This window comes from Microbacterium jepli (genome assembly GCF_047237905.1).
Classification (GTDB): Bacteria; Actinomycetota; Actinomycetes; order Actinomycetales; family Microbacteriaceae; genus Microbacterium.
Genome location: NZ_JBDFLW010000005.1, coordinates 796,599 through 911,941 on the forward strand (window position 1 = coordinate 796,599; position 115,343 = coordinate 911,941).

Here is a 115,343-nt window from a genome sequence, read left to right on the forward strand (position 1 = left end):
CTCGTGTGGTGCGGCAGCCCGACGGGCTTCGACTCGCTCGACCCGCGCTGGCGCAGATAGATCGAGAACGCGACCATGGCGCCGACGGCGAGGAATTCCGACTGCCAGTTCTGCAGCGTGCGGTTCCAGAAGTCGGCGGACATGACGTAGTCCAGCCAGGTGAGCGGCGGCAGGCCGTGCTGGGCGTTCTCATCGCTCGCGACGGTGGTGCCGGCCAGCGACTGCGCGAACCACGAGAGGAGGAACACCGCGCCCATCACCATCAGGAGCGAGTTCGAGTAGATCCACCGGCGCATGCCGCCGGCGCGCGCCCACGACGGCGAGTCGGGCCGCGCGTGCTCGCCGACCATCTGGTCCTCGTCGGTGCCGAGGCCGGCGTCGCCGGGGATCTTCGACTCCGGCGAACCGCGCTGGATGAGCCAGATCGTCGCGAGAATGAAGAGGAAGAACTGCAGGAACTCCGACTGCCAGTTCTCCGCGACGTCGACGAGGAAGTCCGACGAGCTCACGAAGGCGAAGTAGTCGACGGGTGGGAGACCGTGCTGCGCGAGGTCCTCGTTCGTGTACGCGAGTCCGGCGAAGGACTGACCGACGAGCGCGGCGAGGAAGATGGCCAGGAACACGACGCTCAGCCCGTTGTCTCGGAGGAACCGGCGCATCTCAGCGTCCCGCCAGAGGCAGCGCGATCATGATCGTCAGCCCCACGACGATCAGCGTCATCCACGCCCAGAACATCAGCCGCATGCCCGAACGCGCGTCGGGTTCTTCTGCACTCATGTCCCTCACGCTGGACCGCGCCCCACGAGAGCGAGAAGGGGGTTGCGAGCGAGCGCATCCTGCCCCTCGCCCACCGGGAGCCGACCTAGGCTGATCGCATGTCGACCCGCACTCCCGCCGCACCGTCCGCCCCCGCTCCCGGAGGCTCGCGCTGATGCCCGGCGACGTGCGGCTGGCCCGCATCAGCGATGTGGCGCTCGTCCTCGATGAGCACCTCGACGCCGTCGACGACGCGAGCTCGGGAGCGGTGACGACGTTCGTCGGCCGGGTGCGCGACCATGATCCGGATGCCGCGGGTGCCGTCGTCGCACTGGAGTACTCCGCGCACCCCGACGCGGAGAGCGCGCTGCGCACCATCGCGGAGAAGGCGTCGGCGGGCACCGCGGCCTCGGTGGCCGTCAGCCACCGGGTCGGCCGTCTCGCCGTCGGCGATGCCGCGGTCGTGATCGCCGTGGCATCGCCGCACCGCGCCGAGGCGTTCGAGGTGTGCCGCGCGGTCATCGAGCAGATCAAGCTCGAGCTGCCGGTGTGGAAGCGTCAGGTGGAGGCCGACGGCACCACCGCGTGGAAGGGCATCGGCGGCTGAGCCTCCTGGGCGCCGCCACCCCGTCCTCGACCTACCAGATCGTGCCGCCGCCGATGGAGATGCCGCCCCACGTGAGGGCGATGAAGATCGCCGCGAAGACGACAGGAGCGATGCCCCGGCCGCTGCGTGCGAGGCCCTTGAGCAGCGCGATGACGCCGAAGATCGCGGCGACGACGGACAGGCCGCCGCCGAGGATCAGGCCGATGAACAGCGGAATGGGCATGAGCACGAGGCCGGCGAGTCCGAACCAGAACGCGGCCCACGCGGTCGGGTTGGAACGGCGTTCGGAGTAAGCGGACATGTGCCCATTATCGCGGGGCGCCGCGGCGGCCCGATGCGCGCTTCCGGATCAGCCGCCGGCGAAGGGCGGCAGCACGTCGATGACGTCGTCGGGCACCAGGGGGTGCTCGTCGCCCGTGCGCTCGCCCGCGACGAGCACGGCGCAGCGCGGGAGGATGTCGGTCAGCGCGGGGTGGTCGCTCACCAGAGCCGTGCGGAGATCGCCGAGCGTCTTCTCCGAGCGGATCAGCTCGTCGGCGCCGACGGCCTCGCGGGCGGCGGCGAAGAAGCGGACGAGCGCCATCAGGGCGTCTCCCCGTCCGAGCGGGCGTGCTCGCCGGGGCGCACCCACGGGCCGGACTTGCCGCCGGTCTTGGCGATGATGCGCACGTCCTCGATCGAGGTGGCCTTGTCGAGCCCCTTCACCATGTCGACGACGGCCAGGGCCGCGACCGACACGGCCGTGAGGGCCTCCATCTCGACACCTGTGCGATCCGCGGTGCGCACCGTCGCCTCGACGGCGACGCCAGCGTCTACGACGGCGAGGTCGACCGTCGCCCCGTGCACCCCGATGACATGCGCGAGCGGCAGGAGCGCGGGGGTCTGCTTGGCGCCCTGGATACCCGCGATGCGCGCCACGGCGAGCACGTCGCCCTTCGGGACGGAGCCGTCGCGGAGCGCGGCGACGATGTCGGGCGAGCAGCGGACGAAGCCGCGCGCAGTGGCCGAGCGGACCGTCGGCTGCTTCTCGGTGACGTCGACCATGCGGGCGTGACCCGCGGCATCCAGGTGGGTGAAGCTCATGGAATCAGCATGACATCCACGAGGTCGCCGGCGGCGACGGCGGACACGTCGGCGGGGACGACCGCGAACGCCTCGGCGGCGGCGAGACCGCCGGCGAGGTGGGAGCCCGATCCGCCGGCGGTGGCCGGTCGCACGGTCCAGCGCGCCGGGTCGGAGCGGTCGATCGCCGCGGGCAGGTACTGCCGACGGCCGGGGGGAGTGCGCCACGCGACCGCCGCTGGCAGGCGCAGCACGTCGCGCTGACGCTCTGCACGACCCTGAAGCGCGAGGAGCGCCGGGCGCACGAAGGTCTCGAACGACACGGCGACGCTGACCGGGTTGCCGGGGAGTCCGAACACGAGCATGCCACCCTCGAGCACGCCGAACCCCTGCGGCTTGCCCGGCTGCATGGCGACCTTCGTGAACTGCAACTCGCCGCCGGGGCCGAACGTGTCCTTCACCACCTCGTAGGCGCCGGCACTGACGCCGCCGGAGGTGATGATCACGTCCGCGCCACGGTCTGCCGCTTCGGCCAGCACGCGACGCAACGCGCCGACCTCGTCGGGCACCGTGGCCCGCAGCACGACGTCGGCGCCGGCGCCGCGCACCAGTCCGTCGAGGAGCAGCGAATTCGACTCCGGGATCTGCCCCCGCTCGAGCGCACTGCCCGGCTCGGCCAATTCGCTGCCCGTCGAGACCACCGCCACACGGGGAGCGTGATGGACCACGACCTCGGGCACGCCCGCGGCTGCGGCCGCGGCGACCTGGAAGCCGCCGAGCACAACGCCCGCCGGGACGATCTCGGTGCCCGCGACGGAGTCCGCTCCGCGCCGGCGCACGTGAGCGCCGGCCGCCGCAGGGGCCAGCACCTCGACGATCTCGCCGGTGCCGTCGAGCCCGCCCGCGGTGTCCTCGAACGGCACGATCGCGTCGGCCTCCGCCGGGACGGGGGAGCCCGTCATGATGCGGGCCGCCTCGCCGGGCCGGAGTGCGGGGTCGAGCGACGTGCCGGCCGGGAGGTCGGCGACCACGCGCAGCCGGACGGGGTGATGGGATGCTGCGGCCGCGACATCCTCGGATCGCACCGCGAATCCGTCCATGGCCGAGTTGTCGAAGACCGGGATGTCGACGCGCGACACGACGGGTTCGGCCAGCGTGCGGCCGAACGCCTCGCTCAGGGGGACGCGCGTCGTCGGCAGCACGCGCACGGCGGACAGGACGACCGCGAGGTGCTCCTCGACGGTGCGGAGGCGGGAGTCCCGGGCGGCGTCGTGTTTTCCGTGCCCGTGCCCGCTGGCGTGGGGGTGCTCGCTCGCGTGCGGGCCGCTCACGCGGGCACCGCCGCGCCGTCGGCCGCGGCTCGGGCCTCCCAGGCCCGCATGCCGCCGGCGAGCACGACCGCGTCGATCCCGTGCGCGAGCATCGCCGCGGCGGCCCGATCCGCTCGGGCGCCTACGGCGCACACCACCAGCACCGGGCCGGGGCCGGCGGCAGCCGGGTCGGCCAGCACGTCGGCCAGCGGCAGGGCGGCGGAGCCGGGGATCATGCCCGCGGCCGTCTCGTGCGGCTCGCGCACATCGACCACGCGGATGCCGGCGGCGACGGCCGCGTCGGCCTCGTCGAGGGGCATCCATCGGGGTCGGGGCGCGGCATCCGTCTCGACTGCCGGCGATGGAGCCGCCGCCGCCGTGCCCCGGAGCGGGACCTCGGACTGGCGACCGCCGAGGGAGTCGATCACGAGCACGCGACCGAGCAGCGGCCGGCCGATGCCGGCGACGAGCTTGATCGCCTCGATCGCCATGAGACCGCCGACCTGGATGCACAACGCGCCGAGCACGCCGACCGCCGCGCAGGTGGGGGCGTCGTCGGCGCTGCCGACCGGATACAGGTCGCTCAGGCGGACGGGCGCGTGCCCCGCGGGCGGGTCGCTCCAGAAGACGGTGACCTGGGCGTCGAAGGACTGGATGGCCCCCCACACGAGGGGGATGCCCAGCTCCTCCACCGCGGCGGCGACGGCCTCGCGCGTCGAGAAGACGTCCGAGCCGTCGATGACGAGGTGCGCCTCGCGCAGCAGGTCGACGGCGTTGTCCGCGGTCAGGCGGTCGCGCACGGTGACGACGCGGGTCTCGGGCGACAGCTGCGCCGCGGCCCGCGCGGCGCTGTCGGTCTTGGCGGCGCCGACGTCGTCGAGCCGGTGGATGACCTGCCGCTGGAGGTTCGAGAGCTCCACGACGTCGTCGTCTATGACCGTGAGCGTGCCGACGCCGGCGGCGGCGAGGGCCAGGATGACCGGCGATCCGAGGCCGCCCGCGCCGATGACGGCGATGTGCGCGGCGGCGAGCCGGCGCTGTCCGACGTCGCCGAGCTCGGCGAGACTCGCGTGCCGCGCAGTGCGCGCGCGCTCCGTGGGAGTGAGCGTGTCGACGGGTTCGACCAGCGCAGGGAACGACATGGATTCAGGCTAACGGCCGGGTCGTGAAGCGGTGCTGGAACCCGCACACGCGGAGATATCATCGGATTATGTCCGCATATCGCATCTCCGATGCCGCCCGTCTGCTCGGCGTGAGCGACGACACCATCCGGCGGTGGGTCGACCAGGGCGTGCTGTCGACGACGGGCTCGACGCCGACCGAGATCCCCGGCGAGGCGCTGGCCGCTCGCGCGGTCGCGCAGGCGGGAGCCGCGCCCGACCCGACCGATGTGCTCTCCAGCGCGCGCAACAGGTTCGTCGGGCTGGTGACGCGCATTCAGGCCGACACCGTGATGGCCCAGGTCGACATCCAGGCGGGGCCTCACCGGGTCGTGTCGCTCATGTCCGCGGAGGCGGTGCGCGACCTCGGCCTCGAGGTCGGTTCGCTCGCCGTCGCCGTCGTGAAGGCGACCACCGTCATCGTCGAGACGCCGAGGGGCTGAGCCGTGCGGAGACTCCTCGCTGTGGTGGCAGCGGCCGCGGCATCCGCTCTGCTCCTGTCCGGATGCGCGTCGGGCGCGGGTGCTCCTTCGTCCTCGGACGCGTCGGCGTCGTCGACCGCCGGCCCGGCATCCGCGCTCACGGGGGAGCTGACGGTGTACGCCGCCGCCTCGCTCGGCACCGCGTTCGATGAGATCGCGACGGCGTTCGCGCAGGAGTATCCGGGCGTCGACGTGCGTCCAGTCGTCTACGACGGGTCGAGCACCCTCGCCACGCAGATCGTCGAGGGTGCGTCGGCCGACGTCTTCGCGTCGGCCGACGAGAAGAACATGACGAAGGTCGCCGACGCCGGCCTCGTCGCGGGCTCGGCCGAGCTCTTCGCGAGCAACACGCTCGTCATCGCCGTTCCGACCGGCAATCCCGCCGGCATCGGCGGTCTCGCAGATCTCGCGCGCCCGGGGGTGTCGGTCGTGCTGTGCGCGGCCGAGGTGCCGTGCGGCGCTGCGTCGCAGACGCTGCTGTCCGCGCAGAACGTCGTCGTCACCCCGGTCAGCTCCGAGCAGAACGTGAAGGCTGTGCTTACCAAGGTGGCGGCCGATGAGGCGGATGCCGGGCTCGTCTACGCGACCGACGTGATCGGCGACGCCGATGTCGACTCGATCGTGCCGGAGGGCGCCGACGAGGTCGTCAACCGCTATCCCGTGGCGGCGCTGTCGGGTGCGGCGAACCCGGAGGCGGCCGCCGCCTTCACCGCGTTCGTGACCGGTCCGAGCGGACGAGGCATCCTCGCTGAGCTGGGCTTCGGCGCACCGTGAGGCAGCCAGGCCGCCTCCTCGGCCGCGATAGCGTCAGGACCTGATGAGCGGAGCGCGCGAGACCCAGGGGTTCGTCCCGCCGGTGCTGGCCGTGCCCGCCGTCGTGGGGCTCGCCCTCCTCATCGTCCCGCTCGGCGCCCTCGTCGCCCGCGCGGAGTGGTCGACCCTGTGGGCGGACATCACCGCGCCGGCCGCCGTCGACGCGCTGTGGCTGTCGGTGCGCACCGGCGTGATCGCCACGGCGATCTGCCTCGTGCTGGGTGTGCCGCTCGCGCTCCTGATCGCGCGCAGCGGTCCGCGGGTCGCGGGGCTGCTGCGCGCTTTGGTGACCGTGCCGCTCGTGCTGCCGCCGATGGTCGGCGGCGTCGCGCTGCTCTATCTCTTCGGGCGGAACGGGGCGCTCGGTCAGCTGCTGGACGCGTGGCTCGGCATCCGGGTGCCCTTCACCACACCCGCCGTCGTCCTCGCCCAGACCTTCGTCGCGCTGCCCTTCCTGGTGCTCGCCGTGGAGGGATCGCTGCGTACCTCCGGCGTCGCCTTCGAGCGGACGGCGGCGACCCTCGGCGCGGGACGCTGGCGCATCCTGTGGCGCATCACCCTCCCGCTCGCGGCGCCGGGGCTCGTGGCCGGCACCGTGCTCTGCTTCGCCCGCGCCATCGGCGAGTTCGGCGCGACCGCTCTGTTCGCGGGCAACGCACCCGGCGTGACGCAGACCATGCCGCTCGCGATCTATACGGCCTTCAACGGCTCCGGCGTCGGGCAGGGTACCGCCGTCGCGCTCAGCCTGCTGCTGCTCGTGACCGCGCTCACCGTGCTCCTGCTCGTGCGCGCCTGGCGTCCGGGGGCGGCGCGATGAGCGGCGCGGCGCTGTCGGCGCACGTCGTCGTCGAGCGTCCGGGCTTCCGCCTCGACGTCGAGCTGCATCTCGAGCCCGGCGAGGTCGTGGCCGTGATGGGTCCGAGCGGGGCGGGCAAGTCGACGCTCCTCGGCGCGATCGCGGGGCTCATCCGCCCCACGTCGGGCGAGGTGTCGATCGGCCGCAACGTCGTCGCCTCGGCCCGCCGCTCCACCCCGCCCGCCCGACGCGGCGCCGTGCTCCTCGGACAGGAGGCGCGGCTCTTCCCGCACCTCACCGCCCGTGCGAACGTCGCGTTCGGACTCCGCGCCCAGGGGCTGTCACGCGCCGATGCCGATCGCGACGCCGACGAGTGGCTCTGGCGCGTCGGGCTCCCGGGCTCCGGAGATCGTCGTCCCTCCCAGCTGTCGGGCGGGCAGCAGCAGCGCGTCGCGGTCGCCCGCGCGCTCGCCGTGCAGCCGCGGGTGCTGCTGCTGGACGAGCCGCTGACTTCGCTCGACCCCGAGACCGCCGGCGACATCCGCGCGATGGTCGCGGAGCAGCTCGTCCACGCGCACGCGACCGCCGTCGTGGTGACCCACGATGTGGTGGATGCCGCGGCGATGGCCGGCCGGCTCGCCGTGCTCGAGGCGGGTCGTGTGGTGCAGGAGGGCACGGTGCGGGCGGTGCTCGCCGCCCCGGCGACCCGCTTCGTCGCCGCGCTGGCCGGAGTGAATCGCGTCGAGGGTGCCCTGCGCGACGGGCGGTGGCACGCCGCGTTCCCCGCCGGTGACGTCGTGCTGACCGGGACGGTGGCTGCAGCATTCGCTCCCGGCTCCGCGCCTGCGGCTGCGGCTGCGGCTGCGGCATCCGGCCCCGGCTCCGCTCCTGCGCCGGCTCTGCCCGACGGGACGCCCGTCGCGGCCACGTTCCGCCCGTCCGATGTGCGACTCGCGACGATCACGGACAGCACCTGGACGGGCGTCCTCCGCCGCGCCGAGCTCGAGCGACCCGTGCCCGGCGAGTGGAGCGCGCGGGTCGTGCGCCTCGAGCAGCTGCCCGGCGCGGTGCGCGTGCACACCGCCGAGCCCGCCGTCGCCGTCGACGTGGCCGTCGACGAGGCGGCCGAGCTCGGCCTGCGCCTCGGCTCCGCCGTGCGACTGCACGTGCGCGAGCGTCACGTGCGGCTCCAGCCGCTGCGCCCCATGGGCTGACGCTGCGCGGGTAGCCGGCCCGAGCCTGGCGAGCGACCGCGAGCACAACGCAGGCAGAACGGCGCCCAGAAGCTCCCGAACCTTCGGTACGAGCCCCCGCGTGGCGGATACGCCTGCGCTGTGCCCACGGGGTCGGGGCGAATCGCTGGAAGAGACACGCCTGCGCTATGCACACGCGGTCGGCGCGAAGCGGTGAGGGCGCTGTGTCTGCGCCCCGCCCGGCACCGGGCGGCCCGGACCGCCCCGCTGCGCGATTACGCTCGGGACATGGGTTCGCGTCGCAGAGCGGGGGACCGGTCGTGACGGCCGTTCCCGTGATGCTCGGCGTGCGCGCGCCGGTCGGCGTCCCCAGCGGAGCGCCGGGCGACCCCCTCGTCGACACCCACGGCCGCGTCCACCGTGATCTGCGGGTCTCGCTGACCGACCGCTGCTCGCTGCGCTGCACCTATTGCATGCCCGAGCAGGGCAACGAGTGGCTGGCCCGCTCCAGCATCCTGACTCTCGACGAGATCGAGCGGATCGCGCGCGTCGCCGCCGCGGCCGGCGTCTCGACGTTCCGCCTCACGGGTGGCGAGCCCCTGCTGCGCACCGACATCGTCGAGGTCGTGCGTCGTCTTTCGGCGATCTCGTCGCCGTCGGGCCCGGTGCAGCTGGCGATGACCACCAACGGCATCAAGCTCGCCGAGAAGCTCCCGGCGCTCGTCGACGCGGGCCTGAACCGTCTCAACATCAGCATCGACACCCTCGACCGTGCGCGCTTCCACGAGCTCACCCGGCGGGATCGCATCGACGAGGTCTTCGAGGGGATCGCGGCGGCCGCGGCATCCGGTCTGCGTCCCCTCAAGCTCAACACCGTCGCCATGCGCGGCGTGAACGACGACGAGCTCGCCGACCTCGTGCAGTTCGCCGTCGACCACGGTGCAGAGCTCCGCTTCATCGAGCAGATGCCGCTCGACGCCGGCCACACCTGGGATCGCGCCCAGATGGTGACGCGCGAGGAGATCCTCGCGGCGCTCGCGGCCCGCTGGGAGCTCACGCCCATCCCCGGTCGCGGCGGCGCTCCCGCCGAGCGGTGGACCCTGGACGGCGGCCCGCACACCGTGGGAGTGATCGCCTCGGTGACCGCGCCGTTCTGCGGCGACTGCGACCGGCTCCGCCTCACGGCCGACGGACAGCTGCGCAACTGCCTCTTCTCGACCACCGAATACGACCTCGTGCCGATCCTGCGCGACGGCGACTCCGCGTCGATCGACGACGGGATCGACGGGATGCTGCGCTCCTGCGTGCACGGCAAGCTTCCGGGTCACGCGATCAACGACCCCGGATTCCTGCAGCCCGCGCGCGGCATGAACGCCATCGGCGGCTGAGACCGCCGCAGCGACCGCTCAGCCCGGCGGCGGGCCCCAGGGCAGACCGAGCTCCGTCGGATGCGTCAGGCGCCACCACTCGGTGGGCGGCTCGATGTCGCCTTCGACCTCGACGACGGAGGTGGCGGTGTTCGGCCCGGCGGTCCAGGTCATCGAGCCGATCTCCTCGCCGTCGCGGTACGTCACGGGCGCGGTGGTCGACAGCGATGCCGTGATGGGGGTGTCGGACCACGTCAGCACCGAGGCCGCATCGCGCAGCACGAGCGTCGCCGACGCGCCCCAGGCGGTCGTGAAGGAGCCGATCTCCTGGCCCGCGGTCGACACCGGAACCTCATGGAAGCCGGCGCGGATGCTGCTGAGCAGCGCGAGCACGTCGGCGTTCGTCGAGTCGCGGGTCGCGCCGCCCATCCTGACCCCGGTCACCTGCAGCGGTGCGCCGATGCCGACGTCGAGCGCCGCGGTGAACAGCAGGTTGTAGGAGTCCAGACCGAACGTGCCCGTTTTGAGGCCGGTGACGCCGTCTCGGCCGAGGAGCGAGTTGGTGTTCACCATGAACCCCGGCCCGCGGAGCGCGAGGGTCCCGGTTGCCGCGATCTGCGAGATCACCGGGTTCGCGGCGGCGAGCTTTCCGATCGTGATCAGTTCGCTGGGGCGGCTCGTGTTGTCGGGGCTCAGCCCCGTCGGCTCGACGATGGTCGTGCCCGTGAGGCCCTGCGCGTCGAGCCAGGCGCGTGCGGCGTCGACGAAGGCGCCCTGAGACCCGAAGACCCAGCGTGAGACCGCGTCGGCGTAGTTGCTCGCCGAGGGGATGAGCATCGTCGCGAGCGCATCGTGCAGCGAGAGCGTGTCGCCCGTCGGCATCGGGGCGATGGTCGCGCCCTGCACGTAGTACTCGTCGTAGAGGTCGTGGTCGGCCTTGGTGAAGGTGATGGTCGGCCAGGGGTCGTCGGAGCCGGCGAGGGGGATCGCGTCCAAGATGACCATCGCGGTGACGAGCTTCGTGATGCTGGCGATCGGGCGTGGGTCGTCCCCGCCGTTCGCGGCCCAGATGCCGGCCGCGGTGTCGCCGAGGTACGCCTCGCCGCCGCTCACGCTGATCGCGGTCGCGCCCTCGGCGGGCAGCGTCAGCGCGACCGGTGCGGCGGCCGCCACCTGCGGGGTGCTCATCGTCCCCACGGGCGCGGCGACCGGTGCGTTCAGCGCCCATGCCGCATAGGCGACCGGTGCCCCGACGAGCACGAGGAGCAGCACCAGGGCGATGATCAGGCCGCGCCGTCGACGCGCGCGCCGGCGCCGCGGATCATCGACCCACTCGCCGTCTGCGGGCGGATCCGGCTGTTCGCGCATCAGATCCGCGAACGCATCGACGTCGTCGAAGGGAGCGGATGCCGCATCCTCGCGCCTGCTCATCCCTGCTCCCCGTCCGTCGCCTCCGTCCATCCTGCACGACCCCCGCCGCGCGCCCGACGTCCCGTCCGCACGGTGCTCGGCGACAGGTAGGGCGTCGACCGGTGCCGGGTCAACCCCGCTACGGAGATTGGATGCCGCGCCCGGCCTGCCCCTACGGTGACAGCATGTCCCGCATCGCCCGAACCTCCGCCCTTCCCGTCTTCGCCCTGACCGCGGTCCTCGCGCTCGCCGGCTGCGCGAGCCCCGCCGCCACCACCGCCCCCGACGAGGCGGCGCCTCAGGAGTCCGCCTCGCAGGAGTCGGCCGCACCCGAGACCGAAGCCCCCGACGCCTCGGGCACCACCATCACCGGTGACGGCTACAGCTACACGGCACCCGAGGGCTGGGAGGACGCCAAGGACCAGGCCGGCACCACCGGGGCCGACTCGCTCGCCGCCGACCTCACCGATACCGACGGCTTCTCCGACAACGTGAACGTCATCAAGAGCCCGGCCGGCGAGATCTCCGCCGACGACGTCGAGACGCTCGGCGTGCAGGAGCTCGAGGGCGCCGGCGCCACCGACGTGCAGGTGCTGGATCGTGAGAACGTCGCCGGCTCCGAGTCCGCGCACCTCACCGCGCTGTTCAGCTCCGAGGGCGCCGAGTACCGCATCGACCAGTACTACCTGACCAACAGCGGTCAGACCTACGTCGTGACCTTCTCCTTCAGCACGACGGTCGAGGAGCCCGAGCGCACCGAGGTCGCCGACTCGGTCCTGTCCACCTGGACCTGGGCGTAAGCCACCCGCTCTCCGGGCGGATGTCGGAGGGGGCGGGTAGACAGGAAGGATGCCTGTCACCCGCTCCACCCTCCTGCAGGTGACCCGCATCTACGCGGAGGACGCCGCCCTCGAACTGCCGCGCGGGCAGGAGATCGTGGCCCGCTGGCCCGATGCCGAGATCGTGCCGGTCGCGTCGCACTGGCAGATCCCCGAGGTGCACGGCGACGAGGCGAATGTCGCGCGATGGGTGCGCATCAAGACCGAGGCCCTCGTCCTGGGCGTGAAGAAGAGCCTCGTCACGAGGCCGAACGGACGCTCGGCCGACTTCATCGCGCCGAGCACGGCCAACGGCTGCGCGATGGCGTGCGCCTACTGCTACGTGCCGCGGCGCAAGGGATACAGCAACCCCGTGACGGTGTTCGCGAACATCGAGCAGATCTCGCGGCACGTCGCCCGCCACATCGCGAAGCAGGGCGTGAAGACCGAGCCGACGCAGTGCGACCCCGAGGCGTGGGTCTACGACATCGGCGAGAACAGCGACTGCTCGGTCGACGCCCTCCTCAGCGAGAACGTCCGCGACCTGTGCGACCTCTTCCGCATGACGCCGACCGCCAAGGCCTCGTTCGCGACCAAGTTCGTCAACCGCGACCTGCTGGAGTGGGACCCCGCCGGCCGCGTACGCATCCGCTTCTCCCTCATGCCGACCGCCGTCGCGAAAGTTACCGACCTGCGCACGTCGCCGATGGCGGAGCGCATCGCCGCGATCAACGACTTCGTCGAGGCGGGCTATGAAGTGCACGTCAATTTCTCGCCCGTCATCCTTACTCCCGAGTGGATCGGCGAGTGGACCGAGCTCTTCGAGCAGCTGGATGCCGCGCTCAGCCCTCGCGCGAAGGCCCAGCTCGCCTGCGAGGTCATCTTCCTCACCCACAACGAGCAGCTGCACGACGTGAACCTCGGATGGCATCCGAAGGCGGAGGAGCTGCTGTGGACGCCGGAGAACCAGGAGACGAAGCTGTCGCAGAACGGGGCTGTCAACGTGCGCTACCGCTACGGACTCAAGAGTCAGGCCGTCGCGCAGCTGGAAAGCCTCATCGCGCGGCACCTCCCGTACTGCCGCGTGCGCTACGCCTTCTGACCGCCGGCCGTCAGGCAGGACTCAGGCCTATGGCCTTCGTCCGGTGATCGGCGCACCCTGGGATCACATTCGCCCCGCACCCGAGTGGGCGGAAACCCGATGTGGAAGATCCTGAGATGACCGCCATCGACACCGCCAGCACCGCCGACACCGACGCCCGCCTCCGACGCGTGCGCGAGGCGCTCGGTGACCGCCTCGTCACCGCGACCGACGCCGGATACGACGACCTCCGCACCCCCTGGAACGTCGCGATCGATCAGCGACCGCTCGCCGTCGTCCGTCCGGAGAGCACGCAGGAGGTCATCGACGTCGTGCGCTCGGCGTCCGCGGCCGGCCTGCGCCTGGCGCCGCAGGCGACCGGCCACATGGCGGCGGGCCTGAGCGCCACCGATCTGTCGGACGTGATCCTGGTCGACATGTCCGCCCTGCGGTCGGTCACCGTCGATCCGACCGCGCGCACCGCGCGCCTCGACGGGGGCGCGACCTGGAACGACGTGCTGGCGCAGAGCGCCCCGCATGGTCTCACGGCGCTCCACGGCAGCGCCGGGAGCGTCGGCGCCGTCGGCTACCTCCTCGGCGGCGGTCTTTCCTTCTACGGCCGGGCGCACGGGCTCGCCGTGGGCGACGTGCGGTCCATCGAGGTCGTCACCGCCGACGGCAGCCTCCACCGCGCCGGACCCGATGAAGATGCGGAGCTCTTCTGGGCGCTGCGCGGCGGGTCGGGAGCATTCGGCGTGGTCGTCGCCGTGACGATCTCCCTCCGCCCGCTCGCCACCGTCATCGCCGGCATGCTCCTCTGGGACGCCTCCCGCGCCGACGAGGTGACGCGTGCGTGGTCGGCGTGGACCCGGACGGCACCCGACACGGCCACGACCACCCTGCGCATCATGAACTTCCCGCCGATGCCGGAGCTGCCGCCGTTCCTCGCCGGCCGGTCGGTCGTGGTCATCGACGGCGCGATCCTGGGATCGGATGCCGCGGCATCCACTCTTCTCGGGCCCCTCCGCGCCCTCGCACCCGAGGTCGACACGTTCGCGCGCATCCCGTCGGCCGACCTCGTCGGCGTGCACATGGACCCGCCCGGACCCGCGCCGGCGGTGACGGCGCACTCGGTGCTGGACGCGCTCCCCGCGGCCGCGGCGGGTGCGTTCGTGGAGGCGGGATCGATCCCGGGGATCTTCGTGAGCGAGCTGCGCCATATCGGCGGCGCATTCGCCCAGAGTCCGGCGGGCGGTGGCGCGGTGGCCAGCCTCCCGGGGCAGTACATCATGCACACGATCGCCATCGTGTCCGCGCCGGAGCTCGCGGCCCCGATGACGGCGGCCGTGCGGGCGGGGGTCGGTCTGCTCGACCGCTGGCGCATCGACGCGCTCGCCCTCACGTTCATCGACGCGCCCGACGAGGACCGTGCCCTCGGATTCGGCCCGGCGGCACGCCGGCTCCAGACGCTGAAGGGCATCCTCGATCCCGGCGACCTGTTCGTCGCGGGCAATCCCGTTCCGCAGCCGCGCAGGTGAGCGGTCGTCTCCGCCGCCCGTGCGGGCGGCGGAGACGACTGCTCACGCGGTCGGGATGATGTGGATCGCGCGGGTGACCGGGTGCAGCTCCTCGGGCTCGGGCGCCTCGAAGATCAGGAAGCGGCCCTCGTAGGGGCCGAGCTGCAGCGGGAAGCTCTGCAGGTCGTCCACGCGCCCGACCGACTCGCCGCTCTCCGCGTCGATGACACCGCTGCGCGGCACGAGCGAGTCGGAGCGCACGGTTCCGTCGATCGTCTCGGAGGAGAAGTTGAGCACCGTGATCTGCAGCGGCGCGTCCTCGAGGGTCGCGTCACCGCCATCCAGTCGGTGCACCATCACCAGCATGCTGGGGTGGGCCACCTGGGGGATGTCGACCTGGGTCGCCACGGCGATCCCGTGGGCGCGACGGACGTCGAGCACGTGCCGGAGGCCGGACGCGAACGAGTCCGGGTCCTCGAGCTGCGCGGGCAGCGCGCCGTAGAGGGCGCGGGCACGCGGCATCCCGGCAGCCGACCGCGTCGCGTCGGGGTCGACGTCGAGCAGATCGTGCGCGCCGCGTTCGATCCACCGGGTGTCGCCGGTCGCGATGAGCGAGCGCACCTCCTCGGCCGGAAGCGTGAGCGACCCGGTGAGGTCCCAGCCGGAGAGGGCGAACACGCCGGGCTGCCACGCGTTGTAGCGGGCCAGCAGCAGGTGGGCGTCACGGATGCTCGCGGCATCCTCGTCGGTGATGTCGTCCAACGTCGCGCGACCCTGGGACGCGGCGATCAGCGACGCGGTCGTGCACGCGATGCCGTTCTGCGTGAACACCAGGTTGTAGTCGGCGCCGACCGTGAGCACCTCGGTCAGCTCGGCGCGGATGTGCTGCGCCAGCTCCAGGCCGGTGACCTCTGCGTGGCGGAACTCGAACACGTCGTCGCGGTGCGTGGTCGCCCAGTGCACGAGCTCGTAGGTGAGCTCGTCGTGGTTCTGCAGACCGTGCACGAGCTGCACCGGCTCGACGCCGGTGGCCAGCGACGTGTTCAGCGCGAGGCGCAGGAACTCCGTGCTGCCGGTGGCGAGGGCGTGGTGGTACGCGGGGCGGGTGACGAAGTCGTACGACAGGTCGGCGCCGACGGCGCCCGTGTCGCGGATGTCCTCCATCGTGAGGTTCAGCTCCTGGAAGGTGAACCCGCCGACCTTGCGCACCATGCCGGCGATGATGTGGTTCGCGGCCTGCGAGAGCGGGTGGCCCTCCGACCACGCCGGGAGCCCTTCGGTGCTCTTCTCCACCCCGAGGAAGCCGTTGGCGTCGAGGCGCAGCGCGCTCGTACCCAGCTCGCCGAGCGAGTGCAGGGCGTCGCCGATCACCAGGCGCATGCCCGAGAACGTCGGGTCGAGCCAGTTGATCGAGGGCTGGCCCTCCTTGAAGTAGTGCAGGTAGACCCAGCGGCGATCCTGACCGTCCGTGCCGGTGACGGCGGCGGTCGCGCTCCAGTTCGTCTCCTTCACGCCGGGCGTGTAGAAGATGACCCGCTGCAGCTCGCCGATGATGTAGCCGCGCTCGCTCAGCTCGCGCTCCTGCGCAGGATCGAGGTTGACGGAGTCCCGGCCCTCCGGCACCTCGGGCAGGAGGTTCCAGTCCTCGGGCGGGATCTCGATCATGTGGTAGATGCCCGGATAGTCCTTGTAGGCCATCTCGGCGAGGCGGAAGTCGGCGCCCTTGCCGGTGTGGCCGGGCACGATGTCGTCGATGACGCTGCCGCCGTGCGAGTCCGCGACGTCGGCCAGGCGGCGGACGGCCGCCTCGTCGCCGAAATCGGGGTCGATCTGCGTGCTGATGCGGTCGAAGTGACCGTCGACGCTGGGCGTCTGCTGCCACCCGGTGATCCCGCCGGCGCGCTTCACCGGACCGGTGTGCAGGCCGTTGATGCCGATCTTCTCGAACGCCTGCCAGAGACGGTCGTCGCCCAATGCCTGCAGGAAGGACTCGCCGGCGCGGGTGATCAGCGACAGCGGGTAGGCGGTGAACCACACGTCGCTCGTCTCGATCGCGCGGCGCGCGTCGGGACGGGCGTACGGGTTGCGCCACATCGACGGCTGTCCGGACAGCGTCCGGGCGAGCACATCGGCGTCTTTGAGCATCGACTGGCGCACGAGCCACTCGACGTACGCGGGGTTCGTGCCGTTGGCCGTGCGGGGGTCGGAGACGAAGCGGCGGAGACTGCCGCTGCGCAGCTGATCCCGGGGGCGCAGCCGACGAGGTCGCGCGGGGTAGCGCTGTTCGTCGTAGCTGATCTCACTCGGGTCGCGTTCGATCGGGGCGTCCAAAGAGGGTCCTCACCTGACGGGCGGATGGCGTTGCTCCGATGCTAGCCGCGCGTACCGACCCGCGGTGTTCCGTTGACCGCCGGACCCGGGGCCGATAGGGAAGAGGGGCGCGTCGAGCCCCACGGGAGGACGAGGACGAGCGGATGCCGCCTCCCTAGCGAGTCGGCTGCGTCGCCGCAAGCGCCTCCGACGCGACGGTGTCGGGGCGGAGGCTGGGAGCCGACGAAAGGAACACCCATGAGCACCCCCGCCGACGACGCACCCGTGACCGTCACCGATGACGTCCTGCCCCAGCTCCTCCGCGACGGCGACACGTCCGTGACCGCCGACCCCGCCGACGACCCGGCGCAGGTGGAATGGGACCGGACCACCGCCCTCGACGAGGGCGCCTCCCCGGACGATCTCGACGGGGTGACCGCGACGGGCGACGACCCCGACCAGATCCCGTCGGACGACGACCAGATCCCGGCTGAGGATCTGCCCGCCGATGTCTACCTGCCCGAGACGCAGGGAGACGACCCGGTGGTCGCCGAGCTCGGCGAGGACGGCGAGGGCGATCTGTCGCCCGAAGACCTCTGAGCCCTGCTCAGACGCCGGCGAACAGCGCGCCGTGCGAGAGGGCGTGGTCGATCGCCAGACCGCTCGCCCCTCGCACGGCCGCGCGCTCGGCTGCGGAGGACTGCACGATCGAGAGATGCTCGGTCGCCAGCGGCGTGGAGCGCGTGTAGACGACCTCCCGCACACCCGCGATGAGGTGCTCGCCGACCCGGGCCATGGAGCCCCCGATGGCGATGACCGACGGGTTCATCAGGCTGACGCAGGCCGTCAGCACCTCGCCGATGTCGCGCCCCGCTTGGCGGACGGCCTGGATCGCGTCGATGTTGCCGTGCTTGACGAGGTCGACGACGTCGTCACCGTCCGCGGCCGGGACGCCGGCCGCGGTGAGGCCGCGGGCGATGGCCGGGCCCGAGGCGAGCGCCTCGAGGCAGCCCCGGTTGCCGCAGGGGCAGGGCACATCCGCTCCGCGGGCGACGCGGACGTGGCCGATGTCGCCGGCGACGCCCTGCGCCCCGCGCTGGAGCTCGCCGGCCGAGATAACACCCGCGCCGATGCCGGTCGCCACCTTCACGAACATCATGTTGTCGGTGGTGGGCCACGCGGTCGCCCGTTCGCCGAGCACCATCACGTTCACGTCGTTGTCCACGAGCACCGGCACCTGCAGGTGCTGCTGCATCCACGACGGGATGTCGAAGCGGTCCCATCCCGGCATGATCGGCGGATTCACGGGCTGGCCGGTGGAGTGCTCGACGGGGCCCGGCACCCCGATGCCCATCGCCACGAGATCGGCCGCATCCCGACCCGTCTCGGCGAGAAGGCCCATCGCCGCCTCGGCCACCCACGTCAGCACGGGCACCGGCCCCTGCCGGATGTCGATCGACTCCTCGCGCTGGGCGAGGATCGCACCGGAGAGGTCGGTGACGGCGATGGCGGCGTGCGAGGCGCCGATGTCGGCCCCGATCACCAGGCGCGCCTGTGGATTCAGGGCGAACTGCGACGGCGGCCGTCCTCCCGTGGAGGCCGCGTCGGCGACCGGGGTGATGAGGCCGGTGCGCATGAGCTCGTCGACCCGCGCGGCGATGGTGGATCTGGCGAGGCCGGTGGCCTTCGACAGCTCGGCCCGCGTGCGCGGGACCCCGTCGCGCAGAAGGTGGAAGAGCTCGCCCACTCCGCCGGGGGCCGCGGATGTCTCGGTCACAGTCGTCGCCACGGCTCAGTCAAACATGCGGCAAAACGCAGAAGTGCCGCCACTTCTGACGAACCTGCTGTGAGTCAGGCCCGATTCCGGCGTATGCGCCTGTGCCGCCGGCATCCGCTCATCCACGGGTCCCGCGGCGGGCGAAGCGCTGCTGCAGGAGCACGGCGACCACGATGATCACGCCCTTCGCGACGGCCTGCACGGAGGAGGAGAGGTTGTTCTGCACGAAGACGTTCTGCAGGGTGGCGAAAATGAGCACGCCGAACACGGTGCCGGTGATCGTGCCGCGGCCGCCGATGAGGAGCGTGCCGCCCACCACCACGGCGGCGATGGCGTCGAGCTCGAGGAGCGTGCCGTGGGTCGAGGTGCCGGCGGTGGTGCGTCCGAGGATCATGACGGCGGCGATGCCGGCGGTGAGCCCCGCGAGCACGTAGAGCCAGACGGTGTGACGGCGGACGTTGATGCCCGCGAGGCGGGCGGCTTCGCGGTTGCCGCCGATGGCGACGGTGCGGCGCCCGAAGGTCGTGCGGTTGAGGAGGATCCAGCCGGCCACGGCGACGAGCACGAAGATCCAGATGAGCACGTCGACGCCGAGGAAGTCGCTGTTGAAGAACGACACGAAGCCGCGGTCCTCCACGACGAGCGTGCGGCGATCGGCGAGGATCTCGGCGAGACCGCGCGCGGCGACGAGCATGGCGAGCGTGGCCATGAAGGCGACCACCTTGCCGTAGGCGATGACGATGCCGTTGATCAATCCGGCGAAGACGCCGACGGCGAGGGCGATGACGACCATCACGATCCAGTGCGTGTCGTCCACGACGTCCTGGATGACGGCGAGGGTCGCCACCACGGAGGCGAGCCCCATCACGGCGCCCACCGAGAGGTCGATGCCCCCGGCGATGATGACGAAGGTCATGCCGATGCTGACCACGCCGATGATCGAGGCCTGACGCAGGATGACGAGGATGTTCGGCACGCTCGTGAAGGTGTCGCCCGCCGTCACCGCCCCGATGACGAAGATGAGGGCGAGCGCCAGGACGAGGCCCAGGTTGCGTCCGGCCGAGCCGGACAGCAGCCGCGACGCGGCGGACTTCCGGTCGGACGGCTCCGGCGCGGGCGCAGGTGGGGGAGTTCTGGTGGGGTCGGTCGTCGCGAAGGCGGAACCGTAGGGCTGGTCGCTCACGCGGCAGCTCCTTTCATCACGAGGTCGAGCACGCCGTGCTCGTCGATCTGGCTGGCGGGGAGGGTGGTGAGCACGCGGCCCTCGGCGACGACGAGCACGGTGTCGGCGAGGCCGAGCACCTCGTCGATCTCGCTGGAGACGATGACGACCGCGTTGCCGGCGGCGGCGAGACGGCGGATGAGCGCGTAGATCTCGGTGCGCGCGCCGACGTCCACGCCGCGGGTGGGTTCGTCCAGCAGCAGCACCCGGGTGCCGTGCACGAGCCAGCGCGCCAGCAGGATCTTCTGCTGGTTGCCGCCGGAGAGCGTGGCGGCGGCGCGGTCGGGGTCGGCGGGTCGCAGTTCGAGCGCCTCGATCTGCTCCCGCGAGACGGCGCGCTCGGCCCGTTCGTCGAGGAAGCCGGCCTTCGCGAACCGTGCGACCGACGAGAGGGTGACATTGACGAAGATCGGCTCCTCGAGGACGAGCCCCTGGCTCTTTCGCTCCTCGGGCGTCAGACCGATACCCGCGGCGACCGCAGCGGTGACCGATCCGCGGCGCAGCGGCTCGCCGGCGACGCGTACGGTGCCGGAGGTGGAGCGACGAGCTCCGTAGACCGTCTCGAGGATCTCCGACCGGCCCGAGCCGACGAGCCCGGCCAGCCCGACGATCTCACCGGCGCGCACCGAGAACGACACGTCCTCGAAGACGCCGGAGAGCGCCAGGCCGTCGACCTCGAGCATCGTCGGCGCGTCGGAGGGCACCGGCACTCCCGCGGGGAAGACGTTCTCGACCGTGCGGCCCGTCATGAGGCGGATCAGCTCGGAGGTCGGGGTGTCGGCCACGGCGAGTCCGTTCGCCGTGCTGCGCCCGTCCTTCAGGACGGTGATCCGGTCGCCGATCTGCCGGATCTCCTCGAGGCGGTGGGTGATGTAGACGACGGCGATGCCCTGCCCGGTGAGCTCGCGCACGACGGAGAAGAGGTTCTTGACCTCCTCGGTGTCGAGCACGGCCGACGGCTCGTCCATGATGATGAGCTTGATGTCGTGCGACAGCGCGCGCGCCATGCTGACGATCTGCTTGTTCGCCGCGCTGAGGGAGCCGACCTCGGTGTGCGGGGACAGGCTCGCGTGGCCGAGGCGCTGCAGCAGTTCGCGGGTGCGGGCCGCCGCCTGGCTGCGACGGCTGAAGCCGCCGCGCGCCAGCTCGTGGCCCAGGAAGATGTTCTCGGCGATCGTCAGGCCGTCCACGACGTCGAGCTCCTGGTACATCGTCGCGATGCCCAGCTCGATCCCCGCCTGCGGTGAGGGGATCTCGACCGTCTCGCCGTTCCAGGAGATCTGGCCTTCGTCAGGTCGGTGGACGCCGGCGAGGACCTTGATGAGCGTCGATTTGCCGGCGCCGTTCTGGCCGAGGATGCAGTGCACCTCACCCGCACGCACGCTCAGGTCGACTCCGCGCAGGGCGTGCACTCCGGCGAAGCTCTTGGTCACGCCCCGGACGTCGAGTAACGCCGTGCCATGGTCATCTTTGATCACGACGTGACCATAACACGCGCTCCGCGGCCGTGTGAGAACGGATCCGCCCGCGTCTGCATCGTTGCAGGTGGGAAACGTATCTCGCCGCACATCCGCGTGATTACGCGCGAAAACCGGACAGAGATCACTTTTGCGCCGACGACGACAAAAGACGACACTTCCGACACGCGTTCTGCTACGTTGACTCTGGCAGTGAGGCCGGACGGGCGTACGAGGCTCTCCCGAGGCACCGCGGCCGCTACCCGCATCAATTCGAGGAGGAATCACATGCGTTCACTGCGCACCCACCGCGCACGCTTCGTCGTCGCCGGAGTCGCGGCACTCGCCGCCGTCGGCCTGCTGGCCGGCTGCACCGCCGGAAGCACCAACGCCGAAGAGGCCGTCGACCAGGGCACCACCAGCGAGGAGAACGCCGCGACCGGCGACACGGTCACCATCGGCTTCTCCGGACCGGCCGCCGACCACGGCTGGCTCGGCGCGATCAACTCCGGAGCGCTCGCCGCCGCGGCGAAGTACCCCGACGTCACCCTGCAGGCCGCAGAGGGCACCAACGACGTGACCGCCCAGATCGCGGCCGTCGAGACCTTCATCAACGACAAGGTCGACGCGATCGTCCTGCTCCCCAGCGACGGCGCGGCTCTCACGGAGGTCGCGATCAAGGCGATGCAGGCCGGCATCCCCGTCATCAACGTCGACCGGGAGTTCAGCAGCCCGTTCGCCGCGCGCTCCACCGTGCTCGGCGACAACTACGGCATGGGCGTCAGCGCGGGCACCTACATCTGCGGGCAGCTCGGCGACAAGCCGGGCGCCATCGTGGCGGAGATCGCGGGCATCGACTCGCTGCCGCTCACGCAGGACCGCTCCGCCGGATTCAAGGACGCCCTGAGCGACTGCGGCCTCGAGGTCTCGGCCCGCGTCGCGGCCGACTTCACCGTGCAGGGCGGCGAGGCCGCGGCTTCGCAGCTGCTGTCGGCGAACCCGCAGATCGACGCGATCTGGAACCACGACGACGACCAGGGCATCGGCGTGCTCGCAGCCATCACGTCCGCGGGTCGCGACGAGTTCATCATGGTCGGCGGCGCCGGCTCCAAGAACGCCATGGAGGCCATCCAGGCCGACGACTCGGTGCTGAAGGCGACGATCATCTACCCGTCGACGCAGGCCGCCGACGGCATCGCACTCGCGCGCCTCATCGCCCAGGGCAAGACGGCGAGCGACCTGATCACCCCGAGCGTGCCGAACCGCATCGTGCTGGACGCGCCCGTCGTGACCAAGGACAACGTCGCGGACTTCATCGACCTCGCGTTCGAGTCCTGATCCACCTGCGGGGCGCCCGTCCTTACAGGACGGGCGCCCCGCATCATCCCCGAGAGGAGCACCGATGACCGACGAACTCCGCATCGCCATGATCGGACACGGCTTCATGGGCGCCGCGCACTCGCAGGGCTGGCGCGTGGCCCCCCGCTTCTTCGATCTCCCGCTCGAGCCGGTCATGCAGGTCGTGGTGGGCCGCGATGCCGACGGCGTCCGCGCCTCGGCGGCGAAATGGGGGTGGGCGGAGTCCGCGACCGACTGGCGCGAGGTCATCGAGCGCCCCGACATCGACGTGGTCGACATCGTGACGCCCGGCGACACGCACGCCGAGATCGCGATCGCCGCCCTCCGCGCCGGCAAGCACGTCCTGTGCGAGAAGCCGCTCGCGAACACGGTGGCCGAGGCGCAGGAGATGACGGATGCCGCGGCCGCCGCATCCGGCGTGCGCGCCATGGTCGGCTTCACCTACCGCCGTGTGCCGGCGGCGACCTTCGCCCGCGACCTCGTGGCCGCCGGCCGCATCGGCGAGATCCGCCAGGTGCGCGCCGAGTACCTGCAGGACTGGCTGTCCGACGCGGACGCGCCCCTCACCTGGCGCCTGCAGAAGGACCGCGCGGGCTCCGGCGCGCTCGGCGACATCGGCGCCCATGCCGCAGACCTCACCGAGTTCATCACCGGCCAGCGCCTCACCTCCGTCTCGGGCATCCTCGAGACCCTCGTCGCCGAGCGGCCGCTGCTGGGCGAGGGGGTCGGCCTGTCGGGCACGGCCTCATCCGAGCGCGGCGCGGTCACCGTCGACGACGTCGCCCTCTTCACGGGGCGCCTGGAATCCGGCGCGCTCGCCTCCTTCGAGGCGACCCGCTTCCGCACGGGTCGCAAGAACGCGCTCCGCATCGAGGTGTCGGGGTCGCTCGGCGCGCTGTCGTTCGACCTCGAGCGCCTCAACGAGCTGGAGTTCTACGACGCCACGCAGCCCGGCACCGAGCAGGGCTTCCGGCGCATCCTCGTGACCGAGCACGACCACCCCTACCTCGCCCCGTGGTGGCCGACCGGTCACATGCTCGGCTACGAGCACGGCTTCAGCCACCAGGTGCGCGACCTCGTCGTCGCCATCGCCGACGGGACGCAGCCGCGTCCGTCCTTCGCCGACGGCCTGCACGTGCAGCGGGTGCTCGACGCCGTGGAGCGCAGCTCCCGGGCCGGCAGCGCCTGGACGCCCGTCGACTGAGCGGCCGCGCCGCAGCATCCGCTCTCCTCTCATCCCTGCAACCGGAAGGAACCACTCATGGCGCGACCGATCACCCTCTTCACCGGCCAGTGGGCCGACCTCCCGCTCGAGGAGGTGGCGCGCCTGGCCGCCGGCTGGGGCTACGACGGTCTCGAGCTCGCGTGCTGGGGAGACCACCTCGATCCGTGGCGCTGGGACGAGCCCGGCTATGCCGAGGGCAAACTCGAGCTGCTGGAACGGTACGGGCTCAAGGTGTGGGCGATCTCGAACCACCTCAAGGGCCAGGCCGTCTGCGACGACCCGATCGACCACCGTCACCGCGACATCCTGAGCGACCGGGTGTGGGGCGACGGCGACCCCGAGGGCGTGCGGCAGCGCGCCGCGGAGGAGATGAAGAACACCGCGCGTCTCGCCGCGAAGCTCGGCGTGAAGACCGTCGTCGGCTTCACCGGATCGAGCATCTGGAAGTACGTGGCGATGTTCCCGCCGGTCTCGCAGGAGGCCGTGGACGCGGGGTACCAGGCCTTCGCCGACCGCTGGAACCCGATCCTCGACGTCTTCGACGAGGTGGGCGTGCGCTTCGCCCACGAAGTGCACCCCAGCGAGATCGCCTACGACTACTGGACCACCGTCCGCACGCTGGAGGCCATCGGCCATCGCGCGGCCTTCGGCCTGAACTGGGACCCGTCGCACTTCATGTGGCAGCAGCTCGACCCGGTGGACTTCATCCTCGAGTTCAAGGACCTCATCTACCACGTGGACTGCAAGGACGTGAAGCTCAATGTCGGCAACGGGCGCAACGGCCGCCTGGGATCCCACCTGGCGTGGGCAGACCTGCGACGCGGCTGGGATTTCGTGTCCACGGGCCGCGGCGACGTGCCCTGGGAGGAGTCGTTCCGCGCGCTCAACGCGATCGGCTACGACGGTCCGATCTCGGTCGAGTGGGAGGACGCGGGGATGGACCGCCTCCTGGGCGCCCCCGAGGCGCTGGAGTTCGTCCGCCGCAACGCATTCGAGGCGCCGACGGCCGCCTTCGACGCCGCTTTCAGCGCCCGCTGACGGCTCCGCGACCGCTTGCCGACGATCCGTCGGCAGGCGGTCGCGCGCGCGTCGGCGGGCACCGGTGCGGCGATAGGCTGACCGTCGGCGGCATCCGGTCGTCGCATCACGGAGGCAGGCGGTCATGACCACGACACCCCCCGGCTGGTACGACGACGCGCACGGATCCGTGCGCTGGTGGGACGGCCAGCGCTGGACGGAGCACGTGCACACTCCGGATGCCGCGGCATCCGCCCCCGCGCAGAAGCCGGCCTCCAAGCTCTGGATCCTGTGGGTGGTCATCGGCGTCGTCGTCCTCGGCTTCCTCGTGGTCGCGGCCCTCGTGGTCCCGATCGTCGTCGGTCTCATCGCCGGCGGGGGAGCGGACTCCGATCAGGACGCCGCCGTCGCGGCCGTCCGGGGCTACGACGACGCCTGGCAGACGGCCGACTGCGAGGAGTTCTTCGCCGTCACGTCGGCGGACTTCCGCGCCACGAACGAGCTGGCCGACTGCGAGACCTTCGAGGCGACGTCGGAGGACTTCCAGGCCTCCGTGATCGACTACACCGTGGCCGTGGACGACGTCACGACCGACGGCGACACCATCACCGTCGACACCACGGAGACCTACACCGACGCCGAGGACGAGGAGGCCGGACCCGGCTCCTTCGCCTATCGCTACGTCCTCGTCCAGGACGGCGACGCGTGGGTCATCGAGAGTCTGCAGTGAGCGCCGCCCGGACTCCCGCGACGACCGGTCGCCCGGCGCGGACGCCCCGATTCGTCATCACGTGCATCGGCGTGGGGCTGCTCGCCGGTCTCATGTCGGGGCTCTTCGGCGTCGGCGGCGGCACGGTCATCGTGCCTCTGCTGGTGCTGATCCTCGGCTTCGACCAGCGGCTCGCCGCGGGCACCTCGCTCGCGGCGATCGTCCCGACCGCCACCGTCGGCGTCATCTCCTACGCCGTGCACGGCTCGGTGGCCTGGATCCCCGCGCTCATCCTCGCGGCGGGCGCCGTGGTCGGCGCGCAGATCGGCACCTGGCTCCTGCCGAAGGTGTCGCAGTTCGCGCTGCGACTGGCCTTCGTCGCCTTCCTGCTCGCGGTGATCGTCAGCCTCTTCCTCATCGTCCCCTCCCGCGACGCCGAGCTCGAGCTCACCGTCTGGACCATCGTCGGACTCGTGGCGCTCGGGCTCATCACCGGCGTGCTGGCCGGGCTGCTCGGCGTGGGCGGCGGCATCGTCGTGGTGCCTGCGCTCATGCTGCTCTTCGACACGAGCGACCTCATCGCCAAGGGCACGTCGCTGCTCATGATGATCCCCACCGCCATCTCGGGCACGGTCGGCAACCTGCGGCGAGGCAACGTCGATCTCCTCGCGGCGGTGCTGGTGGGCGTCGCCGCCTGCACGACGACCGCCCTGGGCGCGCTGTTCGCGACCCTGCTCGACCCGCTGGCCGCCAACATCCTCTTCGCCGCGTTCCTGGTGTTCATCGCCACCCAGATGACGATCCGCGCGGTGCGGTCTCGCAAGTCCTGAGCGCAGCGCGGCCCCACCGGCGGCCAGGGATCGTCGTCCGAGGTCGTCGGTAGACTGGACGGATGCCCGTCAACCCCCAGCTCGTGGACCGCGAGTTCCCCCCGACGTCGCCGTATCTGGTCGGCCGCGAGAAGGTGCGCGAGTTCGCCCGCGCCGTCTTCGCCGATGCTCCGATCCACCACGATCCCGACGCCGCGAAGGCCCTCGGCTACGCCGACGTCGTGGCGCCGCCGACCTTCGCGATGGTCGTGCAGGACCAGACGCTCCAGCAGCTCCTGGCCGACCCCGACGCGGGCATCGTGCTCTCGCGCGTGCTGCACGGCGAGCAGCGGTTCCGCTACACGCGGCCCATCGTCGCGGGCGACGAGCTCACCGCCCGCCTGCACGTGCGCTCCGTGCGCGCGGTCGGCGGCAACGCGATGGTGACGAGCGAGGCCGAGATCGTCGGCGCGGACGGCGGGCACGTGGTCACGGCGACATCGATCCTCGTCGTCGGAGGCGACGCCTGATGGCCGCCGCACCCGTCGTGGGCGAGGTCGTCGCCGAGCGCGACGTGCACCTCACCCGTGAGTCGCTCGTGCGCTACGCCGGCGCGTCCGGCGACTTCAACCCCATCCACTACCGCGACGACGTCGCCGCAGAGGTCGGTCTGCCGGGCGTGCTCGCCCACGGCATGCTGACAATGGGCCTGGCCGTCGCGACCCTCGGCCCGTGGCTCGCCGACACCGGCCGCGTCGCGGAGTACGGCGTGCGCTTCACCCGACCCGTGGTCGTCGACCCGGTCGACGGCGCCGACCTGCACATCGTCGCCACCGTCGGCGCCGTCGACGACGAGACGGCACGCATCGATCTGACGGTGACCGCGGCCGGAGCGACCGTGCTGGGCAAGGCCCAGGCGCGCGTCCGCCTCGTCTGAGCGCGCCTCTTCCATGACCGAGGTGACGCCGCTGCCCCTGTCGCAGCTGACCACCCTGCAGACGGGCGGCACGCCCGCGCGCATGATCGACGCGCGCACGCGCGACGACCTCGTCGACGCGCTCCGGCGCACCTGGGCCCAGGGAGACGGCTGGCTCGTGCTCGGCGGAGGCTCCAACCTCTTCGTCGGCGATGAGCCCTTCGACGGCACGGTCGTGCGCATCCTCACGCGGGGGATCGAGCGGATGCCGTCGCCGACGCCCGGTCGGGTCCGGCTCCGGGTCGAGGCAGGTCACTCGTGGGACGAGCTGGTCGCGTTCTCCGTGGAGGCGGGGCTCGCCGGCATAGAGGCGATGGCGGGGATCCCGGGCACGGTGGGAGCCGCGCCCGTGCAGAACATCGGCGCGTACGGGCAGGAGATCGCCGACACCCTCGTCGAGGTCGAGCTGCTCGACGAGGACAGCGGCGAGGTCTCCACCGTGACCGCCGCAGAGCTCGGACTGGGATTCCGCACCTCGGTCCTCAAGCAGCATCACGGCTCGGTCGCCGAGCGATCGGCCGTCATCCTGTCGGTGACACTCGAGCTCGTCGAGGTGGGCTCGGCCGAACGGGCGGTGGCCGGTGACCAGCTGCGCACCGCGCTCGGACTCGGGCCCGAGGCATCCGTCTCCGTCGCCTGGATCCGCGATCACGTCCTGCAGACGCGTGCGCGCAAGGGCATGGTGCTCGACCCCGACGACCCCGACACCCGCAGCGCGGGCTCGTTCTTCCAGAACGCGATCGTGTCGGACTCCTTCGCCCGGACGCTGCCCGACGAGTGCCCGCGGTGGCCGATGACGCCCGCGGAGGACCCGGTGACGGTCATCCCGCTGGCCGCCTGGGACGGATATCTGCCGGCTGCACCGGAGTACCGCACCGAGGTGAAGGTGAGCGCCGCCTGGCTCATCGAGAACGCCGGGCTCCGCAAGGGATTCCGGCTGCCGCGCTCCCGCGCAGCACTGTCGACCAAGCACGCCCTCGCCCTCACCAACCGCGGGGGAGCGACCGCCGTCGAGCTCGCGGAGCTGGCGCGCTTCATCCAGGGGCGCGTGCTCTCGGAGTTCGGGCTCATCCTCCAGCCCGAGCCGGTGCTGGTCGGCGTCGAGCTCTGAGGCGGGCCGGCCGGCGGCTCAGCCATTGCGAGCCGCGAGCCGCGACCCAGTCTGTGCGGCAGGAGGAGGGATCAGGACCGGACGGCCACGAGCATTCCGGGCGCGCGACCGGGGTCGTCCATCTCCGCCAGGGCGGCGGGGAGCTCGTCGAAGCCGATGACGCGGCCACGGGTCAGCGCGGGTTCCAGCGTGCCGTCCGCGATGTCGGCGAGCATCGCCGGGTAGTCGCGGGCGCTCATGCCGTGGCTGCCGAGGAGGTCGAGTTCGTGCGCGATCACGTGCCCCATCGGCATCGCCGGCGTCGCATCCGCGTCCAGGAGCAGTCCGACCTGCACGTGACGCCCGCGGGGGCGCAGCGACAGCACCGAGGCGATGCTGGTCTCCGCGCTGCCGAAGGCGTCGAGCGACAGGTGCGCCCCGCCGCCGGTCAGGGCGCGGACGGCATCCGCGGTGTCGGCCGACGGCTCCAGCGTGATGGCGCCGAGCGCCTCCGCCGCCGCACGTGCGGCCGGGGAGACGTCGATCGCGACGACGCGGGCGCCCGCCGCCCGCGCGATGAGGACGGCCGACAGCCCGACCCCGCCGCAGCCGTGCACGGCGACCCATTCGCCGCTGCGCACGGCCCCGCGGGTGCGCACCGCGCGGTACGCGGTGGCGAACCGGCAGCCGAGACCCGCAGCATTTACGAAGTCCACCGCGTCGGGAAGCGCGACGAGGTTCACCTCCGCGTTCAGCACCGTCACCTCGTCGGCGAAGGAGCCGGCGACGGTGAAGCCGGGCTGCTCCTGCCGGGCGCAGACCTGCTGGTCGCCCGCCAGGCACTGCTCGCACTCGCCGCAGGCGAAGACGAACGGCGCCGTGACGCGATCGCCGGGTCGGAAGCCCGTGACGTCGGCGCCGACGCGCTCGACGACGCCCGCGAACTCATGTCCGGGGACGTAGGGCGCGTGCACCGACGAGTCATGGCCCTTCCACGCGTGCCAGTCGCTGCGGCACACGCCGGTCGCCATGACCCGCACGACGGCGCCGGTGGGCGGGCAGGCGGCGTCCGGCACCTCGACGGTCGCCGGAATTCGCCCGAACTCCTCGATCAGAACAGCCTGCACGGCGGCGCCTCAGGAGAAGAGATCCTGCAGACGACGCACGCCCTCGCGGATCGCGTCGTCGCCCAGGGCGTAGGAGAAGCGGAGGTAGCCGCTCGGCCCGAACGCCTCGCCGGGCACCGCCGCGACCTCGGCCTGCTCGAGGATGAAGTCGGCGAGCTCGAGGCTGGTGGTGGGAGTCACGCCGCGCCAGGTGCGTCCGAGCAGCCCGCGCACGTCGGGGTAGACGTAGAACGCGCCGCGCGGAGTGGGCACGCTCACGCCGTCGATCTTCGAGAGCTCCTCGACGATGAGTGTGCGGCGCCGATCGAACGCCGCGCGGAACTCCTCGGCCTCGGTCTGCGGACCCGTCAGCGCGGCCAGCGCGGCACGCTGCGCGACGTTGTTGACGTTGCTGGAGAGGTGCGACTGCAGGTTCGCCGCGAGCTTGATGGCATCCTGCGGGCCGACCATCCAGCCCACCCGCCAGCCGGTCATCGCGTAGGTCTTCGCGACGCCGTTGACGAGGATCGTCTGGTCGGCGAGCGCGGGGACGGCCTCGACGATCGAGACGGCGCGGACACCCTCGTAGACGAGGTTCTGGTAGATCTCGTCGGTGATGACCCAGATGCCGTGCTCCAGCGCCCACTCGCCGATGGCGCGGGTCTGCTCGGGAGAGTAGACCGACCCGGTGGGGTTGGAGGGTGAGACGAAGACGAGCACCGTGGTCTTGTCGGTGCGTGCCGCCTCGAGCTGTTCGACGGTGACGAGGTAGTCCTGGTCGGCGTCGGCGAACACCTCGACCGGCACACCGTCGGCGAGGGCGATCGCCTCGGGGTACGTGGTCCAGTAGGGCGCGGGCAGCAGCACCTCGTCGCCCGGGTTCACCACGGCCTGGAACGCCTGGTACACGGCCTGCTTGCCGCCGTTGGTGACGATGATCTGCGACGGCGCGACTTCCAGGCCCGAGTCGCGCAGCGTCTTGGCGGCGATCGCCTCGCGGAGCACGGGCAGCCCCACGGTCGGGGTGTAGCGATAGTTCGCGGGGTCGTGCAGGGCGTGCGCCGCGGCATCCACGATGAACTCCGGCGTCGCGAAGTCGGGCTCGCCGGCGGCGAAGCTGATCACCGGACGGCCGGCGGCCTGGAGGGCCTTGGCCTTGGCATCGACCTTGAGGGTCGCGGACTCGGCGATGGCGGAGAGCTTGCGGGAGAGCGGGGCGCGTTCTGTCACGCCTCCGAGCGTACCGGTCGGGCGTGTCGCCGCGCGGGGCGGCGGACGTCGTGCGCGGCGTCGCGTGCGGGTCAGTGCTCGCCGCTCGGGGCGGCTGCGCCCGCGCGGAGGAGCGCCCGCGCCGCGTTGCCGATGATGGCGCTGTAGGTCGGATACGCGAATTTGACCCCGGCGAGGGTCGCCACGTCGATGCCGGCCGCCATCGCCGTGGTGACCGACTGGATCACCTCGACCGCGTTCTCGCCGACGGCGTGCGCACCGAGGATCAGCTCGCGCCGGTTGTCGGCGATGAGCTTGAGGAACCCGATCCCGCGGTCGTCGATCACGGCGCGCTCCAGGTCGGAATACCGCGCGGTCGCGACGATGCACCGGGCGTCGCGGCCCCGGGCCTGCTCCTCGGTGAGTCCGACGCCCGCGTAATCCGGGTCGGTGAACCCGCCCGCGGGGAGCAGGTGATGCGGCGTGCGGCGATTCGCGTCCAGCACGGCGTTCTCGGCCGCGGCCTCGCCTTCGAACTGCGCGGCCTGCACGAGCATGTCGCGGCCGTTCGCGTCGCCGACGGCGAAGATGTGCGGCACGTTCGAGCGGAAGTAGCGGTCGACGGGGATCGACGAGCGCGTGACCTCGACGCCCGCGTTCTCGAGTCCGAGGTCCTCGACGTCGGCGGGCCACCCGGTCGCCATCACGACGGCGTCGAAGGAGTCGTGGTGCTCGCCGCCGCCGTCGGACCACGTCAGCACGATGCCGCCGTCGTCCCCGCGTGCGAGGGACGACACCCCGGCGATCCCGGTGCGCACGTCGATCCCCTGAGCGATGAACGACGCGGTGACGGCGGCCGCGACATCCGCATCGGAGGGCATCAGGATGCGCGGCGCGAGATCGAGCAGCGTCACCTCGGCTCCGAACGAGTCGAAGACGGTGGCGAGCTGAACCCCCGTGTTGCCGGCGCCGATGATCGCGACGCGGCGGGGGAGCGCGGGCAGGTCCAGCACGTGCTCTGGCACGGTGGCGAGCTCCGCCCCCGGGATGGGGAGGAGGCGCGAGTGTCCGCCGACGCAGACGAGGATCGTGGATGCCTCGACCCGCCGCCCCGAGTCGAGGAGCAGCGTGTGCGGGTCGGCGAAGCGCGCCCGGCCGTCCTGGATGAGCGTGATGCCGGCCTCTTCGAACCGCCGTGCCTCGGCTTTGATGCCGCGGACGGCCCCGACGCGCTCGTGCACGCGCGCGACCGTCGCGGGCCAGTCGATCGGCTCCGAGTGCGTCGTGATCCCGTAGGCAGAGGCGGCCCGCACGTCGCGCATGAGGCGGGCCGTCTTGGCGAAGACGCGGGTCGGCACGCAGCCGGTGTTCACGCAGGTGCCGCCGAGTCGTTCGGACGACTCGAGCACGACGACTCGCGCACCGAGCTCGGCGGCGCGGATCGCCGCGGCCGTGCCCGCCGGGCCGGCGCCGATCACCGCGACGTCGAACCGCTCGTCAAGCGGGGCGGGCGCGGCATCCGGAGCGGTCCCGGTGGCGGCGATGGAGCTCATGCGGTCCTCTTCCTCTGGCCTGCGCCCAGTCTCGCACCGGCGTGAGACGTGAAGGCGGGGCGGCGACGTCAGGCCTTGTGGTCGGCCCGGTAGGCCGACGGGCTCACGCCGTGCACCCGGCGGAAGTGGCGGGAGAAGTACAGCGGATCGCTGTAGCCGACGGCCGTGGCGATCTCGGTCACCGTGCTGGTGGTGGTGTCCAGCAGCGCTCGGGCGCGCGCCATCTTCAGCGAGGTGTGGAAGGCGCCGGGTCCGCTGCCGGTCGTCTCGCGGAAGAGGGCGCTGAGGTGCGACGCCGACATCTGCACGATGGCCGCGAGCTCGGCGACCTGAATGCTGCCGTCCACGCGTGCCTCGAGGTAGCGCATGGCGCGCTCGAGCGCGGACCCGTCGGCGGGCAGCACGCTGTCGGCGGCCAGGCGCGTCATCAGGTGGGTCGCCGCGCCGGACGCGGCGAGCAGCTGCGCGGGCGACAGGCGGCGCTCGAGCATCGTCACGAGCTCGTCGAACAGGGCGACGATGCGGTCGAGGGAGCGCGGCTGCAACGTCTGCTGACCGCCGCCGCCGAGTGCCGCGGTGAGGTCAGCCACGTCGGTGCCGCGCAGGTGCAGCCACCAGATCGTCCATGGCGTGGCTTCGGAAGCACGGTATTCGTGCGCGGCGCCCGCCGCGATGACGAGGCCGGTGCCCGCCGACACCGCGAAGGTGTCGCCCTCCACGACGACCGTTCCGGAGCCGGCCACGCACAGGAGGACGATGGTCTCCCGAGCACCCTGAGGTCGCCGCATCCGGTGTCCTGCCGCTGCGGGGAAGTAGCCGGCGTCGGTCACCGTGAGCCGTCGCGTCACCGGCTTGGACAGAGCCTGCTCGACCTGTGGTCGCGGCACGACGCACAGCCTTTGGTTGTCGAAACCCTCCGTGCGGTAATGCGGAGCCTCGACGGCAATCGCTTCGTCCATGTTTCTCCTCGTTCACACCATACTGGCGCCGCCCGGCGCGCCGTAGTGTCGGTGCGATCACCCCTGCGCCGACCCCCGGTGCCCACGACTCACCGAGGAGATCGACGATGACTGTCGAGCTGACGCCCGACGTTTCCGGCGCCCCCGAGCCGGGTGCGTCTCCGCGGCCGGACACGCACCGACTCGTCCTGCCCGACGCGCCCCCGGCGCTGGCCGAGGCACTGTCCGACGGCAGAGCGGTCGCGTGGGAGGAGCCGCTGACGGTCCACACCTACGACCCGGATGCGCCGAGTCGCTATCCGATGTACCTCGATCACCGCGTCTACCAGGGCTCCAGCGGGAAGGTGTACCCACTGCCGTTCATCGAGGGCGTCGCCGACGAGGGCGCTCCCCGCGAATGGAAGGCCGTGCACCTCGAGAACGCCTTCGTGCGCCTCGTGGTCCTCCCCGAACTCGGCGGTCGCATCCATGTCGGCTACGACAAGATCACCGGCTACGACTTCTTCTACCGCAACAACGTCATCAAGCCGGCTCTCGTAGGTCTTGCCGGCCCGTGGATCAGCGGCGGCGTCGAATTCAACTGGCCTCAGCACCATCGACCGGCGACCTATCTGCCGGTCGAGACGCAGATCGAGTGGGCCGACGACGGCTCCGTGACGGTGTGGTGCTACGACCACGAGCCCTTCGGACGCATGGCGGCCCATCACGGCGTGCGCTTGCGTCCCGACAGCTCGGTGGTCGAGGTGGTGGTGCGGCTGCACAACCGCACGAGAGAGCGTCAGACGTTCCTGTGGTGGGCGAATGTCGCCGCCCGGGTGCACGATGAGTACCAGTCGTTCTTTCCGGAGGACGTCCGCTATGTCGCCGACCACGCGCGCCGGGCACTCACCTCCTTCCCGGCTGCCGATCGTCCGTACTACGGGGTCGACTACCCCGCCCTCGCCGCCGATCGCGAGGGAGCGGACCGCATCGACTGGTACCGCAACATCCCCGTGCCGACGTCGTACATGATCGTGGATTCGGCCGAGGACTACTTCGGCGGCTTCGATCATGCGGCCGGTGCTGGCTTCGTGCACTGGGCTGAGCGCCGCGTCTCTCCCGGCAAGAAGCAGTGGACCTGGGGCGATGCCCCGTTCGGTCACGCGTGGGACGCGCAGCTCACCGACGACGACGGACCGTACGTGGAGCTGATGGCCGGCGTGTACACCGACAACCAGCCCGACTTCAGCTGGCTGCTGCCCGGGGAGACCAAGCTCTTCAGCCAGTACTGGTTCCCGATCCCCGACATCGGCGTCGCGCACCAGGCGACCCCTGACGCGGCCATCCACATCGACCGTGCGGGTGACGGCATCCGCGTACGTGCCGCCGTGACCTCGCCTCACGTCGGCGCCATGCTGACCGTGACCGATGGGGGAGTCGCCGTCGCCATGACGCGCGTGGATCTGCGCCCCGGAGAGGTCGCCGAGCTGGCCGCGGATGGCGCCGGTGACGTGCGCGCGGACCAGCCCCTCCAGGCGGCGTCCGGCCTGCGTGTCGAGCTGCGCGACGCGGCCGGCCGCCTTCTCGTCGGCTGGCAGCCGGTCGACGTCGCCGACGGCGAGCCCTGGGTCGCCACCGAGCCCGCGCTCCCCGAGGCCATCTCCTCCGTCGAGGAGCTCTATCTCACCGGCGTGCACCTGAGCCAGTACCGTCACCCCACCCGCTCGCCTCTCCCGTACTGGAACGAGGCGCTCCGACGGGACCCGGGCGATGTGCGCACCAACCTCGCACTCGCCGATCGCGACTACCGCGCCGGGCGCTACGCTCCGGCGCTGAGGCGCATCGATCTCGCACTCGAGCGTCTGACGCGGCGCAACGCGAACCCGATGGACGCCGAGGCCTTCTATCTGCGCGGACTCGTCCTCGCGCGCCTGGGACGGCGCGAAGAGGCGGAGCAGGCGTGGGGGAAGGCCGGATGGGACGCCACCTGGTCCGCGGCGGCGGGGTTCGCCCTCGCGCAGTCCCTGGCCTGCACGCAGCGCAATCGCGCCGCTCTCCGGGTGCTCGACACGCTGGACGGCGCGGTCGGTCACGATGCGCGACGCGCTGCGCTCCGGGTCATCGTGCTGCGCCGCCTCGACCGGCACGACGAGGCCGCAGATGTGCTCCGGGCCGCCCTCGCCGACGACCCCTTGGACGCCCTCCTGCGCACTCTCGCCGGCTCATCGGTGCCTGCCGATGCCGGAATGCTGCGGGATGTCGCGCTCGATCTGCGCGACGCGGGTGAGGTGGATGCGGCCGCTGACCTGCTCGACGCGGTATCCGACGCCGCGATTACCCCTGCCGGCAACCACGCGCCCCTCGCCCATTACCTCGCGGCTGCCCTGCGCGACGCGCAGGGACGCACGGACGATGCCGCCGCGCTCCGCTCGCGGGCACGGACGGCGGATGCGAGCTGGGCCTTCCCTTCGGGGTTGGACGATCTCGACGCCCTGGACGCCGCGCTGGCCGCCGACCCGTCCGACGTGGTCGCGCGGGGACTGCGGGCGATGCTGCTCTACGGCCACGGCCGCCGCGGCGATGCGCTCTCGGACTGGCGACGCGCCGTGACGGTGGAGACCCGCGACGCGGTGCTGCTGCGCAACGCGGCGCTCGCCGCGTACAACGTCGGTGGCGACGATGCGACCGCCTGGGATCTGTACGAGCGTGCGATCGCGGCCGCTCCGGGTGACGCCCGGCTGCTCTACGAGCAGGATCAGCTCGCGCGTCGGATCGGCCACGGCTCCGGCGACCGACTCGCGCGTCTCGCGACCCAGGAGCCGACCGTGCTGACCCGTGACGATCTGACGATCGCCTATGTCGGGCTGCTCATCGCCGAGGGACGCGCGGATCGCGCATACGAGATCCTCACGAGCCGGCCGTTCCATCCGTGGGAGGGCGGAGAGGGTGCTGCGTTGGAAGCCTGGGATGCTGCCCGGACGGCCCTGGGCATGGACGTCGCCGACCCGCCGGCCTCCCTCGGGGAGACGCGTGCGCAGTACGTTCCCCCCGTCGCGCGACACGACAACGGCGAGACCGACTACTTCGCCACGAGCCTGCCCGAACTGCTGCTGTTCTCCCGGGAAGCGGCGGACGACTGAACGGGACGGTCCCGCTGTCGGGAATCGGGTACACGCTGGAGCGGGCTGGGTACCGGGCGTCGGTCGCGAGCGTTGGCGCGAGTGTGCGCGCACTCACCTTCGATGGCCGATCTCTGGTGGCGGACTATCCGGCTGACACGATGCGTCCGGCGATGCGCGGTGCCGTCCTCTTGCCGTGGCCCAACCGCATCGCCGACGCGCGCTACGTATTCTCCGGCGAGACGCACGAACTGACCATGAACGAGCCTGCGACCCGTACGGCGAGTCATGGCCTCGTCGCCTGGCAGGAGTTCACGGTCGCCGCCAGGACGACGTCGTCGGTCGTCCTCCACGCGGTGCTGGCACCGCAGCCCGGATACCCGTGGCGCTTGAGCGTCGAGGTGGCGTATGTCCTCGAGGAAGACGGACTGCACCAGTCGCTCACGGTGACGAATGAATCGGTCTCGTCGGCTCCGGTGGGGCTCGGAGCCCACCCCTACCTCGTCGCGGGCCCGCCTGTCGACGACGCGGTCGCCGACTGGACGTTGACTCTCCCCGCGGACGACGTCCTCCTGACCGACGACCGATTCCTCCCCACGCGGCTCGTCCCGGTGGCGGTCGCGGCCGGCGGCGCCTACGACTTCCGGGAGGGCAGACGCCTTCATTCCACGGCGGTGAACCACGCCTTCACCGGGCTGAGGCGCTCGGCGGACGGGCTGGCCTGTGCTCGTCTGCTCAGCGATGACGGCACCGGTGTCGAGTTGGCCTGGGACGGCGACTGGGTGCAGGTGTACACCGCGGATGAGCCGAGCGGAGGGGTCCGCCGGCACGCCGTGGCTGTGGAGCCGATGACCTGCCCGCCGGACGCCTTCACCTCTCGGGTCGGTCTCCGTGTCGTCGAGCCGGGCGCCGCGACGACGATGCGATGGGTGCTGAGGGCGCTCGGATGACCCCGCCGGTCGTCCACTCATGATCCATGCGGGCCGGGCGCTCGGGCGCCTGAGCGCGCGCACGAGCCTGGTGGCGTCAGAGTATCGTCCATGTTCGCAGTCCGATAGTCCTGCGATCTGAGGCGCGCCAGGTCGTAGCCTCGAAGACGCACCGACAGGAGCATCCATTCCCGGCAACAGCGCCGGGCGATCAATGAAGACAAGGAATGCGGATGATCACTTCGAACAAGCGCGTGCGGTGGGCGAGCCTCGCCGCCGTCGGCCTGACCTCGCTCGCGCTCACGCTGGGCGCCTGTTCCTCCGGAATGGAGACCTCCGACGCCGGAGCGGCTCCCTCGGGCGGATCGGACGGACCACTCACGATCGCCTACCTGCAGAAGCAGGGTGACCAGCAGTACTTCATCGACGAGGCGCAGGGCGCCGTCGACGCCGCGGACGCGGCCGGCGATGTCTCGGTCAACGTCGTCGACCTGGGCACCGACGCCAACAAGGCCATCTCCGAGGTCGAGGCGGCCATCGCCCAGGGTGTCGACGGGATCATCATCGTCGTCCCCGACACCCAGATCGGACCCCAGGTCATCCAGCTCGCGAAGGACGCGGGGATCCCGATCATGGCGTCCGACGACCCGATCTCCGACGGTGCGGGCGAGCCCGCGGCCTTCACCGGCTTCGACGGCACCTCGATGGGTGAGAAGGTGGGCGCCGAGGCCGCGCGTCTCTACCAGGAGGGCGGCTGGACCGCCGCCGACACCCGCATCCTCTCCGCGTACCGCCAGGATCAGCAGAACTGCGTCGAGCGCGTGGACGGCGCCGCCGCTTCGTTCTCCGAGGCCGTCGGCGACGCTCCCGAGACGATCGACATCGGCACCGACAACTCCGCCACCGACGCACAGGACAAGGCCGGCGCCGTCATCACCGCCAACCCCGACGTGACCAACTGGGTGGTCTGGGGCTGCAACGACGAGAACGAGACCGGCGTGGTCACGGCACTGCAGAACGCCGGTGTCTCGCCGGACAACATCATCGGCGTGGGCCTGGGTGCGTACCTGACCTGCAAGGACTGGAAGGCCGGCCAGAACACGGGCAACAAGGCGGCGCTGTTCATCTCCGGCGTCGAGGTCGGCAAGGCCGCGGTCAACTCGATGGTGGACCTGCTGCGTAACGGCACGGCGCTGCCGCCCGCCACGGTCGCCGACACCACGATCGTTGACGCCGACAACTGGGAAGCCAAGGGCGTCGTCTGCACCTGACGCTCTGAGCGAGGGGCCGCCTCGGGGCGGCCCCTCGCTCCGTCCCATCGACCCGACAGGATGAGAACCCGATGAGTGAGACCGACGTCGCCCTCCGCGCGACCGGAGTGACGAAGAATTTCGGCGCCGTGAAGGCACTGCGAGGAGTCGAGCTCGTGCTGCGCGCCGGCGAGGTGACCGCCCTCATGGGTGAGAACGGCGCAGGAAAGTCCACACTCCTGAAGATCCTCAACGGCGACTACCGGCCCGACGAGGGCGAGCTGTCCATCGACGGCGAGCCCGTGAATTTCGGCGATCCCGCGGATGCCCGCGCCGCGGGCCTCCGTGTGATCGCGCAGGAGCCCGAGATCATCCCGTGGGTCTCCGTGGCCGAGAACATCTTCGTCGGGGCGCTGGGAGGGCTCGTCTTCGACCGCGCCTCCCTGCTGCGACGCTGCGACGAGGCTCTTGCGGAGTGGGGATTCCAGCGCGTGCTCCGCTCGGACGCCCTCGGCGCCGACCTCTCGCCCGCCCAGCGCCAGATCGTCGAGATCATGCGGGCGGTCGTGACCTCGCCGAAGATCATCTGCTTCGACGAGCCGACGTCCTCGCTGGGCGACGAGGAGGTGGCGCCGCTGTTCGCGATGATCCGGCGGCTTCAGGCCGAGGGTGTCGCGATCGGCTACGTGTCCCACCGCATGGGCGAGATCTTCCAGCTGGCCGACGACATCACCGTCCTGCGCGACGGGGCCTTCGTCGGCACGAAGCGCGCCGACGAGACCACCCATGACGAGCTCGTGCGCATGATGGTCGGCCGCGATCTCACCCAGTTCTTCCATCGCGATCCGGCGCCGTTGGGTGACGTCGTCCTGGAACTCGACGACGTGACCAACGAGCACGTCGCCGACATCAGCCTCACCGTGCGCGCGGGCGAGGTGCTGGGCATCGCCGGGCTCGTCGGCGCGGGCCGCAGCGAACTGATGAAGACAATCGCGGGAGACTTCCCGATCACGGCCGGCCGCATCGTCGTCGAAGGCGTGCCCCGCCGCATCCGGCAGCCCGCGGACAGCATCCGCGCCGGCATCGCCCTCGCGCCGGAGGAACGCAAAGCCGAGGCGCTGCTGCTGCAGCGCTCGGTGCGCGACAACGCCGCGCTCGCCGTGCTCTCGCAGCTGTCCCGGTGGATCTTCGTCCGCGACCGCGCCGAGCGTACGCTCGCCCGGGAGTACGTCGAGACGCTGCGCATCCGCACTCCCTCTACCGAGCAGCTCGTGGGCAAGCTGTCCGGCGGCAATCAGCAGAAGGTCGTGCTGGCCCGCTGGCTGGCCACCGCCCCGAAGGTGCTGCTGCTGGACGAGCCCACGCGCGGCATCGACGTCGGGGCCAAGTCCGAGATCTACGCGATCATCGATCGCCTGGCGCATGAGGGGGTGGCGGTGATCGTGGTCTCCAGCGAACTGCCCGAGGTGCTCGGCGTCGCAGATCGCATCTACGTGATGGCGGCAGGCCGCATCCGCGGCGAGCTGACACGCTCCGAAGCCACAGAAGAGAACATCCTGGCGCTCGCCATGGATGAGGAGGCGGCAGCATGACCACCGCCCCGAAGGAAGGAACGCACGTGACGTCGACCTCATCCACCGCGGTGCAGACAGGTGCCGCGGAGGTGGAGCGGCCCTCGCTTCCCAAGCGCATCGTGAGCGTCGTCGGGGTGCAGAACATCTCGCTGATCATCGCGATCGCGCTCGTGGTGGCCATCATCGGCATCCAGAACCCGCTGTTCTTCGGCGTGGCGAACCTGCGGGTGATCGGCACGGCGATCACGATCATGGGCCTCCTCGCCGTGGTGCAGACGATCGTCATCATCCTCGGTGCGCTCGACATCTCGGTCGGGTCCATCGCCGGACTCACCTCGGTCACCTCGGCCATGATCTTCACCGCCGCGGGAACCGCCGCGGGAGTGGCCGGAGCGATCGCCATCGGCGTGCTGTGCGGTCTGATCAACGGGTGCATCATCGTCTTCGGCCGGGTGAACCCGGTGATCGCCACCCTGGCGACACTCGCCGCGTTCATGGGGGCCGCGCAGCTCATCTCCGACGGCCGTGCGCAGGGGTACACCGGTGCCGACCCGTTCTTCGTGTTCCTCGCCCGCGGCGCGATCGTCGGGGTGCCGGTGCTCATCTGGGTGCTGGTGATCGTCGCGGCGCTCGCCTACGTGGTGCTGCGGTTCACCTCCATCGGCCGCAACATCTACGCCGTCGGCGGCAACAACATCGCCTCACGCCTGGCCGGCATCAACATCAACCGCTACGTGATCGGCACGTACATGGTCACCGGGGCCGTGGCGGCGATCGCCGGGATCCTGATCACCGCACGGACGGGATCCGGCCAGCCGGTCTCCGGCTCGGAGGGACTCGAGCTGCAGGCCATCACGGCGGCCGCTCTGGGTGGTGCTGCACTCAAGGGCGGCAAGGGGACCATCGTCGGCACGCTCCTCGCGGTCATCCTGCTCGGCGTCCTCACCAACGGCATGACACTGCTCGGCGTCAACAGCTTCTGGCAGAACGTCGCCCAGGGTGCGCTGCTCGTCATCGCCGTGGTCATCCAGCAGCTGCGCTCCGGAGAGCGCCGCATCGGCATTCCCGGCTGACGCCGCGACCGTCGCCCGCAGAACAGCGCAACACGCCGTGCCCGGGAAAGGGGCACGGCGTGTCGCGCTGTCCGGGCGTGGAGGCCGGCCGGAAGCGGCCTGACGGACCGGCCGATCCCGCTCAGCCGAACTGGTTCATCGTGTTGTCCTTGCCGCCGGCCTTGAGGGCGGCCTCGCCGGCGAAGTACTCCTTGTGGTTGTCGCCGATGTCGGAGCCGGCCATGTTCTGGTGCCGCACTGTGGCGATCCCCTCGCGGATCTCACGACGCTGCACGCCGCGGACGTAGGCGAGCATGCCCTCGTCGCCGAAGTATCCCCTCGCCAGGTCATCGGTCGACAGCGCGGCCGTGTGGTACGTCGGCAGGGTGATCAGGTGGTGGAAGATGCCGGCCCGGGCCGCGCCGTCGCGTTGGAACGTGCGGATCTTCTCATCGGCCAGCCGGGCGAGTTCGGTGTCGTCGTAGTCCACGCTCATGAGGTCGGCCCGGTCGTAGGCCGACACATCGGCGCCGCGCTCCGCGAGCAGGTCGTACGCCTGCCGGCGGAAGTTGAGCGTCCAGTTGAACGACGGGCTGTTGTTGTAGACGAGCTTGGCGTCGGGCACCACCTCGCGGATGCGGTCGACCATGCCCGCGATCTGCTCGATGTGCGGCTTCTCCGTCTCGATCCACAGCAGGTCGGCGCCGTGCTGCAGCGAGGTGATGCAGTCCAGCACGACCCGGTCCTCGCCCGTTCCCGCACGGAACCGGTACAGGTTGCTGGCCAGGCGACGCGGGCGCAGCAGCTTCCCCTCCCGCCGGATCACGACGTCGCCGTCGGCGAGGTCCGCATCGGTCACCTCCTCGACGTCGAGGAACGCGTTGTACCGATCGCCGAGATCGCCGGGCGTGCGCGAGTACGCGATCTTCTGCGTGAGTCCGGCGCCGAGGGAGTCGGTGCGGGCGACGATGATGCCGTTGTCGATGCCGAGCTCGAGGAAGGCGTAGCGCACCGCCGTGATCTTGGCGAGGAAGTCCTCGTGCGGCACGGTGACCTTGCCGTCCTGGTGGCCGCACTGCTTCTCGTCCGAGACCTGGTTCTCGATCTGGATCGCGCACGCGCCCGCCTCGATCATCTTCTTCGCGAGGAGGTAGGTCGCCTCCGGGTTGCCGAAGCCTGCGTCGATGTCGGCGATGATCGGCACGACGTGGGTCTGATGGGTGTCGATCTGCGTCTGGATGAACTCGACCGCGGTCTCGTCGCCGGCAGCCCGCGCGCGGTCCAGCTGCGAGAACAGCAGATCGAGCTCGCGCGCGTCCGCCTGCCGGAGGAACGTGTACAGCTCCTCGATCAGCGCGGGGACGGCGGTCTTCTCGTGCATCGACTGATCGGGCAGCGGACCGAACTCCGAGCGCAGCGCGGCGACCATCCACCCCGAAAGGTAGAGGTAGCGCCGGTCGGTGCTCTTCAGGTGCTTCTTGATCGAGATGAGCTTCTGCTGGCCGATGAAACCGTGCCAGACGCCGAGCGACTGCGTGTAGAGCGAGGAGTCGGCGTCGTACTGAGCCATGTCGCGGCGCATGATGTCGGCGGTGTACTGGGCGATCTCCAGCCCGGTGCGGAACCGGTTCTGGGTCCGCATCCGCAGCACGTACTCGGGGTCGATGGAGCCCCAGGTCGATCCGGCCGTCTCCGTGAGCGCACGGATCGCCGCGAGGTCGTGATGATTCGTCATGTCGTTGTCCTTCGTCGTGGGTATGTCAGAGCGGCGGGTCAGTCCAGGAACGCCAGGTAGGCGGCGGTCGTGAGGAAGGGCGGGAATTCATCCCGCAGGGCGACGTCGCGGAAGATCTGCGCCGCGTCGTCGAAGCGGTCGCCCTCGGCGCGCGGCGCGTCCGCGAGCACGCGCTCGATGAGCCGTCCGACGTACTCGCGCGTGATCTGCTCGCCGAGGTCGGTGCGGTGCTCCTGATGGATCCACTGCCACACCTGCGACCTGCTGATCTCGGCGGTCGCGGCATCCTCCATCAGGTTGTCGATGGCGACGGCCCCGAGGCCGCGCAGCCACGCCTCGAGGTAGCGGATCGCCACCGAGACGTTCGCATGCACGCCGGCGGCGGTGACGGGGCGGCCGATGTGCACGTCGAGCAGATCGGATGCTGCGACCTGCACGTCATCGCGCTGCCGATCGAGCTGGTTCGGGCGGTCGCCGAGAACGGCGTCGAACTCGGCCATGGCGGTCGGGATCAGGTCGGGATGCGCCACCCACGTGCCGTCGAAGCCGTCGCCCGCCTCGCGCTTCTTGTCGGCGGCGACCTTCTCGAAGGCCCGTTCGGTCACCTCGGGGTCGCGTCGGTTGGGGATGAAGGCGCTCATCCCGCCGATCGCGTAGGCGCCACGCTTGTGGCATGTCTTCACGAGCAGCTCGGTGTAGGCCCGCATGAACGGCACGGTCATGGTCACCTCGCTGCGGTCGGGCAGCACGAAGCGCGCCCCGCGGCCGCGGTAGTTCTTGATGATCGAGAAGATGTAGTCCCAGCGTCCGGCGTTGAGGCCGGCGCAGTGGTCGCGCAGCTCGAAGAGGATCTCCTCCATCTCGAAGGCCGCCGGCAGCGTCTCGATGAGCACCGTCGCGCGGATCGTGCCGTGCGCGATGCCGAGGTACCGCTCGCTGAAGGTGAAGACGTCGTCCCACAGCTTCGCCTCCTCGCTGGATTCGAGCTTCGCGAGGTAGAAGTACGGACCGCGTCCTCGGGCGATGAGCTCCGCGGCGTTGTGGAAGAAGTAGAGCCCGAAGTCGACGAGCGACCCGGATGCCGCGAGCTCCCGCCCCGTGCGATCGGTGATCCGGATGTGCTTCTCCGGCAGGTGCCATCCGCGCGGGCGCATCACGATCGTGGGGGTCCGCTCGGCGGTGACCTCGTACGTCTTGCCCTCCGACGAGGTGAAGCGCAGCTCGCCGCGGATCGCGTCGCGCAGCGAGAGCTGGCCCTCGATGACGTTGCGCCAGGTGGGGGAGGTGGCGTCCTCCTGGTCGGCCAGCCACACGCGCGCTCCGGAGTTGAGGGCGTTGATGGTCATCTTCGGGTCCGTCGGCCCGGTGATCTCGACACGGCGGTCCTCGAGCCCGGGGCCGGCGCCCGCGACGCGCCACCCGAGGTCTTCGCGGATGTGCGCGGTCTCGTCACGGAAGCCGGGGTCGTGGCCGTTGCCGATCTCGAAGCGACGACGCAGCCGTGCGGCCAGACGGTCATGGCGCCGGCCGCCGAAGCGCGCGTGCAGGGCGGTGAGGAACGCGATCGCGTCGGGCGTGAGGATCTCGTCGTAGCGCGGTGCGAGCGGCGCGGTGATCTCCAGCCGCGGTTCGTGCGCGACCGTCGGGATCGGGCCGGTGCGGGTGGGCGGGGTCGGGTCGGTGCGGGTGGGCGGGGTCGCGAAGGGGGCGGTGAGGGTCATGTCGTGTCCTGATCTGTGTCAGCGGAGTCGGTGCCGGCGCCTGTCTGCTCCCGTGTCACGGGAGTCTGCGGTGCCGGTGTCATCGATGGGTATCGATGGGGGTGCATCCGGGTCGGCGATGCGGGGTGTGACACCACTCTGCGTGAAACTTGACGCCCAAACCGGCCGATAATGATGTGAAGATCAGCCGTATTTCTGTTTCAGTGACAGACTCGGCATATGAGCGTGGTCACCGCAGGTCTGCCGCAGTTCGACGGCAGCGACGATCAAGATGTGGACTCACTGACGATCGGCCGACGTGTCCGGCAGCTGCGCACCGAGCGCGGCATGACGCTGGAGGAGCTGGCGGATGCCGTCGGCCGCGCTCCGAGCCAGCTATCGATGATCGAGAACGGCCGCCGCGAGGCAAAGCTCACCCTGCTTCAGGCGATCGCCCGCGCCCTCGGGTCAGGGCTCGACGCGCTCCTGCAGTCCGCTCCGCTCGACGAGCGCTCGACGCTCGAGATCGGCGTCGAGCGCGCGATGCGCGGTCAGACGTTCCAGGCGCTCGGCATCGCGCCGTTCCGGGTCGGGAAGTCCGTGCCCGACGAAGCGCTGAGGGCGATGCTCGCCCTGAAGGATGAGATCGAGCGCCTCCGCGACGAACGGGCGGCCACTCCCGAGGAGGCGCGACGGGCGAACGTCGCGCTCCGGCGCCTGATGCGCGGCCAGGACAACCACTTCCCCGAGCTCGAGGAGCAGGCACGCGCTCTGCTGGCCTCGGTGGATCACCCGGGCGGACCGCTGACGCAGCGCACAGCATCCGATATCGCCGCCCACCTCGGATTCACCCTGCACTACGTTCCCGACCTGCCCCACACCACGCGCAGCGTCGCCGACCTGAAAAACGGCCGGCTGTACCTCTCGAGCCGGCTGACGGCGAAGGGCGACCCGCGCACGGCCGTGCTGCAGGCGCTGTCGAGCCGGATCCTGGGCCACGCGGAGCCGCGCAGCTATGCGGAGTTCCTGCGCCAGCGCGTCGAGACGAACTACCTCACCGGGGCGCTGCTCATCCCCGAGGCGCATGCGGTGCCGTTCCTGCAGGACGCCAAGTCGTCTCGTGCGATCTCGATCGAGGATCTTCGTGACGCCTACTCCGTCTCGTACGAGACCGCCGCGCACCGCTTCACCAATCTGTCGACGGTGCATCTCGGCATTCCGGTGCACTTCCTGAAGGTGCACGAGTCGGGCACGATCACGAAGTCGTACGAGAACGACGACGTGAACTTCCCGACCGATCGGCTGGGCTCCAGCGAGGGTCAGATGTGCTGCCGGAAATGGACGAGCCGCGTCGTCTTCGACGTCGCCGACAAGTTCAACCCCTACTACCAGTACACCGACACCGGCAACGGCACGTACTGGTGCACCGCACGCGTGGAGTCCTCGAGCGAGGGCGACCACTCGGTGAGCGTCGGGGTGCGCTTCGATGACACGAAGTGGTTCCTCGGGCGCGACACCTCGCACCGCGGCGTCTCGCGGCACGCTGTCGAGGTGTGCTGCCGCCAGGCGCCGCCCGAGCTCGAGGCCGCCTGGCGCGAGGCGTCGTGGCCGAACGTGCGGACGCCCCGCACCCTGCTCGCGACCCTCCCCACCGGCGCCTTCCCCGGCGTGGACACGACGGACATGTACGAGTTCCTGGAGGCCCACGCCCCGCGCTAGCCGCGCTTTGTCGTCGCCCGGACATTCCGGCGGGCCGTTGAGGCGACTCGCCGGGGCGCGGGCGCCGACGGCGGCGTGTCGGCCGGCGAACCCGCCAGAGTGTCCGCGTGCGCGGGAAGGTGAGTGCGCCCGAGGAGGTCAGGGTCGCGCTGGGTCGAGGTGCAGCCCGCGGTCGATGGAGGCCATGACCGCCAGTTCGACAGTGTGCCAATCGTGCACGACCATCGCGTAATCGAATCGCAAGGTGACGAAGCCCCAGGCCGCGGCATGCGCGTCACGGACGAGGTCGCGATGCCGATGCGACCGGCTGTCGTGGTTGTCCGCGCCGTCGACCTCGACCAGAAGTCGGTCGCCGATCACCACATCGGCCCGCCCGACCGACGCCACCCGCACCTGTGTACGTATGCTCAGTCGCCGATGCCGGAGCCTCCACCGGAACAGGGACTCGAGGCCGCTCTCCGCATCGGCGCGAGCCAAGCTGATGGCCTCGCGCGCGGATGCCGGATACTCGGCGCGAAGCGCGGGAAGGTCGCGGACGTCCAGCAGGCCCAGGTGCAGCGCCGACTCCAGGGCGACGAAGAAGTCCTCTGGGCCGCAGCATCCGAGGATCTGGCGCAGGATCACCCGGATACCGGGAGTATCGAACAGCCCGCGCCGCGGACCGCCCGCGTCCCAGTGCTCGACGCAGGAACAGTCGTCGTGCCGATGGCGATGCCCGTGCGGTCCGAGCGCGACGTGAACGGTGTCCGACTCAGCCAGCACCCACAGACCGAGATGCCGAGCCGCCGAGATGCAAGCGAGCGCTCCGCCGTGTGCTGCCGCATCGCGGACCGCCGCGCAGTAGCCAGCGTCGGCATACACTCCGTGCCGCAGCACGACCAACGCGCCGCGGTCGACGTGCCGACGGATGTCCCGCCGGGAGAGGCCTCTCTCCAGAAGAGTCCCGAAGGCGGTGGCGGCGCTCTGAGGTAGGCACATGACTTCAGCGTGTTGCGCCGGCATACGCGTTTGCCTCCTCCGACCCGGGGACCGTCGGACTCTCGACGTCAGCTCATCCTGTGGAGGATTCGAGCGGATGCCGCGGCGCGAGCATTCCGGCGGGCTTTCGCCTTCAGCTCACCGTGTGGAGGATTCGAGCGGATGCCGCGGCGCAAGCATTCCGGCGGGCCTTAGTCGCGACGCGCCGCCTTCCTTCGCCCGATAACCGGCGTGTCGGCCCGTCGGCCCGCCAGAATGTCCGCGCGCCGGGCCGGGGTCAGGAGCCGCCGGGCCGGGGTCAGGAGCCGCCGAGCACCCGCAGGGCCGCCCAGAGCTCGGCCCGGGTGGCGAAGGAGCGGAGGTCGCGCGCCAGCACGCGCTCGGCGAGGGCGAGGCGGGTGCGCACGGTGTGGCGGTGGACGCCCAGGGCGCGCGCGGTCGCCTCGTGGGAGCAGTCGTTGTCGAGCCAGGCGCGGAGAGTGGCCACGAGGTCGGTCTTCTCCTGCTCGTCGTGCGCCGTCAACGGGGCGAGCTCGGCGGCGGCGAGCACCTGCGCCTCGCTTGTCAGCGCCGAGAGCACGCCGGAGCCCGCGACGTCGCCGAAAGCGGTGAGCGGGCCGGCCCCACGGTCGCGGGCGATCCGCGCCTGCTCGACGGCGGCGGCGAGACCGTCGTACCCAGCCGGATCGGAGAGGCCGACGCGCGCGCCGAAGCGCTCGGCCGCCTCCTCCGGTGCGCGGAGATCGCCGGCCGGCACCACGAGCACGAGCCCGTCGTCGGTCCGACCGAAGAACAGGGAGCCCCGCTGCTCCTCGGCGCGCAGCTCGAGGAGCTCGGCGAGTCCCTCGGAGCGGCCGGCCGCGGCATCCGTCAGCGCCACCGTGACCGGAGCCGCCGGCAGCGGTCCCCACACGTCGCGCGAAATGCGCCGGGCGAGGGCCGGATCGCCGGTCAGCAGCGACTCCAGCAGTCCCGACCGCAGTGCGCCGCGTGCGCGGCTCAGGCCCTGCTGCTGCTCGAAGGCGAGCCCGGCCATCGCAATCACCGCGGTCACGACGCCGCGGCCCTCCTGGTCGAGCTCGCCGGCGTTGATCGCCAGCACGCCGCGGAGGTGTCCGCCCCGCCCGAGCGTCTGCAGCGTGAACGGCCGCGGGCCGATCCGCAACGAGGAGGCCGCGCGGGCGCCCCGGCGCAGCACCGTCGACACCTCGGCGTGCAGCGCGCGCTCGTCGGGCTCGTCGAGGACGCGGGAGGGATGCTCGCGCACGAGCTCGCCGGCGGCATCGAACAGTCCCACCCAGGTGTCGAGCTGCCGGGCGAGCTCCGCGAGGGTCGCGCCGAGTCCGTCGGGCCGGAGGGCCGCCAGGGCGATCGCGCGCTGCGCGGCGAGGGCCCAGCTGCGGCGCGCGTACGCCTGGGCCGCGATCGCCTCGGCGTTGGCGCGGGCCACGGCGATGAACGGCGTGCGGTACGGCACCTCGAACAGCGGCATGCCCTCCTCGCGGCAGGCGGCGGCGAGGTCGGGCGGCACGCCGTCGCGCACGACCTCGGTGCCGAAGCCCAGGCCGGTCACCCCGCGCCCGGCGAGGCGGGCCACGTACTCCGCGGAGGAGGTCGCTCCCGCGCCGGCGAACTGCGTGCCCGTGGTGAGCAGCAGCAGCCCCTCGGACAGGAAGGGGGTCGGGTCGGCGAGGTCGCTGCTGTGCACCCACCGCACGGGGCGATCCAGCGCCTCCTCGGGCGAGCCCGGCGTCAGGGTCAGGCGGAGGTCGGCGCGCGAGAGCAGGGCGCGCAGCGTGGGGACGTCGGCCGTGGCATCCATCCGTCGTCCTCCGCTCCGCGAACCGCTCATGTACGAGACGTACATGCACCGCTCCAGAATGTACAGCAGGGCAGGTGCACCCCTCTGCCGCGCCCGCATACGCTCCCGATCATGAGCGCACTCGACACCCTCACCGCGCCGCCGGTCGGCGGCCCCACGCTCGCGCAGGAGCGCCGCCTCGTCACGGCCATCCCCGGCCCCCGCTCGGAGGAGCTGCTCGCCCGCAAGTCGGCCGCCGTCGCGGCCGGAGTCGGGCACACCGTCCCCATCCACGCGGTCGCCGCGGGCGGCGGCGTCGTCGTCGACGCCGACGGCAACTCGCTGATCGACCTCGGCTCCGGCATCGCCGTGACCACGGTGGGCAATGCCCACCCGAAGATCGTCGAGGCCGTGCAGGCCCAGGTCGCGCAGTTCACGCACACCTGCTTCATGATCTCGCCGTACGAGTCGTACGTGGAGGTCGCCGAAGCGCTCAACCGTGTCACCCCCGGCGACCACGAGAAGAAGACGGCCCTGTTCAACTCCGGCGCCGAGGCGGTCGAGAACGCCATCAAGGTCGCGCGCAAGTACACGAAGCGCCAGGCGGTCGTCGCGTTCGACCACGCCTACCACGGCCGCACGAACCTCACGATGGCGCTGACGGCGAAGGCCATGCCGTACAAGAGCGGCTTCGGCCCGTTCGCCTCCGAGATCTACCGCGTGCCCGCGTCGTACCCCTTCCGCGACGGACTCAGCGGACCGGATGCCGCGAAGAAGGCCATCTCGCTCATCGAGAAGCAGATCGGCGCCGACAACCTCGCCGCCGTGATCATCGAGCCCATCCAGGGTGAGGGCGGCTTCATCGTCCCCGCCGACGGCTTCCTGCCCGCGGTCGCCGACTGGTGCCGCGCCAACGGCGTCGTCTTCATCGCCGACGAGGTGCAGACGGGCTTCGCCCGCACGGGCGCGATGTTCGCCAGCGAGCTGTTCGGCGTCGTCCCCGACCTCGTCACCACCGCCAAGGGCATCGCCGGCGGTCTCCCGCTGGCCGCGGTCACCGGCCGCGCCGAGATCATGGACGCCTCGCACACCGGCGGCCTGGGCGGCACGTACGGCGGCAACCCGATCGCCTGTGCGGCGGCCGTCGCCGCGATCGACGTGTTCGAGGGCGAGAACCTCGCCGCGCGCGCCGTCGAGGTGGGCCGGATGCTGGTGGACCGGCTGACCGCGATGCAGCAGGGCGATCCGCGCATCGGCGACATCCGCGGCCGGGGCGCCATGGTCGCCGCCGAGTTCGTCGACCCCGCGACGGGCGAGCCCGACGCCGCGCTCACCGGTGCGGTCGCCAAGGCCTGCATCGCGCAGGGCGTCATCGTCCTCACGTGCGGCACGTACGGCAACGTCATACGCTTCCTGCCCCCGCTGTCGATGCCCGACGCGCTCCTGGCCGAGGGCCTGGACGTCGTGGCCGACGCGCTCGCCGCCGCCTGACCCACGCATCCTCACCCTCCCGCCGCTGGGCATGTCCCAGTTCCTGCACAACACGCCGAGGCGTTGTGCAGGAAGTGGGACACGAAAGCCCGACCCGCGGGAACACCGCCCGATAGCTCACGAAGAAGACAAGGCAACCCATGACTGAGATCACCCGTGACGTCGTCATCATCGGAGCCGGCGCCGCCGGACTCACCGCCGCCAACGAGCTCAAGAAGGCCGGCCTCTCCGTCGCCGTGCTCGAGGCGCGCGACCGCGTCGGCGGGCGCCTGCACACCGACGAGATCGAGGGCGCGATGCTCGAGATCGGCGGGCAGTGGGTCTCGCCCGACCAGCACGCGCTCATTGACACCGTGGCCGAGCTGGGACTCGAAACCTTCAGCCGCTACCGCGAGGGCGACAGCGTCTACGTCGGGCCCGACGGGCAGACCCACCGCTTCACCGGCGAGATGTTCCCGGTGTCGCCCGAGACCGAGAAGGTGATCGCCGAGATCACCGAGCGCCTCGACGCGATGGTCGCCGAGATCGACCCCGACCGCCCGTGGGCGCACGAGAAGGCCAAGGAGTGGGACAGCGTCACCTGGGATGCCTGGCTGCGCGCGCAGACCGACGACGACGAGGCGGTGCGCAACCTCGCCTTCGCCACCGGCTCGGCGATGCTCACCAAGCCCACGCACACCTTCTCGCTGCTCCAGTCGCTGCTGATGGCCGCCTCCGCGGGCTCCTACTCCCACCTCGTCGACGCCGACTTCATCCTCGACAAGCGGGTCGTCGGCGGACTCCAGCAGGTGCCGCTACTCCTCGCCGAGCGTCTGGGCGACGACGTCTTCCTCGAGCAGCCCGTGCGCACGCTGCGATGGGATGCCGCGGCATCCGGCGGCGGAACCGAGGGCGTGGTGGCGATCGCCGACCCTTCGGCAGGCTCAGGAGGGACCGGCATGACCGTCCGCGCGCGCTGGGCCATCCTCGCGGTGCCGCCGGTGCTGTACACGCGCATATCGTTCGAGCCGCCCATGCCGCGCCTGCACCACCAGATGCACCAGCACATCTCGATGGGCTTCGTCATCAAGGTGCACGCCGTCTACGACACGCCCTTCTGGCGCGAGCAGGGCCAGTCCGGCACGGCCTTCAGCCCGTACGAGATCGTGCACGAGGCGTACGACAACTCCAACCACGGCGACCCCCGGGGCATCCTGGTCGGCTTCGTCGCGGACCAGAACGCCGACGATGTGTTCCGGCTCAGCCCCGAGGAGCGTCGCGAGCGCATCCTCGAGTCGCTGTCGCACTACTACGGCGACGCGGCCAAGAGCCCGTCGGTCTACTACGAGAGCGACTGGGGCGTGGAGGAGTGGACGCGCGGCGCCTACGCCGCGAGCTTCGACATGGGCGGCCTGCACCGCTACGGCGGCGACCTGCGGACGCCCGTCGGCCCGATGCGCTTCGCCTGCAGCGACATCGCCGGCGCCGGCTACCAGCACGTCGACGGCGCCATCCGCATGGGCCGCCTCGCCGCATCCGAGATCCTCGCCGAGGCGCGCGCGTGACCAGGCCCGTCGTCGTCGGCTACACTGCGACGACGGGTGGCGCGGACGCCGCCGCCCTCGGCAGCCGGCTGGCCGCGGCATCCGGTTCGGCACTCCACCTCGTGGTGGTGCTCCCGGCCGACGAGCGCAGCGTGATCACCCCGCCGGACGCCGGCTACGACCGTTATCTGCGCGATCAGGCGTCCGCCTGGTTGCGCGAGGGCGAAGCGCTGCTGCCGGCATCGGTGGAGCGGTACTCGCAGATCCGCTACGCCGAATCGTTCGCGGCCGGCCTCATCGCCTACGCCGACGAGATCGGCGCCGCGCACATCGTCATCGGGGCAGGCGGTGGCGGTCTGCGCGGACGCCACCGCCTGGGCTCGGTGGCCCAGGAGCTGCTGCACTCTTCCGACGTGCCGGTCGCCCTCGCCCCCGACGGCGCCCGCGACGTGGACGCCGCGGTCGGCATCGCCCGTCTCACCGCGGCCGTGGGCACGCGTCCCGGCGCCGAGGCGCTCTTCGAGGAGACCATCGACCTCGCCACCGCGGTCGGCGCCCGGGTCCGCCTGCTCTCGCTCGTCACGGTCGACCTGCCCGCCTCGGTGGACACCGGCGTCATCCGCATCGCAGGCGCCGCGCACGCGGACGAGGTGCTCGCCGAGGCGCGCGCCGCGCTGCCGGCCGGACTCGAGGCCACCGCGGTCGTCGCCCGCGGCGACTCGATCGAGGACGCCGTGTCGCACCTCGACTGGGAGCCGGGGGAGATCGCGATCGTCGGCTCGAGCCGGCTGGCGCGTCCGCGCCGCCTCTTTCTCGGCTCGACAGCGGCCAAGATGCTGCACGAGCTCCCCGTGCCGATGATCGTCGTTCCGCGCACACGCAAGAAGAGGCGGAAGAAGAGCAAGAAGGGCGGCGCAGGCCGATGAACGCTTCCGAGGGCTCCGCCGCACCGGCCACCGCCGTCGACACCGAGACGGGCGGCCTGTCGAAGAAGGGCCTCAGCGCCGGCACCGTCGGCCTGATCGGCGCCGTGGTGATCGGCATCTCCTGCATCGCCCCCGCATACACCTTCACCGCGGCCATCGGCCCCACGGTCGGCGCCGTCGGCGTCCAGGTGCCCGCGATCATCCTCGTCGGCTTCATCCCGATGCTGCTGGTGGCCTTCGGCTACCGCGCGCTCAACAACCGGATGCCGGACTCGGGCACGTCCTTCACCTGGGCGGCCCGCGCCTTCGGTCCCTGGATCGGCTGGATGGCCGGCTGGGGCCTCGTGGCGGCCACGGTCATCGTGCTGTCGAACCTCGCGGGCATCGCGGTGGACTTCCTGTTCCTGCTCATCTCCCAGCTGACGAACAACCCGGGCATCGCCGATCTCGCGGGCGTCGTCTGGATCAACATCGCGGTCTGCCTGCTGTTCGTCCTCGGCGCGACCTACGTGTCGTACCGCGATGTGCAGACCACGCAGAAGCTGCAGTACTTCCTCGTCGGCTTCCAGATCATCGTCCTGCTGCTGTTCGCGATCGTCGCCATCGTGCAGGTGAACACCGGCAACGCCTTCGACGCGACGCCGTTCGACTGGTCGTGGTTCAACCCGTTCGCGGTGTCGTCGTTCAGCTCGTTCGCGGCGGGGCTCTCGCTGTCCATCTTCATCTTCTGGGGCTGGGACGTCACGCTGACGATGAACGAGGAGACGAAGGACCCGGAGAAGACGCCCGGTCGCGCCGCCACCATCACCGTCGTCACGATCGTCGCGCTCTACCTGCTGCTCGCGATCTCGATGATCATGTTCGCGGGCATCGGCGACGGCGAGTTCGGCCTGGGCAACCCCGACATCCAGGACAACGCGTTCTTCGCGCTGGCCGGTCCCATCCTCGGGCCCCTGGCCGCCCTCGTCTCGCTCGCGGTGCTCACCTCCTCGGCGTCGTCGCTGCAGTCGACCTTCGTCGGGCCGGCGCGCACGCTCCTCGCCATGGGGCACTACGGCGCGCTGCCGCCGCGGTTCGCGAGTGTCAGTCCGCGGTTCTTCACCCCCGGCTTCGCGACGATCGTCTCCGCCGCCGTCGCGGCCGGCTTCTACGCGGTCATGCGGGTGGTGAGCACGAACGTGCTCTCCGACACGATCCTCACCCTCGGGATCATGATCTGCTTCTACTACGGCCTCACCGCGTTCGCGTGCGTCTGGTACTTCCGCAAGCAGTGGTTCGATTCGGTGCGCAACGTCTTCTTCACCCTCCTCTTCCCCCTCATCGGCGGCGTGATCCTCGCCGTGCTGTTCGTGACGACGCTCGTCGACAGCATGAACCCGGAGTACGGCAGCGGCTCGGAAATCGGCGGCGTCGGACTCGTCTTCATCCTCGGCGTGACGATCATCGTCGTCGGCATCGCCATCATGATCTGGCAGGCCATCGCGCGCCCCGCCTTCTTCCGCGGTCGCACGCTCGCCGTCGACGCGCCCGCCGGCCTGCGCCGCACCCGCCGGTGACGGCAGAGTAGATCCCACCACCCCAACCGATCGGAGCAGACATGAGCGACTACGCCGTCGTCAACCCCGCCACCGGCCAGACACTGGCCACCTACCCGACGCTCGCCGACGCGGACGTGGCCGGCCGGATCGAGGCGGCGGATGCCGCATTCCGCACCTGGCGCGAGACCCCCGTCTCCGAGCGTGCCGCCCTCGTGCGTCGCGCGGCGGAGCTGCACCGCGAGCGCCGCGACGAGCTCGCGGAGATCATCGTCCGCGAGATGGGCAAGCCGCTGGCCGCCGCCCTCGGCGAGGTCGACTTCGCCGCCGACATCACGGAGTTCTACGCGGATCACGCGGAGGACATCACCCGCGACCGCCCGCTGGACATCCTGGGGGAGGGGACCGCGGTCATCCGCCGCGCGCCGCTCGGCGTGCTGCTGGGCATCATGCCGTGGAACTTCCCGTACTACCAGGTCGCCCGCTTCGCCGCTCCGAACCTCGTGCTCGGCAACACGATCCTCCTCAAGCACGCGCCGCAGTGCCCCGAGTCCTCGGCGGCCATCGAGGACATCTACCGCGACGCCGGCCTCCCCGCCGGCGCGTACACGAACCTCTACGCCACGAACGAGCAGGCGGCGGTCATCATCGCCGACCCGCGCGTGCAGGGCGTGTCGGTGACGGGATCGGAGCGGGCGGGCGCCGCCGTGGCCGAGATCGCCGGCCGTCACCTCAAGAAGGTCGCGCTGGAGCTCGGCGGGTCCGACCCGTTCATCCTGCTGTCGACCGACGACCTCGACGGCACGGTGCAGGCCGCGGTGGACGCGCGTCTGGACAACAACGGCCAGTCCTGCAACGCGGCCAAGCGCTTCGTCGTGATCGACGACCTCTACGAGCCGTTCGTGGAGAAGTTCGTCGCCGCCATGGGCGGCGCCACCGTCGGCGACCCGATGGCCGACGACACCGTCATCGGTCCGCTCTCGTCCGAGCTCGCCGCCGAGCGCCTGCAGGAGCAGGTCGACCGCGCCGTGGCGCAGGGCGCGACCGTCCTCGTCGGCGGCAAGCGCGACGGCACGTACTTCCCCGGAACGGTGCTCGCCGACGTCACGCCGGAGATGGACGCCTACCAGGAGGAGTTCTTCGGGCCCGTCGGCGTCGTCTACCGCGTCGCCGATGAGGACGCGGCGATCACCCTCGCCAATGACACCGGCTTCGGTCTCGGCTCGTACGTCTTCACGACCGACGAGGAGCAGGCCGAGCGCGTGGCCGACCGCATCGAGGCCGGCATGGTCTACGTGAACCTCGTCCTCGCCGACTCGCCCGAACTGCCCTTCGGCGGCGTGAAGCGCAGCGGCACCGGCCGGGAGATGGGCCTCCTCGCCGCCGACGAGTTCGTCAACAAGAAGCTCGTCCGCGTCGGCCCGCGGAGCTGACGCACGAATGAGGGGCGGATGCCGCGGCATCCGCCCCTCACTGTCGTCCAGGTGCGACGGCTCAGGCCGCCAGGAGCACGTCGGCGGTGCGCGTGTGCGCGAGCGAGAGCGCCTCGCCGACACCCGCGTTGGTGAGGACGCCGTCGTGCGTGCTGAGGCCGGCGGCCAGCGCGGCGTCCTCGGTCAGCGCCCGGCGCCACCCCTTGTCGGCCAACGCCAGGACGTAGGGCGCCGTGGCGTTCGTGAGGGCGCGGGTGGAGGTCTCCGGCACGGCGCCGGGCATGTTCCCGACGCAGTAGAACAGCGTGTCGTGGACGGCGAACGTCGGGTCGTCGTGGGTCGTCGCGTGCGAGCCCTCGAAGCAGCCGCCCTGGTCGATGGCGATGTCCACGAGCACCGAGCCGGGCTTCATCCGCGCGACCATCTCGTCGGTGACGAGCTTCGGCGCCGCGGCCCCGGGGATGAGCACGGAGCCCACGACCAGGTCGGCGTCGGCGAGCTGATCGGCGATCTCGAGATACGACGAGTGCCGCGTCTGGATCAGGCCGCCGAACTGGTTCTCGAGCTGTCGCAGGCGGGGGAGCGACACGTCGATGACGGTCACGTCGGCACCGAATCCGACGGCGTTGTGCGCGGCGTTCTCCCCGGCCACGCCGCCGCCGATGATCACGACCTTCGCCTTGCGGGTGCCCGGGACGCCGCCCAGGAGCGTGCCCCGGCCGCCCGCCGGCCGCATGAGGTTGTACGCGCCGACCTGGATCGAGAGGCGTCCGGCCACCTCGCTCATCGGCGCCAGCAGCGGCAGGCTGCGGTCGGGCAGCTGCACCGTCTCGTAGGCGATCGCGGTGGTGCCGGCATCCAGCAGAGCCCGGGTGCAGGACGCGGACGCGGCCAGGTGCAGGTAGGTGAACAGCACCTGATCGCGGCGCATGCGGCCGTACTCCGCGGCGATGGGTTCCTTGACCTTGAGCAGCAGGTCTCCGCGCGCCCAGACCTCGTCGGCGTCCGGCAGCATCTCGGCCCCGGCGGCGCGGAAGTCGTCGTCGCTGATGCGCGATCCCTCCCCGGCGCCGGCCTCGATGAACACCTCGTGGCCGCGACGGCGCAGAGCATCCACGATGGCGGGCGTCACCGCCACCCGGTCCTCGTTGTTCTTGATCTCCGCGGGAATGCCAACCCTCATGTGTGGTCCTTTCTCGATTGGTGTCAGTGTGAAGGAACGACGCGCATCGCTCAGCATCGCTGAAGGATCTTCGGCGGATCTGGCACAATCGACACATCGCTTCGGGGGAGAAGGTACGTCGTGTCCGATCAGACGAAGAATCGACAGGCTGCGGTGATCGACGACACGGATCGGGGGATCATCGCCGCCGTCAGCGCCGATGCGCGCATCACCAACAGCGAGCTCGCCGCCGCCGTCGGCATCGCCCCGTCCACCGCGCACGGGCGCCTCCGGGCGCTCGTCGAGCGGGGGCTGATCTCGGGGTTCACAGCCAGCATCGACCAGGCCCAGTTGGGGCGGGGGCTGCAGGCCCTCGTCGGCGTGACGCTGCGGCCGGGGGCGCGGCAGGCGAGCATCATCGACTTCGCCGACCACGCGCGCGGCTTCGACGAGGTCGTCCAGGTGTTCTTCCTCGGAGGCGTGGACGACTTCATGGTGCACGTCGCGGTGGCCGACTCGTCTTCTCTCCGTCGCTTCGTCGTGGAGCACATCTCCGGCCACGACCGCGTCGCCTCCACCCGGACGAACATCATCTTCGACTACCACCGCAACGCGGTGGTGTCCTCCTTCCGCTGATCGCGGCGGGGGCGTGGCGCGCGCCGCCGGGCCGGCGTGCGCAGCCGCTCCGCCGTGCGTCGCGGCGGGCCCGCGCGCGCCGGGGCGCGGGTCTCGAGTTCGCATCGGTCCTCATCGACAGTTGACACGTTCGAACGCATAGTGAACACTCGTGCGTAGAACGAACACCTGTCCATACCGCGAACGTCGGTCACGTCCGGCTCGCCCCCGTCCCACCCGAGGAGCTTTCGATGAAGACACACTCGCCGTTCCGCCGCAGTCTCCTGGGTCTGGCTGCGGTCACCGCCGTCACCCTCACGCTCGCCGGCTGCGCCGGAGGCTCCGACACCCCCGCCGGCGGGACATCCGCGGGAGGAGACGTCGAGGTCGCAGGCGTCAGCATCGCGAAGGATGCGGACATCGCCGCGATGGTCCCCGAGGACGTCGCATCCAGCGGCAAGCTGACGGCGATCCAGTTCGACAACGCTCCCGCCGACACGTTCCTCGACGAGAACGACGAGCTCGCCGGGTGGGGACCCGATCTCGGACGCGCCGTCGCCGCCGTGCTCGGACTGTCCTTCGAGGCCGAGGTCTCCGGAGCGTTCGACACCTTCATCCCCGGCATCCAGAACGGCCGCTACGACACGTCGTGGGCGTCGATCATCGTCACCCAGGAGCGCCTCGACGTCGTCGACATCGTCGCCGTGCACGAGAGCACGACCGGTGTCATCACGCGCGACGGCGCGGGCCTGAGCATCTCCGCACCGGAGGACCTGTGCGGGCTGCGCATCGGCGCCCTGGCCGGCTCGGCGTTCCTCATCCAGATCGAGGAGATCCAGAGCCTGTGCCAGAGCGCGGGCAAGGAGGCTCCGACCATCGACTCCTTCCCGCAGCAGGCGGCCGCGCAGCTGGCGGTGTCGTCCGACCGCATCGACGCGTTCATGACCGCGAAGGGCCAGCTCAGCTGGCTCCTGCGCGACGGCGGCGGCGTCGAGGGCTTCGAGATCCAGCCGCTCGACTACCAGCCGAACCTCGAGGGCATCGCGGTCGGCAAGGACTCGGGCATGACCGAGGCCATCACCGCCGCGATGAACAAGCTCATCGACGACGGGTCGTACAAGAAGATCCTCGCCACATGGGACATCGACTTCGGCCTCGTCGACAAGGCCGAGGCGAACCCCGCGGCATCCCAGTAAGCCAGGCCTGCCCTCGCCGTGCTCCGGCGTCCGATCGACCGGACGCCGGAGCACGGAGGGCTGAGGGAACCATGAACCCACTCGATCTGACCGGACGCACGGCGCTGGTGATCCGCGCCGGCGGCGACCTCGGCCGCGCCGGTGCCCGCATGCTGGCCGAGCGGGGGGCGCGCGTGGTCGTGACCGACGGCGACGGCGATGCTCTCGAGGCCGGGTACGGCCGTGACGACCGCTTCACCCTCCGCACCGCGTGCGCGTGCGATGCCGACGCACTCGGCGCGGTGGCCGCGGAGTTCCCCGAGGTGGACGTGCTCGTGCACTGCGCGAGCGCTTCGCCGCGAGACACGGGGGAGTGCTGGGAGGCGATCCGCGTCTTCGCGCCCGCCATGACGGCACGGGGCCGCGGGTCGATCATCGCCGTCGGCCGGGCCTCGGACGACGAGCCGGAGGCGCTGGCGAACCTGACAGCGCTCGACCGTCTCGTCGGACGCCTCGCGCCCGACCTCCGGGAGCACGGGGTGCGGGTTAACACCCTCCGTCCCGACGATCAGGGTCTCGACGACGCCCTGGCGTTCCTCGCCTCCGACCGGTCGTGCCACGTGACCGGATCGTGCCTCGAAATCGACGGCGGATGGTCGGCGATGACGTCCCTCACCGTTCCGGCCGCCCGCCGCGCCTGACCGAATCTCCCCTGGAAGAGGACTCCGATGATGACGAACGATTCTCCGCCGCCGCGGGATGCGGAGCGGGGGCCGCTGACCGCGACCCTTCAGATCGGCCGGCGCGACACCGCCAAGACCGTCCGGATCTCGGACTCGCGACGTATGTGGGGGAAGATCGGCGGCTGGGTGCTGCGGATCGTCGTGGTGCTGATCATCCTCGACATCGTCTCGAAGTTCCTCACCGCGGACGCCATGAAGTGGGACACCGTCTGGTTCTACCTCTTCAACCAGAAGGTGCTCAACGGCGTCGTCCTCACCCTGGTGCTGACGGCCGTCGCGATGATCCTGGGCTGTCTGATCGGCCTGATCCTCGCCCTCATGAAGATCTCCCGCAGCCTGCTGCTCAACGTGGCGGCGGACGCCTACATCTGGATCTTCCGCGGCACCCCGCTGCTGGTGCAGCTGCTGTTCTGGTACAACCTCGCCAGCTTCCTCCCAAGCCTGTCGATCGGCATCCCCTTCGGGCCGCAGTTCCTCGAGGTCGACACCAACTCCGTGATCACCTCCATGGTCGCCGCCATGCTCGGCCTGGGGCTGAACGAGGGCGCGTACATGTCGGAGATCATCCGCGCCGGCATCCAGTCGGTCGATCACGGTCAGAGCGAGGCGGCCGCCGCCCTCGGCATGTCGCGTCGTCGCGCCATGAGCCGCGTGGTGCTCCCGCAGGCGATGCGGGTCATCGTGCCGCCGACCGGCAATCAGGTCATCTCCATGCTCAAGGGCACGAGCCTCGTGAGCATCATCGCCATCAGCGAGCTGCTGTACACCGTGCAGGTGATCTACGCCCGCACCTTCGAGACGATCCCGCTGCTGGTCGTCGCCTGCATCTGGTACCTGTTCCTGACCTCCGTGCTGTCCGTCGGGCAGCACTACATCGAGAAGTACTACGCCAAGGGCGCCAGCCGCACCGCGCCCGACACGTATCTCACCAAGCTCAGAAAGCTCATGTCGCGGACCGGCCACTCCAGCTACGTCCCCAGGAAGGAGCCGGTGGCATGACGCGCACCGCGCCCATCGTCCAGCTCGAGGCGATCTCCAAGCACTACGGACCGCTCCAGGTGCTCGACGCCGTCGAGCTCGAGGTGTACCCGGCCGAGGTCGTCTGCATCATCGGTCCCTCCGGCTCGGGCAAGAGCACCCTCCTGCGCTGCGTCAACCATCTCGAGCGCCCCGACGGCGGCGTCGTCCGCCTCAACGGCGAGATCGTCGGTGTACGGGAGTCGCGGGGTCAGCTCGTCGAGGTGGCTCCGGCGGAGCTCGCGCGGCAGCGGACCGAGATCGGCATGGTCTTCCAGAGCTTCAACCTGTTCGGCCACATGACGGTGCTCGAGAACATCATCGAGGCGCCCATCCAGGTGCTGGGCACCCCGCGCGCGGAGGCGAAGGCGCACGCCCGGCAGCTCCTGGAGTGGGTGCGCCTGGAGGGCAAGGAGGACACGTACCCGCGCCAACTCTCCGGCGGGCAGCAGCAGCGGGCGGCCATCGCCCGCGCCCTGGCGATGCGGCCCAAGGTCATGCTGTTCGACGAGCCGACCTCCGCGCTCGACCCGGAGACGGTGGGGGAGGTGCTGTCGGTGATGCGCCGGCTCGCCTCCGAGGGGCTGACGATGATCGTCGTCACGCACGAGATCGACTTCGCGCGCGAGGTCGCCGATCGTGTCGCCTTCATGGACGGCGGTCGCATCGTGGAGATGGGACCCCCCGAGCAGGTACTGGATGCTCCGACCCAGGAGCGCACCAAGAAGTTCCTCTCGCGCATCCTGAACACCCGGGCGGACGCGGCCGAGGCCTGACCGCCGCGGCGGTCAGCGGCGACGCGTCAGCGCTGCTGGCCCATCAGGGCGATGTCGGAGCCGATCTGGCGGGTGGTCTCGAGCAGCAGCGGCAGGCACTGCTCCACCAGCTCCTCGACCGAGACGCGGGAGGTCGACACGGTGATGTTCACCGCGCTGATGTAGGCGCCCGTCCGGCTGTCCACGACGGGCGCGGCGATCGAGCGGGCGCCGAGGTCGAGCTCCTGGTTGTTGACCGCCCAGCCCTGCGCGCGCACCTCGGCGATGCGCTCTCGCAGCTCTCCCTCGTCGGTGACGGTGAGCGGGGTGAACTTCTCGCGCGGGTACACGCGGAAGAACTCGTCGAGCTCGTCGGGCGGCATGGCCGACAGCAGCACCCGTCCGGTGGACGTGCAGAAGGCCGGAATGCGCCGGCCGATGCTGACGCGCAGCGGCATGACGGAATCGGCCGCCGCCCGCGCCACGTACACGATGTCGCCGTCGTCGTACTCGCAGGCCGAGCACGATTCCCCGATGCGTGCGGACAGGCGGCGCAGGTGGTCCTGCGTGACGTCGACGCTCGAGGAGGAGGAGAGGAACGCGTAGCCGAGGTCGAGGACGCGCGGCCGCAGGTAGAAGCGGTTCTGCTGCATCCCGACATACCCGAGCGTCTCGAGCGTGAGGAGCGACCGACGCGCGGAGGCGCGGCTGAGTCCTGCGATCTTGGCGACATCGGCCAGGGTGAGCATGGTGCGCTCGTCGGAGAACGCGCGGATGACCGCGAGACCGCGGGCGAGGGACTGGACGAACTCACCGGAGGGCTGATGGGGCTCTCTGGCTTGCATGGCGGGGCTCCCTCGACCGGCGGACGTCGTGCGTGATCGTCCTCACCCTACCCATCACCTGATATACGACGCGCCATTGATGTCCAGCGTCGCTCCGCTGAGGTGGCGCACGCGGCCCGACACCAGCAGCGCGACGAGCTCGGCGATCTCCTCCGGCGGAACCATCTCGCCCATCGCCAGCGCGCGCAGGAACTCGTCCCGGCCGCCGCGGTCGGCGCTGGCCGTTGCCGACATCCCGGTGTCCACCGCACCGGGCGCGATCAGGTACGCCAGCACGTTCCGGTCGGCATGGGTGCGCGCGATCGTCTTGATCGCGGCGGCGGTCGCCGCCTTGGACGCCGCGTAGGCGACGAGGTTGGCGTGACCGCTGCCGCGCTGGGTCACCCAGCTGCTCAGCCCGACGATGGTGCCGCCGTCGTGCTCCGCGAAGTGCGCCAGCGCCCGGCGGATCAGCGTCAGCTGGCTGAGCGTGTTGACCTGCAGAGCCTGCTCCATGACGGTCTGCCAGCGCTCGTCGGTATCGTCGAGCTCGATGCGCGGCATGATCGCCGCGTTCAGGACGACGACGTCGATGCGACCGGCCCACGCCTCCGCGTGCTCCCACAGCCGGCCCGCGCCCGCCGGATCGCCGAGGTCGGCCTGCACGACGTGGGCTCTTCCGGACGGGAAGGATGCCACGGCCCGGCGTGCGCCGTCGGGGTTCGTGTTCGCGTGGGCGATGACCCGTGCACCCGTCGCGGCGAGCCGCTGGACGATGGCCAGTCCGATGCCGCTGGAGGCGCCGGTCACGAGGATGGTGCGGTCGGTGAGATCGGTCACGGCGTGCCTCCGGCTGCGGCGACGGAGCAGGCTCCGTGCGGTGAAATGGATGTCAGGTGTGGACGCTCACCAGCTTAGACGGTATGTTCGTTCAGCGACCAGTCGTTCGTATTGTGAACACTCTTGGCCGCGTGAGACGAGGAGCGAGCATGAGGATAACGTCCCCGGGCATCGGATCGCCCGAGGAGTCGGGGGACATGACCTTCGACGGCCGTGACGTGCCCGTCCGCCCCACCGACACCATCGCCTCCGCCATGCTCGCCGCCGGTGAGCGGGGCAACCGCGAGGACGGGACCGGGGGACTGCGCGGCGTCTGGTGCGGGATGGGCGTGTGCCACGAGTGCACCGTCCGGGTCGACGGCGGCGGAGGCTCCCTCGCCTGCGTCACGCCCGCCCGCGCGGGACAGGTCATCGATACCCAGCCGGTGAAGCGGCGTGCGCCGGAGCCGCCCGACGCTCCGCGCCCCGAGTCCGAGATCGCCCCCGACGTACTCGTGATCGGCGCCGGTCCTGCCGGGCTCGCCGCCGCGACGGCGCTCGCGGCGCACGGGCTCGACGTGCTCGTCACCGACGACCGCACCAAGCTGGGTGGGCAGTACTACAAGCAGCCCGACCCCGCGTTCGCGCTGGATGAGACGCGGCTCGACGGCCAGTACGTCGCCGGCCGCCGGCTCATCGACGCCGCGAAGACCGCGGGCGTGCGGATGCTGCTCGGCACCACGGTGTGGGCGGCCTTCGACGCCGACCGGTTCCTCGCCCGCTCGGCGGCGGAGCGGTGGATCATCCGGCCCCGCCGCGTGATCATCGCCACCGGCGCCTACGAGCGCGGCGTGCCGATCCCCGGTTGGACCCTGCCCGGCGTCATGACGACGGGGGCCGGACAGTCGCTGCTGCGCTCGCAGCAGGTGGCGCCCGGGAGCCGGGTGCTCATCGCGGGCAACGGTCCGCTCAACATCCAGCTCGCCGCCGAGCTCGCGCGCGCCGGGGTGCGGGTGGTGGCGCTGGTGGAGGCCGCGCGCATGCTCTCACCCCTGCGCGCAGCCGCCGGACTGACGATGACCCGCAACGCCCCCGCCCTGACCGGCGACGGCATCCGCTACCTCGCCTCCCTCGCCGCACGTCGCGTGCCGATCATCACGGGCGCGGTCGTGGAGCGGATGGACGGCGACATCCGGGACGGGGTGTCGAGTGCGACCGTGGCTGCCGTCGACGCGGAGGGCCGCGCGCACGGCCGGCGCCGGAGGTTCGAGGTCGACGCCGTCTGCCTGGGCTACGGCTTCCTGCCGAGCAACGACCTCGCCCGCGGGCTCGGCGCCCGGCACGACTTCGACGCCGTCCGGGGAACCCTCGTGACGGCGACGGATGAGACGGGCCGCACCTCGATGCCCACCGTGTGGTCGATCGGGGATGCGGCCGGCGTACGCGGCGCGAAGTTCGCGCAGGCCGAAGGCGTTCTGGCCGCCGAAGCCGTGGCGGCCGATCTCGCAGGCCGGCCTCTGCGCACCGACGCGGAGAGCCTGCGGGCGGCCCGGCGCCACCTCGCCTTCCAGCGGGGCGTCAACGCCCTGTTCGCCGCCCCGGTGCTCACCGATCAGCTCGCCGAGCCCGACACCGTGGTGTGCCGGTGCGAGGGCACCTGTCACGGCGACATCGTGACCGCGATGACCGATCGCACCTCGGCTCCCGGGTCGGTGAAGCGCATCACGCGCGCCGGCATGGGCAAGTGCCAGGGTCGCTACTGCGGCCCGGTCCTGACCGACATGCAGGCGCGCCTGACCGGTGTGCCCGCCGCGGAGCGCTCCGGGTTCGCCCCCCAGGCACCCGTCAAGCCGGTGCCGATCGGCGACGTCGCCGCGCCCTGATCGGCGACGTGACCGCGCCCTGCCCGACGCTGCCGAGGCGCCCCGACCCACGCTCTCGCCGCGCCCTGACCCCGGTCCGGCCTGCGCCGTCGCTCAGAACCGGTCGGGCGCGAAGGGCGTGAGGTCGCGCCCCGGGTCGCGCTCCAGTACCAGGTCGGTCAGCACCCGGCCCATGAGCGGCGCGGCGGTGAAGCCCATGTAGGGATAGAAGCCCAGGATCACCCGCGGTCGTCCGGGGACGGCGCCGATGATCGGGCTGTGGTCGGGCGTGCCGTTGCCGATCCCGACCCACGTGCGCAGCAGCGAGATGTCGGCGATCGACGGCGCGATGCGAACGGCCATGGCGAGGTTCGCCCGGAGCGACTCGGGGTTCACCACCCACTCGCCCGCGGCGTTCTGCCGCGCCGGCCACCCGCCGCCGATGAGCAGCGTGCCGGCCTTGGCCTGCTTGAAGGTGAGCTTGCCTCCCGCGTAGTAGACGAGGTGCGAGACCATCGGCTCCATGCGCTCCGTGACGCTGACCTGCACCGCGCCGCTGGAGATCGGCAGCTCGATGCCGAAGTGGCGGGCGAGGGCGGGCATGCCGTCGCCGCCCGCGAGCACGACCGTGCGCGCGGCGACCTCGCCGCGCGGCGTGCGGAGGTAGTGCAGGCCGCCCTCTTCACGGAAGCCCTCGACCGGAGAACCGGCGCGCAGCACCGCGCCCCGCTCCGTCGCCCGCTGCGCGAACGCCGGGGCCACCAGCAGGGGATTGGCCTTGCCCTCGATCGGGCAGAGCTCGCCGCCGACGGCGTCGGCGGTCAGCCAGGGGGCGAGCTCGCGGATCTCGCTCGCCGAGAGCATGCGGCTGTTGATGCCCGCGCTGTTCTCGATGGCGACCTTGCGCTCGATCGCGGGGAGCTGCGCGGGGTCGTCGGCCACGAGGATGCCGCCGCGCTTGGCGACCTCGAGATCGGTGCCCAGCTCGTCGCTGAGCCCATCCCAGATCTCGAGCGAATCGGCGAGGAACCGCAGCGCCGGGATCCAGGCGCGCGCCCAGTCCTCCCCCTCCTCGAGGAACGGCTCGTGCTGGATCTGACCGTGCAGGCTGCCGGCGTTGCGACCGGATGCCTCGGTGTTGAGGTCGTGGCGTTCGAGTACGACCACCGAGGCCCCGGCCGTGGCCAGGTTGTACGCCGTGGCGCAGCCGCTCGCACCGCCGCCGACGACGGCGACGTCGAACACCTCGACATCCGACTTCCGGTTTGACATGCTTACATCGTATCCTGGTGTTCACAGTACGTACACATGTTCGCAGAGAGGTCATTCATGACTGCCACCTTCTCCGGGTCGTACACGGTCGCCGTCACGCCCTTCACCGACGACCTGAGCCGGATCGACGTCGACCGGCTCAAGGCGTTCCTCGACTGGCAGCTCGAGGAGGGCGTCCCCGGCATCATCATGCTGGGCACCACCGGCGAATTCCTCACCGTGACGCCCGAGGAGCGGCGCCTGCTGGTGGACGAGACGGTCCGGCACATCGACGGCCGCATCCCGGTCCTCGTGGGCACGGCCGACGCGTCGACGAAGAAGGCCGTGGCGCAGAGCGTGGAGGCGCGCGACCTCGGCGCGGACGGTCTCATGATCGTGCCCCCGTACTACTACACGCCGACCGATGACGAGATCTACCGGCACTACGCCGCGATCGTCGAGGCGATGGACCTGCCCATCATGCTCTACAACAACCCCGTCACCTCCAACGTCGACATGAGCGCGGCCCTGGTGGCCCGGCTCGCGAAGGACTTCCCGACGATCTCCTACATCAAGGAGTCGTCGCAGGACATCGCGCGCGTCCGCGACGTCATCGACCTCGCCGGCGACGCGATCACCGTGTACGCCGGAGAGCGGGTCGTCGACTCGTTCCTCCTCGGGGCCGAGGGCTACGTGAACCCCTACGGCAACTACATCCCGCGCGCGTCCGCCGGGATCTGGGGCCTGCTGACCTCCGGTCGCATCGAGGAGGCGCGGCGCATCGACGGGCTCATCAAGCGATTCGACGCGATCATCGCCGCCGGCCACCCCACGTACGGTCACCAGGCCTACTCGAAGCGGCTCGCAGCACGGGCCGGGTACCCCATGGGCGACGTGCGTCCGCCGCTGACGACCTTCCCCCAGCTGGGCCAGGAGGGCGAGGAGCGGCTCGCGCGCATCGGCGCCGTCATCGACGAACTCGACGACGTCACGCGCCAGATCGGCCTGTAGGGCATGGATGCCGCGGGGGCGGCCGTCGGCGTCGACACCGGCGATGCGGTGGCCGCGGTCGCCGTCATCGGCTCGGGCAGCATCGGGGTGGCATGGGCGACGGTGTTCGCCGGCGCGGGCCGCGCCGTCCGCATCTTCGAGATCGACCCCGCGCGGCGCGCGCTCGTGCCCGCCGAGGTGACGGTCATCCTCTCCGGACTCGAGGTCGCCGGCGTCCTCGAGGGCTCGGCGGCTCAGGCCGCGGCGCGCATCACCGTGTGGTCGACGCTCGCGGAGGCCGTGGAGGGCGTCGGCTATGTGCAGGAGTGCATCGGAGAGGACGTCGAGGCGAAGCGCCGGATGTTCGCCGATCTCGACCGGATCACCGGGCGCGACGTCGTGCTGGCCAGCTCGAGCTCGACCATCGAGACCTCGCGGTTCGCCGTCGGACTCCCCGGGTGCGAGCGGTGCCTGGTCGTGCATCCCGGCAATCCGCCGTTCTTCCTACGTGTGGCCGAGGTCGTGCCCGCCCCCTTCACCTCGGAGAGGGCGACCCGCGTCGCCTCCGCGCTGCTGGAGGGCTGCGGCATCGCGCCCATCCTCATCAACGAGGAGATCGAGGGCTTCGTCTTCAACCGCCTGCAGGGCGCCCTCCTACGCGAGGCGTACTGCCTCGTGCGGGACGGGATCGTCTCACCCGTCGACCTGGACACGATCGTGCGGGAGGGTCTGGGGCTACGCTGGTCGCTGATCGGGCCGTTCGCGACGAGCGAGCTGAACACGCGCGGCGGACTCCGTCGTCATGCCGAAGTCCTCGGCCCGGTCTACGCCCGCATGGGTCTGGAGCGCGGTGCAGACGACCCCTGGTCGCCCGAGACCGTCGAGCTGGTCGCCGCGAGCATCGAGAACGCTCTCCCGTACGGATCCTGGGATGAGAACGTGCGCGCACGCGACGCGGCCATGATGGAGCTCGTCGCCGTGCGTCCGGGCGCAGCGAACCCGCTGGCCTCCGGCCGTCACATCGTCGGGGCCTGACGTGCCGACTCCGCATCTGTACGGCCGTGAGATCCGATATACCGCGCTTTGTAAGTCACGTTCCGGTATAGATGTCGTTAACACGCGCCTGTAACGTGTCCCGACTTTTCATGTGATATTCAATGTGTAGCGTCTTGGACAACGAAGCGAGGATGCACATGGCCGATTCCGACCACGTAGACCAGGACGTGCGGTGGCTGACCGCCGCCGTCACCGACATGTACGACGCGTACATGTCGTCCGACCGCGCGCGGGCCGACTCCTACATCGCGCAGGACGTCACGCTCTGGGACACCGAGCACGAGCCTCTGGTGCGCGGCCTCGACGGACTCAACGCGCTGCGCGACAGCCGACCGGCCGGCAGCGTGGACGCCGTGGCGGGCATCGACGTGACCGACCCCGTCATCGACATCCTGGGCGACATCGCGCTCGTCCGTCACACGTTCGCGGTGCGCTTCACCGACGCCGCCGTCGCGCCCGAGCGGGTGCGCAACACCGCCGTCTGGCAGCGCCGCGACGGCCGCTGGCTCATCATCCACAACCACGAGGACGTCTTGCCCGAGGCGTCGCCGCAGCACACACAGGAGGATCCACAGTGAAACGTCCCGCCCGCCTCGCAGGGATGGCGGCCGTCCTCGCGGCCGCAGCCCTCGTCATCAGCGCCTGTGCGGCGCCGGCAGACACGACGACCCAGCCCGAGGGCGGCTCGTCGCTCGTCATCGACAAGTCGTTCGACCTCGTGACGGCCGACCCCGCCCGCATGTTCGAGACGACGGGCGGCATCGTGCTGCACGCCGTCTACGACAGCCTCCTCACCTTCGCCGACGGCGACGCCGAGGAGCCCCTCCCGAGCGTGGCCTCCGCGTTCGAGGTGAACGACGACGCCACCGAGTACACCTTCACGATCCGCGACGGCATCACCTTCTCGGACGGCACGGCGCTGACCGCGAAGGACGTCGTCTACTCGCTGAACCGCGTGAAGAACGTGCAGGGCAACGGCTCGTTCCTCATGACCGGCCTCACGGTCTCCTCGCCGGACGACACCACCGTCGTCATCACCTCCGACGTGCCGAACACCGCGATACCGGCGATCGTCACGAGCCCGACGCTCGGCATCGTCAACAGCGCGCTCGTCACCGAGAACGGCGGAACCGACGCCGAGGGCGCAGCGGAGTCCGACACGGCCGAGGCGTTCCTGAACAAGACGTCCGCGGGCAGCGGCCCGTACATGCTGGAATCGTTCGACACCACGACCGAGACCGTGCTCGTGGCGAACCCCTCCTACTGGGGCGACAAGCCGAAGTACGACCGCGTCGTGCTGCGCAACGCCGCCGCCGAGGCTCAGCTCATGGACATCCAGAGCGGGACGGCCGACGTCGCCCTCGACCTCGGCTCCGACCAGATCGGCGGTCTGGGCCAGGACGTCGTGGTCAGCACGAGCCAGTCGCCCACCATGTTCTTCCTCTTCCTCAACGCCGACGCGGGCGTCTCCGACGTCACGTCGACGCCGGCGTTCCGCGAGGCCGTGAAGTACGGGCTCGACCGCGACGCCATCCTCGAACTGGCCGGCGAAGGCGCGGAGCGGGCCTACGGCATCGTCCCGTCGAGCTTCCTCGGGGCGCTCGGCGCAGACGCCGGTGTCGAGCGCGACGTCGACCGCGCCAAGGCGGCCGTCGCATCGCTCGGCACGACGCCGACCGTCTCGCTCGAGTACGCGAGCGACTTCTCCAGCAACGGTCTGAGCATGGGACCGTTCGCGGAGCGCATCGCCGCACAGCTGGGCGAGGTGGGGATCACCGTGAACCTCACCCCCGGTCCGATCGCCACCACGCTGGAGAGCTACCGCGCCGGCACGGAGCAGATGGGCCTGTGGCTGTGGAACCCGGACTACCCGGACTCCGCCGACTACCTGGCCTTCGGCCCCGGCGGCATCGTCGGTCTCCGCGCCGGCTGGGCCGCAGGCAGCGACCCGGAGCTCGAGGCGGTCATGCAGCAGGTGTCCGTCGAGACGGACGCCGGAGAGCGCGAGCGCCTCTACCAGGAGTTCCAGACCCTCCACAACGAGGCGGGCGTCATCGTCCCACTGTTCCAGCCGGCCGCCTCGGTCGTCTCGGGCTCGGCCGTCGGCGAGGTCAAGTACGACCCGGTGTTCTCGCTGGACATCGCCGCCATCGGCCGCTGATCGTCTGATCGTGTCGCTCCGGGGAGGAACAGCTCCCCGGAGCGACACGCACGATCGGCCACGGCACGGACGTGTCCTGCTCCGGCGGGACGAGAAGGGAGGATGAGGGCGTGACGCTGTTCATTCTCAAGCGCGTGGGGGCGTCGGCCCTGCTCGTGATCGGAACGGTCGTAGTGGCGTTCGCGCTGACGGCCGTGCTGCCCGGCGACGCCGCGACCGCCCGACTGGGCGAGCGCGCGGCCGCCGACCCCGCGCTGGTAGCGGCCATGCGTGAGCGCATGGGCCTCAACCGCCCGCTCTACGAGCAGTTCTTCATCTACCTCGGCGGGCTGTTCCGCGGCGACCTGGGGGAGTCCACGCAGACCTCCCGTCCGGTGCTGTCCGACCTGCAGCTGTTCGGGCCCGCGTCCGCCGAGCTCGCCCTGACAGCCACCCTCATCGCCGTCATCGTCGGCGGGGGCCTCGGCATCGTCGCGGCGCTCCGCGCCAACGGCCACATCGACAACATCCTGCGGGCTGTCAGCCTGACGGGCGTCTCGGTGCCGATCTTCTGGTTCGCCCTGATCGCGACCGCCGTCTTCTCCACGCAGCTGCGCTGGTTCCCGTCCTCCGGACGACTGGATGCCGGCGCCATCCCCCCGCCGCGGATCACCGGCTTCTTCACCATCGACTCGCTGCTGGCCGGCAATCTCCCGCTCTTCGGAGAGGCGGTGCAGCACCTGATCCTCCCGGCCATCGTGCTGTCGGCCCCGATGGTCGGGCTGCTGATGCGCTTCACCCGCGCCTCGGTGCTGGACGTGCTGGGCATGGAGTACATCCGGGCGGCCGAGGCGAAAGGCCTCAGCGGCCCGTCCGTCGTGTTCGGTCACGTCCTCCGGGGCGCGCTCGTGCCCGTCATCACGGTGGTCGGCACCGCGTTCGCCTCGCTGCTGGCCGGCACCGTGCTCGTGGAGCAGATCTTCGCCTGGCCGGGCATCGGCTCCTACGCGTACCGCGCGGCATCCACGCTCGATCTCTCGGCCATCGTCGGGGTGACGATCTTCGTCGCCCTCATCTACATCGTCGTCAACCTGGCCACCGACATCCTGTACGGCATCATCGACCCGAGGATCCGCCGAGCATGAACACCACCGAGAAAGCCCTCGACGCGGTCGATCCCATCGCCGCCGCCCGCGGACGACGGTGGATGCCGGGCTGGCGCCTCCCCGCCGCGTGGCGCCGCCCGCTCGCGGTCGTCGGGCTGGTCATCGTCGCCTTCTGGGCGATCGTCATCGTCTTCGCGCCGCTCATCGCGCCGTACGACCCGCTCGCCCAGGACTCGCCGCGCTTCCTGCCGCCCTCGCCGGCTCACCTGTTCGGGACGGACGGCGTCGGCCGCGACGTGCTGTCGCGCGTCGTCTACGGCGCGCAGATCAGCATCCCCATCGCCGTGATGCTGGTGGTGCTGTCGCTCATCGTCGGCGCGACGGTCGGCGCCGTGGCGGGCTACTTCGGCGGCACCGTCGACGCGGTGCTCATGCGCATCGTCGACCTCTTCTTCGCCTTCCCCGCGATCATCCTGGCGATGGCGGTCTCGGCGGCCCTCGGCCCGTCGCTGATCAACGCCGTCCTGGCGATCGTGGTGGTGTCCTGGCCGTCCTACGCCCGGGTGACGCGCTCGCTCGTGCTCGGGCTGCGCGACAGCAACTTCATCGCCGCCTCCCGTCTCATCGGCGCGTCGTCGGCCCGCACGCTCGGACGCGACATCGCGCCCAACATCCTCGGCCCGATCGCGGTCATCTCCACCCTCGAGCTCGGCAACGCGATCCTGCTGCTCAGCGGTCTCAGCTACCTGGGCCTGGGCGCGGTGCCGCCCGCGCCGGAGTGGGGCGCCATGGTCTCGGAGGGCTCACGCGTGTTCTACAACTACTGGGTGGCGCTGTTCCCGGGCCTCGCGATCCTCAGCGTGGTGCTGGCGTTCAACTTCATCGGCGACTCCCTGCGCGACGCCCTCGATCCGCGCACCTCGCGCGCCGTCCAGGCCATGGAGCTGTGATGTCCCTGCTCGAGATCCGCGACCTGAGACTGTCCCTGGGCGGGCGCAACCTCGTCGACGGCGTCGACATCACCGTGGGCAAGGGCGAGGTGGTGGGGCTGGCCGGCGAGAGCGGCAGCGGCAAGACGCTGACAGCGCTGACCGCGCTCGGCTTCGTGCCGTCGGGGGCGACGGCCACCGGCGAGGTCGTGTTCGACGGACGCGACGTGCTGACCCTCCGCGGCCGCGACCTCCGCGCGCTGCGCGGCGATCGCGTGGCGGTCGTCTTCCAGGACCCGATGACCGCGCTTCATCCGATGCTCACCATCGAGCGCCAGCTGACCGAGCACCAGCGCGTGCACCGGTCGCTGAGCCGCTCGCAGGCGCGCGAGCGGGCCATCGAACTCCTTGACCGCGTGCGCATCCCCGACCCCCATCTCGCGATCAGGTCCTATCCGCATCGGTTCTCCGGCGGCATGCGCCAGCGCATCGCGATCGCCTCCGCACTCGCGTGCGAGCCGGAGCTGCTGATCGCCGACGAGGTGACGACCGCCCTCGATGTCACCGTGCAGGCCGGCATCCTCCGGCTGCTGGACTCGCTGCGCACCGAGCTCGACATGGCGATGCTGTTCATCACGCACGATCTCGCCGTCATGAACGTCACGACCGACCGGCTCTACGTCATGCGGGCCGGCCGGGTCGTGGAGTCGGGACGCACACGCGACGTGCTGGCGGATCCTCAGCACGAATACACGCGCTCCCTGGTGGACGCACTCCCCGACACGGAGGTCACGGCATGAAGCCGCTGGAGGTCGAGGACGCCGTCGTCGAGTACCGCGTCCCCGGACGCGCCCGCGTGCGGGCCGTCGCCGGCGTGTCCCTCGACGTCGCCGCGGGGGAGGTGCTGGGGCTCGTCGGAGAGTCCGGCTGCGGCAAGTCGTCGCTCGGACGCGCGATCGTCGGACTGAACCCGTTGGACTCCGGCCGCATCCTCATCGACGGACGCCCGCTCGCGCCCCTCGGGCGCCGCGCTCGGCCCGTCGCCGACCGTGCGGTGCAGATGGTGTTCCAGGATCCGTACTCCTCTCTCAACCCGCGCCGCCGCGTCGGCCGCCAGATCCGCGACGCGATCACCGGCGGAAACGGGTCCGCTCGGGTCGGCGAACTCCTCGAATCCGTGGGGCTTCCCGCGTCGGCGGCGTCGAGGTTCCCGCACCAGTTCTCCGGCGGTCAGCGTCAGCGCATCGCGATCGCCCGGGCGCTGGCATCCGACCCCCGCGTCATCGTCGCCGACGAGCCGGTGTCGGCCCTGGACGCCTCGACCCGGCTGCACGTGGCCGGGCTGCTGTCGGAGACGGCGACGGCCCGCGGCGTCGCGCTGCTGATGATCTCGCACGACCTGTCGGGCCTGCGCGTGATCGCCCACCGCATCGCGGTGATGTACTTCGGACGCATCGTCGAGCTCGGCTCGACCGACGCCGTCTGGTCGGACCCGCGGCATCCGTACACCCGGACGCTCATCGGGGCGATCCCGCGGCTGGGTCGCGACGCGCAGATGCCCGCCGAACCCGGCCGACGCGAGACCGTCGCGGTCAGCGACGAGGACGCGCGGCTCGTCGAGTGCGCGCCGGGCCACTTCGTCGCCGCCGAGGCGCTCGTCGCCTCGTGAGCGATCGGACCCACCCCCACGGAAGGACGAACGCGTGAGCGTCATCGGCCCCCTGCCCGCGAAGGGCAGTGCCACCCTGCACAACCTCCACCTCGTCGACGTCGTCGAGGGGAGCATCCGCCGCGATGTCGTGCTCGACGTGCGCGACGGACGCATCGCGGCGATCTCGGAGGGTCCGGTCGACCCCGGTGCGCCCGCGACCGACCTGCGGGGCGCGTACGTCGCGCCGGGCCTGATCAACATGCACACCCACTTCTCGCTCTCGCTGCCCGGAGCGGTCGGGGACGAGATCGAGGCGATGGATGCCGCGGGCCTCGCCCTCTACATGGCGGACGGCGCCCGGCGGACGCTGCACAACGGCATCACGACGGTGCGCTGCGTGGCGGAGAAGGGGCACGCCGACTTCGCTCTGCGGCGCGCGATCGAGACGGGCCGCGTCGAGGGGCCGCGCATCCTCACGGCCGGGAGGGCGCTGGCGTGCACCGGCGGCCACGGCTCGGGTTCCGACGACACCATGGAGTGCGACGGCGCCGACGAGTTCGCCCGCGGTGTGCGGACGCAGATCAAGGCCGGCGCCGACCTCATCAAGCTCATGATCTCGGGCGGCATCGCCGGCGAGCACGAGACGATCACCACCCCCCAGCTGACCCGCGAGGAGATGGCCGCGGCGATCTCGACCGCGCACGCCTGGGGTCGCAAGGTGACCGCGCACGCGGGTCCCGCCGATGTCATCGCGCAGGCCGTGCTCCTCGGGCTGGACTGCGTGGAGCACGGCTACGAGCTCACTCCGGAGGTGTGCCGGCTGATGGCCGAGCGCGGCACCGCGCTGGTTCCGACCCTCATCGTCACGCGCGCGCAGGCGTTCTTCGACGAGCTCGGCGTGCCCGCGTGGATGCAGGAGCGCTCGCTGGGGGCGGGGGATCGTCACCGCGAGTCGTACCGCGCCGCACTGGAGGCCGGCGTCGAGGTGCTGCTCGGCAGCGACATGCCGCCGTTCTGGCCGTTCGAGGGCACGGTGGCCGCCATCCGCGAGCTGGAGCACATGCACGCCGACGGACTGGATGCCGCGGCCACCCTCCGGGCAGCCACGATCGCCCCCGCGCGGTGGCTGGGCATCGATGCCGACGGCGGAAGCCTGGAGGCGGGCAAGTGGGCGGACCTCATCGCGATGCCCGAGAACCCGCTGACCGACCCGTCCGCCCTGCGCGGCATCGATCTCGTCATGAAGGACGGCATCATCGTCCGGGACGGGCGGACCTCGTGAGCGGTGACGCCGCCCCTGTCGAGGGGGCACCCGCCGACGGTGACATGGAGCTGTACGACCTGTGCGTCGTGGTCGACCGCGTCGAGGGCCGGCCGGTGTGCGGGCTCGGACCGGGGGATCGCTTCACGGTGACGGGCAGCAACGAGCTGCGCATCCCCGAGGGGCGCCACTTCTGCATGTACGCGCTGGGCGCCGTGCTGCCCCTGCTGGCGGCCAAGCAGCGCCGCCTCCCCGCGGGCGACTGGCTCGAGCGCGACAGCGAGGTGGCCTGCCCCGACCCCGACGAGAGGCTCATCATGCGCATCGAGCGCACCGGCACGGCCCGTCTGCGCTCGGCGGATCTGACGTGAGCGACATCGCCGTACCGGTCTCGCTCGGGCTCCAGACCGACAAGCGCCGCGGCGCCTACGCCGAGCTGGCCGTGCTCGCCGAGGATCTCGGGTTCGCCGGCGTGAGCGTTTTCTCCGACCTGCTCTACCAGCCGGCCATCGGCGCGCTGCTGGAGATGGCCGCAGCCACCGACCGCATCCGCCTCGGGTGCGCCTGCTGGAATCCCTTCACGCTGCACCCGTACGAGATCGCCTCACAGGCCGCGCTCCTGGACGCGCACAGCGACGGACGCGCGTACGTCGGACTGGCACGCGGATCCTGGCTGGGCGGCATCGGGGTGCAGCCGACCCGTCCAGTGCCGCACCTGCGCGACGCGGTGGGCTTCGTCACCGCTCTGCTCGAGGGGAGCGGCCGCGGCTACGAGGGCGAGCACTTCCGGCTGGAGCCCGGCGTGCGACTGGTCGACGAGACCCGCGCACTGCCGGTCCTCATCGGCTCCTGGGGACCGCGCGGCGCCGCGCTCGCGGGAGCCGTCGCCGACGAGATCAAGATCGGCGGCTGCGCGAACGCCGACATGATCGCCGTCACGCGCGATCGGCTCCAGGTGGGGGCGGGCCCGGCGGGACGCTCCGCGCATGACGTCGGCATCGTGCTCGGGGCCGTCACGGTCGTGGACCGGGACCGCCGCGCCGCGCGCGCCCTCGCCCGCCGGGAGGTCGCGATGTACCTCGACGTCGTGGCCGAGCTCGACCCGACCGTCGAGCTGCCCGACGGGCTGCTGGACGGCGTGCGCACGCGCCTGCGCGACGGCGACGCGGACGCCGGGAGCCTCATCCCCGACGACATCCTCGACCGGTTCGCCTTCTCCGGCGATCCCGACGACATCGCCGCGCACGCGCAGCGACTCATCGACGCCGGGGTGGACCGCATCGAGTTCGGCACGCCGCACGGGGTCGATGAGGCGGAGGGTATCGCCTTGCTCGGGCGCGAGGTCCTGCCGCAGCTGCGCTCGGAGTCGCGACCCATCTGACGAGCTGCACGGTCGATATGCTCTGCAGCCGGTCGATCGGTAATCACTGGCACGTTGGACCTAGCAAATGACTGGTCCGAGCGCCGTTCCAGGTGACAAACGCTTCCGTCCAACGCGATCCTGGTGCAGACTGGGGGTCATGTCCGCTGACACCGCCACTCCGCTGCTGACCGACCCGGGCATCGACGCGCCCTTCGACTTCGCCGCACGGCAGGAGAGGCTCTGGGGCAAACTCGACGGCGCCGGCATCGACGTGCTGTTCCTGCCGGCGTCGCAGACCGACCTCGAGTACTTCACCGGAGTCGCCCGTCGGGCGCCGTCCTTCGGGAACATCGGCTACACGAACCACTGGATCTCGGGCGCCTTCATCAGTCCGGGCGAGGCGCCGCTGTTCATCCTCACGCGCCACTTCCAGGAGTTCGACCTTCCCGAGGGCGTGGACGGCGAGGTTATCACCGCGACCGAGTCCGACGACGGCGCAGCCGTCTTCCGGCGGGCGTTCGACTCCTATCGCGCACGTCCCCGGAGCATCGCCGTCGGGTCGCGCCCGGTGAGCGAGCGCTGCGCGCACGAGGCCGCGGCGCCCGAAAGCATCGCCTTCGCCGGGCGCGCGTGGGCCGAGACGGTCATCGAGATGCGCGAGCACCGCCCGGACGCGCGCTTCACCGTAGCCGACTCCCTGATCAACGAGCTCCGCCGCATCAAGGACCCGCAGGAGATCGCGCTGATGCGACGCTCCGCCGCGATCGTGGATGCCGTCATGGCCGAGGTCACCCCGCACGTCGTCGACGGTGTCACCGAGCTCGACCTCGCCGCCGAGGTCGACCTGCGCATGCGCAAGCTCGGCTCGCCCGGCGCCTCCTTCGACACCGGGGTCTGGGCCATGGGGCCCTCCCTCGGACGCGATGCATCGGTGCGCGTCTCCGTCGACACCCTGCACGCCGGATCGGGCGTCAGCTTCGACTTCGGCGCCATCACCCGGGGCTACTGCTCGGACTTCGGCCGCACCATCCACATCGGAGAGCCGAGCGACGAGTACGCCGCCGTCTACGACATCGTGATGGCCGCGCAGGAGGCCGGCCGGGCGGCGGCCGTGGTCGGAGCCACCGGCGGCGACGTCCACCGTGCCGCGCGCGCCGTCATCGAGGACGCCGGCTACGGCGACTGGTTCCGGCACCGCACGGGTCACTGCATCGGCCTGGACGTGCACGAGCTCCCGTACATCTCCGAGGAGGACAACACTCCGCTCGAAGCGGGGATGCTCTTCACCATCGAACCGTCCGTCTTCTGGCCCGGCCGTGTCGGCGTCCGGGTCGAGGACGTCTTCCTGCTCGGCGACGAGGGGTGCGCATCCATCAACGAGCACCCGAACGACCTCGTCGCCAACTGACCTGCCGGGGCGGCGCCTCCTGTGCCGGCCCCGCCCCGGCAGCACCCCTCTCGGGCGCAGATCCGCCGCGCGGCCTCGCGCGCCGCGGGCGGGGTCGACGCCGGCGACCCTATGCTCATCCCGATGACGGGCGGCGCCGCGCACCCATTTCGATCAGACAGGAACCGCATGGCTCGATCAGGCTCGGAGCAGGACCCGCACGACGCCCGTCCGCCGCGCTCCCCGATGTCGAAGATGACGAGCGAGGTCGAGAAGCCGCACGCCGTCGTCGACCTCGACGAGATCGATCGCCGCCTGCTGGTGCTGCTCTGCGAGGACCCGCGCGTCTCCCAGCGTCAGCTGGCCCGCGAGGTGGGCATGTCGCCTCCCGCGGTCGGGGAGCGCATCGCGCGCCTCGAGCGTCAGGGGCTCATCCGCGGGTACACCACCGTCGTCGACTGGTCGGCGCTGGGCTACCCGGGTCTCGTCTACATCCCGATCACCCTCGCCACCGATGCGGATCTGGGTGAGATCCTGCGCGAGCTGCGGGACATCGCGGAGCTCACCGAGCTCGTGGTCGTCACCGGCAGCTACGACATGATCGCCCGGTTCCGCATCAAGGACCATGCGCACCTGCAGGCGCTGCTGCTCGACCGCATCTGGCCGATCCGCGGACTGCAGCGCATCGAGACCTTCCTCAGCCTGGGCGAGGTCGTGCGCGAGCGCACGGCGTTCGATCTCCTCGACGGCACGACGCCGCAGCATCCGGCCGACTGAGCGCAATCGCACGGTAGAACCGGGCATTCACCTTTCAAACGTTCGGCGCGGTCGCGTCAGGGCGTTGCGTGGGGCAATAATGGATTCGTCACGGCTTACGCGGTGACGCGCACCGGCCGTCGTCCGATGCGCGAGAGAGTCCGCTGAGAGGACGCCTGTGCCGCACGTCACGCCGAACGCCGGAAGGCTGCCGCATTCCGGCATCCGCGAGATCGTCGATCTCGCCCTGAACTCGCCGACGCCGATCATCCGCCTCGAGATCGGCGAGCCCGACTTCCCGACGCCGGCGCACGTCGTCGAGGCGGCGTTCGACGCGGCACGCCGAGGGTCCTCATATGTCCAGACCCCGGGAATGCCGATCCTCCGCGAGGCCCTGAGCGCCCGCCTGACCCGCACGTACGGGGTCGAGGCCCCGATCGAGCGCGTGCTGATCACGCACGGCGCCGTCCAGGCGGTCGATGCGCTGATGGCCGCCGTGGTCGGCGAGGGCGACGAGGTGCTCATCCCCGATCCCTCCTGGCCGAACTACGAGATGCAGGCGACGCTGCTCGGGGCCGTCCCCGTGCACTACGCGCTGCGCGCGGAAGACGCATTCCACCCCGACGCCGAGGAGATCGCCGCGCTCATCACGCCGCGCACGCGGGTGATCGTGCTGAACTCGCCGAGCAACCCCACCGGCGCGGTGACGCCGCCCGAGACGGTCGCGGCAATCGTCGAGCTCGCCGTCCGCCACGACCTGCTGATCATCAGCGACGAGGTCTACGACGAGATCGTCTTCGACGGCGCGCACACGCACGTCGCCGCGCTGGCACCCGATCACGTGGCATCCGTCTTCAGCTTCTCCAAAACCTACGCGATGACCGGATGGCGGGTCGGCTACGCGCTCGTGCCGTCGTGGATCGCCGACACCGTCGTGCGCATTCTGGAGCTGGAGACCTCGTGCGTCTCGAGCGTGACGCAGGCGGCCGCTCTGGCCGCGGCGACCGGGCCGCAGGGCGTGGTTACGGAGATGCGCGAGGCCTACCGCTCGCGCCGCGACGTCGCCGTCGACACCCTCCGCGCCGGCGGCGTCGACCTGATCCGCCCGGAGGGGGCGTTCTACGCGATGGTGCCGCTCCCCGACGGCGTCGACTCGCGGACCGCCGCGCTCGAGCTGGTCGGCGCCGGCGTCTCCTTCGCCCCCGGCTCGGCGTTCGGGCGCAACGCCCCGCATCACCTCCGCATCTCGCTCGCGACCTCCGAAGCGGGCATCAGGGAGGGTCTGCGACGCTTCCTGGCCTGGCGGGAGGATGCCGCGCTCGGCGACCCCGCCGGACGCGCCCTGGACGGGGCGAGCCGATGACGGACGCCGCGGCACCGGCGACGCGCTTCAGTCTGCGCGTCAACAACGACCTCGACCTGCCGACCCTGACGGGGCTCGCCGTCGCCGCGGAGGAGGCGGGGATCGACCAGCTCTGGGTCTCGAACGACCTCATGCTGCGGAGCGCCCCCGCACTCCTCGGCGCGCTCTTCGAGCGCACCACGACGCTGCACCTCGGCATCGGCATCATGAACCCGTACTCCGTGCACGCGGCGGAGATCGCCATGGTCGCCGCGACCCTCCAGGAGCAGTCCGGCGGCAGGTTCCTCCTCGGCCTCGCCGCCGGGTCGGGGGAGTTCCTCTCCTGGATCGGGATCGACCAGCCGAAACCGCTCACCGGTACGCGGGAGGCGCTGCGCAGCATCCGCGCCCTGCTCGCCGGCGGCCGGCCGCTCGATGTGGCCGGGGCAGGGGAGGGATGGACGCGCGACGCCTATCTGCGCCTGGAGCCCATCCACGTGCCCATCTACATCGGGGCGATGAGCCCGAAGATGCTGGCGCTGGCGGGCGCCGAGGCCGACGGGGTCCTGGCGCTGCTGTTCCCGCCGGAGCATTTCGAGACCGCGTCCGCCCTCGTGGCCGCCGGGGCGGAGACGGCGGGCAGGCGGCTCGCCGACCTCGACATGCCGGCCTGCGTCTGGCTCTCCATCGACGAGGACCGCGAGCGCGCGGACCGCGCCCTCGCCCTCAAGCTCGCCTACTACGGCGCCGCGTTCTCCCCCTACCTCCTCGCGCGGGCGGGGCTCGCCCCGGAGGACTTCGGTCCGGCCGTGGACGCCCTGCGCGACGGCGACGAGGAGCGCGCCATCGCGTCCATCACCCCGCGGATGCTGTCGCTCGGCATCTCCGGCGACCCGGCCACGGTGATCGACCGCTGCCGAGCGCTGCAGCGCCTCGGTGCCGCCCATCTCTCATTCGGACCGCCCCTCGGGCCGGATCCCGTCGCATCCATCCGTCTGCTCGGGCAGAGCGTCCTCTCGGAGATCAGGAGACCCGCATGACCACCGCCGCCCTCATCGCCCTCTCGGACGACATCGAGGAGTGGGCGCGCGCGTGCGCGTTCCGGTCCTCCGACGACATCCCGCGGCTGCGTCGCACCCCCGGATGGATGCCGGACTTCACCCCCGCGGCGGTGGACGCTCGGCGCGCCGACGTCGCGGCGTTCCGCGCCCGCCTCGACGAAGTCACGGGCGACCTGGACGCCGGGGACGTCGCGGCGCAGGTCGACGCACGGCTCCTCGCCTCGGTGCTGAACCGGGCGGTGTGGGATCTCGACGTCCTCCGCAACTGGGAGCGCGACGCGGTGTTCCTCGTCGGCCAGATCCTCGGGCCGTGGTTCGACCTCCTGCTGCCGCTGCCGCCGTACTCGTCCGAGGTCGAGCGCGGCCTCGTCGCCATCGCGTCCGCCATCCCGGCCCGTGTCGAGCTCGCCCGCGACAACCTGTCGCGTGCGGGGGTCGCCGATCTCGCCCGGGTCGCGTCCATCGATCTGCAGGACATCGACGCCCGCTTCGCCGCCTCCGTGGCGGGGCTCGACGGTGTCGTGTCGAGCGAGACGCTCGCCGAGCTGCGCGCGCTGGCGCCGGCCGCCGGTGCGGCGCTGGCGGAGTTCGGCTCCTGGCTCGCGTCGTCCGCCGCGGACTTCGCGCCATCCGTGCCCGTCGGTCGTGACCGGTTCGTCTGGTTCCTCCGCCACGTCGCCTTCATCGCCGACGAGCCGGAGGACCTCGTGCGCGCGGCGCAGCAGGATTACCGCCGGGCGGTGCTGGCCGAGCTGGTCACCCGCAACCGGTTCCGCGACGTCCCGGCGGACGAGATCGCCGCATCGATCGACGCACAGGTGGAGCGGCAGGTGGCGCAGGAGGCGGAGGTGCGGGCTTTCTCCGACCGGGAGGGACTGCTGTCGCAGCCCGACACCCTCCGTCGCTACCACGTGGCCGAGATGCCCCCGCGCATCGAGCCCCTGCGCTTCCTCGGCGTGCCGGACGACCTGACCGACCAGGACCGCCTCGACGTCGACGGGGTCTCCTACATGCCCCGGCCCCGGCCCGACCTCCCGTACTTCTACGCCGCGAACGCCCGCGACCCGCGTCTGGGGATCATCCACGAGGGCGCGCACTACAAGCAGCTCGCGCTGTCGTGGGCCCACCCCGACCCGGTGCGTCGCCGCTATGTGGACTCGGTGGCCAACGAGGGCATCGCCTTCTACAACGAGGAGCTCATGCTGCTCGCCGGGCTCTTCGACGACGCGCCGCACTCGCAGGAGGTCGTGCACAACTTCAACCGGCTCCGCAGCCTGCGCGTCGTGGTCGACATCAACCTCGCGACAGGGGCCTTCACCCTCGAGCAGGCGGTTGACTTCTTCGTGTCGCTCGTCCCGATGGACGTCGAGACCGCCAGGGAGGAGTGCGCGATGTACCTCGCCACGCCGGGCCTGGCGATGTCCTACCACGTCGGGAAGCAGGCCCTGCTGCGTCTCGTGACCGATGCGATCGTCGCCGAGGGCGACGCGTTCTCCCTGCGGGCGCTGCACGACCGCGTGTGGGCCAACGGCAACGTGCCGTTCTCCCTGCAGCGGTGGGAGATCCTGGGCGACCGGGGCGACCTCGACGTCATCGAGCGGTCGACCGCACCGCTGAGCTGAGCGCAGCGGGCGGCTCGCGAGCGCGTCCACGGAGCGGGTGCCGCGGCTTCGGCATGTCCGGAATCGTGATGGGTCCGATATCGTTCGAAAACCCGACCTGTGGTTACACTTGGCAAAGAGAAACCACGCGCAGTGTTGAGCGTGCGTTGTAGCGGTTCTGTAACGTGCCAGACCTTGCAGTGAAATATCCCGACGTCAAAGTGGACACATGTCCGCCGGCAACCGTCGGGTTCATGTCCCGCCCCTGAGAGGAAAGTCCATGCCTCACCGATCACGGTCAGCTCTGCTGGCCGCCGTCATCGCCGTCCCCGTCCTGCTGCTCAGCGCCTGCACGGCCCCCCAGGGTGGTGGAGGCGACGCCGACGTCGAGGCCACGACCGGCGGCACGCTGAAGCTCGCCGGCAACTCCGACGTGCTCTACCTCGACCCTGCGGCGGCCTACTCGGCGCCCGACTACCAGATCCACCGTGCGCTGACCCGCACGCTGTTCGCCCAGGTGCCCGGTCAGGGCGACACCGACGCGACCGAGATCGTCGCCGACCTGGCGACGGAGATCCCGACGCAGGAGAACGGCGGCATCTCCGAGGACGGCACGGTCTACACCATCGAGCTGCAGGAGGGCGTGGAGTTCGACGCGCCCAGCGGGGCCCGCGCCATCACCGCCGAGGACGTGGTGCTGGCCGCCAAGCGCATCTGCAACCCGGTCGCGCCCTCGAACGCGCTGTCGTACTTCACCGACACGATCGTCGGCCTCGCCGCCTACTGCGAGGGCTTCTCCGCCGTCGACCCGAGCGTCGACGCCATCAAGGCCTACGTCGAGGGCAACGACATCGCCGGCGTGCAGGCCACGGGGGAGCGGACCGTGCAGTTCACGATCACGCAGCCGGCCGCGGACTTCATCGACATCCTCGCGCTCGGCGTGTTCCTCGCGCCGCAGCCGGTCGAGTACCTCGACTACCTGCCCGACTCGCCCGAGCTGCGCCAGAACATCATCTCGTCCGGCCCCTACCGGATCGCCGAGTACGTTCCCGACCAGAGCTTCACCCTCGAGCGCAACCCGGTCTGGAAGGCCGACCTCGACCCCGTCCGCAAGGCGAACGTGGATGAGATCGACATCGCGATGGGTCAGGACGCCGCAGCCGTCCAGCAGCAGCTGGAGGCGGGCACCGTCGACATGCAGTGGGCCGACACCGTGACCCCGACCGCCTCCGTGCCGGCGCTGCTCAGCACGAACGACGAGCGCCTCGTGATCGGCGGCGACGGAGCGATCCGTCCCTACGTCGTCATCAACACGCTGAGCCCGAACGCCGACGGCGCGTACGGCAAGACCGCCGTGCGCCAGGCGCTCAACTTCGCCGTCGACCGCTCCGCCGTCCAGCAGATCCTCGGCGGACCGGGCCTGGCGGCCGTGGCGACGCAGATCCTGCCCCCCGAGGTGCTCGGCACCGAGCAGGCCAATGTGCTCGGCGTGCCCGAGGGCGGCGACCCCGCGAAGGCCAAGCAGATGCTCGCCGACGCCGGCTACCCCGACGGCGCCCCGGTGCGCCTGCTCTACCGCGAGACGGAGCCGTACGCCTCGATCGCCGCGGCCATGCAGCAGGACCTCCAGGCCGCCGGCTTCCAGGTGGAGATGAAGGTCACCACCCAGAACGCGTTCTACAGCGAGTTCCTGCTCAACCAGGACATCACCGAGGCCGGCGAGTGGGACATCGCCATCGCCGCGTGGAGCGCCGACTACTTCGGCGGCCGGCCGTACCTGGTGCCGATGCTGGACGGTCGCGGCTACGCCGCCGGCTCGCCCAACTTCGGCGGCTGGAACAACGAGGAGTTCAACGGACTCGTCGACGAGGCGCTCGCCGCAGCCACCCCGGAGGAGGCCAACGAGGCCTGGATCGCCGCCGACGCCGTCGCCACGGAGGACGCCGCGTGGATCCCCGTCACCTTCGCCCGCACGCCCGTGTTCCACTCGAGCCGCGTCGGCGGCTTCGAGTACCTGGCGTGGACGAAGAACGGCGACGTCACCAACGTGTTCATCAACGAGTGACCGACGCCCGATAGGGACCGTCCGATGAAGGAGATGCCACGTGCTGCTGAAAGTTGAAGATCTCGATGTGTCGTTCGACACGGGGGATGGGCGACTGCACGCCGTGCGTGGCATCTCCTTCGACCTCGACGAGGGGGAGACCCTCGGAGTGGTCGGGGAGTCCGGCTCCGGCAAGTCCGTGAGCACGCAGGCCATGGTCGGCCTGTCGAGCGGCGCGATCGTCTCCGGACGCGCGATCTTCGACGGGCGCGACCTCCTCACGATGAATGACGACGACCTCCGCGCCGTGCGCGGCCGGGGGATCGGGATGGTCTTCCAGGACCCGCTGTCGTCGCTGCATCCCCAGTTCCGCGTCGGCGCGCAGATAGCCGAAGCCATCCGCGTCCACGAGAAGACGTCGCCGCGGCTGTTGCGATCCCGGGTGATTGACGTGCTCGGCGAGGTGGGCATCCCGCACCCCGAGAAGCGCATCGACGACTTCCCCCACCAGTTCTCCGGCGGCATGCGCCAGCGCGTCATGATCGGGCTCGCACTCGCCCTGCGGCCTTCGCTGCTGATCGCCGACGAGCCGACGACGGCCCTGGACGTCACCGTGCAGGCCCAGCTGCTGGAGCTCATGAACTCCCTCCAGCGCGAGCACGGCACGGCCATCCTCATGATCACGCACGACCTCGGCGTCGTCGCCCAGGTCGCCGACCGGGTCATCACCATGTACGGCGGCCGCATCGTCGAGCGCGGCACACGCGCCGACGTGCTCGATCACCCGCATCACCCCTACACCCGCGGGCTCCTGGCCTCCGTGCCGCGTGTCGGATCGGAGCGGACCGTGCTGCAGTCGATCCCCGGGAATCCCCCCAGCCTCCTCATCGAGCAGCCGGGATGCCCCTTCGCCGCACGCTGCGCCCTCGTGCACGACGCGTGCCTGCACGGCTTCCCGGCCGAGAAGCCGGTGAGCGCCGGACAGCGCTCTGCCTGCGTCCTGCCGGCCTCCCACGCGACCCCCGTCGTCCTCCCCGTCGTCGAGGCTCCGCCCGTCGTCGCGGCCGCCGAGCGCGACCTGCTCGCCCGCATCGAGGACGTCCGCATCTCGTTCCCCGGTGCGCGCAAGGGCCTGCTCGGCCTGACCAGCGAGACGGTCGTCGCCGTGGACGGGGTGACCCTCGACATCCCCCGCGGCGGCACGCTCGGCATCGTCGGAGAGTCCGGCAGCGGCAAGTCGACCCTCGCCCGCGCGCTCACGGGACTCATCCCGCTGACCGGCGGCCGCGTGGAGTTCGAGGGCCGCGACATCTCGCGTCTCAGCCGCACGCAGCGACTCGCCCTGCGACGCGACGTGCAGATGGTGTTCCAGGACCCCTACGGCTCGCTCAACCAGCAGCGCCGGGTGGGCTCGATCATCGCCGACCCGCTCATCATCCACAGCGCCGTCCCGTCGTCGGGTCTGCGCCCGCGCGTGCAGGAGCTGATGGAGCTCGTCGGCCTCAACCCCGAGCACTACAACCGCTTCCCCGCCGAATTCTCCGGCGGGCAGCGCCAGCGCATCGGCATCGCGCGCGCGCTCGCGCTGAACCCCAAGCTCGTCGTGTGCGACGAGCCGGTCTCCGCGCTGGACGTGTCGATCCAGGCGCAGATCCTCAACCTGCTGAGCGCGCTGCAGTCCGAGCTCGGCCTGACCTACGTCTTCATCGCGCACGACCTCGCCGTCGTCGAGCACATCGCCGACACCGTCGCGGTGATGCACCGGGGCGTCGTGGTCGAGCACGGCACGGTCGAGGAGGTCTACCGCTCGCCCCGCGAGGAATACACGCGGGCCCTTCTCGCGGCGGCACCGGATCTCGAGACCACGCCCGCCCGCACGAACGACGGACGGGAGCGCCGCGCATGATTCCCCACGATCCCGCCGACCCCCGCGTCGAGGTGGAGCCCGCCGAGGAGGCGGGCATCATCGACCAGAACCCGGACTCCGGCCTGACGCTGCAGACCCCCGTCGCCGCGCGCAGCCCACTCCAGCTCGTCTGGAGCCGCCTCCGCCGCGACACCACGGCCATGGTGTCCGTCGCCGTGATCCTCCTCGTCATCCTGGCGGCCCTAGCCGCGCCGCTGATCGCGTCGTGGATCGGCCACGGCCCTGACGAGCAGTTCCGCGACGACGGACTGACGGAGTTCGGCACGCCGGTCGGGCCGAACGGGCAGTTCCTCCTGGGCACCGACAACCTCGGGCGCGACGTGCTGGTGCGCCTCGTCTACGGCGCGCAGGTGAGCCTCATCGTCGCGTTCGCCGCGACGCTCGGCGCGCTCGGCATCGGCACGATCGTCGGACTCGTCGCCGGCTTCCTCCGCGGCTGGGTCGACACGGTGCTCACCTGGCTGATGGACACGACCCTGAGCCTGCCGCAGCTGCTGTTCGCGATCTCGCTGGTCGCCCTCGTCGGCCCGTCGCTGGGCACGACGGTCGTGGTCATCGTGCTGTTCTCGTGGGCGCCGATCGCCCGCGTGGTCCGCGGCCAGGTGCTCTCGCTCCGGGAGCGCGAATTCGTCGAAGCCGCTCGATCGCTGGGAGCCTCCAACTGGCGCATCATGCGCGTGGACGTGCTGCCCAACCTGCTCGTGCCGATCCTCGTCTACGGCACCCTCCTGATCCCCCAGGCGATCGTCTTCGAGGCCACGCTGTCGTTCCTCGGACTCGGCGTGCTGCCGCCGACCGCGACGTGGGGCAACATGCTCTCGATCGCCTCGCAGGGCTCCCTCTACACGATCGCGCCATGGCTGGTGATCTTCCCGTCCGCGGCGCTGCTGGCCGTGACGCTCGCCTTCAACCTCCTCGGCGACTCGATCCGCGACGCCCTCGACCCGCGGCAGACGCTGTTCGCGGGTCGGCGCAGACTCGCGCGCAAGCGCGCGGCGCGCCGCGCGGCGAAGGCGGAGGCCCGCGCATGATCCGCTTCCTGAGCCGACGGGTCGTGTCCGGCATCCTGACCCTGCTCGCCATCAGCGCGATCATGTTCCTCCTCTTCTACGTCGCGCCCAACGACCCGGCGCGCACGATCGCCGGCGTGCAGGCGACGAACGACCAGGTCGAGCTGGTGCGGGAGCGCCTGGGCCTGGACCTGCCGATCGTCGAGCGCTACCTGCTCTACATGGGCGGCCTGCTGACGGGCGACCTCGGGTACTCCTTCTACAACCAGCAGCCGGTGCTCGAGTCGATCGTGCAGCGCCTGCCCGAGACCGCGTCCATCGCCGTCGGCGGGCTCGCGCTGGCGCTCCTGATCGGCGTCGGCATCGGCATCGGCGCCGCGCGCCGCCCGGGGTCGCTCCGCGACCGACTCAGCACCGTGTTCGTGCTCAGCGGTCTCAGCGTGCCGACCTTCGTCGTCGGCCTGCTCCTCCTCTACGTGCTGTTCTTCCAGCTCACCGTGCTCGGGCTGCCGATCTTCCCCGCCGCGGGCTATGTCGACCTCACCGAGAACCCGCTCGAATGGGCGCGCCACCTGCTGCTGCCGTGGATCACGGTCGGCTTCGTCTCCGCCGCGACGTACGCCCGCCTCACCCGCAGCCAGCTTGCCGGGGTGCTGGGCGAGGACTACATCCGCACCGCCCGCGCCAAGGGCCTCGCCGAGCGCAGCGTCGTCTACAAGCACGGCATGCGCAGCGCCCTGACGCCCGTGGTGACGCAGGTGAGCCTGGACATCGCCGTGCTGCTGGGCGGCCTGGTGGTGACGGAGCAGATCTTCGGGATCAACGGCATCGGCCGGCTGGCCATCCAGTCGGTGAACCGCGGCGACCAGCCGGTGATCATCGGCACGATGCTGCTGGCGTCGCTGTTCGTCGTGCTCTCCTCGATCCTGGTCGACATCGTCTACGCCGCCCTCGATTCGCGGGTGCGCGTCAAGTGACAGGAGCACGCCGATGACCGGTCTGACCGACGACGCCCGACGGCTGGCGAAGGGACGCAACTTCGCCTCGCTCACCACGCTCCGCAAGGACGGCTCGCCCACCGCGCAGGTGATGTGGGTGGACTGCGACGACGAGCACATCCTCATCAACACCGAGGTGCACCGTCTCAAGTACCGCCACATGCGGCGCGACGCGCGCGTGGCGGTGCTCATCATCGACCAGGAGAACCCGTACTCCTACGCGGAGATCCGCGGCGAGGTCGTCGAGTTCATCCTCGGCGCGCCCGCCCGTGCGCACATCGACGAGCTGTCGGAGAAGTACTTCGGCCGCCCCTACATCGCGGAGCAGATCGAGAGCGAACGCGTGATCTGCCGCATCCGCCCCGTCACCGCACCCGCAGGGAAGACCACCGCATGAGCCCCACCAGTCACGACGTCGCCACGCAGCTCGGCGACGCCGTCATCCACTGGCGCAGCGCCGGCCCGTCGCGGGGCGGCCGAGTCGTCGCCGTGGCGGGCGACCCGTCGGACCGCTCGCGGTTCTGGATGGGCGCCTGTTCGGGCGGCGTGTGGATGACCGACGACGCCGGGCAGTACTGGCGGCCGATGAGCGACGGCTTCCTCGAGACGGCGTCGATCGGAGCGATCGCCGTAGCGGAGTCGGACCCCTCGGTGGTGTGGGTGGGCACGGGCGAGTCCTTCGCCCGCAACAACGTCGTGCCCGGCGACGGCGTGTACCGCACCGTCGACGGCGGCCGCACCTGGCAGCACCTCGGGCTGGAGGCGACCAGGCACATCGCGAAGGTGCGCGTGCACCCGCGGGACGCCGACACGGCGTTCGTCGCGGCGACCGGCGACGTGTTCGGCCCGAATCCCGAGCGCGGCGTGTACCGCACGACCGACGGCGGCAGCACGTGGGACCTCGTGCTGCACGTCTCCGAGCGCGCCGGGGGCGCCGATCTGTCGATCGATCCCACGAACCCGCGCATCGTGTTCGCCTCCATCTGGCAGATGGTGCGGCATCCGTGGGACATCGTCTCGGGCGGCGAGGACTCGGGCCTCTGGCGCTCCGTCGACGGCGGCGACACGTGGGAGCGCATCTCCGACAACCCGGGCTTCGCGACGGGCCTGCTGGGCCGCATCGGCGTGACGGCCAGCCCCGCCCGCGCGGGACGCGTCTGGGCGCTCGTGGAGGCCATCGGCGAGCAGGGCGGCGTCTACCGCTCCGACGACGGCGGCCTCTCGTGGGAGCAGGTCTCCCAGGAGCGCTCCGTGCAGGGCCGGCCCTGGTACTACAGCCACATCATCGCCCACCCGACCGAGGCCGACACGGTGTGGAGCATGAACACGTGGGCCTGGCGCTCACGCGACGGCGGCCGCACCTTCCAGCAGGTGCAGACCCCTCACGGCGACAACCACGACCTGTGGATCGACCCCGCGGACCCGAGCCGCATGATCAACGGCAACGACGGCGGAGCGTGCGTCAGCGTCAACGGCGGCATGACGTGGTCCTCGATCTACAACCAGCCCACCGCGCAGTTCTACCGCTTCGACATCGACCACCGGTTCCCGTACGACCTCTACGCCACGCAGCAGGACAACTCCGGCATCCGCGCACCTTCCCGCTCGTGGAAGGGAGCCCTGCGCTGGCCCGATTGCGTGGAGCTCGGCGAGGCCGAGGCGGGCGACGTCGCCCTCGACCGCTCCGACCCCCGCTTCGTCATGCTCGGCGGTGCCGGCTTCGGTCACCCCGGGCCCCTGCTGCGGTTCGACCAGGTGACGGAGCAGGCGAGGGACGTCGCCGTGTGGCCCGAGTGCTTCATGGGCATCGGCGCGAGCGAGATGCGCCACCGCTTCGGCTGGACGTACCCGATCGAGTTCTCGCCGCACGAGCCGGGCGTGCTGTACGTCGCGGGGGAGCGGGTGTTCCGCTCGCCGGACGGCGGCATCACATGGGCGGCCATCAGCCCCGACCTGACCCGCGACGACCCCTCGAAGCAGCGTCCCACGGGCGGTCCCATCTCGGGCGACTCCACCGGCGCCGAGGTGTACTGCACGATCTACGCCTTCGCCGAGTCGCCGCTGACCGCCGGCGAGCTGTGGGTGGGCACCGACGACGGCCGCGTGCACGTCTCGCGCGACGGCGGCGGTGCCTGGACCGAGCTGCACGTGCCCGGACTGCCGGAGTGGGCGACCATCGCGCGCATCGAGCCGTCCGTCCATCGCGCCGGCACCGCCTATCTCGCGGCGCACGCGTACCGCATCCAGGACACGCGACCGCTCGTGTGGCGCACCGACGATTTCGGCGCGACCTGGGAGCCGATCATCGACGGGCTGCCCGACGGGGAGTGGGTCCGCAGCGTCCGCGAGGATCCGGTGTCGTCCGACCTCCTCTACCTCGCGACGGAGCGCCGCGTCCGGTTCTCGGTCGATCGCGGCGAGACCTGGGCCAGCCTGCGCGGCGACATGCCGTCCGTGCCGGTCTACGACATCAAGGTGCGCGACCACGAGCTCGTGGCCGGCACGCACGGCCGGGCGTTCTGGATCCTCGACGACGTCACCCCGCTGCGCGAGGCCGTCGGGACGGCGGACCAGCCCGCCGTGCTCTTCGCCCCTCCGCTCGTGCACCGCTACGCCACCCCCGACGGCTTCGACATGCCCGGCGAGGGGTCGTGGGTGGGAGGCTTCCCCGGTGTGCCGCTCGGCGGCGCGACCTTCACGCGACGGAAGAACCCCGACGGCACGGTCGAGTCCGTGTGGCTCGACGGGGGCAGGAACCCGCCGAACGGTGCGCAGCTGATCTACCGGCTGGCAGAGGCCGCCGAGACGGTGACGCTGTCGGTGACGGATGCCGCGGGCACCGTCCTGCGGACGTTCTCGTCGACGGCGCCGGCCGACCGCGACCTCGGCCCCGCAGAGCTCCTCTCCCGCGACGCCGGCACCCACGCGTTCCTCTGGGACCTCCGCGTCGAGCCGGCGCTCACCGCACCGCGCGACGGCTCCTCGCGCGCGGTGATCCACCCCGGACCGCGGGTGCCCCCGGGCACCTACACCCTCACGCTCGACGACGGCGCACACCGTCTCACCCGTGAGCTGACGGTCGTGCGCGATCCGCGCGGGATCGCCGACGACGCGGATCTCGAGGAGCAGTACCGCCTCCTGACCCGCATCCGAGACCTGCTCGGCCGGATCGGCGACGGCATCGGCTGGAGCGACGCCGCCCACACCGCGGTGAGCGATCTGGCGGAGCGCGTCGGCGACGGCGAGCTCGGTGAGCGTCTGTCGAGCGTGGCCGCCGCGATCGATGCCGAGCGCCGGGTGCTGACCAACCCGGGTCTGCAGAACCACAACGACGCGCTCAAGATGCCGGCGGGACTCGACCAGAAGATCGTGCTGCTGCCGGAGATCGTCGTCGAGCTGTCCGACACGCGGCCGGTGCCGGGCGTGTACGAGGTGCTCGACCGCTTCGAGGCGGAGGCGGATGCCTCGCTCGCCCGTCTCACGCAGCTCCGCACCGCCGACATCCCGCAGCTGGAGGCCGCGCTGCGCGCGGACCCGGCGTTCACCCTCATCGCCCCCTGACACCCGGGCGCGCTGCGCGTCCTTCCTCACCCGACGGCTCGGCCGTCACCCCACCGGAGTTCCCCGCATGCGCACGTCCCGCCTCACCGTCATCCTGCTCGCCGCCTCCCTCGCCCTCACCGGGTGCGCGGCCGGCACCACCGCGGACGGCGCGGCGGTGCCGGGAGCGACGCCGGGCGGCGACGCGGCGACGGGCGACGGCCCGGACCTGGTCGTGTACGTCGGGCGCAACGAGGACCACGTGCGCCCCCTCGTCGAGGCGTTCGAGGAGAGCACGGGGCTCGAGGTCGACGCCCGCTACGGCAGCACCGGCGAACTCGCCACCACGATCCTGCAGGAGGGCGGCACCTCGCCCGCCGATCTGTTCTTCACGCAGGACCCCGTCTACATCGGAGCCGTCGCCGCGGCCGGCCTGCTCGCGACGCTCCCGGCCGACGTGCTCGAGATGGTCCCCGCGGGGATCTCCGGAGCCGACGGCGACTGGGTGGGCGTCACCGCGCGACGGCGCGTGCTCGCCTACGACCCCGCGCAGACCCCGGATGCGCAGCTGCCCGCCTCCGTGTTCGAGCTGACCGGCGAGCCCTGGCGGGGACGGGTGGGCGTCTCGCCCACCCACAGCTCCTTCGTCTCGTTCGTCGCGGCGATGGTCGCGATGCGCGGCGAGGACGAGACCCTGCGCTGGCTCGAGGGCCTCGCCGCCAACGATCCGCAGATCTTCGACGGCAACGAGGAGCAGCTGCGGGCGATCGCGGCGGGCGATCTCGACACCGGGCTCGTCAACCACTACTACGTGCACCGCCTCGTCGCCGAGGATCCGGCCTTCCCCGTTCGCAACCACTCCTTCGCCGCGGGCGATCCGGGCGACGTCGTGATGCCGACGACGATCGGCGCACTCGCCGCCGGCGCCCACCCCGAGACGGCGGTCGACTTCGTGCGCTTCCTGCTGTCCGAGGACGCCCAGCGCCACTTCCTCGAGGAGGTCGGGGAGTACCCGCTCGCGGACGGCGTCGGCACGCCCGAGGGCGAGCGGCCCCTCGATCCGGCGCTCATCCGCGACATGCGCCTTCCGGAGGTGGCCGGCAATCTCGACGTCGCCACCGACCTCATCGCCCGCTCGGGGCTCATCTAAGCCGGCCTGATGAGGAGCGCGCTCGGCCGGACGGCCACGATCCTCGCGGTCGTCATCGTCGCCGGGCTGTCGGTCCCCCCGCTGATCGTGCTCGTCGTGCAGGCGTGGCTCGGGCGTTCCGCTCCCACCGTGCCGGCATCCCGGCTGGTCGAGCTCCTCGGCAACACCCTCGTCCTCACGGCGCTCGTGGTCGTCGTCTCGACCGTGCTCGGCACCGCGACGGCGCTGTTGACGCGGCGTACGTCTCTGCCCGGCCGTCGCGTCTGGTCGGTGCTGGTCTGCGTGCCGCTGGTGCTCCCCGCCTACGTCTTCGCCGTGGCCCTCTCGGGCATGCTGGGCGGCGGCGGCGTGCTGACCGGCTGGCTCGCCCCGTTCGGGGTGGACCGGCTGCCGCCTGCGACCGGACTGTGGGCGGCGACAGCCTGCCTCGCCATCGTGGGCGTGCCGATCGTCCACACCCTCGTGGGCGCGGCGCTGGCGCGACAGGACCCCGCACTCCGCGACAGCGCCCGCCTGCTCGGCGATGGGCCGATCCGGGTGTTCGCGCGGGTGACGCTGCCGCACCTCCGCGGCACCCTCGCACTGGCCGGGTGCGTCGTCGCGCTCTACGTCGTCTCCGACTTCGGCGCCGTCTCGATGCTCCGCTACGACACGTTCACCCGCGCCGTCTACGCGCAGTTCCGCGGCCGGGTCGATCTCGCTCCGGCCTTCGCGCTGTGCGGGGTGCTGGTGCTCGTGGCACTAGCGCTCATCGTCGCCCAGGTGGTGCTGCGGGGCCGTGAGCGCGCCGTCGCCGCACGGGCGCGGCGGATGGCACCGGCGGCGACGGGCCGCGGGGTCGCCCTCGCCGGCACGGCCCTGCTGGCGGTCGTCGTGCTGTGCTCGACGGTGCTGCCGTTGGCGACGCTGGCCACCTGGGCGGCGCGGGGCCTGGCGAACGGCGTGCAGCCCGGACCGGTGCTCGCCGAGGCGGGCAACGCCCTGTACTTCGCCCTGCTCGCGGGGGCGGTCACGACGGCGCTCGCGGTGCCGGTGGCGCTCGTCGCGCGCGGGCGCTCGCCGCTCGCCCGCATCCTCGACGGCCTGCCGTGGGTAACCCACTCCCTCCCGCACCTGGCTGTCGGGCTGGCGGTGCTGGTGCTGTCGCTCGCCGGACCACGAGCGCTCTACCAGTCGACGACCACGCTCGTCCTGGCGTACGCGGTGCTCTTCCTCCCACTGGCGCTCGGTCCCCTGGTGATCGCGCTCCGACGGATCGACCAGCGACTGATCGAGGTCTCCCGCACGCTCGGCGACGGGCCGGCGCGGACGGGGCTGCGCGTCGTGGCGCCACTGGTGCGGCGGTCGGCGCTGGTGGGCGCGGCCCTGGTGTTCTTCGCTGCGCTGCACGAGCTTCCGGTCACCCTCCTGCTGCGCCCGACGGGGTCGGAGACGCTCGCCATCCGCGTCTGGGGAGCGATCGTGGAGGGGCAGTACACGACCGCCAGCATCGCCGCGCTGCTCATGGTCGCCCTGAGCGTTCCCCTGCTCGCGCTGCACGAGCGGTCGGCGGCGCGCGCCGCGTTGTCGGCGTGAGCGGCTCCGTGGGCGTCGCCCGCCTGACCGGCGCCCCCGCGCTGGTGGCGCGCGGGCTCGTGCGCCGCTACGGCGATCGGGTCGCGGTCGACCACGTCGACGCGGAGGTCGGTCAGGGCGAGATCGTGGCGCTGGTGGGGCCGTCCGGGTGCGGCAAGTCCTCGACGCTCCGCATCATCGCGGGACTGGATGCCGCGGCCGCCGGCACCGTCGATGTCGCCGGTGTGCGCGTGACCGGCGGTCGGCGCCCCGTGCCGCCGGAGGCCCGAGGGGTGGGCATGGTGTTCCAGGACGACGCGCTGTTCCCGCACCTGAGTGTCGCCGCGAACGTCGGATACGGCCTGCGTCGTGGACGGTCGCGCGAGATCGTCGACGCCCTGCTCGACATGCTCGGCATCGCGTCGCTGGCCGCGCGCCTGCCGCACGAGATCTCCGGCGGCGAGGCGCAGCGCGCCGCCCTCGCGCGCACGCTCGCCGCCCGCCCGGGACTGGTGCTCCTGGACGAGCCGTTCGCGCACCTCGACGCCTCGCTGCGCGAGCAGGTGCGCGGCGACATGATCCGCGCGCTGCGGCGCACCGGCAGCGCAGCCCTGCTCGTCACGCACGATCAGGCGGAAGCGCTCGCCGTCGCCGACCGTGTGCTGGTGATGCGCGACGGACGCATCCGTCAGGCGGGCACGCCGCGCGAGGTGTACGACCGTCCGGCGGATGCCTTCGTCGCGGGGTTCATCGGCCGGTCCGTCCTGCTGCCGGTGCAGGTCGGCGCCGGGCCGTCGGCCCGCAGCGCGCTGGGCGAGCTGGCGGTCGCTCCGGGCACCCCCGCCGGGGAGCGCCTCGCCGTGCTGCGCCCCGAGACGCTCGCACTGGTCCAGCCCGGGACGGGCGGTCGATCGGGGACCGTCGTGGGCGCGAGCTTCCGCGGCGCCGACGAGCTGCTGCGCGTGCGGCTCACGCCGCGGGCGGGGGAGACCGCGGGCATCGAGGTCGAGGTCACGTCAGCCGCGCAGCACGGCCTCGGCGACGAGGTGGCCGTCGCGGCGGTGCGGCCGGCGGCGACGGTGCGCGCCGACGGCGCGCCCGACCCGGTCGGGGGCGGATGACGCGGCGGGTCAGTCCGCGAGCAGCAGGTCGCGCAGCGGGCCGAGCCCCATGGGGCCGAGGGCGAGCGCGTCGCGGTGGAAGTCGCGCAGCGGTGCGTCGTCGCCGTGACGGGCACGCCACGCCGTGCGCGCGTCGACCCACAGCTTGGCGCCGACCTTGAAGGCGAGTGCCTGACCGGGGATGCCGAGGTAGCGGTCGACCTCGAACCGGGCCAGATCGGGCTCGACGAAGGCGAACTCCTCCAGGAACTCCCGCGCGAGCTGCGGCGTCCACCGCGTCTGATCGGTGAGCGGGGTCGCGGGCACGGGCCAGCCGGTGTGCATGCCGATGTCCGCCACGATCCGCACCGCGCGCCAGATCTGACCCAGCACCATGCCGAGACGCTCGGCGTCGTCGCGGATGAGGCCGAGCTCGTCCGACAGTCCCTCCGCGTAGTGCGCCCATCCCTCGGCGTAGCCATGCACCTCGCACAGGTAGCGCTGCCAGGGGTGCAGGTCGGCGTTGGCGCGGTTGACCGTGTGCTCGAGGTGGTGTCCGGGCAGTCCTTCGTGGTGGACGCTGGAGACCTCGTGCCACGTGGCGGCGAAGGGCACGCCGCTGGGGATGGTCCAGACGATGCGGCTCGGCACCCGGGAGTTCGGGGGTGCCGGTGTGTAGTACACCACGCCGCTCGAGGCCTGGGACACCAGGCAGTCGACGTCGGCGATCGTCGGGGGCAGGTCGAAGGCGACGCCCTGCAGCGCCCGCGTGGTCTCGTCGACGCGCTGCCGGAGCCACGCGGTGATCGCGGGGACGCCCTCGAGGCGGTAGCGGGGATCCTCGTCGAGCAGCGCGCCCGCCGACCTCACGAGGTCGGTGCCGGTACCGCCGAGCCGCGACGCCAGATCGCGCGACTGGGCGACCAGCCGCTCGAGCTCGCTCCACCCGTAGGCGTAGACCTCCCGGAGATCGACCGGGGTCCCCAGCATGCTCGCCACCATGGCGGGGTAGACGTCCTCGCCCATCGCGTCCTCCTCGGGGGCGTCGGCCCGGAGGTCGTCCCGCAGAAAGCGGGACAGGCGCGTCAGCGCCTCCGCCATCTCGCGCGCGGCGCGGTCGGCGCGCGCGGAGGCGGCGGGGGAGAGGCCCTCGTCGCGGGGGATGCGACCGAAGTAGTCGGTGGCCACCCAGCCCTCCACCTGCTGGGCGAGGAGGTCGATCTGCCGCACGGCGGCGACGCCCGTGCCGGTGAACCGACCCCGACGTCCGAGCTCCTGGGCGCGCTCGAGCGCGCGGATGTAGTCGTCGACGGATGCCGGTGCCGCCTCCAGTCGCTCGAGCACGGCCATGCCGGCCTCGTCGTCGGAGATCGGGAGCCCCTCGATGCTCTCCAGGATGAGGTGGACGGGGCTCGCGAGGCCGGCCACCATCCGCGGTGTGAAGCCGGTGTCGTAGAAGCCGCGGTCGCTGGCGAGCCGCTCCGTCATCGCCGAGCGGAGCACCGCGTCGCCGGCGTCCGCGGGCAGGTCGGCCAGGCGGCGCAGGGTCTCGCCCTGCAGCGCGTAGCGCTCCTCGAGCCACTCCGGCGAGAGGTCGGCGAGCGGGCGGCTCGGCCGCTCGCCGAGGGCCTGGGCGGCGGCGGGCTCGTGCGCGGCCAGCGCGCGGACGTACTCGTCGGCGATGCGGCGGACGGTATCGGTCATCGGTTCTCCTCCGGGCGGCGGGCTGCGCCGCGGGTGTCGGCGACGAGCGCGGTGCCCGCGGCCGTGATGAGCTGGGTGTCGACCGCGACGGCCACCCAGGTGAAGCCGCGCCCCAGCAGGGCGTCCGCGGCATCCCGCCCACCGGCGAAGGCTCCCGCGACGGTTCCCGCGGCGCGGCACGCCGTCACGATGCGGTCCAGCGGGTTGCCGGGCGTGCGGTCGGCGAGGAGATCCGCCACGTCCATCCCGAGCGCGATCGAGAGGTCGAACGGGCCGACGAACACGATGTCGACCCCGGGGGCGGCGGCGATCGCGTCGACGTCGGCGACGGCGGCGGGGGTCTCGACCATCACCGCGCACGAGACACGTGCGTTCGCCTCGGCGGGGGGCACGGTGGGCTCGCCGCGGTAGGCGGCCAGCGGCCCCCACGAGCGGGTCCCCTCGGGCGCGTAGCGGCATGCGGATGCCGCAGTGGCGGCCTCCGTGGCATCCTGCACCATCGGCACGATGACGCCGGCTGCTCCCGCGTCGAGGGCTCGTCCGATGAGGGCGGGCGTGTTCGCACTCACCCGGACGTGCACGGGCACGGATGACGCGGCCGGGACGGCGGCGATCACGCCGGCGTCGTCGTACAGGCCGTGCTGCGAGTCCAGCACCACCCAGTCGGCGCCGACCCGCGACATCAGCGATGCCGCCGCGGGGGTGCCGAGCATCGACCAGGCGCCGATCTGAACGGAGGATGTCGCGTCGGTGCTCACAAACGGTCAGTCTACGCCCGCCTGGAGCGCCCATTGCTACGGTGTGAGCCCGTCCGAACTTTACAGACGCACCGACGAGACCCGGGATACCCGTCCGACGTCGGGTGCCTTCGCCTCCGCGCCCCCGTCGTGTGCCGAACGGTCGCGATGCCCCGACGGAGCGGTGGCCGGCCTCTCCGTGCCGTCGGCCGCTGCATCGTGCGCGGGGGCTGCGGCCGGAGCAGGTGCCAGCGGGTTGGTGAAGCCCCGCAGCAGGGAGGACAGCCGGATCATGGCACGGTCGCGCTCGCGCACGTTCTCCTCCCAGGCGGCGTGCGGCAGGCGTGCCTCGATCTCGGTCGCGACGTGCTCGACAGTCTCGGGGGTCCAGGGATTCTCGGCCGCCCGCTCGATGCCGATGCGCGCGTAGATGGGCCCGAGCACCTCCGCATGGCGGCGCAGGCCACCGCGGGTGTTGAGCTCGCTCGTGGTGAAGGGACCGATGACCGACCACCGCAGGCCGAGCCCCTCCCGTACCAGGGTGTCGAGGTCGGCCGGCGAGACCACCCCGTCGCGCACGAGGCAGTACGCCTCGCGCAGCAGCGCTCCCTGCAGACGGTTGAAGGCGAACCCCTCGATCTCCTGGTGGAGGACGATCGGCGTGATGCCGACCCGGCGCATCAGGGCGCTCGCCGCGGCGACCGTCTCGTCGGACGTGAAGGCGGCCGGGACGATCTCGGCGATGCGGAGGATGTAGGGCGGGTTGCCGGGGTGCACCACGACGCAGCGGTGGCGGCCGGGGAGGCCGTCGGCGAAGCGAGAGGCCATGATCGTCGAGGTGGAGCTGGCCAGCACCGCGGCCGGGTCGGCGAGCCGGTCCATCTCGGCGAAGAGCGCGAGCTTGACGTCGACGTCTTCGACGACGCACTCCTGCACGAACGCGGCACCGTCCAGGGCCTCCGCCAGCGTGTCGGTGACGGCCACCCGCGAGATGGCCTCGCCGGCGTCCTCCTCCAGCAGGCCGGCGCCGGAGAGCTCGTCCAGCTTCGAGCGCACCTCCGCGATCGCGCGGGAGCGCACCGTCGCGTTCGCCTCGTAGAGGCGCACCCGCACGCCGGCGGCCGAGAACAGGACGGCCCAGGCGACGCCGATCCCGCCGGCGCCGATGACGGCGACGGCGTCGGCCGCGGGGCCGGGTGACGCAGGGCGGGAGGGTGAGGTCATGGAGGCGTCCGATTCGCAGGTCGTGCTCGTGGCGGCGGCACCGCGTCAGCGGATGTAGCTCGCGCCGTTCAGGTCGAGGGTGGATCCGGTCAGGCTGGGGCAGCGGTCGCTCGCCAGGAAGGCGGCGAGCTCGGCGATCTCCTGCGCGTCGACGTGGCGGCCCATCGCGAGGCCGTCCGCGACCGCGCGGATCTCGTCCTCGTCGCGGTCCACCGTGCCCATGCCGGTGCCGACCGGACCGGGGGCGAGGGTGTAGACGCGCACGCCGTCGCGCGCCGTCGCGCGGGCGAGGGTCTGGGCGAAGTTGCGGAGCGCGGCCTTCGAGGCGGCGTAGGCGCCCAGATCGGGCAGGCGCGATCCCTGCTCGGCCGCCCAGCTCGAGATCGCGATGATCGATCCCGACCCCCGTTCGGCGAAGTCGGCGGCGGCGGCGCGCATCAGGGTCGAGGCGGCGACGACGTTCGTCTGCAGCGACCGCTGCCAGCCGTCGTCCCACTCGTCGTCGGCGGCGTCGAGGGCGGTCGATGCGAGGGCGGCCGCGTTGACGACGAGGGTGTCGATGGATGCCGCGTCCCGCGCGCGCCGCCAGAGATCGCGTGCCGCGTCCGCGTCGGACAGGTCGGCGTCGAGCAGGTGGGCGAATCCGCCCGGGACCGCCGCCTCCGCTTCGGCGCGACGTCGGCGATAGGTGCCGACGACCGCAGCGCCCTCGCGGGCGAAGGTCGCGGCCAGCGCCGTGCCGATGCCCCCCGAGACGCCGGTGATGAGCGCGGTGCGCCCCGCGAGCGAGGTCATGATCCCGCCCTCCTCACGACAGGCCGCCGTCGACGGGCAGCAGGTGCCCGGTGATGGCCGCAGCCAGCGGGCTGGAGAGGAAGAGCACGGCGCCGGCGACGTCATCGGGAGTGGCCAGTCGCTGCAGGGCCGTCGCCGAGGCCGACGACGCCAGCGCCTCGTCGCGCGTGCGGCCCGTGGCATCCACTCTGCTGTCGATGCGCGAGAGGAGCGCCTCGGTCGCCACCGGGCCCGGCGCGACGGCGTTGACCCGGATGCCGCGGGAGCCCAGCGCCAGGGCTGCGGAGCGGACGATGCCGAGCACCGCGTGCTTGCTCGCGACATAGGAGAGGAGGTGCGCGTCGCCCTTCCAGGAGTTGAGCGAGCCGATGGCCACGACGGTGGAGCCGTCGGGCATGCCGGGGACGACCGTCTTGAGCGACACGACGATCCCCCGGGTGTTCACGCGCTGGACGCGGTCGAAGTCGTCGAGGTCGATGTCCTCGGGGGAGTGCCAGGACGGCACGACGCCCGCGGCGGCCACGAGACCGTCGAAGGGCCCGTCGTGAGCGACCAGATCTGCGACCGCCTCGCGCATCGCGCGCTCGTCGGCGACGTCGGCGGCCCGCGCGGGCCAGGGGCCGGCCGTCTCGGGCTCGCCCAGGTCGATCACGGCGCCGTGCGCACCGTGGGCGGCGAGCAGGCCGACGACCGCCGCGCCGATGCCGCGTGCGCCGCCGGTGACGAGGAACCGCCGGCCGGTCAGCAGGCCCGCCGGTCCGACGGGCTCGCTGCCCGTCGTCTCTGCGCCGTCGATCACGATGGCTCCCTCCTCGGATTCGTCAAACTGTACGATATGCGAACGAACTATCGCAATACGAACGATAGTGTGCGTATTGCGGACATTTGTTCGTTGTGCAAACATCGCTTCAACGCGATCGGCCCCTGCCGATGCGAGCGGCCCGCACGTGCCGCAGCTCGATGGGAGATGGAATGAGCCGACCGGACCACCAGTTCGGCACCCTGCTGGGCCTCGACCACATCGGGGTCGGGGTGTCCGACATGGACGCGTCCGTCCGCTTCTACGCGGGACTCGGATTCGTCGACGTGGTGTTCGACCACACCGGCGACCTGGGCGGCCTCGCGCAGGTCACGGGCCACGCGACCACCCGCGCGCGCGTGGTGTATCTGCGCAGCGCGACGCCGACCGTGCTGGGCCGTTCGGGCATCAAGCTCGTGCAGATCCTCGACCGCCCGCAGCCGCCTCTTCCCGACGGCTTCGCCTACGGCGAGCCCGGGGTGTGCGAGGTCTGCATCCACGTGAAGGACTACGAGGAGTTCCACGACGGCCTCGTCCGCTCCGGCCACACCGTCCTGATGGACCCCAACGACCAGATCCTCGAGCCCTACGACACCCACTGCGGCCTCTCCTATGTGGAGGATCCCGACGGGGCGAAGATCGAGTTCATCGAGTGGCGTTCGCTGGAATCCGGCTGGCCGCATCCCAGCGGTCCGCAGGGCGTGAACCACGTCGCCTTCGGCGTCGGCAGCTCCGCGCGGACGGAGGAGTTCTACCGCTCCCTCGGCTTCACCTCGAAGCTCTTCGACATGGAGGGCGTCAACGAGCCCATGAACCCGTGGTTCGAGGCCGTCGGCCGCACGCCGCCCAGCCAGCGCATGATGCTCCTGATGAGCCCGCACGGCGGCTCGCTCGAGCCCGTGCAGCAGGACCCGGCCGGCCCCGACATGCGCGGCGAGTGGGGCCACCTCGGCACCTTCGAGTTCTCTCTCGGCGCCCGCAACCTCGACCTGGCCGTCGCGCACCTCGGGGAGCTCGGCGTGGAGCTCGTCGGAGAGCCGGTCGACATCGATCTCGGCGGCGGCCGGAGCTGGCGGTACGCCTACTTCCGCGACCCGGACGAGCTGTACGTGAGTGTGACGGAGGTCAGGGCATGAGGACGAGGGCATCGGCAGCGGCATCCCCCACGGGGGCCGTCGTGGACACCCCCATCATCCGGCTGCGGGGGGTGAACAAGTCCTTCGGGAAGACGCAGGTGCTGCACGACATCGACCTGGAGATCGAGCGCGGCCAGCACGTGGTGCTCTTCGGGCCCTCGGGCTCGGGCAAGTCCACCGTGCTGCGCAGCATCAACCTCCTCGCCGAGCCCGACTCCGGCTCGCTCCAGGTCGACGGCGTCGAGTACGGACCGGGACTGCCCGGTGAGGCGGGTGTGCGCCGCGGCGGACGCCTGGCCCTCCGCCGCAAGGTCGGCATGGTGTTCCAGCAGTTCAACCTGTTCCCGCACCTGTGCGCCCTCGACAACGTCGGTCTGCCGCTGCGCAAGGTGCACGGCATGGGCCGTCAGGAGGCACGCGATGCCGCGGCCGTCGCCCTGCGGCAGGTCGGTCTGCTCGACAGGGCGGGCAACTACCCCGCCGAGCTCTCGGGCGGTCAGCAGCAGCGCGTCGCGATCGCCCGCGCGCTGGCGCTCGAGCCGGAGGTCATCCTCTTCGACGAGCCGACGTCGGCCCTCGACCCCGAGCTCGTGGGCGAGGTGCTCAAGACGATGCGCCTGGTTGCCGAGACGGGGATGACCATGGTCGTCGTCACCCACGAGATCGGCTTCGCCAAGGAGATCGGCGATCTCAACGTGTTCATGGAGGACGGCCGCATCGTCGAGACCGGACCCCGAGGCTTCTACGAGAACTGCTCGAGCGACCGCGCTCGCGAGTTCCTCCGGGCGGTGATGTGATGTCGATCCTCGACTACGACTGGGGCCTGATCTGGGACAACCGGGACGCTCTCCTGGGCGGACTGTGGACCGCGGCATCCGTCGCCATCGTCGGCCTGCTGATCTCCCTCGTCTTCGGGCTCCTCCTGGCCGTCCTGCGCTCCGGTCCGAAGCCGGTCGCCTGGATCGCGCTGGCCTACATCAACATCTTCCGCGGCGTGCCCGCCCTCGTCAGCGTCATCTGGGTCTACTTCGGCCTGGCCCTGCTGCTCGGCGTACGTTTCACCGTCTTCCAGGCGGGCGTCATCGCGCTCTCGCTGCTCTACAGCGCGTTCTTCGCGGAGATCTTCCGCTCGGCCCTGCAGGCCGTGCCCCCGGGGCACACCGAGGCCGGCTGGGCGCTGGGCATGCGCACCGTGCAGATCTTCTTCTCCGTCACCCTGCCGCAGGCGGTGAAGATCGCTCTGCCCAACATCGGCAGCATGTTCATCGGCATGGTCAAGGACACCTCGACCTTCACCGTGATCGGCCTGCTCGAGGTGGTGCGCGTCACCCAGAACCTGGTCGCGACGACCTTCCAGCCGTTCGTGCTCTACACGGCCGCGGCCATCATCTACGTGCTGGCGGCCTTCGCGATCGACCTCATCTTCCGTCTCATCGAGGGCGCCTACGTGCGGCCCCCGCTCGGCTTCATCGGCCGCTGGCTCCGGTCGCGGCAGCAGCGCGAGATCGCCCGCGTCGTGGAGCGTCTGCGCACCGCGTCGCCGCTCACCGTCCCGATGTCCGCCGTGAAGTGACACGGCTACCGACCCCGCACCACCTCCGCATCCCGAAATCACACGAATGGAGATCACCGTGAACGCACGATTCAGCAAGAAGCTGCGGCTGCCGCTCATCGCGGCCGTCGCGGCAGCAGCCCTCGCACTGACCGCCTGCGGCGGCGGGTCGACCGCGGCACCGGAGGGGTCGGCTGCGGCCGGAGGCGACGCGGCCTCCAGCAGCGACGGGCTCATGACCCCGGGTACGCTCGTGGTCGGCATGAACCTGCAGTACAAGCCGCAGATGTTCCTCGATGGGGACACGCCCAGCGGCTACGACGTCGACCTGCTCAACGCGCTGGCCGACGACATGGGCGTCAAGCTCGAGATCCAGAACCTCGACTTCAACGGACTCATCCCGGGCCTCCAGGCGAAGCAGTTCGACATGGTCTCGGTCGGTCTCGGAGCCACGGACGAGCGCAAGAAGGTCATCGACTTCAGCCGCGGATACGTGCCCTACGCCACGATCCTCGGCGTGAAGCCGGGCTCGACGCGCGGCAACACCGTCGACGACTACAACCAGGCGGGCGTCGTCATCACGGCTCTGCAGGGGTCGACCTCGGAGACCCTCGTCAAGGACACCTTCCCGAACGCGACGGTCTCCTCCTTCCCCGACCAGAACGCCGCTCTGCTGGAGGTCGCTTCCGGTCGCGCCGACGCGACGGTCGTGGAGGACTACATCCTCGCGGAGTTCGACCGGTCGAACTCCGGACAGCTGGAGGTGCTCGACCTCGACGAGCCGCTGAGCCTCTACTACGGCGCGTGGGGCGTCCAGAAGGACAACTCCGCCCTGACCGAGAAGCTCGACGCTTTCCTGTGCAAGGCGCAGGACGACGGCACGCTGGAGGAGCTGTACACGAAGTGGATGGCGCCGACCATGCCCGCCATGCCGGACGGCTGCTGATCCATGGCTGTAGATGAGCGCGGTTACGACGTCCTGATCGTCGGGGGAGGCCCCGCCGGCATGGCGGCGGCCTCCACCGCCGCCGCATCGGGGCTGCGTGCCGCGCTCATCGACGAGCGCCCCAGCCTGGGCGGGCAGGTGTACAAGCAGCCCGGACCGGGCATGCGGGTCACCGACGCCCGAGAGATGGGCGCCCAGTACCGCGCCGGTCGCGCGCTCATCGAGGAGGCGGAGGCCTCGGGCGCCCACCTCCTCCTGCGCACGACGGTGGTGGACCTCGCCCCCTCCGACGAGGGCTGGACCGCCATGGTGCAGACCGACGGCGGCCCCGTCGCCCCGGTCCGCGCCGCGCGGGTGATCGTCGCGACGGGCGCGAACGACCGCCCCGTCGTCTTCCCCGGGTGGACCCTTCCCGGCGTCATCACCGCCGGCGGCCTGCAGACCCTCGCCAAGACCCAGTCGGTCATCCCCGGGGAGCGCATCGTCTTCGCCGGCTCCGGCCCCGTCGCCCTCGCGTTCCCGGCGCAGCTCGCCGGGTACGGCGCGAACATCGTCGCCGCGCTCGAGGCCGGGCCCGCCCCCTCGCCGGGCGATCTGGTCCGCATCGCGCGGGCGGCTCCCGGCAACGTCGGCCTGCTCCGCGACGCCGCGGCCTACCAGGCGGCTCTCCTCCGCCACCGGATCCCCCTGAAGTACGGCCGCATCGTCGTGCGCGCGGAGGGCGACGGCCGCGTCGAGCGCGTCGTGCACGCCCGCGTCGACGCCGACTGGCGCGTCATCCCGGGCACCGAGACCACCGTCGAGGCCGACGTGCTGTGCGTCGGCTACGGCTTCACGCCCTCGACGGAGCTGCTCCGCCTCGTCGGCTGCGCGTTCGACAGCCGGGAGGACCTCGGCGGTCCCGTCATCCGCACGGACGCCTGGCGTCGCACCGACGTCGCCGGCATCTACGCCGTCGGCGACGGAGCCGGTGTCGAGGGCTCCGCGGTCGCCGTGGACGAGGGGCGCATCGCCGCCCTCGCCGTGGCGCAGGACGCCGGACGCATGAGTGCAGCGGATGCCGCGGCCTCCGCCGCCCCGCTCCTGACGCGCGTCGGCCGGCGCCGCGCCCTCACCGACGCCACCCATCGCATGTACCGCGTCGGCGACGGCATCTTCGAGCTGGCCACCCCCGAGACCGTGGTCTGCCGGTGCGAGAGCGTCACCGCGGGGGCGATCGCCGAGGCCATCGCCGAGGCGCCGGAGGTCAGCGCGGTCAAGGGCGCCACCCGTGCGGGCATGGGCCCGTGCCAGGGGCGCATGTGCGGCCGCCACATCGCCGCCATGATCGCTGCAGCCCGCGACGTGCCCATCGCGGAGATCCCGCCTGCCACGCCGCGCATGCCGCTGCGTCCGACCGCCATCGGCGCGATCGCCGACGCCGAGGTGACCGACCCCGGGCTGTTCGAGGCGAAGGAGGGCGCCCCGGTCGAACCTCCCCGCACCGACCTCGTTCCCGAGGAGGTCGTGCGCAGCGCCCGCGGTCCGGTCACCGAGACCGACGTCCTCGTGATCGGCGGCGGCATCGCCGGCGCCGCCGTGGCCTATTACCTCGCGAAGGAGGGCGTCGAGGTCGAGCTGCTCGAACGCGCCGAGCTGAACCGCGAGGCATCCGGCACCAACGCCGGCAGCTTCCACTTCCAGCTCGCCATCCACCAGCTCTCCGGCCGCGGCGCCGAGGCCGACCGTGCCCGGCTGCTGAGCGACGCGCGCTCGAGCGTGGAGGCCTACGGCCTCTGGACGCGGCTCGGCGAGGAGCTCGACGCCGACCTCGGTCTGCATCAGACCGGCGGGTGGATGGTGGCCGAGACGCCCGAGCAGCTCGCACTGCTGCACGAGAAGCACCTCCTCGAGGAGGAGGCGGGCATCGAGACCGAGGTGCTCACCGGAGCAGCGCTGCGCGATCGCGCGCCCTACTTCTCCGACCGCGTGCTCGGCGCGACCTACTGCGGCCTCGAGGGCCACGCCAACCCGCTCCTGACGGCGCTGCTCTACGCCCGGCGCGCGGCCGAGCACGGAGCCCGCATCCGCACCCACAGCGAGGTGCTGGCGATCGACGTCGACGACGCGTCCGCGGCGCACCGCTTCACCGTGCACACCACCCGCGGCAGGATCCGCGCCCGCCGCGTGGTCAACTGCGCCGGCGGCTGGGCGGGGGAGCAGGCGGCGATGGTCGGCCTGCGCTTCCCGATCCGCCGCGAGGGCCTGCACGTGAACGTGACGGAATCGCGGAGCCCCCTGCTGCCCTCGATGGTGCAGCACATCGGCCGTCGACTGACCTTGAAGCAGAGCACGCACGGGTCGTTCATCATCGGCGGCGGGTGGCCCACGGGATCGACCGGTTACCCGCGGCGCTACCCGACGCAGTGGCGCAGCGCCGCAGGCAACCTCCGGGTGGCCCTCGACGTCGTGCCCGCGCTCGAGGACGTGCGCGTCGTGCGCACCTGGTCGGGGGTCATCGCCTTCACCGACGACCTGTCGCCCATCGTCGGCGAATCCGCACTCGTGCCGGGCTACTACGCCTGCGTCGCCACGACCGGCTTCACGTTCTCGCCGATCTACGCCCGTCAGGTGGCCGAGAGCATCCTCGACCGCCCCGGCACGGTCACCCCCTTCCCCGAACGGTTCTCGCTGGATCGCGGCAACGCCGCGCTGGTCTGAGCCGCAGCATCCCTTCCCCACACATCCGAGGAGCGCACACGCATGAACCGCGACGACGTCGACTGGGCCGGGTACTTCCCGGCCGTGGTCACCCCCTTCACCGAGTCGGGCGACCTCGACCTCGACACCCTGGCGGCGCTCATCGACCAGTACGCCGAGCGCGGGATGCACGGCGCCGTGATCAACGGCACCTGCGGCGAGTGGTTCTCCCAGAGCGCCGACGAGCGCAAGGCCGTCGCCGAGACGGCGGTGGCCGCCGCGGCCGGCCGGCTGCGCGTGCTGGTGGGCTGCACCTCCAACCGTGCGGAGAACGTGCAGGACCTGGCCTCCCACGCGCTCGCCGCCGGCGCCGACGGCGTGCTGGCCTCGCCGCCGCCGTACATCAAGCTGTTCCCCGACGAGGTCGTCGCCTGGTACGAGGACATCAGCGACCGGGTGAAGGCACCCCTCGTGGTCTACAACTGGCCGCACGGCACCGGCATCGACATCGGCAGCGACCTGGCCGACCGCCTCGCCGACATCGACTCGGTCGTGGCGATCAAGGACAGCACGCCCGACGCCGACCAGTTCTTCGAGACCTCCCGTCGCGTGCGCGACCGGGTGCGCGTGTTCGGCCCGTACATGTCGGCCCGCGGAGTCGAGGTGCTGCGCACCGAGGGCGGCGACGGGTTCGTCGGCGGAGGCTCTCTCAACGGCCGCCCCGACCCCGCGTTCTGGGAGGACTACTGGCGCGGCGACTTCGCTCCCATGCAGGAGTACGCCGAGCGCGCCGACCGCCTCTTCCCCAAGCTGTGGCTGCCCGGCGGCTGGGCGGGTCACTTCGGGTCGTACCAGGCTCAGCTCAAGGCCCTCATGCACATGCTCGACCAGCCGGCCGGCCACGTGCGCAGCCCGCGCCTCCCGGTCACCGACCCCGCCAAGCTCGAGGCGATGCGTGCCATCCTCCTGGAGGAGGGCATGCTCACGGAGAAGGCGGCGGCATGAGCGGCGCACGCTCCGGGCGCGTGCCGGGGCACGGCCTCGAGCGCGGCCCGCGGGTGGGGATCGTGCTCGACGGGCGTCCGGCGCTCGCCTACGAGGGAGAGAGCGTCGCGGCGGCCGTCATGGCCGATCGCGACCTCGCGCTGCGCGAGACCGAGCGCCGCGCCCCCCGCGGGTATTACTGCGGGATGGGCGTGTGCTTCGACTGCGTCATGGTGGTGGACGGCGTGCCGAACACCCGCACCTGCGTCACGTGGGTGCGGGAGGGTATGACGGTGGAGCACCAGATCGCCGCGTCCCCGGCCTCGGCCGTCTCGGACGCCGCGGGCGATCCCCACACGCACTGATCCGGGGAGCGGATGCCGCGGCATCCCGAGTCCGGACGGTTCGCCGTGTCCGCGGCCTGACACCCGCCGCCGTCCACGCGGAACGGCCGTCCGGTGATCCGGACGGCCGTTCGCGTGCACGGAGGCGTGGTGCCGCCCGCGCCGATCAGGGAATCGACTCGACGTACTTGGCGCGGTTGTACTGCCACGCCCACGCGAGCTCCCCGCCGAGGGCGGCCGCCGCGCGCAGCGGGAAGGTGGGCTCGCGGAGGAACTGGCGGGCGACGTAGACGACGTCCGCATCGCCGGCGCCGAGCACGGCCTCGGCCTGCTCGGGCGTGGTGATGAGACCGGCCACGCCGACCGGCAGGTCGACGGCCGCGCGCACGGCGCGGGACAGGGGCTGCTGGTAGCCGGGACCGGACGGGATCGCCTGGCGTGGGTCGTTGCCGCCCGACGAGACGCTGACGAGGTCCACGCCGTCGATGCGCCGCAGGGTCTCGATGGTGTCCTCGACGGTCACGCCGTCCGGCACCCACTCGGTGGCCGAGACGCGCAGCACGAGCGGCATGTCGGCCGGGATGCGCGCACGCACGGCTGCGATCACCTCGTGCAGCAGCCTCTCCCGGCCCGCGGCGTCGCCGCCGTACGCGTCGGTGCGACGGTTCGAGGTGGGGGAGAGGAACTGCCCGAGCAGATAGCCGTGGGCGGCGTGGATCTCGACGAGGTCGAACCCCGCCTCCACCGCGCGCGTGGCGGCGTCGGCGTAGTCGCGCACGACCTTCGCGATGTCGTCGGCGTCCATCGCGACGGGAACGGTGAAGGTGCCGTAGGGGGTGTCGGACGGGCCCAGGGTCGTCCAGCCGCCCTCCTCCGCGGGCACGGAACCCCGCCCGCGGGTGGGCGGGTAGGTCGACGCCTTGCGGCCGGCGTGGGACAGCTGGATGCCGATGAGGCTGTCCATGCCGTGGACGAAGTCCACCACGCGCCGCCAGCCGGCGGTGTGCTCGTCGTTCCAGATGCCGACGTCGTCGGGGCTGATGCGGCCCTCGGGCGAGACGGCGGCGGCCTCGGTCATGATCATGCCCGCCCGGCCGATGGCGAACGACCCGAGGTGCACGAGGTGCCACTCGGCCGGCATCCCGTCCACCGAGGAGTACATGCACATCGGCGCCACCCAGAGGCGGTGCGGGATCGTCAGCCCGTTCACGGTGATGGGGCTGAACAGACGGGAGGCGGGACGTGCCACGGGGGTCTCTCTTTCTTCGGGAACGGTCGCGCGGGACGACCGGCGCGGCGACGCCGCACCGGTGTCACCGAGCGGGATCAGGTGTCGCGGCGCTGGATCATCGCGAGGTCCGCGCTGATCTTGGCGGTCGCGCTGAGCAGCTGGGGAAGGAAGTCCGACAGCAGCTGCTCCACGGAGACGCGCGAGGTCGAGACGGAGATGTTGACGGCGCTGACGTAACGGCCGTCGGCGCCGACGATGGGGGCGGCGATCGATCGCGCGCCCAGGTCGACCTCGCGGTCGTTGAGCGACCATCCCTGCTCCCGCACCTGCGCGAGGATCTCGCGGAGCGCCTGCTCGTCGGTCACCGTCACGGGCGAGACCTTCTCGCGCGGGTACATCGCGAAGTACGCGTCGAGTTCGGTGGCGGACATCTGCGACAGCAGCACCCGGCCCGTGGAGGTGCAGAACGCCGGCAGGCGGCGCCCGATCCCGAGCCGGATGGGCATGATCGTCTCTGTCGCCGCGCGCGCGACGTAGACCACGTCGCCGTCGTCGTACTCGCAGGCCGACACCGACTCGCCGACCTGCGCCGACAGCCGCCGCAGGGCGTCCTGCGTGATGTCGATGCTCGACGACGAGGAGAGGAACGCGTACCCGAGGTCGAGCACGCGCGGCCGGAGGTAGAAGCGGCTCTGACGGCTGCCGACGTACCCCAGCGTCTCGAGGGTCAGCAGGGCCCGCCGCACCGCTGCGCGGCTGAGGTTGGTGATCTTCGCGACGTCGGCGAGCGAAAGCATGTCGTGGTCGTTCGAGAACGCCCGGATGACGGCCAGCCCGCGGTCGAGCGACTGGACGAACTCCCCGGAGGCCCGGTCCGTCTCCGGCGCGGTGATCACCATGACGTGCTCCTCAGATGCGGGTGGGATCTGTCACGAGACGCCCTCGATGCAGATGTACTTCAGCTCGGTGTACTCGTCGATGCCGTGCAGCGAGCCCTCGCGGCCGATGCCGGACTGCTTGATGCCGCCGAAGGGCGCGCCCTCGTAGGAGATGAGGCCGGTGTTGACGCCGACGACGCCCACCTCGAGCGCCTCGGCCACGCGGGTGACCCGGCCGATGTCGCGGCTGAAGAAGTAGCCCGCCAGTCCGAACTCGGTGTCGTTGGCCATCGCGATGGCCTCCTCCTCCGTCTCGAACTTGAAGACGGGCGCGAGCGGCCCGAAGGTCTCCTCGCGGGCCACGACCATGTCCTGGGTTGCGCCGACGAGCAGCGTCGGGTCGAAGAAGGTGCCGCCACGCTCGTTCACGCCGCCGCCGCGGACCACCGAGGCGCCCTTCGCCGTGGCATCCGCGATGTGGGAGGCCACCTTGTCGACCGCCGCCTGCGAGATGAGCGGGCCCTGAGTGGTCTCCGGCTCGAGGCCGTCGCCGACCCGGAGCTTGTCGATGGCCTCGGCGAGCGCGTCGACGAAGCGATCGTGGATGCCGGCCTGCACGTAGATGCGGTTCGCGCACACGCACGTCTGCCCGGCGTTGCGGAACTTCGAGTCGATCGTGCCCTTGACGGCGTTGGCGAGGTCGGCGTCGTCGAAGACGATGAGCGGCGCGTTGCCGCCCAGCTCGAGGGCGAGCCGCTTGAGCGTGCCCGCCGACTGGGCCATGAGGGTGCGTCCGACCTCGGTGGAGCCGGTGAAGCTGATCGTGCGCACCAGGTCGTGACCCGTGAGCACCTCGCCGATGAGCGCCCCGGAGCCGTTCACCACGCTCAGCACACCGGCGGGGAGCCCCGCCTTCTCCGCGAGCGCGACGAGGGCGAAGGCAGACAGCGGCGTCTCGCCGGCCGGCTTGATGATCATGGAGCAGCCGGCGGCCAGCGCGGGAGCGGCCTTGCGCAGGATCATCGCCGCGGGGAAGTTCCACGGGGTGATCGCGGCGGTGACGCCGACCGCGTTGCGCGTGGTCATCATGCGGCGGTCGGGGTTGTTGGTGGGGATGACCTCGCCGTACAGGCGCTTGGACTCCTCGGCGAACCACTCGATGAAGGAGGCGCCGTAGAGCACCTCGGCGCGGGCCTCCGCCAGCGGCTTGCCCTGCTCCCACGTCAGGATCTGGGCGAGGTCGTCGGCGTTCTCGACCACGAGGTCGTACCAGCGGCGCAGCGTGCGGGCGCGGGTGGGCGCGGGCACCTTCGACCACGACAGGAAGGCCTCGTGCGCCGCCTGGACGGCCGCCTCGACGTCCTCGGCGGTGGCCACGGCGACCTGCACGATCTCCTCGCCGGTCGCCGGATCGGTGACCGGGCGGCGCTCGCCGGCGGAGCCGTCGCGCCACTGCCCTCCGTAATGGAGCTGGGTGCGCAGGAGATCGCCTTCGAGGAGTGCGCGACGGGTGGAGGACATGATCACCTACTGCTTTCTGTGAACATCGAAAATCGTTTGAACCGCGTCCAGCATACGGGTAATGTGCGAAATGCGACCAGTAGTGCGTAAAGCGAACGAACGAAGGTGTACCGAATGCAGATCGAGGAGCTGGACAGGGCCTACCTGTTCCACCCCATGACCAACCTCGCGGCCCACGAGCAGAACGGGCCGCCGCTGACGATCGTCGAGGGTCACGGCGCCACCGTCACCGACCACAACGGCCGGGATTACCTCGACGCCATGGCGGGGCTGTGGTGCGTGAACGTCGGCTACTCGCACCCCGAGATGGCCGATGCGCTCCACGCGCAGGCGTCGAAGCTGCCGTACTTCCACGCGTTCTCCTCCATGGGCACGGAGCTGCCCGCGCTTTTGTCGGAGCGGCTGATCCGCATGGCGCCGGTGCCGATGAGCAAGGTCTTCTTCGGCAACTCCGGGTCCGACGCGAACGACACCCAGGCCAAGCTCGTCTGGTACTACAACAACGTGCTCGGCCGGCCGGAGAAGAAGAAGATCATCTCCCGCCGTCGCGGCTATCACGGTGTGACCGTGCTGTCCGGCGGGCTGACCGGACTCAAGAACCTGCACGACGGCTTCGACCTGCCGCTGCCGATGATCCGCCACGTCCGTCCGCCGCACCGCCTGTGGGAGCGGGCGCCCGGCCAGACCGACGAGGAGTTCTCGACCGCGCTCGCCGCAGAGCTCGAGACGCTCATCCTCGACGAGGGTCCCGAGACCGTGGCCGCGATGATCGCCGAGCCGGTCATGGCCGCGGGCGGCGTCATCGTGCCGCCCGACACGTACTTCCCGAAGATCCAGGAGGTGCTCGACCGCTACGACGTGCTGCTGATCGCCGACGAGGTCGTCAACGGCTTCGGGCGTCTGGGCGTGCCGTTCGGCAGCGACGCCGTCGGGATGCGTCCCGACCTGATGACCGTCGCGAAGGGCATCACCTCGGCCTACGTGCCGCTGTCGGCCGTCCTCGTGAGCGAGAAGGTGTGGCAGGTGCTGCTGGAGGGGTCGGCGAAATACGGCAGCTTCGGTCACGGCTACACCTACTCCGCGCACCCCCTCGCGGCGGCCGCCGCCATGGCGAACCTCGACATCATCGAGCGCGACGGCCTCATCGCCCAGGTGGCGGAGAACGGCGCCTACCTGCACGAGCTGCTGCACGCCGAGTTCGGCGACGACCCGCACGTCGGCGAGATCCGCGGCAAGGGCCTGATGGCCGCGCTGGAATTCGTCGAGTCGCGCGAGCCGCTGCGGCCGTTCGCGGCGCAGGGCGCCTTCGCGACGGCGGTGACGCTCCACTCCCGTGAGGCGGGCGTCATCACGCGCGCGCTGCCGGAGGCCGACACCGTCTCGTTCTCTCCGCCGTTCGTCACCACCCGCGACGAGCTGGAGCGCATGGTCGCGGGCGTCCGCGCCGGACTGGACCGCGCGGTCCAGGCCCAGCGGAGCGCGTCCTGACGATGACGACGCGCGTCGGCGTGCTGCTGAATTCCATCGCGGGGTTCGGCGGCACGCTGGCGATGCACGGCACCGATCGCCTCGCGGCCGATCGGTTCGCCGACGCGGTCGCGGCCGGGCGCGCGAGCCGCCGCCTCGTGCGGGCGCTGGAGACGTGGCGGTCGCGCGGCGGCGCCGCGCGACTGGTCCCGGCTCCCGGGCTGCTCGGCGCGGACACCCTGCGCTCCGCCGGCTTCGACGCGCACGTCGAGGCCGACCGGGACGCCGGCATCGCCGCCGGCGGCACGGTTATCGGACCCACCACCCGCCTCGACACCCTCGCGGCGGCACGGAGGCTGGTCGCCGACGGCATCGACGCCCTCCTGTTCTCCGGCGGAGACGGCACGGCCACCGACATCGCCGAGGCGATCGGCCTGGCGGTGCCGGTGATCGGCGTGCCCTCGGGCGTGAAGATGCACTCGCAGGTCTTCTCCCGTTCGCCCGAGGCCGCGGGACGCCTGCTCGCGGAGCTGACGGCCGGGCGGGCGTGGGACGAGACCGCCGACGTCCTGGATGCTGCGGCCGACGGCTCGACGGGGGTGATCGCCGCTCTGCGCGCCGCCCGCGCGGGCGAGCCCCTGCAGGGCGCGAAGGGGGGCGCCTCTGCATCGTCCGACGAGGGTGAGCGCCGCGCGATCGCGGCGGAGCTGCTGCGCGCGAGCGGGCCCGCGACGACCTGGATCATCGGCCCCGGCACCACCGCGGCCGCGCTGGCGGATGCCCTCGGCGTCGCCGGCACCCTTCGCGGCGTGGATGTGCGCCATCCCTCCGGCCGCGTCGAGCCCGACGTCGACGAGGAGCGCCTGCTCGCGGTCGTGACCGCCGCCGCCGACCCCCGCCTCGTGCTCGGCGTCGTCGGCGGTCAGGGCTTCCTCCTCGGCCGCGGTAACCACGAGCTCAGCCCGCGGGTGCTGGCGGCCCTCGGTCCCGACCGGGTGTCGATCGTCGCGACGTCGTCGAAGGTCGCCACGCTCGTCCCACCCGTCCTCTACATCGACGCCGACGACGGTCTCGGCGGCGAACCGGCCGGCTCGCGGCATCCGCTGCTCGGCTATCGTCGCGTGCGCACCGGCGCCCGGCAGACCACCGTCCTCAACGTCGTCGACGCCGCGGCCTGACCGCGGATCGACCGGAACACCCGATCAGGAGAAGCACGATGACACCATCCGCGCACCCCTACATGGCGAACTCCGCCGCCGAGAG

At 71.5% G+C, this 115,343-nt stretch carries 101 protein-coding genes (2 of these 101 cut by a window edge); 70 read left to right on the forward strand and 31 right to left on the reverse strand.

Going from position 1 to position 115,343, the window contains the following annotated elements:
- Positions 1–659, reverse strand: partial view of a DUF6766 family protein gene (locus ABC304_RS08030; protein WP_412930075.1) — the 5' portion only. It extends 19 nt beyond the left edge of the window; 659 of the gene's 678 nt are visible here — the first part of the coding sequence; the start codon lies at positions 657–659; its stop codon lies beyond the left edge, outside the window.
- Between the two features lie 272 nt (positions 660–931).
- Between ABC304_RS08030 and ABC304_RS08035 the strand changes: the two genes are divergently transcribed.
- Entirely contained in the window at positions 932–1,363 is a 432-nt protein-coding gene (locus ABC304_RS08035; RefSeq protein WP_412930076.1) for a molybdenum cofactor biosynthesis protein MoaE, read from the forward strand.
- Positions 1,364–1,394: 31 nt separating this feature from the next.
- On the opposite strand, the gene ABC304_RS08040 is transcribed toward ABC304_RS08035, so the two are convergent.
- The 5 genes from ABC304_RS08040 to ABC304_RS08060 are packed head-to-tail and all read right to left on the reverse strand — an operon-like array spanning position 1,395 to position 4,877.
- Positions 1,395–1,664 (reverse strand): hypothetical protein, encoded by a 270-nt coding sequence (locus ABC304_RS08040; protein WP_412930077.1) that lies wholly within the window; start codon positions 1,662–1,664, stop codon positions 1,395–1,397.
- A 48-nt stretch (positions 1,665–1,712) separates the two neighbouring features.
- Positions 1,713–1,946, reverse strand: a complete 234-nt coding sequence (locus ABC304_RS08045) for a MoaD/ThiS family protein (RefSeq protein WP_412930078.1) — start codon at positions 1,944–1,946, stop codon at positions 1,713–1,715.
- A complete protein-coding gene (gene moaC / locus ABC304_RS08050; RefSeq protein ID WP_412930079.1) occupies positions 1,946–2,446 on the reverse strand; it encodes a cyclic pyranopterin monophosphate synthase MoaC in 501 nt (166 codons plus the stop codon). Before moaC ends, ABC304_RS08045 begins: the two co-directional genes overlap by 1 nt.
- Positions 2,443–3,756: a molybdopterin molybdotransferase MoeA gene (locus ABC304_RS08055; RefSeq protein ID WP_412930080.1), complete on the reverse strand. Its 1,314-nt coding sequence runs from the start codon at positions 3,754–3,756 to the stop codon at positions 2,443–2,445. Before ABC304_RS08055 ends, moaC begins: the two co-directional genes overlap by 4 nt.
- Positions 3,753–4,877 (reverse strand): ThiF family adenylyltransferase, encoded by a 1,125-nt coding sequence (locus ABC304_RS08060; protein WP_412930081.1) that lies wholly within the window; start codon positions 4,875–4,877, stop codon positions 3,753–3,755. The genes ABC304_RS08055 and ABC304_RS08060 overlap by 4 nt, the downstream gene beginning before the upstream one ends.
- 68 nt (positions 4,878–4,945) lie before the next feature.
- Here ABC304_RS08060 and ABC304_RS08065 point away from each other — a divergent pair, with 68 nt between their 5' ends.
- The 5 genes from ABC304_RS08065 to moaA all read left to right on the forward strand — a co-directional run bounded on the left by ABC304_RS08065 (position 4,946) and on the right by moaA (position 9,567).
- On the forward strand, positions 4,946–5,338 hold the full coding sequence (locus tag ABC304_RS08065; protein WP_412930082.1) for a TOBE domain-containing protein: 393 nt from the start codon (positions 4,946–4,948) through the stop codon (positions 5,336–5,338).
- Positions 5,339–5,341: 3 nt separating this feature from the next.
- The gene (gene modA / locus ABC304_RS08070; protein ID WP_412930083.1) at positions 5,342–6,151 is read left to right on the forward strand and encodes a molybdate ABC transporter substrate-binding protein; all 810 of its coding nucleotides are present in this window, start codon (positions 5,342–5,344) and stop codon (positions 6,149–6,151) included.
- A gap of 43 nt (positions 6,152–6,194) precedes the next feature.
- A complete protein-coding gene (locus tag ABC304_RS08075; RefSeq protein ID WP_412930084.1) occupies positions 6,195–7,007 on the forward strand; it encodes an ABC transporter permease in 813 nt (270 codons plus the stop codon).
- Positions 7,004–8,200, forward strand: a complete 1,197-nt coding sequence (locus ABC304_RS08080) for an ABC transporter ATP-binding protein (protein WP_412930085.1) — start codon at positions 7,004–7,006, stop codon at positions 8,198–8,200. The genes ABC304_RS08075 and ABC304_RS08080 overlap by 4 nt, the downstream gene beginning before the upstream one ends.
- A 299-nt stretch (positions 8,201–8,499) precedes the next feature.
- Positions 8,500–9,567: a GTP 3',8-cyclase MoaA gene (gene moaA, locus ABC304_RS08085; RefSeq protein ID WP_412930086.1), complete on the forward strand. Its 1,068-nt coding sequence runs from the start codon at positions 8,500–8,502 to the stop codon at positions 9,565–9,567.
- An 18-nt stretch (positions 9,568–9,585) separates the two neighbouring features.
- Here moaA and ABC304_RS08090 read toward each other — a convergent pair whose 3' ends face one another.
- Positions 9,586–10,977, reverse strand: a complete 1,392-nt coding sequence (locus tag ABC304_RS08090) for a D-alanyl-D-alanine carboxypeptidase family protein (RefSeq protein ID WP_412930087.1) — start codon at positions 10,975–10,977, stop codon at positions 9,586–9,588.
- Positions 10,978–11,141: 164 nt separating this feature from the next.
- Between ABC304_RS08090 and ABC304_RS08095 the strand changes: the two genes are divergently transcribed.
- The 3 genes from ABC304_RS08095 (at position 11,142) to ABC304_RS08105 (ending at position 14,393) form a co-directional block, all read left to right on the forward strand.
- Positions 11,142–11,756 carry a hypothetical protein gene (locus ABC304_RS08095; protein ID WP_412930088.1) on the forward strand — a complete coding sequence of 205 codons (615 nt, stop codon included), beginning with the start codon at positions 11,142–11,144 and terminating at the stop codon, positions 11,754–11,756.
- A 49-nt stretch (positions 11,757–11,805) separates the two neighbouring features.
- On the forward strand, positions 11,806–12,876 hold the full coding sequence (locus ABC304_RS08100) for a spore photoproduct lyase family protein (protein WP_412930089.1): 1,071 nt from the start codon (positions 11,806–11,808) through the stop codon (positions 12,874–12,876).
- A gap of 116 nt (positions 12,877–12,992) precedes the next feature.
- Positions 12,993–14,393, forward strand: a complete 1,401-nt coding sequence (locus ABC304_RS08105) for an FAD-binding oxidoreductase (protein WP_412930090.1) — start codon at positions 12,993–12,995, stop codon at positions 14,391–14,393.
- A 42-nt stretch (positions 14,394–14,435) separates the two neighbouring features.
- On the opposite strand, the gene treS is transcribed toward ABC304_RS08105, so the two are convergent.
- Positions 14,436–16,703, reverse strand: a complete 2,268-nt coding sequence (treS, locus tag ABC304_RS08110; protein WP_412930091.1) for a maltose alpha-D-glucosyltransferase — start codon at positions 16,701–16,703, stop codon at positions 14,436–14,438.
- Positions 16,704–16,940: 237 nt separating this feature from the next.
- Here treS and ABC304_RS08115 point away from each other — a divergent pair, with 237 nt between their 5' ends.
- Positions 16,941–17,282 (forward strand): sugar ABC transporter ATPase, encoded by a 342-nt coding sequence (locus tag ABC304_RS08115; protein ID WP_412930092.1) that lies wholly within the window; start codon positions 16,941–16,943, stop codon positions 17,280–17,282.
- 7 nt (positions 17,283–17,289) lie between these two features.
- On the opposite strand, the gene ABC304_RS08120 is transcribed toward ABC304_RS08115, so the two are convergent.
- The 3 genes from ABC304_RS08120 to ABC304_RS08130 all read right to left on the reverse strand — a co-directional run bounded on the left by ABC304_RS08120 (position 17,290) and on the right by ABC304_RS08130 (position 21,114).
- Complete coding sequence (locus tag ABC304_RS08120; protein ID WP_412930093.1) at positions 17,290–18,459, reverse strand: ROK family transcriptional regulator; 1,170 nt, start codon at positions 18,457–18,459, stop codon at positions 17,290–17,292.
- A gap of 118 nt (positions 18,460–18,577) precedes the next feature.
- Positions 18,578–19,642: an ABC transporter permease gene (locus ABC304_RS08125; protein WP_412930094.1), complete on the reverse strand. Its 1,065-nt coding sequence runs from the start codon at positions 19,640–19,642 to the stop codon at positions 18,578–18,580.
- Positions 19,639–21,114 carry a sugar ABC transporter ATP-binding protein gene (locus ABC304_RS08130; protein WP_412932869.1) on the reverse strand — a complete coding sequence of 492 codons (1,476 nt, stop codon included), beginning with the start codon at positions 21,112–21,114 and terminating at the stop codon, positions 19,639–19,641. The genes ABC304_RS08125 and ABC304_RS08130 overlap by 4 nt, the downstream gene beginning before the upstream one ends.
- Positions 21,115–21,426: 312 nt before the next feature.
- Between ABC304_RS08130 and ABC304_RS08135 the strand changes: the two genes are divergently transcribed.
- The 8 genes from ABC304_RS08135 to ABC304_RS08170 all read left to right on the forward strand — a co-directional run bounded on the left by ABC304_RS08135 (position 21,427) and on the right by ABC304_RS08170 (position 28,344).
- Complete coding sequence (locus ABC304_RS08135) at positions 21,427–22,476, forward strand: substrate-binding domain-containing protein (protein ID WP_412930096.1); 1,050 nt, start codon at positions 21,427–21,429, stop codon at positions 22,474–22,476.
- Positions 22,477–22,540: 64 nt separating this feature from the next.
- On the forward strand, positions 22,541–23,701 hold the full coding sequence (locus tag ABC304_RS08140; protein WP_412930097.1) for a Gfo/Idh/MocA family protein: 1,161 nt from the start codon (positions 22,541–22,543) through the stop codon (positions 23,699–23,701).
- 57 nt (positions 23,702–23,758) lie between these two features.
- Entirely contained in the window at positions 23,759–24,760 is a 1,002-nt protein-coding gene (locus ABC304_RS08145) for a sugar phosphate isomerase/epimerase family protein (protein ID WP_412930098.1), read from the forward strand.
- Between the two features lie 124 nt (positions 24,761–24,884).
- Positions 24,885–25,469, forward strand: coding sequence for an Rv0361 family membrane protein (locus ABC304_RS08150; RefSeq protein ID WP_412930099.1), 585 nt, complete (start codon positions 24,885–24,887; stop codon positions 25,467–25,469).
- Positions 25,466–26,278, forward strand: a complete 813-nt coding sequence (locus ABC304_RS08155) for a sulfite exporter TauE/SafE family protein (RefSeq protein ID WP_412930100.1) — start codon at positions 25,466–25,468, stop codon at positions 26,276–26,278. The genes ABC304_RS08150 and ABC304_RS08155 overlap by 4 nt, the downstream gene beginning before the upstream one ends.
- Positions 26,279–26,340: 62 nt before the next feature.
- Positions 26,341–26,787 carry an FAS1-like dehydratase domain-containing protein gene (locus tag ABC304_RS08160; RefSeq protein WP_412930101.1) on the forward strand — a complete coding sequence of 149 codons (447 nt, stop codon included), beginning with the start codon at positions 26,341–26,343 and terminating at the stop codon, positions 26,785–26,787.
- Positions 26,787–27,194 carry a MaoC/PaaZ C-terminal domain-containing protein gene (locus tag ABC304_RS08165; protein WP_412930102.1) on the forward strand — a complete coding sequence of 136 codons (408 nt, stop codon included), beginning with the start codon at positions 26,787–26,789 and terminating at the stop codon, positions 27,192–27,194. Before ABC304_RS08160 ends, ABC304_RS08165 begins: the two co-directional genes overlap by 1 nt.
- A 13-nt stretch (positions 27,195–27,207) precedes the next feature.
- Positions 27,208–28,344 carry a UDP-N-acetylmuramate dehydrogenase gene (locus tag ABC304_RS08170; RefSeq protein ID WP_412930103.1) on the forward strand — a complete coding sequence of 379 codons (1,137 nt, stop codon included), beginning with the start codon at positions 27,208–27,210 and terminating at the stop codon, positions 28,342–28,344.
- Positions 28,345–28,415: 71 nt separating this feature from the next.
- Here the strand turns inward: ABC304_RS08170 and ABC304_RS08175 are convergent, their stop codons facing one another.
- The 4 genes from ABC304_RS08175 to ABC304_RS08190 form a co-directional block, all read right to left on the reverse strand.
- Entirely contained in the window at positions 28,416–29,450 is a 1,035-nt protein-coding gene (locus ABC304_RS08175) for an alcohol dehydrogenase catalytic domain-containing protein (protein ID WP_412930104.1), read from the reverse strand.
- 9 nt (positions 29,451–29,459) lie between these two features.
- Complete coding sequence (locus ABC304_RS08180) at positions 29,460–30,659, reverse strand: pyridoxal phosphate-dependent aminotransferase (RefSeq protein WP_412930105.1); 1,200 nt, start codon at positions 30,657–30,659, stop codon at positions 29,460–29,462.
- 71 nt (positions 30,660–30,730) lie between these two features.
- Complete coding sequence (locus tag ABC304_RS08185; RefSeq protein WP_412930106.1) at positions 30,731–32,191, reverse strand: dihydrolipoyl dehydrogenase family protein; 1,461 nt, start codon at positions 32,189–32,191, stop codon at positions 30,731–30,733.
- Between the two features lie 68 nt (positions 32,192–32,259).
- The gene (locus ABC304_RS08190) at positions 32,260–33,150 is read right to left on the reverse strand and encodes a helix-turn-helix domain-containing protein (RefSeq protein WP_412930107.1); all 891 of its coding nucleotides are present in this window, start codon (positions 33,148–33,150) and stop codon (positions 32,260–32,262) included.
- Between the two features lie 107 nt (positions 33,151–33,257).
- Here ABC304_RS08190 and ABC304_RS08195 point away from each other — a divergent pair, with 107 nt between their 5' ends.
- From ABC304_RS08195 to ABC304_RS08215, 5 genes are all read left to right on the forward strand, one after another.
- Positions 33,258–36,269 (forward strand): DUF5107 domain-containing protein, encoded by a 3,012-nt coding sequence (locus ABC304_RS08195; protein ID WP_412930109.1) that lies wholly within the window; start codon positions 33,258–33,260, stop codon positions 36,267–36,269.
- Between the two features lie 35 nt (positions 36,270–36,304).
- Positions 36,305–37,198, forward strand: a complete 894-nt coding sequence (locus ABC304_RS08200; RefSeq protein ID WP_412932871.1) for an aldose 1-epimerase family protein — start codon at positions 36,305–36,307, stop codon at positions 37,196–37,198.
- 212 nt (positions 37,199–37,410) lie between these two features.
- A complete protein-coding gene (locus ABC304_RS08205; protein WP_412930110.1) occupies positions 37,411–38,448 on the forward strand; it encodes a substrate-binding domain-containing protein in 1,038 nt (345 codons plus the stop codon).
- Positions 38,449–38,519: 71 nt separating this feature from the next.
- Positions 38,520–40,019 carry a sugar ABC transporter ATP-binding protein gene (locus ABC304_RS08210; RefSeq protein ID WP_412930111.1) on the forward strand — a complete coding sequence of 500 codons (1,500 nt, stop codon included), beginning with the start codon at positions 38,520–38,522 and terminating at the stop codon, positions 40,017–40,019.
- Positions 40,016–41,074 carry an ABC transporter permease gene (locus ABC304_RS08215; protein WP_412930112.1) on the forward strand — a complete coding sequence of 353 codons (1,059 nt, stop codon included), beginning with the start codon at positions 40,016–40,018 and terminating at the stop codon, positions 41,072–41,074. Before ABC304_RS08210 ends, ABC304_RS08215 begins: the two co-directional genes overlap by 4 nt.
- A 121-nt stretch (positions 41,075–41,195) precedes the next feature.
- Here the strand turns inward: ABC304_RS08215 and ABC304_RS08220 are convergent, their stop codons facing one another.
- Entirely contained in the window at positions 41,196–42,788 is a 1,593-nt protein-coding gene (locus tag ABC304_RS08220; protein WP_412930113.1) for an isocitrate lyase, read from the reverse strand.
- A 38-nt stretch (positions 42,789–42,826) separates the two neighbouring features.
- Positions 42,827–44,509: a malate synthase A gene (aceB, locus tag ABC304_RS08225; protein ID WP_412930114.1), complete on the reverse strand. Its 1,683-nt coding sequence runs from the start codon at positions 44,507–44,509 to the stop codon at positions 42,827–42,829.
- Between the two features lie 219 nt (positions 44,510–44,728).
- Here aceB and ABC304_RS08230 point away from each other — a divergent pair, with 219 nt between their 5' ends.
- Positions 44,729–46,207, forward strand: a complete 1,479-nt coding sequence (locus tag ABC304_RS08230; protein WP_412930115.1) for a helix-turn-helix domain-containing protein — start codon at positions 44,729–44,731, stop codon at positions 46,205–46,207.
- Between the two features lie 138 nt (positions 46,208–46,345).
- On the opposite strand, the gene ABC304_RS08235 is transcribed toward ABC304_RS08230, so the two are convergent.
- Together ABC304_RS08235 and ABC304_RS08240 are read right to left on the reverse strand one after the other, a co-directional pair.
- Positions 46,346–47,083 carry an endonuclease domain-containing protein gene (locus ABC304_RS08235; RefSeq protein WP_412932873.1) on the reverse strand — a complete coding sequence of 246 codons (738 nt, stop codon included), beginning with the start codon at positions 47,081–47,083 and terminating at the stop codon, positions 46,346–46,348.
- Between the two features lie 400 nt (positions 47,084–47,483).
- Positions 47,484–49,007, reverse strand: coding sequence for a PucR family transcriptional regulator (locus ABC304_RS08240; protein WP_412930116.1), 1,524 nt, complete (start codon positions 49,005–49,007; stop codon positions 47,484–47,486).
- 111 nt (positions 49,008–49,118) lie between these two features.
- On the opposite strand from ABC304_RS08240, the gene gabT reads away from it, so the two are divergent.
- From gabT to ABC304_RS08265, 5 genes are all read left to right on the forward strand, one after another.
- Positions 49,119–50,477 (forward strand): 4-aminobutyrate--2-oxoglutarate transaminase, encoded by a 1,359-nt coding sequence (gene gabT, locus ABC304_RS08245; RefSeq protein ID WP_412930117.1) that lies wholly within the window; start codon positions 49,119–49,121, stop codon positions 50,475–50,477.
- 140 nt (positions 50,478–50,617) lie between these two features.
- The gene (locus ABC304_RS08250; protein ID WP_412930118.1) at positions 50,618–52,021 is read left to right on the forward strand and encodes a flavin monoamine oxidase family protein; all 1,404 of its coding nucleotides are present in this window, start codon (positions 50,618–50,620) and stop codon (positions 52,019–52,021) included.
- On the forward strand, positions 52,018–52,926 hold the full coding sequence (locus ABC304_RS08255; protein ID WP_412930120.1) for a universal stress protein: 909 nt from the start codon (positions 52,018–52,020) through the stop codon (positions 52,924–52,926). The genes ABC304_RS08250 and ABC304_RS08255 overlap by 4 nt, the downstream gene beginning before the upstream one ends.
- On the forward strand, positions 52,923–54,482 hold the full coding sequence (locus tag ABC304_RS08260) for an APC family permease (RefSeq protein WP_412930121.1): 1,560 nt from the start codon (positions 52,923–52,925) through the stop codon (positions 54,480–54,482). Before ABC304_RS08255 ends, ABC304_RS08260 begins: the two co-directional genes overlap by 4 nt.
- Before the next feature lie 41 nt (positions 54,483–54,523).
- The gene (locus tag ABC304_RS08265) at positions 54,524–55,894 is read left to right on the forward strand and encodes an NAD-dependent succinate-semialdehyde dehydrogenase (protein ID WP_412930122.1); all 1,371 of its coding nucleotides are present in this window, start codon (positions 54,524–54,526) and stop codon (positions 55,892–55,894) included.
- Between the two features lie 61 nt (positions 55,895–55,955).
- On the opposite strand, the gene ald is transcribed toward ABC304_RS08265, so the two are convergent.
- Positions 55,956–57,077: an alanine dehydrogenase gene (gene ald / locus ABC304_RS08270; protein ID WP_412930123.1), complete on the reverse strand. Its 1,122-nt coding sequence runs from the start codon at positions 57,075–57,077 to the stop codon at positions 55,956–55,958.
- 120 nt (positions 57,078–57,197) lie between these two features.
- On the opposite strand from ald, the gene ABC304_RS08275 reads away from it, so the two are divergent.
- The 5 genes from ABC304_RS08275 (at position 57,198) to ABC304_RS08295 (ending at position 61,382) form a co-directional block, all read left to right on the forward strand.
- Positions 57,198–57,692, forward strand: a complete 495-nt coding sequence (locus ABC304_RS08275; protein ID WP_412930124.1) for an Lrp/AsnC family transcriptional regulator — start codon at positions 57,198–57,200, stop codon at positions 57,690–57,692.
- 230 nt (positions 57,693–57,922) lie between these two features.
- Positions 57,923–58,867 carry a transporter substrate-binding domain-containing protein gene (locus tag ABC304_RS08280; protein WP_412930125.1) on the forward strand — a complete coding sequence of 315 codons (945 nt, stop codon included), beginning with the start codon at positions 57,923–57,925 and terminating at the stop codon, positions 58,865–58,867.
- 71 nt (positions 58,868–58,938) lie between these two features.
- Positions 58,939–59,547 carry an SDR family NAD(P)-dependent oxidoreductase gene (locus tag ABC304_RS08285; protein ID WP_412930126.1) on the forward strand — a complete coding sequence of 203 codons (609 nt, stop codon included), beginning with the start codon at positions 58,939–58,941 and terminating at the stop codon, positions 59,545–59,547.
- A 27-nt stretch (positions 59,548–59,574) separates the two neighbouring features.
- Positions 59,575–60,588 carry an amino acid ABC transporter permease gene (locus tag ABC304_RS08290; protein WP_412930127.1) on the forward strand — a complete coding sequence of 338 codons (1,014 nt, stop codon included), beginning with the start codon at positions 59,575–59,577 and terminating at the stop codon, positions 60,586–60,588.
- Positions 60,585–61,382, forward strand: coding sequence for an amino acid ABC transporter ATP-binding protein (locus ABC304_RS08295; protein WP_412930128.1), 798 nt, complete (start codon positions 60,585–60,587; stop codon positions 61,380–61,382). Before ABC304_RS08290 ends, ABC304_RS08295 begins: the two co-directional genes overlap by 4 nt.
- 26 nt (positions 61,383–61,408) lie before the next feature.
- On the opposite strand, the gene ABC304_RS08300 is transcribed toward ABC304_RS08295, so the two are convergent.
- Positions 61,409–62,206, reverse strand: a complete 798-nt coding sequence (locus ABC304_RS08300) for an IclR family transcriptional regulator domain-containing protein (protein ID WP_412930129.1) — start codon at positions 62,204–62,206, stop codon at positions 61,409–61,411.
- Between the two features lie 54 nt (positions 62,207–62,260).
- A complete protein-coding gene (locus ABC304_RS08305) occupies positions 62,261–63,025 on the reverse strand; it encodes an SDR family NAD(P)-dependent oxidoreductase (RefSeq protein ID WP_412930130.1) in 765 nt (254 codons plus the stop codon).
- A 149-nt stretch (positions 63,026–63,174) separates the two neighbouring features.
- On the opposite strand from ABC304_RS08305, the gene ABC304_RS08310 reads away from it, so the two are divergent.
- Complete coding sequence (locus ABC304_RS08310) at positions 63,175–64,887, forward strand: FAD-dependent oxidoreductase (RefSeq protein WP_412930131.1); 1,713 nt, start codon at positions 63,175–63,177, stop codon at positions 64,885–64,887.
- Positions 64,888–64,980: 93 nt separating this feature from the next.
- On the opposite strand, the gene ABC304_RS08315 is transcribed toward ABC304_RS08310, so the two are convergent.
- Positions 64,981–66,138, reverse strand: coding sequence for an NAD(P)/FAD-dependent oxidoreductase (locus ABC304_RS08315; protein WP_412930132.1), 1,158 nt, complete (start codon positions 66,136–66,138; stop codon positions 64,981–64,983).
- A gap of 57 nt (positions 66,139–66,195) precedes the next feature.
- Here ABC304_RS08315 and ABC304_RS08320 point away from each other — a divergent pair, with 57 nt between their 5' ends.
- The 25 genes from ABC304_RS08320 (at position 66,196) to ABC304_RS08440 (ending at position 96,104) form a co-directional block, all read left to right on the forward strand.
- On the forward strand, positions 66,196–67,128 hold the full coding sequence (locus ABC304_RS08320) for a dihydrodipicolinate synthase family protein (RefSeq protein WP_412930133.1): 933 nt from the start codon (positions 66,196–66,198) through the stop codon (positions 67,126–67,128).
- A 3-nt stretch (positions 67,129–67,131) separates the two neighbouring features.
- Complete coding sequence (locus ABC304_RS08325) at positions 67,132–68,142, forward strand: 3-hydroxyacyl-CoA dehydrogenase (protein ID WP_412930134.1); 1,011 nt, start codon at positions 67,132–67,134, stop codon at positions 68,140–68,142.
- Between the two features lie 158 nt (positions 68,143–68,300).
- Positions 68,301–68,741, forward strand: coding sequence for a YybH family protein (locus tag ABC304_RS08330; RefSeq protein WP_412930135.1), 441 nt, complete (start codon positions 68,301–68,303; stop codon positions 68,739–68,741).
- Positions 68,738–70,324 carry an ABC transporter substrate-binding protein gene (locus ABC304_RS08335; RefSeq protein WP_412930136.1) on the forward strand — a complete coding sequence of 529 codons (1,587 nt, stop codon included), beginning with the start codon at positions 68,738–68,740 and terminating at the stop codon, positions 70,322–70,324. Before ABC304_RS08330 ends, ABC304_RS08335 begins: the two co-directional genes overlap by 4 nt.
- 110 nt (positions 70,325–70,434) lie before the next feature.
- Positions 70,435–71,448 carry an ABC transporter permease gene (locus ABC304_RS08340; RefSeq protein WP_412930137.1) on the forward strand — a complete coding sequence of 338 codons (1,014 nt, stop codon included), beginning with the start codon at positions 70,435–70,437 and terminating at the stop codon, positions 71,446–71,448.
- Entirely contained in the window at positions 71,445–72,359 is a 915-nt protein-coding gene (locus ABC304_RS08345) for an ABC transporter permease (protein WP_206502622.1), read from the forward strand. Before ABC304_RS08340 ends, ABC304_RS08345 begins: the two co-directional genes overlap by 4 nt.
- Positions 72,359–73,138, forward strand: coding sequence for an ABC transporter ATP-binding protein (locus tag ABC304_RS08350; RefSeq protein WP_412930138.1), 780 nt, complete (start codon positions 72,359–72,361; stop codon positions 73,136–73,138). Before ABC304_RS08345 ends, ABC304_RS08350 begins: the two co-directional genes overlap by 1 nt.
- A complete protein-coding gene (locus ABC304_RS08355) occupies positions 73,135–74,007 on the forward strand; it encodes an ATP-binding cassette domain-containing protein (protein WP_412930139.1) in 873 nt (290 codons plus the stop codon). Before ABC304_RS08350 ends, ABC304_RS08355 begins: the two co-directional genes overlap by 4 nt.
- A 34-nt stretch (positions 74,008–74,041) precedes the next feature.
- Positions 74,042–75,271, forward strand: a complete 1,230-nt coding sequence (locus ABC304_RS08360) for an amidohydrolase family protein (RefSeq protein ID WP_412930140.1) — start codon at positions 74,042–74,044, stop codon at positions 75,269–75,271.
- Positions 75,268–75,621 carry a TIGR04076 family protein gene (locus ABC304_RS08365; RefSeq protein ID WP_412930141.1) on the forward strand — a complete coding sequence of 118 codons (354 nt, stop codon included), beginning with the start codon at positions 75,268–75,270 and terminating at the stop codon, positions 75,619–75,621. The genes ABC304_RS08360 and ABC304_RS08365 overlap by 4 nt, the downstream gene beginning before the upstream one ends.
- A complete protein-coding gene (locus ABC304_RS08370) occupies positions 75,618–76,631 on the forward strand; it encodes an LLM class flavin-dependent oxidoreductase (RefSeq protein ID WP_412930142.1) in 1,014 nt (337 codons plus the stop codon). The genes ABC304_RS08365 and ABC304_RS08370 overlap by 4 nt, the downstream gene beginning before the upstream one ends.
- Positions 76,632–76,770: 139 nt before the next feature.
- The gene (locus ABC304_RS08375) at positions 76,771–78,021 is read left to right on the forward strand and encodes a M24 family metallopeptidase (protein ID WP_412930143.1); all 1,251 of its coding nucleotides are present in this window, start codon (positions 76,771–76,773) and stop codon (positions 78,019–78,021) included.
- Positions 78,022–78,189: 168 nt separating this feature from the next.
- Positions 78,190–78,777 carry an Lrp/AsnC family transcriptional regulator gene (locus tag ABC304_RS08380; protein ID WP_412930144.1) on the forward strand — a complete coding sequence of 196 codons (588 nt, stop codon included), beginning with the start codon at positions 78,190–78,192 and terminating at the stop codon, positions 78,775–78,777.
- A gap of 157 nt (positions 78,778–78,934) precedes the next feature.
- Positions 78,935–80,119: a pyridoxal phosphate-dependent aminotransferase gene (locus ABC304_RS08385; RefSeq protein WP_412930145.1), complete on the forward strand. Its 1,185-nt coding sequence runs from the start codon at positions 78,935–78,937 to the stop codon at positions 80,117–80,119.
- Complete coding sequence (locus ABC304_RS08390) at positions 80,116–81,138, forward strand: LLM class flavin-dependent oxidoreductase (protein ID WP_412930146.1); 1,023 nt, start codon at positions 80,116–80,118, stop codon at positions 81,136–81,138. The genes ABC304_RS08385 and ABC304_RS08390 overlap by 4 nt, the downstream gene beginning before the upstream one ends.
- Positions 81,135–82,781, forward strand: coding sequence for a DUF885 family protein (locus ABC304_RS08395; protein WP_412930147.1), 1,647 nt, complete (start codon positions 81,135–81,137; stop codon positions 82,779–82,781). The genes ABC304_RS08390 and ABC304_RS08395 overlap by 4 nt, the downstream gene beginning before the upstream one ends.
- Positions 82,782–83,040: 259 nt before the next feature.
- Positions 83,041–84,825, forward strand: a complete 1,785-nt coding sequence (locus ABC304_RS08400) for an ABC transporter substrate-binding protein (RefSeq protein ID WP_412930149.1) — start codon at positions 83,041–83,043, stop codon at positions 84,823–84,825.
- 40 nt (positions 84,826–84,865) lie between these two features.
- Entirely contained in the window at positions 84,866–86,710 is a 1,845-nt protein-coding gene (locus ABC304_RS08405; protein WP_412930151.1) for an ABC transporter ATP-binding protein, read from the forward strand.
- Complete coding sequence (locus tag ABC304_RS08410) at positions 86,707–87,762, forward strand: ABC transporter permease (protein ID WP_412930152.1); 1,056 nt, start codon at positions 86,707–86,709, stop codon at positions 87,760–87,762. Before ABC304_RS08405 ends, ABC304_RS08410 begins: the two co-directional genes overlap by 4 nt.
- Entirely contained in the window at positions 87,759–88,718 is a 960-nt protein-coding gene (locus ABC304_RS08415) for an ABC transporter permease (RefSeq protein WP_412930153.1), read from the forward strand. The genes ABC304_RS08410 and ABC304_RS08415 overlap by 4 nt, the downstream gene beginning before the upstream one ends.
- A 13-nt stretch (positions 88,719–88,731) precedes the next feature.
- A complete protein-coding gene (locus ABC304_RS08420) occupies positions 88,732–89,136 on the forward strand; it encodes a PPOX class F420-dependent oxidoreductase (protein WP_412930154.1) in 405 nt (134 codons plus the stop codon).
- The gene (locus tag ABC304_RS08425; RefSeq protein WP_412930155.1) at positions 89,133–92,300 is read left to right on the forward strand and encodes a VPS10 domain-containing protein; all 3,168 of its coding nucleotides are present in this window, start codon (positions 89,133–89,135) and stop codon (positions 92,298–92,300) included. The genes ABC304_RS08420 and ABC304_RS08425 overlap by 4 nt, the downstream gene beginning before the upstream one ends.
- Before the next feature lie 67 nt (positions 92,301–92,367).
- Complete coding sequence (locus ABC304_RS08430) at positions 92,368–93,429, forward strand: extracellular solute-binding protein (protein WP_412930156.1); 1,062 nt, start codon at positions 92,368–92,370, stop codon at positions 93,427–93,429.
- A 9-nt stretch (positions 93,430–93,438) separates the two neighbouring features.
- Entirely contained in the window at positions 93,439–95,004 is a 1,566-nt protein-coding gene (locus ABC304_RS08435; protein WP_412930157.1) for an ABC transporter permease, read from the forward strand.
- Entirely contained in the window at positions 95,001–96,104 is a 1,104-nt protein-coding gene (locus ABC304_RS08440; protein ID WP_412930158.1) for an ABC transporter ATP-binding protein, read from the forward strand. Before ABC304_RS08435 ends, ABC304_RS08440 begins: the two co-directional genes overlap by 4 nt.
- Before the next feature lie 9 nt (positions 96,105–96,113).
- On the opposite strand, the gene ABC304_RS08445 is transcribed toward ABC304_RS08440, so the two are convergent.
- From ABC304_RS08445 to ABC304_RS08465, 5 genes are read right to left on the reverse strand one after another with little or no spacing between them, the layout of a single operon-like run.
- Positions 96,114–97,787 carry a DUF885 domain-containing protein gene (locus tag ABC304_RS08445; protein ID WP_412930159.1) on the reverse strand — a complete coding sequence of 558 codons (1,674 nt, stop codon included), beginning with the start codon at positions 97,785–97,787 and terminating at the stop codon, positions 96,114–96,116.
- Positions 97,784–98,545 carry an HpcH/HpaI aldolase family protein gene (locus ABC304_RS08450; RefSeq protein ID WP_412930160.1) on the reverse strand — a complete coding sequence of 254 codons (762 nt, stop codon included), beginning with the start codon at positions 98,543–98,545 and terminating at the stop codon, positions 97,784–97,786. The genes ABC304_RS08445 and ABC304_RS08450 overlap by 4 nt, the downstream gene beginning before the upstream one ends.
- A 60-nt stretch (positions 98,546–98,605) precedes the next feature.
- Complete coding sequence (locus ABC304_RS08455; protein ID WP_412930161.1) at positions 98,606–99,748, reverse strand: 3-hydroxyacyl-CoA dehydrogenase; 1,143 nt, start codon at positions 99,746–99,748, stop codon at positions 98,606–98,608.
- 45 nt (positions 99,749–99,793) lie between these two features.
- Positions 99,794–100,543, reverse strand: coding sequence for an SDR family NAD(P)-dependent oxidoreductase (locus ABC304_RS08460; RefSeq protein WP_412930163.1), 750 nt, complete (start codon positions 100,541–100,543; stop codon positions 99,794–99,796).
- 13 nt (positions 100,544–100,556) lie between these two features.
- Positions 100,557–101,342, reverse strand: a complete 786-nt coding sequence (locus ABC304_RS08465) for an SDR family NAD(P)-dependent oxidoreductase (RefSeq protein ID WP_412930164.1) — start codon at positions 101,340–101,342, stop codon at positions 100,557–100,559.
- A gap of 173 nt (positions 101,343–101,515) precedes the next feature.
- Here ABC304_RS08465 and ABC304_RS08470 point away from each other — a divergent pair, with 173 nt between their 5' ends.
- The 7 genes from ABC304_RS08470 to ABC304_RS08500 are packed head-to-tail and all read left to right on the forward strand — an operon-like array spanning position 101,516 to position 109,004.
- Positions 101,516–102,478, forward strand: coding sequence for a VOC family protein (locus ABC304_RS08470; protein ID WP_412930165.1), 963 nt, complete (start codon positions 101,516–101,518; stop codon positions 102,476–102,478).
- A gap of 41 nt (positions 102,479–102,519) precedes the next feature.
- Entirely contained in the window at positions 102,520–103,275 is a 756-nt protein-coding gene (locus ABC304_RS08475; protein ID WP_459564423.1) for an amino acid ABC transporter ATP-binding protein, read from the forward strand.
- The gene (locus tag ABC304_RS08480) at positions 103,275–104,051 is read left to right on the forward strand and encodes an amino acid ABC transporter permease (RefSeq protein ID WP_412930166.1); all 777 of its coding nucleotides are present in this window, start codon (positions 103,275–103,277) and stop codon (positions 104,049–104,051) included. Before ABC304_RS08475 ends, ABC304_RS08480 begins: the two co-directional genes overlap by 1 nt.
- A 58-nt stretch (positions 104,052–104,109) precedes the next feature.
- A complete protein-coding gene (locus ABC304_RS08485; RefSeq protein ID WP_412930168.1) occupies positions 104,110–104,976 on the forward strand; it encodes an ABC transporter substrate-binding protein in 867 nt (288 codons plus the stop codon).
- A 3-nt stretch (positions 104,977–104,979) separates the two neighbouring features.
- Positions 104,980–107,676, forward strand: a complete 2,697-nt coding sequence (locus ABC304_RS08490) for an FAD-dependent oxidoreductase (RefSeq protein WP_412930169.1) — start codon at positions 104,980–104,982, stop codon at positions 107,674–107,676.
- 42 nt (positions 107,677–107,718) lie between these two features.
- Entirely contained in the window at positions 107,719–108,660 is a 942-nt protein-coding gene (locus ABC304_RS08495) for a dihydrodipicolinate synthase family protein (RefSeq protein ID WP_412930170.1), read from the forward strand.
- Positions 108,657–109,004, forward strand: a complete 348-nt coding sequence (locus tag ABC304_RS08500) for a (2Fe-2S)-binding protein (RefSeq protein WP_412930171.1) — start codon at positions 108,657–108,659, stop codon at positions 109,002–109,004. Before ABC304_RS08495 ends, ABC304_RS08500 begins: the two co-directional genes overlap by 4 nt.
- 145 nt (positions 109,005–109,149) lie before the next feature.
- Here ABC304_RS08500 and ABC304_RS08505 read toward each other — a convergent pair whose 3' ends face one another.
- From ABC304_RS08505 to ABC304_RS08515, 3 genes are all read right to left on the reverse strand, one after another.
- A complete protein-coding gene (locus tag ABC304_RS08505; RefSeq protein WP_412930172.1) occupies positions 109,150–110,232 on the reverse strand; it encodes an NADH:flavin oxidoreductase/NADH oxidase in 1,083 nt (360 codons plus the stop codon).
- A 77-nt stretch (positions 110,233–110,309) separates the two neighbouring features.
- The gene (locus ABC304_RS08510) at positions 110,310–111,113 is read right to left on the reverse strand and encodes an IclR family transcriptional regulator domain-containing protein (RefSeq protein ID WP_412930173.1); all 804 of its coding nucleotides are present in this window, start codon (positions 111,111–111,113) and stop codon (positions 110,310–110,312) included.
- Between the two features lie 30 nt (positions 111,114–111,143).
- Positions 111,144–112,613: an NAD-dependent succinate-semialdehyde dehydrogenase gene (locus tag ABC304_RS08515; protein WP_412930174.1), complete on the reverse strand. Its 1,470-nt coding sequence runs from the start codon at positions 112,611–112,613 to the stop codon at positions 111,144–111,146.
- A 114-nt stretch (positions 112,614–112,727) separates the two neighbouring features.
- Here ABC304_RS08515 and ABC304_RS08520 point away from each other — a divergent pair, with 114 nt between their 5' ends.
- The 3 genes in view from ABC304_RS08520 to gcvPA are tightly spaced (at most 38 nt apart) and all read left to right on the forward strand, a layout consistent with a single transcriptional unit that may run on beyond the window.
- On the forward strand, positions 112,728–114,101 hold the full coding sequence (locus ABC304_RS08520) for an aminotransferase (RefSeq protein ID WP_412930176.1): 1,374 nt from the start codon (positions 112,728–112,730) through the stop codon (positions 114,099–114,101).
- Positions 114,102–114,103: 2 nt separating this feature from the next.
- Entirely contained in the window at positions 114,104–115,258 is a 1,155-nt protein-coding gene (locus ABC304_RS08525; protein WP_412930177.1) for an ATP-NAD kinase family protein, read from the forward strand.
- A 38-nt stretch (positions 115,259–115,296) separates the two neighbouring features.
- Positions 115,297–115,343, forward strand: partial view of an aminomethyl-transferring glycine dehydrogenase subunit GcvPA gene (gene gcvPA / locus ABC304_RS08530; protein WP_412930178.1) — the beginning only. 1,357 nt of this gene lie beyond the right edge of the window; the window shows 47 of its 1,404 coding nt (coding positions 1–47); its start codon is at positions 115,297–115,299; its stop codon lies off the right edge, out of view.

Coding starts and splice junctions, on each gene's coding strand:
- ABC304_RS08295 (WP_412930128.1), top strand. CDS start 60,585: ATGACGCGCACCGCGCCCATCGTCCAGCTCGAGGCGATCTCCAAGCAC.
- ABC304_RS08280 (WP_412930125.1), top strand. CDS start 57,923: ATGAAGACACACTCGCCGTTCCGCCGCAGTCTCCTGGGTCTGGCTGCG.
- ABC304_RS08075 (WP_412930084.1), top strand. CDS start 6,195: ATGAGCGGAGCGCGCGAGACCCAGGGGTTCGTCCCGCCGGTGCTGGCC.
- ABC304_RS08210 (WP_412930111.1), top strand. CDS start 38,520: ATGAGTGAGACCGACGTCGCCCTCCGCGCGACCGGAGTGACGAAGAAT.
- ABC304_RS08350 (WP_412930138.1), top strand. CDS start 72,359: ATGTCCCTGCTCGAGATCCGCGACCTGAGACTGTCCCTGGGCGGGCGC.
- ABC304_RS08460 (WP_412930163.1), bottom strand. CDS start 100,543: ATGACCTCGCTCGCGGGGCGCACCGCGCTCATCACCGGCGTCTCGGGG.
- ABC304_RS08135 (WP_412930096.1), top strand. CDS start 21,427: ATGCGTTCACTGCGCACCCACCGCGCACGCTTCGTCGTCGCCGGAGTC.
- ABC304_RS08090 (WP_412930087.1), bottom strand. CDS start 10,977: ATGAGCAGGCGCGAGGATGCGGCATCCGCTCCCTTCGACGACGTCGAT.
- ABC304_RS08435 (WP_412930157.1), top strand. CDS start 93,439: ATGAGGAGCGCGCTCGGCCGGACGGCCACGATCCTCGCGGTCGTCATC.
- ABC304_RS08150 (WP_412930099.1), top strand. CDS start 24,885: ATGACCACGACACCCCCCGGCTGGTACGACGACGCGCACGGATCCGTG.
- ABC304_RS08195 (WP_412930109.1), top strand. CDS start 33,258: ATGACTGTCGAGCTGACGCCCGACGTTTCCGGCGCCCCCGAGCCGGGT.
- ABC304_RS08140 (WP_412930097.1), top strand. CDS start 22,541: ATGACCGACGAACTCCGCATCGCCATGATCGGACACGGCTTCATGGGC.
- ABC304_RS08495 (WP_412930170.1), top strand. CDS start 107,719: ATGAACCGCGACGACGTCGACTGGGCCGGGTACTTCCCGGCCGTGGTC.
- ABC304_RS08035 (WP_412930076.1), top strand. CDS start 932: ATGCCCGGCGACGTGCGGCTGGCCCGCATCAGCGATGTGGCGCTCGTC.
- ABC304_RS08215 (WP_412930112.1), top strand. CDS start 40,016: ATGACCACCGCCCCGAAGGAAGGAACGCACGTGACGTCGACCTCATCC.
- ABC304_RS08095 (WP_412930088.1), top strand. CDS start 11,142: ATGTCCCGCATCGCCCGAACCTCCGCCCTTCCCGTCTTCGCCCTGACC.
- ald (WP_412930123.1), bottom strand. CDS start 57,077: ATGAGGGTTGGCATTCCCGCGGAGATCAAGAACAACGAGGACCGGGTG.
- ABC304_RS08510 (WP_412930173.1), bottom strand. CDS start 111,113: ATGGTGATCACCGCGCCGGAGACGGACCGGGCCTCCGGGGAGTTCGTC.
- ABC304_RS08185 (WP_412930106.1), bottom strand. CDS start 32,191: ATGAGCTCCATCGCCGCCACCGGGACCGCTCCGGATGCCGCGCCCGCC.
- ABC304_RS08415 (WP_412930153.1), top strand. CDS start 87,759: ATGATCCGCTTCCTGAGCCGACGGGTCGTGTCCGGCATCCTGACCCTG.
- ABC304_RS08160 (WP_412930101.1), top strand. CDS start 26,341: ATGCCCGTCAACCCCCAGCTCGTGGACCGCGAGTTCCCCCCGACGTCG.
- ABC304_RS08470 (WP_412930165.1), top strand. CDS start 101,516: ATGAGCCGACCGGACCACCAGTTCGGCACCCTGCTGGGCCTCGACCAC.
- ABC304_RS08490 (WP_412930169.1), top strand. CDS start 104,980: ATGGCTGTAGATGAGCGCGGTTACGACGTCCTGATCGTCGGGGGAGGC.
- ABC304_RS08285 (WP_412930126.1), top strand. CDS start 58,939: ATGAACCCACTCGATCTGACCGGACGCACGGCGCTGGTGATCCGCGCC.
- ABC304_RS08410 (WP_412930152.1), top strand. CDS start 86,707: ATGATTCCCCACGATCCCGCCGACCCCCGCGTCGAGGTGGAGCCCGCC.
- ABC304_RS08190 (WP_412930107.1), bottom strand. CDS start 33,150: ATGGACGAAGCGATTGCCGTCGAGGCTCCGCATTACCGCACGGAGGGT.
- ABC304_RS08445 (WP_412930159.1), bottom strand. CDS start 97,787: ATGACCGATACCGTCCGCCGCATCGCCGACGAGTACGTCCGCGCGCTG.
- ABC304_RS08290 (WP_412930127.1), top strand. CDS start 59,575: ATGATGACGAACGATTCTCCGCCGCCGCGGGATGCGGAGCGGGGGCCG.
- ABC304_RS08380 (WP_412930144.1), top strand. CDS start 78,190: ATGGCTCGATCAGGCTCGGAGCAGGACCCGCACGACGCCCGTCCGCCG.
- ABC304_RS08115 (WP_412930092.1), top strand. CDS start 16,941: ATGAGCACCCCCGCCGACGACGCACCCGTGACCGTCACCGATGACGTC.
- ABC304_RS08520 (WP_412930176.1), top strand. CDS start 112,728: ATGCAGATCGAGGAGCTGGACAGGGCCTACCTGTTCCACCCCATGACC.
- moaC (WP_412930079.1), bottom strand. CDS start 2,446: ATGAGCTTCACCCACCTGGATGCCGCGGGTCACGCCCGCATGGTCGAC.
- ABC304_RS08325 (WP_412930134.1), top strand. CDS start 67,132: ATGGATGCCGCGGGGGCGGCCGTCGGCGTCGACACCGGCGATGCGGTG.
- ABC304_RS08315 (WP_412930132.1), bottom strand. CDS start 66,138: ATGTCAAACCGGAAGTCGGATGTCGAGGTGTTCGACGTCGCCGTCGTC.
- ABC304_RS08260 (WP_412930121.1), top strand. CDS start 52,923: ATGAACGCTTCCGAGGGCTCCGCCGCACCGGCCACCGCCGTCGACACC.
- ABC304_RS08205 (WP_412930110.1), top strand. CDS start 37,411: ATGATCACTTCGAACAAGCGCGTGCGGTGGGCGAGCCTCGCCGCCGTC.
- ABC304_RS08420 (WP_412930154.1), top strand. CDS start 88,732: ATGACCGGTCTGACCGACGACGCCCGACGGCTGGCGAAGGGACGCAAC.
- ABC304_RS08170 (WP_412930103.1), top strand. CDS start 27,208: ATGACCGAGGTGACGCCGCTGCCCCTGTCGCAGCTGACCACCCTGCAG.
- ABC304_RS08100 (WP_412930089.1), top strand. CDS start 11,806: ATGCCTGTCACCCGCTCCACCCTCCTGCAGGTGACCCGCATCTACGCG.
- ABC304_RS08045 (WP_412930078.1), bottom strand. CDS start 1,946: ATGGCGCTCGTCCGCTTCTTCGCCGCCGCCCGCGAGGCCGTCGGCGCC.
- gabT (WP_412930117.1), top strand. CDS start 49,119: ATGAGCGCACTCGACACCCTCACCGCGCCGCCGGTCGGCGGCCCCACG.
- aceB (WP_412930114.1), bottom strand. CDS start 44,509: ATGACCCTCACCGCCCCCTTCGCGACCCCGCCCACCCGCACCGACCCG.
- ABC304_RS08040 (WP_412930077.1), bottom strand. CDS start 1,664: ATGTCCGCTTACTCCGAACGCCGTTCCAACCCGACCGCGTGGGCCGCG.
- ABC304_RS08525 (WP_412930177.1), top strand. CDS start 114,104: ATGACGACGCGCGTCGGCGTGCTGCTGAATTCCATCGCGGGGTTCGGC.
- ABC304_RS08165 (WP_412930102.1), top strand. CDS start 26,787: ATGGCCGCCGCACCCGTCGTGGGCGAGGTCGTCGCCGAGCGCGACGTG.
- ABC304_RS08230 (WP_412930115.1), top strand. CDS start 44,729: ATGAGCGTGGTCACCGCAGGTCTGCCGCAGTTCGACGGCAGCGACGAT.
- ABC304_RS08455 (WP_412930161.1), bottom strand. CDS start 99,748: ATGACCTCACCCTCCCGCCCTGCGTCACCCGGCCCCGCGGCCGACGCC.
- ABC304_RS08355 (WP_412930139.1), top strand. CDS start 73,135: ATGAAGCCGCTGGAGGTCGAGGACGCCGTCGTCGAGTACCGCGTCCCC.
- ABC304_RS08265 (WP_412930122.1), top strand. CDS start 54,524: ATGAGCGACTACGCCGTCGTCAACCCCGCCACCGGCCAGACACTGGCC.
- ABC304_RS08400 (WP_412930149.1), top strand. CDS start 83,041: ATGCCTCACCGATCACGGTCAGCTCTGCTGGCCGCCGTCATCGCCGTC.
- ABC304_RS08430 (WP_412930156.1), top strand. CDS start 92,368: ATGCGCACGTCCCGCCTCACCGTCATCCTGCTCGCCGCCTCCCTCGCC.
- ABC304_RS08080 (WP_412930085.1), top strand. CDS start 7,004: ATGAGCGGCGCGGCGCTGTCGGCGCACGTCGTCGTCGAGCGTCCGGGC.
- ABC304_RS08105 (WP_412930090.1), top strand. CDS start 12,993: ATGACCGCCATCGACACCGCCAGCACCGCCGACACCGACGCCCGCCTC.
- ABC304_RS08145 (WP_412930098.1), top strand. CDS start 23,759: ATGGCGCGACCGATCACCCTCTTCACCGGCCAGTGGGCCGACCTCCCG.
- ABC304_RS08395 (WP_412930147.1), top strand. CDS start 81,135: ATGACCACCGCCGCCCTCATCGCCCTCTCGGACGACATCGAGGAGTGG.
- ABC304_RS08065 (WP_412930082.1), top strand. CDS start 4,946: ATGTCCGCATATCGCATCTCCGATGCCGCCCGTCTGCTCGGCGTGAGC.
- ABC304_RS08480 (WP_412930166.1), top strand. CDS start 103,275: ATGTCGATCCTCGACTACGACTGGGGCCTGATCTGGGACAACCGGGAC.
- ABC304_RS08390 (WP_412930146.1), top strand. CDS start 80,116: ATGACGGACGCCGCGGCACCGGCGACGCGCTTCAGTCTGCGCGTCAAC.
- ABC304_RS08320 (WP_412930133.1), top strand. CDS start 66,196: ATGACTGCCACCTTCTCCGGGTCGTACACGGTCGCCGTCACGCCCTTC.
- ABC304_RS08375 (WP_412930143.1), top strand. CDS start 76,771: ATGTCCGCTGACACCGCCACTCCGCTGCTGACCGACCCGGGCATCGAC.
- ABC304_RS08310 (WP_412930131.1), top strand. CDS start 63,175: ATGAGGATAACGTCCCCGGGCATCGGATCGCCCGAGGAGTCGGGGGAC.
- ABC304_RS08515 (WP_412930174.1), bottom strand. CDS start 112,613: ATGTCCTCCACCCGTCGCGCACTCCTCGAAGGCGATCTCCTGCGCACC.
- ABC304_RS08250 (WP_412930118.1), top strand. CDS start 50,618: ATGACTGAGATCACCCGTGACGTCGTCATCATCGGAGCCGGCGCCGCC.
- ABC304_RS08300 (WP_412930129.1), bottom strand. CDS start 62,206: ATGCAAGCCAGAGAGCCCCATCAGCCCTCCGGTGAGTTCGTCCAGTCC.
- ABC304_RS08220 (WP_412930113.1), bottom strand. CDS start 42,788: ATGACGAATCATCACGACCTCGCGGCGATCCGTGCGCTCACGGAGACG.
- ABC304_RS08240 (WP_412930116.1), bottom strand. CDS start 49,007: ATGGATGCCACGGCCGACGTCCCCACGCTGCGCGCCCTGCTCTCGCGC.
- ABC304_RS08345 (WP_206502622.1), top strand. CDS start 71,445: ATGAACACCACCGAGAAAGCCCTCGACGCGGTCGATCCCATCGCCGCC.
- ABC304_RS08425 (WP_412930155.1), top strand. CDS start 89,133: ATGAGCCCCACCAGTCACGACGTCGCCACGCAGCTCGGCGACGCCGTC.
- ABC304_RS08330 (WP_412930135.1), top strand. CDS start 68,301: ATGGCCGATTCCGACCACGTAGACCAGGACGTGCGGTGGCTGACCGCC.
- ABC304_RS08060 (WP_412930081.1), bottom strand. CDS start 4,877: ATGTCGTTCCCTGCGCTGGTCGAACCCGTCGACACGCTCACTCCCACG.
- ABC304_RS08500 (WP_412930171.1), top strand. CDS start 108,657: ATGAGCGGCGCACGCTCCGGGCGCGTGCCGGGGCACGGCCTCGAGCGC.